Origin of the sequence: Pandoraea anapnoica, assembly GCF_902459765.1 — a bacterium.
GTDB lineage: Bacteria > Pseudomonadota > Gammaproteobacteria > Burkholderiales > Burkholderiaceae > Pandoraea > Pandoraea anapnoica.
This window is the reverse complement of record NZ_CABPSP010000011.1, coordinates 1-115343: the sequence shown is the minus strand read 5'-3', so window position 1 is coordinate 115343 and position 115343 is coordinate 1. Positions and strand designations below refer to the sequence as shown.

The following is a 115343-nucleotide window of genomic DNA, read 5'->3' as shown; positions in this document are numbered from 1 at the left end:
GCCCCCGGCCACCGGTCTTACTGCCGGATGCGTTGCCAGATCCGGTGCCGGTGCTGGTGCCATTTGCGTCGGGCACCGGTTTGACGTTGGCGGGGTTGCGGCTTGGTGGGTGTTGCAGCTTGGCCAGCAGTTCGCCGCAGGGGCTGTCCTTGCCGGGGCCGAGTTCGAGCAACGGCACGAGCGCGGTGTACGGGGCGAGCACGCCCAGCGCAATTGCACCGCCCGCGCGGGCCACCAGCGTTGGCACGTTCACGCCCACGTCCGGATGCTTGAAGGTACCGCGCACATACAGCGGTGAGCGCAACGAAAGCAGGCCGAAGTGCTTCGGCTCGGGCCGGATCGTCAGGTTGAAATGTTCGCGTTTGAGGTCGATCTGCCCCGTCACCCCAATGCTTGTATCGTCGGTGTCGATCACGAAGGTGCGGGCGTCCATCAGGCCGTCGCGTACGGCAAAGTCGGCGGCGGCGCAGCGCATTTCGATCTGCTTGTCGCCGAAGAGCTTCGTCAGCACGATGTTGCCCACATTCAGCCCCATGTATTGCAGCAGCAGTTTGCTGACCGAGCCACGGTCGATGAGTGTCTTGATCTCGCCGTTCGACGAGCCGGCCAGCGCCGCAATCGAGTTGCCGGTAGCGGTCAGGGCTGCGTCGCCATTCACTTCGCCGACACTCGTCTTCATCAGATCGACGTCGGGCAGCAACTGCTTCATCTTCAGATGTCGCAGCGAGACCTGAGAATCCACCTTCATCGGTTCGGCCTGTCCGTTGAGGACGAGCGTCGATGTAATGCGCCCACCTGCCACGCCGAATTCCAGCGGACGCAGCGAGAGCACGCCATCGTCCAGCACGAGGTGCGTGACGAGGTTGTCGATCGGCAGGCTCTTGTCCTTGATGATCTTGCGGCCGGTGAATTGCACGTCCGCATCGATGGCGCGCCAGCGGTCCGTCTTGAACGGATCGACCGGCAGCACCTTGTCGGACGGTGGCGCTTTCGGCTTGCCCGACAGGTCGCTACCGCCCGACGGATTCTGTCCGCCGATGGCTGGCCCCAGATCGACCAGACGCAATTGATTCGACACGACCGCACCTTGCAGAATGTTGCGCGGCTGGCGTTGACGGAACACGAGCGTGCCCGAGAGATCGCTCTGGCCGACCTTGCCCTGGAAGCGCTCGTAGCGCCAGACACCGGCGGTATGCAACAGGTGCCCGTTGGTCTCGTAAGACGGCGTCTCCGGCAGCAGCACGCCAGTAATCGGATAAAGGTCGGCCATGGTCGGCCCGGCCAGACGCAGGTGCATGTCGAGTGCGGAGAGCGTGGCTGGGTTCGTGAACGTACCCTTGGCAGCGATCTGCGTGCGGCCGATGCGCACGCTCGCGTCGAGCGGATAGGGCTCGCCCGAATCTTCGAGCGAGAGGACGTCGCCACCCCGGCCCTTACCGGTGATGGCGACCTTGCGGAACGTGCCTTTCAGCGCGACGCCGATGCCGTACGGTGCCTGACCGTCGATGGTGGCGATGTTGGCCGTCAGATCGAGTTGCTGCGGCACGAGGTTTGCGCGCACCACGCCGTCTTCGAGGATCAGACGTCCGATGCGGAATTTCCACGGCGACGGCTGGCCGGCGCCTTTAGTGAAGGTCCAGTTGTTGCGACCGTCCGCCTGTTGCTCGATGACGACCTTCGGCGCGGATAGCGCAACTTCGGGGAGGACGACGCGCTTGTCGAGCAGCGGTAGCCATTCGAGGGAGAACGTGAGTCGGCCGACGGAGACCATGTTCGGCTCCTGACTCCACGCAACGTTGCCTAACACGATATCATTCGCGATCAGGCGAGGCCGCGGTAGCCAGCGCCCCAGACCCGGGGCCTGCGCATTCGGGGCCAGCCAGTGCAGCGAGAGGTCGCCCCGGATGGCAAACGGGCGGCCCGTCGCGGTGCTCACCTCCCGGTTGATAAAGGGCCGGGCGTAGTTCCAGTCAAACCACGTGATGAACGCCGCGAATGCCAGCACGATGGCGACTATCGTGATCGCCAGCCATTTCAAGGACGTTACCCATCGCATCATGAACAGTACCCCGTCGATCGTTGTAGCTCCGGTGCCTGCCACGCCATCGGAGAAGGATTATGACGCGAACCGCCGTTTCGGTGGCCTCGCGCGCTTGTACGGTGACGACGGTCTCGCGCGTCTGCGTGAAGCCCACGTGGCCGTCATCGGCATCGGCGGCGTTGGCTCGTGGGTGGCCGAAGCGCTGGCGCGCAGCGCCGTGGGCCGACTCACGCTTATCGATCTCGATAACGTCGCCGAAAGCAATACCAATCGTCAGGTGCACGCACTCGATGGCAACTACGGCAAGCCGAAAGTTGCCGCGATGGCCGAACGGATCATGGCCATCAATCCTGGTTGCCAGCTTACGCTCGTCGAGGACTTCGTCGAACTGGAAAATCTCGACGCCATGTTGGGCGGCGGCTTCGACTGGGTGGTCGACGCCATCGACAGCGTTCGGGTGAAGACGGCGCTCATCGCATGGTGTGTGGCGCATAAGCAGCGTCTGATCACCGTGGGCGGTGCGGGCGGTCAGATCGATCCGACACGGATTCGTATCGACGATCTTGCCCGCACGATCCAGGATCCGCTGCTTGCGAAAGTGCGTGCGCAATTACGCAAGCAACATGGATTTGTCCGTGGTCCGAAGGCCAAGTTCAACGTCCCCGCCGTGTACTCGGACGAGCCGCTGCAATATCCGGAAGCGGTGTGCGCGCCTGGTGAAACGCCCGATGCTGCTGCGGGACCGCAGGGCCTGAATTGCGCCGGTTTTGGCTCAAGCATGTGTGTCACAGCGACATTTGGCATGGCCGCCGCAGCTCACGTTCTGAAGCACGTGACGAAGGTCGGGCGTTGAAAAGGGGCGTTGTGCGGCATTGACATGCCTGAGATTTTCCCAAGCCTCGCACGCGGCGTCTGTAACCAAAAGTTACGAAGCGGGGCGAGATAGGCAATATCTCTCGATCCGTCTCTCGATATCCAAAACAAAAACGGCCGGAGAATCTCCGGCCGTTTTTGTTTGCAATGCGTTGTTTCGGTATGCGTAACGTAACGATGTCGTTGCAGTGCACACGCCTTAACGCAACTCGCGACGCAGCACCTTGCCGACGGGCGTCTTCGGCAGTTCGGTGCGGAACTCAATGACGTGCGGCACCTTGTAGTTCGTCAGATGCTGACGGCAGAAGTCGATGATGGCTTTCTCCGACAGGTCCTGCGACTTCTTGACGATCACCGCCTTGACGGCCTCACCGGTCCGCTCGCTCGGCACACCTACGACCGCCGATTCCAGCACGCCCGGGCACATCGCGAGCACGCTTTCGACTTCGTTCGGATAGACGTTGAAGCCCGACACGATGATCATGTCCTTCTTGCGATCGGTAATGCGCACATAGCCTTGTTCGTCGATCGTGCCGATGTCGCCGGTGCGCAGCCAGCCGTCCGGCGTAATGGTCTTGGCCGTCTCGTCGGGGCGATGCCAGTAGCCCTTCATGACTTGCGGACCACGCACGCAGATCTCGCCTTCCTGGCCGAAGCCCAGCGCTTCGTTGGCATCGTTGCGAATGCTGACTTCGGTCGACGAAATCGGCAGGCCGATGGAGCCGTTGAACTCGCTGCCGAGCGGGTTGATACACACGGCGGGCGACGTCTCCGTCAACCCATACGCCTCGATCAGCGGGTGCCCTGTGACCTTCTGCCAGCGTTCGGCCACCGCGCGCTGCACGGCCGCGCCACCGCCCAGTGCGCACTTGAGCGCGGTGAAGTCGAGCTGATCGAACCCCGGCGTGTTGAGCAAACCGTTGAAGAGCGTATTCACGCCCGTCATGAATGTGAACTTCCACTTGGCCAATTCCTTCACGAAGCCGGGCATGTCGCGCGGGTTGGTGATGAGCAGGTTGAGTGCGCCGAGCTGGAGGAACACCAGACAGTTCGCCGTCAGACAGAAGATGTGATACAGCGGCAGTGCTGTGACGATGATCTCCTTGCCTTCTTCGAGACCCGAGCCGATCCACGCCCGTGCCTGCAACATGTTGGCGATCATGTTGCAGTGCGTGAGCATCGCGCCCTTGGCCACGCCGGTCGTGCCGCCGGTGTACTGGAGGAAGGCGATGTCGTCGTGACCGAGTTGCGCTTCCTGCAACTTGGCGCGTGCGCCTTGCGCCATGGCAGTGCGGAAGGGCACGGCGTGCGGAATGTTCCACTCTGGCACCATCTTCTTCACGTGACGCACGACGTAGTTCACGATCCAGCGCTTCGGCGCGGGCACCATGTCGCCGATGGCCGTGGTAATGACGTGCTTGACCGGCGTATTCGGCAACGCCTTTTGCAGCGTGGCGGCGAAGTTCTCGATGACGAGGATCGCGCCGCAATCCGCGTCCTTCAATTGATGTTCGAGTTCACCCGCCGTGTAGAGCGGGTTGACGTTCACGACGACCATGCCCGCGCGCAGGATGCCGAAGACGGCCACCGGATACTGGAGCAGGTTCGGCGACATGATGGCTACGCGCGACCCGCGTTGCAATCCGGGCAGGCTTTGCAGATATGCGGCGAAATCGCGTGACTTGCGCTCGAGGTCGGCAAACGTCAGCGTGACACCGAGATTGGTGAACGACGGACGATTCGCGAACTTCTGGCAGCTTTGCAGGAACACATCGTTCAGCGAACGATACGTGTTGACGTCGATCTCGGCCGGTACGCCGGGCGGATAGCTTTTGAGCCAGACTTTATCCATGAGCGCCTCCTTGGACTGGTTTTTATCGCATCTGGCGCGCCGGGGGAAGTACCAGTGAAAAAGTACAGGGCGACCGATGCATCGTTTCATCGCATGTCGTGTGGGGGTGCGAGCGGGGCGTCTCCTTGCCCGATTCTGCCTCGCGTGCGCAGCGGGTGCGCCATTCGATGCGTTGCAAAAAGCCGTAGCATACCGTGCCGTCTCCGGCGCGAGCACATGGAAAGCCCTGATTTGATGCGGGTTTGCGTGGAGTAATTGTTCTAGCGGCAAAGGCTTGCCAGTGAGGGGGATTCCGCGCTAATCCCGCATGAATTGCCCGATGCGGCGAGAAAACTGGGGATATGACAAAAGAATTGCAAAAAACACTTGCGTGGCAGGTTGGTTTCTTACATAATTCTGTTCTCACAGCGCGGCTGTAGCTCAGTTGGATAGAGTACTTGGCTACGAACCAAGGGGTCGTGGGTTCGAATCCTGCCAGCCGCGCCATCTATTTCGAGGGTCTCCTCACGGGGAGACCCTTAGTTTTTCGGGAGAGTCCTTCCGTTGATGCACCGAGTGTCATGCACCGGTCAGTATCGACGAAAGGCAAGCCGACAGCAGCAGGATCGTCTGATCGGTGTCTCGTGCAGTAAGTGCGGCTGTAGCTCAGTTGGATAGAGTACTTGGCTACGAACCAAGGGGTCGTGGGTTCGAATCCTGCCAGCCGCGCCAACTCAGTTGGCAAAAACGCTCCAGAGGCGAAAGCTTCTGGAGCGTTTTTCGTTTACCGCCATCCATTGATGCAGTCCATTAATCGGGCGCGAGCGTGACGGCATCCCTCTCGCGAATGCCGTCACTGCAACGACCATCAGCTCGTCGTCTGTCCCACCTGCCAACCCAATCCCAGCGCTTTTTGCAACGTCACGAACGACTTGAGCAGTTGTGCGTCGCCCGCAATCCGGTCCTGCTCGGCGGAAAAGCGCGTGCGTTCGGCGTCGAGCCAGTCGAGCGTGCTTGCCGTGCCCGCGCGGTAACGCTGGCGCGTGAGCGTTGCCGCACGCGTGGCCGATGCTTCCACACTGCGCAAACGGTAGACGTTCTCACGCTGATGACCGTAGCGCGCGAGCGCGACGTCGGCGTCGCGCAACGCCGTGAGCACCGCGCTTTCATACTTGGCTTGTGCCTGATCGCGCCCCGCCTTTGCGCCGTCGACGCCTGCCTGCACGCGTCCGAAGTCGAGCACGTTCCATTGCAGGCGCGGCAGCGTCATCCAACTGAAGTTGTCCTTGCGCACGAGATGTCCCGGATCGAACGCGGAATACCCGAGTTCGCCCATGATCGAGAGCTTCGGAAACCAGTTGGCGGTTTGCACGCCGATCTGCGCGTTCTGTGAGGCAAGACGCCGTTCGGCCGCACGGATGTCCGGACGCGCCTGCAACAACGCCGACGGATCGCCGATGGCCACCTTCGCGGGAACACTGGGCAATGCCTTAGGTGACTTGAGCGTGTCGTCCAGCGAGCCCGGTGCGCGTCCCGTCAGGAGCGCCAGTTGATCGAGCGATTCGATGACGTCGGCCTCCAGCGGCAACACGCGTGATTGCGTCTGCTCGACCTGCGTGAAGAGTCGTTCGACGTCCAGCTCCGAGGCGACGCCGCCTGCACGCCGCTGACGCGTGAGTTCGAGCATCTCGCCTTCGAGCCGGGCCGAATCGCGAACCAGCGCAAGCCGGGCCTGCTGATCGCGCAGCGCGACGTAGTTCTGCGCGACTTCCGCCGCCAGTTGCACGTGTGCGTCGGCGAGGTCTTCCGACGCGGCGTCGGCATCGGCGCTTGCGGCTTCCACCGCGCGACGCGTGCCGCCGAACAGATCGATCTCCCAGCTGGCGTCGAAGCCGGCGACGTAAAGGTCGAGGGGGCCGCGTCCGCTACCACCGCCGTTGCCGGTCAGCATGCCGAGATCCGGCGAGCGCGTGCGCAGCATGGCGGCGTCGACGGTGGCCTTCGGCAGCAAGTCCGCCTGATGGCTGCGCAGACTGGCGCGCGACTGACGCACCTTTGCCTGCGCTGCGCGAATGTCGGGGCTATGCGAGATGGCGTCGTCGATCAGTGCGGTGAGTTGCGGATCGTCCAGCGCCGTCCACCAGCGCGCTACGCCGGGCGCATGCGCTTCGACACCTTCGCCCGCGTGAGCGAATGTCGCGCCGGTGCGCAGCGCGTCGCCAGCCACTTCGGGTGCACCGCGATAGTCGGGGCCGACGGTGCAGCCTGCGATGAGAAAGGCGGCCGCCACGGCCAGCGTTCTGAGATGAAAAGTCATGATCGTTCAATGCCCGCCGGAGCTGAAACCGGCCGGTTGCTTGAGCATCAGGGCGAGCGGCACGCAGAGCAGCAGCGCGATCCCCAACGCATAAAAAGTCTCGGAAAACGTGATGACGCTGGCTTGTCTGGCGATCTCGGCAGCGAGTTGTGCGCTCGCCTGCAACTGCGCGTGAACCATGTCGCCCGTCTGCGCAAAAAAGCCCGCTGCATTGGCCGAGAGATGTTCCTGTCCCATCGGATTATTGGCTGTGAGCGACTCGCGCAGTATGGCGTCGTGATAGTCCGTGCGACGATCGATCAGCGTGCCCAGCAGCGCGAGGCCGACCGAGCCGCCGAGGTTGCGGGCCATGTTGTAGAGCCCCGCGGCGTCACCGGCATCCTGCGCATCCACGGCGGCCATCGAGGCCTGATTGAGCGGCATCATCGCGAGCATCTGCCCGACGCCGCGCAGCAATTGCGACAACGTGAAATCGTGCCCCACGCTTTGTGCCGTCAGATCGATGTCGAGCATGCAGCTCGCGAAGAAGCAGAGCAGCCCGAGAATCACCAGCAGACGGATGTCCACACGACTGATCAGGCGCGGCAAGAACGGCATCATCAAGAACGCGGGCAGCCCGGAGAGCAGCATGATGTTCCCGGACTGCTGCGCGTTGTAGCCCGCAATCGTGGCGAGGAACTGCGGCAACAGATACGACACGCCATAAAGCCCCGCGCCGACGGTGAACACGATGTAGATCACGCTCGCGTAGTTCTTGTTGCCCAGTAGCGCGAGTTTGACGATGGGCTTCTCGGCGGTGAATTGCGCCACGAGCATCATGCCGATGCCGATGACTGAAAAGACCGACAGCCAGATGATCATGTGCGAATCGAACCAGCGCTCGCGTTGGCCTTCTTCGAGCACAACGGTGAGCGTGCTCAGTCCGATCGTCAGACCCACGATGCCCAGCCAGTCCGCCTTGAGGAAAGCCTGCAAGTTGGTCGGTTCGCGCTTGAGGCCCAGGCCGAGCAACGTCACGATGGCAGCGGAGAGTGGCAGGTTCAGAAAGAAGCACCAACGCCAGTTTGCGTTCTCGGTGAGCCAGCCGCCCACTACCGGACCGAGCAGCGGGCCGAGCAGCACAATCAGGCCGAACATCGCCATGCCCACGCCCATCTGATGTCGGGGCAGACGCGTGCGAATGATCATTTGCGCCGTCGGAATCATTGCGCCGCCTGCGAAGCCCTGGCCGATACGGCCGACCACCATCTCGGTCAGGCTGCTCGACGCACCGCACATCATCGAGAACAGCGTGAAGAAGACGGCGTTGAGCATCAGAAAGCGTCGCAGCCCGAGCACACGTGTCAGCCACGCGGCGAGCGGAATCATGACGATCTCGGACATCAGATAGCCGGTGGAAATCCACGTGCCCTCGGTGCCCGACGCCCCGATCTGCCCCTGAATCTGCGGCAGTGCCGAGTTGGTAATCGAGATGTCGAGCGTGGCGAGCAGCGCGCCGAGCGCCCCGGCCGCGACGGCGATCCAGTCCGACGCGCTCGCATTGGTCGGTTTGGCTGCTGCACTGGCGATGCCAGCGGCAGCGGTGTTAGCCACGCTGGACTCCGTTGGCTGGTGCCGTACTGGCGTTCGACGGCATGTTCATCGCCGGGCCGACGCCCGAGCCGAGCGGCGCGCTGAGCGACACCTTGGTCGGTGTCGCCGCGGTCTTTTGGGTCACTGCGTGCGTGTCGACATCTGCTGTCACCGACAGTCCCGGCAGCAGCACGGCACGCAGCGATTCCGGCGCATCAAGTCGGATACGCACCGGAACGCGCTGCACGATCTTCGTGAAGTTACCCGTCGCGTTCTGGGCGGGCAGCAGCGCGAACTGCGAGCCGGTGCCCGGAGAGACGGAGTCGACCACGCCGTGGATCGGCTCGCCAGGCAGTGCGTCGACGTGAATTGTCACGGGCTGACCGGGGCGCATATGACCGACCTGCGTTTCCTTGAAGTTCGCCGTCAGATAGACGTTCTGCACCGGCACGACCGTCAGCAGACGGGTGCCGGGCTGCGCGAACTGTCCCACGCGAACCGCACGGTCGCCGACGCGTCCGGCCAGCGTGCTCTTGACCACGGTATCGGCGAGATCGAGTTCGGCCTTGCGCGCGCTGGCTTGTGCCACGGCCAGTTGGGCCTTGGCCTGAGCGAGCGCCGCGCTCAGCGTATCGGTCTGACGCTCGGTCGACTGAAGGCTGGCTTCGTTGCTCTTGAGCGAGGCGTCGGCGCGAGTGCTGGTGTTGCGCAGCTCGGCCAGACGTTCGTCTGTCTCCGCGCCGGTCGCCACGAGCGGGGCGTAGCGCTTGACCTGACCCGCGGAGTAAGCGGCGTTTGCCTTTGCGCTATCGAGTTCTGCGCGGGCCTGCGCGATAGTCGCAGCGTGTTGCGAAAGCTCGGCCTGCGCGCGGGCGACGTCCGCCTCACGCGCCACGACGGTCGCCGTCGCTTCGTCGTAAGCGGCCTGATACTGACGCCCGTCCAGCCGCACCAGCGGTTGTCCGAGCGTCACCGTTTCGTTGTCGCGCACCAGCACTTCGGTGACGTAGCCGCCCACCTTCGGCGCGACGGTCATACTGTCGGCTTGCAGATAGGCGTCATCGGTCGATTCAATGAAGCGACCCACCAGCCACCAGTGTGAGCCCCATCTAAGCCCCGCAACGACGCCCAGCGCAAGCGCGCCCAGTAGCAGCTTCTTACGACGCGGATTGGCCGGGGTCTTCGTCTGGTCGGGCTTTCCGGCGCTTTCCACCGCTTTGGCGGCGGGGGCGTCTGCCGGACGCTCCATCGTGTGCACCGGTTCCGACGGTTTGACCTGTGTTGCCGTATTCATGGGAATTTCCCCAAATTATTCCAATTGGCAGAATTATTCCAGTTGATCGATTTATGTCAAGTGTTATATTTTTGACGAAAGTTTTGGGAAGCAAGGAGAGTCATGACAGGGACATCACGTGCCGGGCGCGTTCGCATGCAGAGCACAGCCACGCGCCCGCGGCATGCGGTCGATACCGGCTATCAGCGTGGCGAGGAAACGCGTGCGCGCATCATCCTCGCTGCGATCAAGTGTTTCGGCGAGTTCGGCTTTGCCGGAGCGTCCACGCGCGACATCGCGAACGAGGCGGGTGTGAACGCGCCAGCGCTTCAGTACTACTTCGACAACAAGGAAGGGGTGTACAAGGCGTGCGTCGAGTACATCCTGGGGCTGGTGCTCAGGCAGATGGGCGGGGCGATCGAGTCGGCCGAACAGGTGATGGCCGATCCCGACGCCACCGACAAGCAGCTCATCGACGCCTTCTGCGAGCTGCAGAATCGCAAGGCGGGCTTCATGGAAGAAGTGCCGGAGATCGAGGGGTGGCACATGTTCATGGCGCGGGAGCAGGCAGGGCTCGGGCCGGAAGCGGGATTCAAGGTGTTTCACGACCGCTTTTCAAGCCGTTTGGCGTCCGTAGGCGCGAACATCGTGACGCGGCTCGCGGGCGTTGCGCCCGACGACGAGGCCATGCGCGTGCGCGCCGTGTGCATCAGCACGCTCGGGATGGCGTTTCGCGTAATGCGCCGTTCCGTCGACAGCTCGATGGGATGGAGTTCGGAGCCGAATCCGGAGCGCAATCGGATGGTGCGCGAAGCCGTGCTGGAGCAGACGCGTTACTTGCTGGAGCGCACGGTACGCCAGCGCAAGGCGGCCGCGAAGTCGTGACGGGCTGAACGACGCCAACGCGCACCGATGCTTGAAGCGGTGCGTGGATCGAAAATGAGACGGGGCGCCCATGGGTGCCCCGTCTCTTTTCATCTCTGCGTGTGGCGAGCGCTCACGATTGCGTCGCCGTGCGCGCCTGCGGCTCCCCGTCGCGCTTGCGATACCAAAGGAAGTAAACCAGCAGCACGGCGGCCACGAACGGCACACCGAAGATCATCGTCATGCGGAACACACTGGTAAGGAGCGTCGTGAGCATGATGGCGGCCATGAGTGCGGCCCCCAGCAGCGTGAGCCACGGAAAGCCCCACATGCGAAACGCCAGTGGCGGGTGGTTCTCGCGTCGCCATGCGCGACGGAAAAAGAAGTGCGTGACGAAGATCATCATCCACGTGAGCATCGCGCCGAACATCGAGATCGCCATCATGAACGTGAACGACGACTCGGGGTACAGGAAGTTCACGAGCGTGGCCAGCGCAATGCCGACCGTCGAGAGCAGCAGCGCGGCCAGCGGCACGCCGCGCTTGTTCACTTCGCCGAAGCGGGCGGGCGCATAACCGGCGCGCGAGAGCGAGAACATCATGCGGGTCGTGATGTAGAGCTGGCTGTTCATCGACGAGAGCGCTGCGATCAGCACCACGAAATTGATCACGCCTGCCGCCCCCGGAATGTTGATGGCCTGCATCACTTTCACGAACGGGCTTTCGTCTTGCCCGGCGGCGGTCCACGGCACGATGGCGAGCATCAGCGCGAGCGTGAGCAGATAGAACAGCACGAGGCGCACGACCGTCGAGCGGAAGGCGCGCGTCACGGCGCGCTCCGGGTTCTCGGCTTCACCTGCGGCCACGGCGATCATCTCGATCGACAGGTAGCTGAAGATCGAAATGATGACGGCCACCCACATGCCCCAGAGCCCCTTCGGGAAGAACCCGCCGTGCGCGGTGTAATTCGCGAACCCGGCTGGCGAATGCGCGCCGTCGGCGACGGAACCTGGTGCAATGAACACCACGTAAGCGCCGATCAGAATGAACACGACGATGGCCGTGATCTTGATGAGCGAGAAGCCGTATTCGATCGCGCCGAACAGGTTCACCGACATGGCGTTCACGAGTACGAGTGCGGCCGAAAAACCGGCGACCCAATACCAGCCCGGCACCTGCGGGAACCAGTACTTCATGTAGACGGCGATGGCGCTGACCTCGGTGCCTACGGCCAGCACGATGCACGACCAGTAGGCATAACGCACGAGAAAACCCGCCCACGGCCCGATGTAATGCTCCGCGTACGCGCCGAACGACCCCGACGTCGGATGCGCGACGGTCATCTCGGCAAGACATCCCATGAGCATGAGCGCGATGAGCGCCCCGATAGCATAGGAGATCAGCACGCTCGGCCCGGCGAAGCCGATGGCGAAACCGCTGCCGAGAAAGAGTCCGGTGCCGATGGCGCCGCCAATGGCGATCATGGCCATCTGGCTGGCGGTGAGGGAGCGTCGCAAGCCTTGTTCGCGGCGCGTGATGTGCGAGAAATCGCGCTTGCCGGACGAAGACGACGATGAAGACGAAGGGGGCTGGGGAGTACGCGTCATGACACACCTTTCACTACAAAAGTTGGAGCGTGCTACGGGGAGGGGGGGCGCGAGCCCGTCCAAAACGGAACGACGCTCGCGCCTGCCGCTTAGAAGATGTGGCGGATCCCCGTGCCCACACCGACTTGCGTCGAGTTACCCGGCAGTTCGACGCGTGCTGCGCCGCTGACCTTGTTGTAATCGACGGTGCCGTAGAGTTGCGTGCGCTTGGACAGTGCGTACTCGGCGAGCAGCACGTACGTATAGCGACGACCCGAGCCGGCGTCGCCCGCCTGCGCGTTGATGTTCTTGATGTCGTCGAAGTACGCCGCGCCGGTGATGGCGAGATTCGGCATGGCCTGAATAGTCGTGCCGAGGTAGAACGTCGTGTCCTTGCGCGGGTTGTCGTTCAGGTTGCCCGTCGTGACCGTGTGCGCAGGATCGTTGAGCGTGCCGTCGAGCCAGCCGCTGCGATCGCGTCCGCCCATGTAGCCCACAAACACCTTGGCAATGGAGACGCTGTAAATACCGCCGAGGCCCCACATCTGTTGCACACGCTTGGCGGCGTCGCGCGCTTGCTGATACACACCCGCGACCTGGAACGGGCCCATCGCGTAAGCGGCACGTGCGCCCCAGTAGTTGCTGGCGGCCATCGTGCCCGCAGTGTTGCCGAAACCGTAGGTTGCGCCGACCGACAGGCCGCCGAACGTACCGGCGTAGCTCACGGCGTTATCCACACGACCGCGCGTGATGTTGTACATCCACGAATTGTTCGCGTAGTTGCCGATGGTGAGCGGGTCGAAGTCGCCGTAGACGTTGAACGCCTCGGTGGCCTGACGGCCGATCTTGATCGTGCCGTACTGGTTTTGCAGGCCGACGAACGCATAGCGGTCGAACAGACGCGGACCGTTGGCGAGCGTACCGTTTTGCGGGTCGATGCCCGACTCCAACTGGAAGATCGCCTTCATGCCGCCGCCGAGGTCTTCCGTGCCCTTGAAGCCGAAGCGGCTGTTGGTCACGGCGCCGTTGGCGACTTGCCACAGAGCGTCGTTATTGGCGTTAGCGTTGGTCTGATAGCGCACGCTCTGGTCGACGATCCCGTACAGGGTGACGTTGCCCGTGCTTTGTGCAGCGGCGGTGGTGCTGAAGGCCAGGCCGCAAGCGGCCGAGAGGATGGCCAGACTGGCCGGAATTGCAGACTTCATGAGTCTCCTGATGACGCCTTGTAGACGTTTTATGAATGCTCTTTAAAAACGATCCGCCGTTCCTTCCGATATAGGAGACAGCGAATTCTTCTCGGCACGACGACTGCAATATCTGAAAGCACCCGACAGGAAATGCCTCACCCTTCCGGCGCGGGGGCGAGGGCTATCATATCAACGCAAAAATTGAATTTGCTTGCTATTTCTATCAAGCAACTGGCGGTAAATCGAAGGATCTGCCAGAATCCTGGGAAACTTGATGGATTCTGCCGATGAACCTCGACCTTGCCGATCTGCGCATCCTCCGCCATCTCGAACTCAATGGCCGTATTTCCAACCAGGAACTGGCGGATGCCGTCGGCCTGTCGCCGTCGGCATGCCTGCGCCGGGTGAAATTGCTGGAGGATCGGGGAGTGATTTCCGGATACCGCTGCATCGTGGACGCACAGCATATCGGCCTGGAGTTCGAAGCGCTAGTGCAAATCACGCTGCGTCCGGACGTCGATCAGTGGCATGAAAAGTTTCTGGCGTGCGTGCAGAACTGGCCCGAAGTGGTCACCGCGCGCATCGTCACCGGATCGGCTAATTACATCTTGACGGTAAGAGCGCGCAACCTCGCGCATTACTCCGACTTTATCGTCAATGAGCTGTATCGCGCGCCGGCCGTTATGTCGATTCAATCGAACATTGTCCTAAAGACAATCAAGAATACGCAGTCGCTTGTCGACCTCGTGAAGCAGAAATAAAAAATCTAGAACATATTAACTATTCTCAAAGTTCGAGAGAGAATTCTTAAAAGAAGAGACGCAGCATGGCAGTGATCACCACCATCGAGGACTTGCGGGTTCTCGCGCAACGGCGCGTACCGCGCATGTTTTACGAGTATGTCGATTCCGGCTCGTGGACCGAGTCCACGTATCGGGCCAACGCCGACGATTTCGGTGGCATCGGTTTCCGTCAGCGGGTGGCGGTCAACATCGAGCATCGCAGCACGCGCACGACGATGCTCGGCCAGCCGGTCGCCATGCCGGTCGCGCTGGCGCCTACAGGCATGACCGGCATGCAGCATGCGGACGGAGAGATCCTGGCGGCACGCGCGGCGGAAGCCTTCGGTGTGCCGTTTACGCTTTCGACCGTGTCGATCTGTTCCATCGAGGACGTGGCGGCGCACACGAAAGCGCCGTTCTGGTTTCAACTGTATGTCATGCGCGATCGCGACTTCATCGAGCGTCTGATCGACCGGGCGAAAGCGGCCGGGTGTTCGGCGCTGATGGTGACGATGGATCTGCAAATCAGCGGCCAGCGTCACAAGGACATCAAGAACGGACTGTCGGCACCGCCGAAACTCACGCTGCCGAACATCGCCAACATGATGACCAAGCCGCGCTGGTGCATGGGCATGTTGGGCACACGTCGTCGCACGTTCGGCAATATCGTCGGGCACGCCAAGGGAGTGGACGACATCGGCTCGCTGGCGGCGTGGTCAGCGGCGCAATTCGATCCGTGTCTGTCGTGGGACGACGTCGAGTGGATCAAGAAGCGCTGGGGCGGCAAGCTGGTACTCAAGGGCGTGCTCGATCCGGAGGATGCGCGTGCCGCACGCGACACCGGGGCGGACGCCATTGTGGTGAGCAATCACGGCGGGCGACAACTGGACGGTGCGATCTCGTCGATTCGCGCGTTGCCGGACATCGTAGCGGCGGTGGGGCGCGACACGGAAGTCTGGCTCGACGGTGGTATTCGTTCGGGACAGGACGTGATCAAGGCGATGGCGCTGGGCGCGAAGGGCACGCTGATCGGGCGTCCGTTCCTGTATGGTCTGGGCGCGATGGGTGAGGCCGGTGTGCGTCGCGCGCTGGAGGTGATTGCGAAGGAGATGGACGTGACGATGGCGCTTACAGGCCGCACGACCGTCGACCGTCTGGACCCGTCGATGCTTATCCCGGGCAGCTACCCCACGGGCATCGGCCCGTACTTGCCCGATCCGGGCGACCGCTAACACCGCAAACACCCGCGTCAATCGGAAAAGCCGCAGCCACCCGCTGCGGCTTTTTTCGTTTCGATAGGTCCATTCCGATAAATCGACGACCCCGCACCCTAGCAGCCAGCGCTCGGGGATGATGTCAGCGGCCTGTCTCGGCAAGCAGGAGCGAAGCACTGCGGATTTACAACAAATGTGTTGCTTTTTTTACGATAAAAATTGCAACAAATCTGTTGTATTGTTCAAATCTATCGCGGGTGACTTATGAAGTAGAACGAGTTCAGAAGATGGCTCCGTCGGCAGGGAGCCACTTTCGAACAGCATCGAGCTGGTTCCAGCCATTTTCGCGTGACGCTCAATGGACGTTCCACGGTCTTTCCCGATCATGGAGCAAAGGAAATGGGCCAGGTCTGGTGGAAGCCATCAAGAAGCAGTTGGGGCCGAAGTGAGTCCGGCAAACACCTGAGGGCACAACAAACATTCGAGGTGCACCATGTTGACCTATCCCATCACGCTTAAGCGTGATACCAATGGCACGTTGTTGGTGACGTTCCCGGACGTGCCTGAAGCGATTACGGTCGGCGAGAACGAAGCGGACGCGCGTGAACAGGCGCTCGAAGCGCTTGAGGCGGCGTTGGAGTTCTACTTCGCGCAGAAGACTGCGATTCCGTGGCCGTCGCGCCCGAAGCGGGGGCAGGCAACGATCACGCTGCCGATCATGGCGTCGATCAAAGTCCTGCTTGCCAACGAGATGATTGCCCAGAATGTGCGCAAGGCCGAGCTGGCCAGACGCATGCACGTGAATCAGGTGCAGGTGGATCGTCTGTTGAAGCTCGGATATGCATCGCGCCTCGATGCCGTGGAGTCCGCGTTCGCGATACTAGGAAAACGGCTTGAGGTTCGGGCGGTCTGAGCTCAGACACGCCCGACAGCCTGCATCAATGATGGTGTTTGTGATGACCGCGACGCTTGCCGCGATAGTGGTCATCGTCGTACGAGCTGGAGCGGGACATGTTGCCGCCGAGGGCCGCACCGGCACCGCCGCCGACGGCCGCGCCAATCAGGCCGCCCGAGCGTCCGCCCATGGCATTGCCTGCGGCCGTGCCCGCACCGCCACCCAGCGCACCGCCGAGGATTGCGCCCGTGCGCTCGCGGCGGTTCGACGTGATCGCGCCGCCAGCGCCACCGCCGACCGCACCGCCCAGCACCGCACCGGTGCTACCACCCAGCGCGCCGCCCACGGCCGCGCCTGCCACGCCGCCCAGCGCACCGCCGAGGGCATTGTTCATATCGCTGGCGGCTGCCGTCAGCGATGTCGTTGCAGCCAGCGTGGCCATCGCCACGATCGGAAAAATTCGCTTGAACATGAGTCTTGATGAGAGTTCGGATTAACGCGACGCAAGTATAAAGAGACCCCGCCGCGCCGCCGTCTCCCCAATGTTTCACTTCTCGTAAGACGGGTAACAAAGTGTTTCGGTGCGTGCAATCAAGTCACATCGACGCTATCGCCGTTCTCGGTGCCATCGACGTCGGGTGTTTCCGTCCCGCCCGTGCGGCGTCGAGACGCCACCTTCATCTCCGCCACGAAGCGGTACAACTGCGCCGCCGCAGGCGAGAGTGGACGCGCCTTGCTGCGAATCATTCCCATGCGGCGCGTGACCACCGGATCGACCAGCGGCACACTCGTGAGCAGCGGATGACCGCCGCCCGGCATCGCCATCGTCGGCACCGCCGCGACCCCGAGGCCCGCTTCCACGAGCCCGATCATCGTCGTGACGTGTTGTGTCTCGCAGATGCTCGGCGGACGTTGCGGCAAGCCGGTCAGCGCCTGATCGAGCAAGAGCCTGTTGCCCGAGGCTTTGCCGACGGTGATGTAGTCGTATTCGTATAGCTCGCGCCACGTCACCCGCTTCTTGCCCGCCAGCGGATGATCGCGACGGCACGCCGCCACGTACCGCTCCTGCAACAGCAGCTTGAACTCGATGTTCGGCTCCTGGCTGCCGATGAAATTCAGACCGAAATCGGCATCGCCGTTCACCACGGCCGCCAGCACCTCATTGGCGCTCGCGTCGAGCACTGAAACGCGAATGCGCGGGAAGGCCCGGTGATAGCGCGAGATCACTTGCGGCATGAAGTAGTAGGCGGCCGACGGCACGCAGGCTATCGTCACGTGCCCGAGACTCGACGACGCGACGTCGCGAATCCCCAGTAGCGCATTGTCGAGATCGTCGAGGATCCGCTCCGCATCGCGGGCGAAAGCGCGACCCACATTGGTCAGCGCCACACGACGCGTACTACGCTCGAAAAGTTTGACGCCCAACGCGTCTTCCAACTTGTCGATGCGACGCGACAACGCAGGCTGGGAGAGATGGATCGACTCGGCCGCGCGACGAAAGCTCGCGAGTTGCGCGACCGCGCGGAAGGCCTGCAGATCGTTCAGATCGAAGTTGATCGCCATGACATGGGGGGATGAATGCCGTACAAGCGCACGGCGGACCTGAAACCCCTAATGGCAAGGGGGAGCGGGCAGCGACCGGTGCGGCGCAGAGTGTAACGTGTTACCGCTCGGTAGGTGCATAAGCATCCTGCCATTGATAGCGTATGCGCATCAATCTTTCCAAAAATTGCAATTCACAAGCGCGGAACTTCCGGCGCAACATTAGCGGCTTCATCAAGCGTCCGTGACGGCTCGACACGTCCCTGGCAGAGACGCAGTGCGACGATTAATCTCGGCCCGACCCCCCGGGCCGCAGGCAACACGGAGACAGCGCATGTCACAGCGCCCCCAAGATGCGGTTTCGCGTCAATCCTCGAAAGTCGGCGCGGTCATTCGCGTCACCGCTGGTAACTTCCTCGAACAATTCGATTTCTTCCTGTTCGGTTTCTACGCCACCCAGATTTCCCGCGTCTTCTTCCCGACGGACAGCGAGTTTGCGTCGCTCATGCTGACCTTCGCCGTATTCGGGGCAGGCTTCCTGATGCGTCCGCTAGGCGCCATCGTGCTGGGGGCTTACATCGATAACGTTGGCCGTCGCAAAGGGCTGGTCACGACGCTGGCCATTATGGCGAGCGGCACGATCCTCATTGCCTTCGTGCCCGGCTACGAAACCATTGGTCTCGCAGCCCCTGTGCTGGTGCTGATCGGCCGGTTGCTGCAAGGCTTCTCGGCCGGTGCCGAACTCGGTGGCGTGTCCGTGTATCTCGCGGAAATTGCGACGCCGGGCCGCAAGGGCTTCTACACGAGCTGGCAGTCGGCCAGCCAACAGGTCGCCATCGTCGTCTCGGCGGCGCTCGGCTTCACGCTGTCGCTCACGCTCACCGCGCAGCAGATCGCGGCATGGGGCTGGCGTCTGCCGTTCCTCGTGGGCTGCATGATCGTGCCGGTAATCTTTGCACTGCGCCGCTCGCTTCAGGAAAGCGACGAGTTCAAGGCGCGCAAGCGTCACCCGTCGGTCGGTGAAGTGTTCCGCTCGATGGCGGCGAACCTTGGCGTCGTGATCGGCGGCACCATGCTCGTGGCGCTGACCACGACGGCGTTCTACCTCATCACCGTCTATGCCCCGACGTTCGGCAAGAGCGTGCTGCACCTGTCGAGCGCCGACGCGCTGCTCGTCACGCTGTGCGTGGGTGTGTCGAATTTCATCTGGCTGCCGATCGGCGGCACGCTGTCGGACCGTATCGGCCGTCGTCCGGTGTTGCTGCTCTTCGCAGGTCTCACGCTGCTGACGGCTTACCCGGTGTTGTCATTCCTCGTGCAGGCCCCGAGCTTCACGCGCATGCTGGTCGCGCTGCTGTGGCTCTCGTTCCTGTACGGCATGTACAACGGGGCGATGATCCCGGCGCTGACCGAAGTCATGCCGCCGGACGTGCGCGTCGCTGGCTTCTCGCTCGCGTATAGCTTGGCAACGGCGCTTTTCGGCGGCTTTACGCCGGCCCTCTCGACGTATCTGATTCACGCGACGGGCGACAAGGCCGCACCGGGCTATTGGATGAGCTTCGCTGCGCTGTGCGCCATCTGCGCGACGCTGGCGCTCTATCGCGGCCGCCGCGGCGGTCAGAACCCGGCCGGACTCGCGGCGGGCTGATATCACCGGATACCGGACGCCACCGCAGCGGCACGGCGTCCGCATCATCCCCATTCACAATAACGAGAGACAGGTCACACCATGAAAGGCATTTCGACGCGACGTCTGCTGAGCTCACTGGGCGCGGGCATCGTCCTGACAGCGACGCTCGCCGCTGCACCGGCGAGCGCAGAAAATCTCAACGTCATGAATTCCGGCGGGTTCACGGCGGCGTACAAGCTGCTGCTGCCCAAGTTTGAAGCCGCGAGTGGCGATCACGTCGACACGGCGTGGGGGCCGTCGATGGGCAAGGCGCCCGAAGCGATTCCGAACCGGCTGGCGCGCGGCGAATCGGCCGACGTCGTCATCATGGTCGGTTACGCGCTCGACGACCTGATCAAGGCAGGTAAAGTGCGTGCGGACTCGCGCGTCGATCTGGCCGACTCGCGCATCGGCGTCGTGGTCAAGGCCGGTGAAGTCGTGCCCGACGTCAGCACGCCGGAGAAGCTGAAGGCGGCGCTGCTGGCGGCCAAATCGGTCGCGTACTCGGACAGCGCGAGCGGCGTGTATGTCGAGCGCGAACTGTTCAAGAAACTGGGCATTGCCGAGCAGATGCAAGGCAAGGCGGTGATGGTGCAGAAGACGCCAGTGGCCGAAAAGGTGGCGGCGGGCGATTACGCACTCGGTTTGCAACAGGTCAGCGAATTGCTGCCGGTCAAAGGCATCGCCTTTGCGGGCAAGATTCCCGAGTCGCTGCAATCGGTCACGCGCTTCGCCGGTGGCGTGCCCGTGAATGCACCCCATCCGGAAGAAGGCAAGAAGCTGCTGACGTATATGGCGGCGCCGTCCGTGGCCAAAGATGTTGAATCGACCGGTCTTGATCCGCTGATGCACTGATTCGGTGGTAGTTTCGCAGGAAAGCCAACGCGGCCCGATGAACGTCGGGCCGCGTTTTTTTCTGCCTCGCAACGTCGCTGCGGATGAGCGAATCCAGATAGCGAATATGTGAAATAATTTTTTCGCTTCGGTATCGGGCCGGGATTGGCCGACAATGACGCATCAGACAGAGGCGTCGCACCGGACGACGTCGATACCATCCGCAGCGAGGAGAGAGACATGGCCGCCGTGCCGAACCTGAACGACATCGTCGCGCTCGACGCGCTGGCGCTGTCCGACGCTATTCATCGTCGTCGCGTGTCCTGCCGCGAGGTCATGCAGGCGTATCTCGCGCACATCGCGCAGTACAACCCCGAGGTCAACGCCATCGTGTCGCTGCGCGACGCGCAGACGTTGCTGGCCGAAGCCGACGCGCGCGACCATCAACTGGCCAGCGGTGAGTCGCTCGGCTGGATGCACGGCATGCCGCATGCGGTGAAGGACATCGCGTCGTGCGCCGGATTGCCCACGCGCAAGGGGTCGCCGTTGACATCCGACGCTCCGGACACGCAGGACAGCATCAGTGTGTCGCGCATTCGCGCGGCCGGGGCCATCTTCATCGGCAAGACGAACGTCTCCGAGTTCGGACTCGGTTCGCACAGCTACAACCCTGTCTTTGGCACCACGGGCAACGCCTATGCTCCCACGCGCATTGCCGGTGGCAGCAGCGGCGGCGCGGGCAGCGCACTGGCGCTGCGCCTGTTGCCGGTGGCCGACGGAAGCGACTTTATGGGCTCGCTACGCAACCCGGCGGCATTCGGCAACGTCTACGGATTCCGGCCGTCGCAAGGCCGTGTGCCGTACGGTCCGGCACCGGAAGTCTTCGTGCAGCAAATGAGCACCGAAGGACCGATGGGACGCACGGTCGCCGACGTCGCTCAACTGCTCGACACGCAGTCCGGCTACGACAAACGCAGCCCGCTGTCGATTGCGAACGGCGCGTCCCGATTCGCCAGTGCCTTGCAGCGTGATGTCAAGGGACTGAAGCTCGGCTGGCTCGGTGACTACGGTGGCTATCTGCCGATGGAAGACGGTGTGATGGCGCTGTGCGAGGCATCGCTGAAGGATTTCAGCGCGATGGGATGCGAGGTCGAGGCGTGCGCGCCCGACTTCGCGCCTGACCGGCTGTGGCAGACGTGGCTCACGCTGCGTCACTGGATGGTGAACGGCTCGCTCGGTGAGATGTACGCCGATCCGGCGCGTCGCGAGAAACTCAAGCCGGAAGCGCGATGGGAGGTGGAAGGCGGCGAAACGCTGCGCGCGACCGACGTGTTTCGTGCGTCCATCGACCGCAGCGAATGGTACCGGTCGCTGGCGCGTCTGTTCGAGCGTTACGACTTCCTGCTGCTGCCGTCGGCGCAGGTGTTCCCGTTCGAAGCGCAGACGCACTGGCCTTCCGAGATCGCGGGCAAATCGATGGACACCTATCACCGCTGGATGGAGGTCGTGATCGGGCCGACACTCGCAGGCTTGCCCGCGATCAGTGTGCCGATCGGGTTCGACGCACGCGGGCTGCCCATGGGCCTGCAGATCATCGGACCGGCGCAGGCCGATCTTGCGGTGCTGCAACTTGCGCATGCGCATGAGCAGCAGACGCAGTGGGTGCGGCGTCGTTTGCCGCCGATGCTGGCGGGGCGGTGACACGTCGCGCAGTCATCAAACCGCGCAGGCAAACGTCTTACTTAGGACGCGACGCCTGCGCGCGTGCCCGCAGCGGCTTGAGGAGTTCGCCGAGCGCGTTATGGTCGATTTCGTGCATCAGCGCGAGCAGACGGCCGATCTCGTTGGGGGGAAAGCCTTCGCGGGCGAACCAACTGAGGTAGTTGCCCGGCAGGTCGGCGATCATCGTGCCCTTGTGCTTGCCGTAGGGCATGGGCGTGGTTACGAGGCGCATCAGCGCGTCGGCGTCGAAATTAAGCATGAGCGCAGGTATAGCTCAAACCCGCGACGTCAGCAACTGCCACCCTGCCGCACCGAAGACGACGGCAAGGCAGCCATCGAGCCAACGGCGGATTCTGATGTACACGCGCCGTGCGGTTTGCGTCGAGAACAACATCGCGTAGCCGCAAAAGATCGTCAGCCCGAGCACCGCGCAGCCGGGCACGACGGCCACCGGCATGCTCCCGTCCGGCCCCGACGACAACGCGACCACGGACATCCACCCCAGCACCGCCTTCGGATTGGTGAGATGGAATAGCGTGCCGCGCACGTAAAGGCGCTTGAGAGACAACACCCCGTTGGCGTCCGTCGGCACGAACGTCGCTGCCTTTGACGGACGCAGCGCTGCACGCCCCGACTTGAACGCCAGCCACAGCAGATACGCACCACCGAAAAGCTTGAGCGCAACGAGGAACTGCGCGTAGGCAAGCAGCGTGGCCGAGATACCGAGCATGGCGACCGTCGCCCAGAACAACGAGCCGGACATGACGCCCAGTGCGAACGTGAGCGCCGGACGGCGGCCATGGTTGGCGGCAATGGACATGATCGCGAGATTGCTCGGGCCGGGACTCGCGGCGTTGACGAAGTACGCCGTGAAGGCGACCAGAAGATGGGCGGAGAGCGCGGTGCTGACGATCATGGCGGACCTTGGGCCCGATGACCGGTGCCCGGTGAAGGGGGCCAGCGGACGGGCAATCTGACGGGGAATCGTCAAAGTGTCCGGGCGCGACTCGCCTCGCGCCATAGACAGTTCGCGTGATTTCTACCGTGCCAGTTGGCTATGGGTCTGCCCTGCGCCCATCCGCTTAAGCGTTCCGCCTCGTCACTCCTCATACCTTGACGGGGAAGCGCCGGTCGAAGGTCGGCCGGACGTCGAGCGGCTGACGTAACAACCCGACCTGCGCGTAGAAGTCCGCCGTGCGTTGTTGCTCGGCGACGAGTGCGTCGTCGATGTTGCGCCATTTCGTCGCGCGCCGCGAGAACTGGAGCTTCGCCGCTTCGACGGGAATGCCGATGATGCGCGCCATCGCGACCGAGAACGCGTCCACGTGCTGGTACGACCAGACTTGCGCGCGCACCACCCGAGCCAGAAAGTCGCGCAGCACTTCCTGTTTGGCGGCGATGGCCGCGTCCGTCGCGGCGAGATAGCTCAGCCCCGACCATAGCCCCCGACCGTTCACCAGCACCCGCGCCCGCCCGGTCGTCTCTGCCACTGCCGTGTATGGCTCCCACGTAGCCCAGGCGTCGACCGAGCCACTCGCCAGTGCGGTGATCGTATCGGCCGGGGGGAGGAAGCGGAAATTGACGTCGCCCGGCGCAAGTCCTGCCGCCGTGATCGCCTTGAGCGTGACGAAGTGCCCGATGGAGCCGCGCGTCGTGCCGATGTTCTTGCCCTTGAGGTCGACGGCGGTGCGCAGCGTCGCGTCGGGGCGCACGAGCACGGCGGTGCCGAAAGCGTCCGAGCGATTGGCGCCGATGATTTTGATGGCCGCACCGGCGGACAGCGCGAAGATCACCGGCGCGTCGCCAATCGGTCCGCAGTCGACTGCACCGGCGTTGAGCGCTTCGGCCAGCGGTGCGGCGGCGGGAAATTCCGTCCACTGGATGTCGTACGGCAACTGCTTCAGTTCGTCGGCCGCTTCGAGCAGCGCCCGCAGTCCGCCTTTCTGGTCGCCGGCTTTGAGGACAGGGCGTCCCGATTGAGCGAACGAGGTGCCCGGCAGCGCGAGCGTGGTCAGCGCACCGGCGGCGCTGGAAGTCGTGACGTACTGCAGGAAACGGCGTCGGGAAATCGTCATGATGAAAGCCTGAGGTGGATCGGAAGATTCTTGAGGTTGAGGTGTTGGCTGTGCGCGCAAACGGGCGTTAATGCACGAAGCCGCCTTTGACGAAGCGCACCGGGTCGCCATCCATCTCGAGAAGCGTGGCGGTGAGTGGGTCGCGCGCAGGCGATTTGTCGCCGACTTGCAGCGAGGTCGATGTCGTGCACATCAGGCCGCCGTCGGCCCAGCCGCGACGTCCTGCCGGGGCGAGCGCGCGCAGCCAGCCGTCGCGATCCGCCAGCCACTCGGTGCCCGCCAGATCGGATGCCGACGCGCCCGCGATCTGCGCGAAGACTTGCCACGCTTCGCTCGCATCGGCGACACAGTCCGCACGGGTACCGAACAGCGGCGTGACGTTGCCGGGCGTGCCTCGCGTGGCCACAGTAGCCACCTTGCGCACGGAAGCCGCCGCGAGCCGTGTCGCCTGAACGTCGTCGCGCCGGATCAGCAGCGTGAGGAATCGCGGGTCTTCGAACGGCGGCGGATGGGCGGCGTCGACCGCCACTACACGAACGCGCTGATTGCCGCGCCATGCGTCCAGCGTACGGTCGGGACGGCCCGCGCATTTCACGGCGACCGACGGCAGCGCAATCGGCACGGGCCAGCTACCCCCGGCGGACATGCCTGCGGACGCGGACAACACGCGCATGTAATCGAGGGCGTCCCACACTTCGCGGTCGCTCAGACGGCCGAGGAAACCGGGCATGGTGACGCCCTGATCGTCGCGCATGCCGTACAGCACGTGCCAGAACAGTTCCCCGTCGGCGCGACGGCTCAGCAACGCACTCGCCATCGTGGGCGGCCAGCGCCTGAGCGTGGCGGCGAGTGGCCCCTCGCCGCGTCCATCCGCGCCGTGGCAGGTGGCGCATTGCGCCGAGTAGATACGTGCGCCGCGCGCGATGCTATCGACTGTGAAGCCCGTCGGACTCGTATGAAAGCTGGTCGGCACGGCTGCCGTCAGCCACAACTGAGGCGATGGCCACGGTGCGAGGACGAGCGCACCGATGGCCGCCACCGTCAGCCAACGCCACGCACGTCGCCAGCACACGGCGAGCAGCAGGCAAACGACGGCGAACGCGATAGCCGCGAGCATCCACGCGAACTGTCGGGCGAGCGCCACGTCGATGACGAGGTTCTCACCCGCGATGCGTTGCGCCCACGGCCACGCGGGCGCGCCGTGCGAATCGTCGGTAATGCCGAGCGCATAGAGCGCGCCGAGCCACGTCGACTGCACGAACTGCAAGGCCTGCAGTAACGCATTGAGCCAGAGATGGGAAGGCGGCGAGGTCATCGGTGCAGAGGCGACTTCAACGACATCGCAGTACGGCGAACCAATCGGCTAACGACAGCACGCAATTCAGAATTACCAGCTTGCATCGAGCCCCAGATGTCGAAGCGCTTCGTGGCGCAGTTCGGTGATACGGGCGTCGCCGCGATGACGCGGGTAGGGCAGATCCACATGCAGCTCCGCCACGATCTTTGCCGGGCGCGGGCTGAACACGATCACGCGTTGCGCGAGGAAAAGTGCCTCCTCAACGTCGTGCGTGACGAGCAGCGCAGAGAACCCTGCGCGCTGCCACAACTCGACGAGTTCGCTTTGCATCGCCAGTCGCGTGAGCGAGTCGAGCTTGCCAAGCGGTTCGTCGAGCACTAGCAGACGCGGATCGTTCACGAGCGCACGCGCGAGTGCGACCCGTTGCGCCATGCCACCCGAGAGTTGATGCGGGAAGGCGTCGGCAAACTCGGAGAGGCCCACGCGCGCGAGCGCCGCATCGACACGATGACGTTCTTTCCCGAGCACGCCGCGCGCTTGCAGACCGAGCGCGACGTTGTCGCGCACAGTTCGCCAGGGGTAGAGCGTCGGGTCCTGAAACACCACGATGCGCGAGGGATCGGGGCGTGTGATGGCCGTACCGTCCTGCGTGATGGTGCCGCGTGTGGCCGTTTCCAGACCGGCGACAAGGCGCAGCAACGTGGACTTGCCGCACCCGCTGGGGCCGAGCAGCGCGACGAATTCCCCGGGCGCGACTCTCAGATCGACAGCGTCGAGCACCTGCAAGGGTGACTGACGCGAGCCGAACCAATGGCTCACTGCCTGGATATCGATCTGCGCGCCGGTGTCGTTGGCCGGGTGTGCGCCATCGTGAGTCGACGGCGATGTCACACCGGCATCCGCACCTGCGAACGTGGGGGACAAAGTGGCGGCGCTTACCATTTGACGGTTCCTTTCTGCCAGGCGAGCGCACGGTCGCGCACGGTGAAGAGCAGCGTGATGACGCCGGAGAAGAGCAGGGCCATGACGATCAGCGCGGCGTACATATTCACGTACGACGCCCAGCCTTGCGCCCACGTGAGATACCAGCCGAGACCGGACTTCACGCCCATCATTTCGGCCGTCACGAGCACCGAGAACGACGCGCCGAGTCCCATGAACAGGCCGACGAAGACATTCGGCAGCGCGGCGGGAATCGCCACGCGCAGCACCAGAAACGCTTCCGATGCGCCCAGCGTGCGTGCCACGTCGTAATAGCTCTTGTTGACGCCTGCGACGCCCGACCACGTGAGCACGGCGACGGGAAAGGCTGTCGACAATGCGATGAGGAAGGCCGCCGCCGAGTAGCTCGACGGGAAGAAGTAGAACGTGAGCGGCAACAACGCCGTGGCGGGCACGGGCCCGAGCACGCGAAGTACCGGATGCACCCAATACCCGATAGCGCGTGACCAGCCGATCGAGACACCGATCAGAAAGCCCGCAATCGCACCGAAGCCGAAGCCCAGACCGAGCAGCTTGAGCGTGTTCGCGGCGCTGTCGCCAAGACGTCGCCAGTCTTCCGTGTAGACCTCGATGAGCGCCTGCGGCGGTGCGAAGAACGGCGTGGGCAGCGAGCCGGTCTTCGCGGTGAGGATTTCCCAGGCGGAGAGCGCCACCGCAATGGCCACGAGCCACGGCCCCGCACCCGTCAGGGCTTCACGCAACCGCAGCAGCGGCGGTGTCGCGCGCCCGGCGACGGATAGCAACGCTAGCAAGGCGGCCACAGCCAGCGCAAACACGCCCAACTCGTCGGTGAAGGCCCAGTCGGAGAAGCCGACGACCTTGTTCGGCCAGCGCAGCGTGAGCGCACCGAAGGCGGCCCACGCCAGCGCGGCGGCGAAGCCCACGCCCCACAGCGCAGACGTACGCGGGGCGGCGAACAACTGGTCGATCTGCGTTTCGTCGAAGGCCGGGATGCGCGGCACGGAAGCTGCGTTCGCCGCACTTGTCCGCAGCGCGGACCCTTCGGTCTGTTCCGTCAGTTCAAGCGCACTGGCGGGCGATGCACCGCGCAGTGCGGCGTTGTCGAGAATGGCACTCATGATCACTTGTCCGGGAGGTACGCTCAGCCCAGCACGTTGGCGTAGACGTGTTGCGCGAGTTTCTGCGGATCGGTCGTCTTCTTGAGCACACCGATGCGGCGGAAGTCGTCGGCGAAGTACGCGATTTCGTCGCGCAGGTCCACGCCGGTCGGGTGATGGGAATAGGTGAGCGTGGCGTACAGGCGGCGCAGATCCTCGGGGCTGATCTTCGGCGAGTACTTCGCAAAGATCTTCGCGGCCTCGTTCGGGTTCTCGTTGACGAACTCGGTGGCCTGCACGATGGAGCGCGCCAGCGCACTCGCGGCCGCACGGTCGTTGCGCACCAGATCGCCGCGCGCGCCGATCACGCAGCACACCTTGCGGGCGTACTCGCCGGTGAGGTTCGTCGCCAGTTCGACGTAAGCGCCGTTAGTGCGCTTCTCCAGCAGATAGAGGTTCGGATCGCCGTCGGCAATCGCCTGAATTTCCCCCTTGTCCACGGCCACGCCGAGCAGGTCGGCCGGGTACTGACGCCATGTGATGTCGCGCTCGGCGTCGATGCCGTTCTTCGCCAGCAGAATCTGGAAGAAGTGCTTGCCCGGTGCGGCCAGATCCGACACACCCACCGTCTTGCCCTTGAGGGCGGCGAGCGACGTAATGCCCGCCGCCTTCGAGCCGAGCAGGCGCACGCAGCCGCCGTGCGAGCTGCCGATGATCTTCACGTCGAAGCCCGATTCGAGCGGTTTGAGCCAGCGGTGAATCATGCCCACGGCCGCGTCGGCCTTGCCGGTGGCGATCGATTCGAGCAACTGGTCCGTCGAGCCGCTGTAATTGATCAGGTCGACTTGCAGGCCGTTCTTCTCGAAGAAGCCACGCTCCTGTGCAGCAACGATGGGCGTCAGGCAGAACGAGTTCTGGTTCCACGCGAAGGTGAGCTTCTTCGGCTGCGACCATGCCTGACGGCCGAGCAGCAAGGCGGGCGCCGCGAGCGCGACAGCGGTGCCCGCACGCAGCACCTTGCGGCGACCGGCGTGCACGTCGGTATTGGTGACGGTGCTGCTGATAGCGGTAATGCCGGTGGTCTTGTCGGTGTGGCGGAACTTCATGGGTACGACTCCCCTGTTGATTTCTGATGTTTGTGTGTCTGGCGCTTTAGGCGATCACCTCAGTCGATCACCTCAGTCGGTCACCTCAGTCGAGCAGATCGGGCTCCGCCTCGACGAGACCTTCGTAAAGGCTCTCGAACGAGTACAGCGCGCCTTCCGGGCCACCGACCTGACTGTGCGTGTGACGCGCCGTCGCTTCGTAGATAGGTTGCGGCGTGCCTGCCGCTTCGGCGAGCAATTGCGTGTGCGCCACGTTCTCCAGCGCGATGTACCACCACGCGGCGGCTTCGACGCTCGGACCGGCGGTGAGAATGCCGTGGTTCTTCAGAATCACGCCTTTGACGGTGCCGCTGCCATCAGGCTTGTTCAGTGCATGCGCAATGCGGTCGCCTTCGCTGCCGTCGACCACCATGCCGGTGAAGTCGTCGAACAGCGCGTGGTCTTCGAAGAAGCCGCACGAGTCCTGCGTGAGTGGATCGAGCGGACGGCCCAGCGTCGACCACGCTTTGCCGTAGGTCGAGTGCGTGTGCGCGGCGGCGACCAGATGCGGATGCGCTTCATGGATCGCCGCGTGAATCGCAAACGCCGCCTTGTTCAGGGGACGGTCGCCGACCACGGTCTCGCCTTTGGCGTTCACGAGCAGCAGATCGGAGACCTTGATGCGCGAGAAGTGCACGCCCAGCGGATTGACCCAGAAGTGATCGGGCAACTCCGGATCGCGTGCGGTGATGTGACCGGCCAGCCCGAGATCGAAGCCGTGGCGCGCGAAGATGCGGAACGCGGCGGCGAGTCTCGTCTGACGATGGCGACGCTCGGCGAGGATGTCGTGGCGCACGGGCGGCGCGTCGAACCAGAAGCGCTGCTGCGGTGCGGCGTTGAGTACGAGACCGGTCGGTGTGGTGCGAGTCGGGGCCTGTGGGTGGGGCGTCGTGGACGTGGTACGTCCGAAACTGTGCGTATCGACGGGCAGGACGGCAGCCATTGCGTTTTCTCCTTGGCGTCGTATGAGGTTGTGTGGGGACGCCGCTCAGGCGGCGCGGCGCGTGGCGTCGTTCTGGCGGTCGCGCTCGGCGACCAGCGTGCGCAAACGCGGAATCAGTTCGCGGCCGTAGTCGATGGCGTCGCCCAGCGGATCGAAGCCGCGAATCAGGAACGTGGTCACGCCGAGGTCGTAGTAGTCGAGCAGAGCGTCGGCCACCTGCTCCGGCGTGCCGACCAGGGCCGTCGAGTTCGAGCGTCCGCCGATAAGCTTGGCGATCTCCGTCCACAGCACTTTGTCCAGACGCGCGCCCTTGTCGGCGGCGGCGAGCAGGCGTCGTGCGCCTTCGCTTTGTAGCGCCGAGCCTTGCGGTACACCGGCGGCTTCGCGGATCGCCTTGGCTTGCGCCAGAATCTTGTCGGCACGCGCCCACGCCTTCGCTTCGGTCTCGGCCAGCACCGGGCGGAACGACACGGAGAAGCGCGGCGTACGGCCATGCACGGCTGCAGCGGCGCGTACGCGCGTAGTGATGTCGCGCACTTGATCGAGAGATTCGCCCCACAGTGCGTAGATATCGGCGTGTTTGGCCGCGACTTCCAGCGCGGCGTCGGACGCGCCGCCGAAGAAGATCGGCACATGCGGCTGTTGTACTGGCTTGACCTCGGAGAAGCCCTGTTTGAAGCGGTAGTACTTGCCGTCGTGATCGAACGGCGTGTCTTCTGTCCAGATGCGGCGCAGGATGCTCAGATATTCGTCGGTGCGCGCATAGCGCTCGTCATGGAGCAGGAAGTCACCGTCGCGTTGCTGTTCTTCGTCCGATCCGCCCGAAATGAAGTGAACACCGAGGCGGCCGCCGCTGAACTGATCGAGCGTGGCGATCTGACGTGCGGCCAGCGTCGGCGCAACGAAGCCCGGACGATGCGCGAGCATGAAGTGGATGTTCTCGGTCACCGTTGCCGCATAGGCAATCGTGAGCGTGGCCGACGGACTGGTGGAGTGATGGGGCACGAGAATGCGGTCGAAGCCGGATTGCTCGTGAGCGCGCGCAAAGTTGCGCACGTAGTCGCGGTCGACGGAAGCACCCTGTTTAGGATGAATTTCGGACTGCTTATTGCTCTGAATCATGCCGATGATTTCTACGCTCATGACGACGTTCTCCTTGTGGGGTGGGGGACGCGTGCACGGCGACGTGGGTCGGTTTGCGCTACACGCCCATCGATCGGAACAGACGGTGAATGGGAGTGAGCCTACGCAAACAATCATCGAGCGTTAAATAATCATTTACGCAAAGATTATTCGATATGGATGGTTGGACGCGGCACCGCCGAGCCTTACGCTACGGGCACTGCGTAACGCGGCGCACCGTGCGCCGAACGCGTATTTGCTTATTCCAAAATCATGGCTTCTTCAGGTCTCGCATCTTCCGGGGCGGTGCTGCCGCTGCCGCCTCAGCCACGTGGAGACGGCCCCGCACGTCACGCACAACTCGATGCGCTTCTGCCCTCCATCACCCGCGCGCTGGCCGAGAGCGCGACGGCGCTCGATCGCGATGCACGTTTCCCGTTCGACAACTTTGCACTGCTGCATCGGCACGGGCTGATTGCGGAAGTGGTGCCGCGTGCGGCGGGTGGGGGCGGCGGCGGGCTCGCGACGGCCCGGCGCGTCGTCGGCGCCGTTGCCAAGGGGGAATCGGCCACCGCGCTGGTGCTGACGATGACGTATCTCCAACACCGCTCGCTCGTGCGAGAAAGCACGCGTTGGCCGGAGGCGCAGCGTCGCGCGGTGTTCGAGAGTGCGGTGCGCGACGGTGCGCTGATCAACGCGCTGCGCGTGGAGCCGGATCTGGGCACGCCTGCCCGGGGCGGGCTGCCATCGACGATTGCGCGGCGCACGGAAACGGGCTGGCGTTTGTCTGGCCGCAAGCTCTATTGCACGGGCATTCCCGCGTTGCGCTGGCTCAGCGTGTGGGCACGCACGGACGAAGCGGAGCCGCGCGTCGGGGTGTTTCTGGTGCCGCGTCCGGCAGGTCCGACGGATTCGCCAGACCGCCCGGGCATTCGCGTCGTACAGAACTGGGACCACCTCGGGCTGCGCGCGTCTGCCAGTCATGAGGTCGTTCTGGAGGACATCGATCTGCCGTTCGGCAACGCCGTCGATATTCGTCCACCGAACGAATGGGCACCGGCAGGCATCGGTCAGCGCGACAACGATGCACACATCGAACAACAGGCATGGATGAGCGTGCTGCTGGGCACGCTTTACGATGCGCTCGCGCGTGCTGGCGTCGACTGGCTCGTGACGTTCCTGAACACCCGTGTGCCGGGCAATCTCGGCGCGCCGCTGGCCACAGTGCCGCGCATTCAGGAGACGGTCGGCGAGATAACCGCATTGCTGCACGTCAACCAGCGTCTGCTGGACGCGGCAGCGCAGGCGGCCGATGCGGGAGAACCCGATGACGATATCGCCAGCGGTGCGCTAAAGTTCACGGTGACGGGCAATGCGATCCGAGTCCTCGAACTGGCCTTGCAGCTTTCGGGCAATCATGGACTTTCGCGCAATAACCCGCTTGAGCGCTATCATCGCGACGTGCTGTGCAGCCGCATCCACACACCGCAAAACGACACCATTCTGGGCGCTGCCGGCCGGCAGACGCTCGCTGCTTTCCGGGAATTCGCATGACTGGTACGACAGAAGTGCTGGATGGCATCGCCTTGTCGCGCGACCTGCCAGCTCACGATTACGACGCGCTCGATCCGTTGCGCACCTTCGTCGCCGGGTTCTCGCGACTGTTGGATCGACGTCCCCATGAAACGACGCTGCTCGAAGAGGGCGCGGGCCTGCTCGCTCAACTGGTGGCGCGCGACGACTGGCTGCCCGACGCGTTCGCCACGCCGCATCCCGACCATTACCAGCAGTTCCTGCTTCACTGCGATTCGGCGCAGCGTTTCTCCATCGTGAGCTTCGTCTGGGGCCCGGGGCAGCGCACGCCGATTCACGATCACACCGTATGGGGGCTGATCGGCATGCTGCGTGGCTCGGAAGACTCGCAGCCGTATGTGCTCGACGCGAAGGGCATTCCCATCGTGGCGGGCGAGGCGGTGCGGCTCCTGCCGGGCGACGTGGAAGTGTTGTCGCCGCGTCTGGGCGACATTCACCGCGTGAGTAACGCGTATGTGGATCGCGTGTCGGTGAGCATCCACGTGTACGGCGCGAACATCGGCGCAGTGCATCGCAGTGTCTTCACTGAGACGGGCGAGCGCAAGGGCTTCGTGTCCGGCTACGCCAACGCGCAGTTGCCCAATCCGTGGGGCAAGGCTGCGCCGCCCGCAGACAAGCAATAGACAAGCTTCAACGTTTCGACATCTGACGAATTCAAGGAATGACCGTGTCCGAGCAACCGAACCACACGCCCCCAGATGCGCCGTTGCAGGCTGCAGACTTCCCCGAACTGACCTACGCCGACGTGCGTGCCGCGCTACTCGCGCGTGAGGAAATTGCACTGCTCGACGTGCGTGAAGAAGACCCGTTCGCGCAGACGCACCCGCTGTGGGCCGCGAACCTGCCGCTTTCGCGCATAGAGATCGACGCATGGGCGCGAATTCCGCGTCGCGACACGCGCATCGTCGTCTATGGCGTACATGACGGCGAAGACCTCGCCCTGCGTGCCGCCGCCGTGCTGCGCAAGCTCGGTTACACCGACGTCAATCTGCTGGCGGGCGGTCTGGACGGCTGGATCGCCGCTGGTGGCGAAGTCTTCCGCGACGTGAACGTGCCTAGTAAGGCGTTTGGCGAGTGGGTCGAGGGGCTACGGCACACACCGTCGCTCTCGGCGCAGGAAGTGCAGGCGCTGCTCGATGCGGATGCCGACGTCGTGGTCGTCGACGCCCGTCGCTTCGACGAATATCAGACGATGAACATTCCAGGTTCGACGAGCGTGCCCGGTGCCGAACTGGTGCTGCGCGTTCGCGAGCTTGCGCCGGACCCGGCCACGCGCGTGATCGTCAACTGCGCCGGGCGCACGCGCAGCATCATCGGCACGCAATCGCTCGTGAACGCGGGGCTGCCGAATCCCGTCGCAGCGCTGCGTAACGGCACCATCGGATGGACGCTGGCCGGGCAAACGCTGGAGCGCGGCGCGGACCGTCGTCACCCGGCAACCGTGCGCGAGGCCACGCTGGCCGTCGCCCGCGAAGGGGCGCGCGCGGTGGCGGATCGTGCCGGTGTGCGTCGGGTGGCGCTTGAGGACGTGCCGTCGCTGAATGCGCCGGGACGCACCGTCTACCGTTTCGACGTGCGTACGCCAGAGGAGTATGCGGCAGGGCATCTGCCGGATTTCGCCAACGCGCAGGGCGGTCAGCTGGTGCAGGAGACGGATCATCAGGCGCCGGTGCGCGGCGCATGGATCGTGCTGGCGGACGACGACGGCGTGCGCGCCGATATGACCGGCTCATGGCTCGCACAAATGGGCTGGACGGTATACGTCGTGGAGCCGCACAGCGCCCATGCACGCAGTGCGCAGGGCGGCTGGCCGCTGCACACGCCGAGCGCACCGGAGGTCGCCACCGTCACGCCCGCATTGCTCGCGCGCTGGCTCGACGAAGCGGCGCCGGGGCAGATCGCGGTGCTGGACTTCACGTCAGGCGTCAATTACGTCAAACGGCATATCCCCGGCGCGTGGTTCGTGATTCGTGCGCGTCTGGCCGAAGCGCTGCGCACCATCGGGCCGGTGCAGCGTTATGTCCTGACGTGCGGATCCAGTCTGCTGGCGCGCTTCGCAGCGGCGGACCTGCGGCGTCTTACCGACGCGGAGATTGTGGTGCTCGACGGCGGCACGCAGGCGTGGATCAACGCCGGGTTGCCGCTGGAGTCGGGCGAAACGCACCTGGCCAGCGCGCGCGACGACCGTTATCGCCGTCCGTACGAAGGCACCGATAACGCAGCCGAGGCCATGCAGGCATATCTCGACTGGGAGTTCGGCCTTGTCGACCAGTTGCATCGCGACGGCACGCATCACTTTCAGGTGGTGTAAGCCTTCCGTCAGAAAGGGATGCGCCGAATCTGCCGGGACGCATGCCGTCCCGGCGGTGCGCCCGTGGCATACTCCGGAACTTCCGGCGCTGCCCTGCTTTCGACCCGACCATGCCACTTCCGCGTTTCATCACCCGCCGACTGGAGGCGCTCACCGAACCGAGCACTCGCATTCCGTACGCGTGGGTGTATCACGAGCCCGACGTCTTCATGCAACGCACGTCGGCGTTCACCGTCGCCAAAAAATATCTCCACCGCCGTTTGCGTCTCGCGATGAGCGGACAGCTGCGCCACGAGGTGCGTCACGTCGCGCCGCAAGCGCGCGTGTTGTGGATTTACGGTGGAAAGCATTCGGTGGGCGACGCAGTGATGGATATGTCGGGCCGTGCGCTGCTGCGCGGACGCGAAGGCCCCGTCGATTTGCTCATCAGCCCGGGACTCAAAGCGGTCTTCGAGGGTGACGACATTTTCCGAAATGTCTTCGACGATCCGGTCGCGGTGAATCCGGCCGAGTACGACGTCGTCGTGATGCAGGAATTCAACTACCCGACATTGCGCATCAAGCGCCGCTTTTTCGCGACGCTGCCTTTCGCGAGTCTGTTCCGCTTCTTCCATGGCCCGGACCGCAATCAGACGCAATTCAGTCTGGCGGCCGTCAACGATGTCTTCGGCCTGGAACTGGGGGCGGACGAACTCTTCACCCGGGCAAAGCCGTATCTGCGCGAAGAGACGGATTTGCCGCCGGTCATTGCGAATCAACTCCCGTCGGGACCGTTCGTTGTGCTGGCGATGGGGGGCGTGGAGCCGCGCCGAACCTATGCGCATTGGCGCGCGTGCCTCGATGCCTACGACGCGGCGTATGCGCCCGGTCTACCCACGGGCATCGTGCTGTTGGGTTCGGGCAACGGGGCCGACGCCGCTACGGCACTCATGGAGGCGAAATTCCGGCACCTCGAAATGGTGTCGTTCGTCGGCCAGTTGACGCTGCGCGACGCGAAGCGAGTGATCGCGAATGCGTCGCTGTTCGTCGGCGCCGATGGCGGGCTGATGCACGTGGCCCACACCACGCGAGCGCCGAGCGTGACGCTGTTCGCCGCTGCGGAGCCGCCGTATCTGCGTCTCACACCGCGCTGTCAGTCGACGCCTTTGCAAACGCAAAGCGATGTGAGCGCCGTCGATCCGGTGGCGCTTGCCGAGACCATGATCGCAACGCTGAGCGCCACGCCAACGTTCATCCCAAAACTGCCTGATCGAGCGGCGCAGCCGTCCGAACCGCCGTCTTCCTCCACGCACAGCGTTGCCCGCTGAGTCGCATTTCCCCACCTTTTGCCGTCCCTGAGCGCGCTGCGCGCCGGGACGGCCGCGTCCCAAGCATTGCACGAAAGCGCCATGAAGGCACCTGTCAACGTTGACAGGTGCGGTTTCGGTCGTCTGAATCTAACTTTCAATCAATAAATACGTCGCAACTCCATGATTGCATAGGGTTTTCCCTTGCGGATCCGGGGGCGGCGAGACAGTCCGCGAGGTCGGGAAGCAGGGCTGGGGAGAGAAGGGGCTTTAATCCGGCGGATCGCCTGGTGGGGGCGACCGCCGGTCTTGTCGTATCGATCGGTTTGTCGTGCCATCGTGTAGGAGAACCGTATGAAAACGCTAAAGCCCACGGCGCTCAAGCGCCATCCGATTGCCCATGCCGTTGCGGCTTGCGTGGCGTGTCTGGCGGCTCAGGCGCATGCGACCATCGTTGACGGTGTTGCCCAAACGGTGAGCGCACCGGGCGATCCGGCAGAAACGTGGCAGGTCATCAACGGCGGATCCCTGAGCGTCGAACCGGGGGCGGCGACAAACGCTATCAACGTCGAAACCGGAAGCACGCTGAGCGTGAATGGCGCAACCGTCGGCGCAACCGTGGGGGTCAATTCGGGGATCCAGTTTCTCAATACGTCGGGCACCATCGCGAACTCCACGATTAGCAGTACCAGCGGGAGTGGCGTTGCACTGGGCTCCGCCGGCGGATCGACGATCGCTCCCGTGGTGACGATCACCAACAGTACGGTCTCGGGGGCGCAGTTCGGTGCGACGGTGGGCACGAAAGGCACCTTGACGATCACTGACAGCACCTTGACCAGCAGCGGCACCGGGCAGTTCTACGCTGGGCTTGCCAACTACGACTCCACGCTCGTGGTCACGGGCGGCAGTGTCAGCGGACTCAACGGGATCTGGGTGTCGACCGGGATAAATGGCGCGGCTTCGACGACCACGCTGAGCGGCACGCAAGTGACCGGAAATGGCGGCCCTGGCATTCTGATCCAGCCGCAACCCACCGTTCCCGGCCCCCGGAACGTGACGATCGACATCGAGAACGGCACCACGATCACTGGTAGCGACGGCAACGTCATCAAGGCCGTTGGCGACATGACCTCCAACGTGACGGTCGACAATTCGCAATTGACGGGCAACGTGACCGGCGACGGCACGGCCGTCGTCGATTTGACCCTACAGAACAATGCGTCTCTGACCGGTTCCCTCGTCAATCTCAACTCGCTTGCCGTCAATTCGGGCGGCAAATGGATCTTGACGGCGAATAACACGGTGCCGACCGTGACAATGAACGCTGGCACGATCGATATTTCGGGCACCGCTGCCGGTACGGGCACCTACCACACGCTCACGCTCGGCACACTCTCAGGCAACGGCAATTTCCTGATGGGCACGAACATCGCGACCCATACCGGCGATTTGCTGGCCGTGACCGGCGCTGCGACTGGCAGCTACCAGTTGCACATCACGAACACGGGGGCGGAGCCGTCCCAAATCAGACCCTTGACGGTGGTCACGACGGGCGGCGGCGGGGCGGCATTCTCACTGGTCGGCGGCAAGGTCGACGCCGGGGTGTACAGCTACGACCTGCGTCAGGATGGCAATAACTGGGTGCTCATGACGGATCCGCACGATCCGGGAGATCCCGGCGGGCCCGATCTGACTCCGGGCGCGCAGACGGTCATCGGGATTTCCGGCGTAGCACCGAGCGTCTGGGCGGGCGAGCAATCGATTTTGCGAAGCCGCCTCGGCGATGTCCGTCTTGCCGACCAGAGCAATAGCGGCGTATGGGTTCGCACCTTCGGCAAGCAATTTCACGCCACGCCCGTGTCCGGTGTCGATTACCGGCAAACGCAATACGGCGTCATGGGCGGTGCCGAAGCGGTCGTCGGTAAGGCATGGGGCGGCACGTGGCTGGTCGGCGGACTGCTCGGCACCAGCCACAGCAAACTCTCGTTCGACGGCGGTTCGACCGGGGGCGTGAACAGTTACACGGCGGGGCTTTACGGGACCTGGCTCGGAAGTACCGGCTACTACTTCGAGACGGTGGTTCGCTACAACCACTTCCAGAATGACGCCAACGTTATCATGAGCGACGGCGCAGGCGCACATGGAAGCTTCGGGGAAAACAGCGTCGGCGCAACGTTCGAATTCGGCCGACATATGAAATTCAACGATGACTGGTTCGTCGAGCCCTATGCGCACCTTTCGTTGCTGCGCGTCGGGGGCGACGACTTCACGTTGACCAACGGCATGCAATCCAATACGTCGCACACCGGTTCCGTACAACTGCGTGTGGGTGCCGCGTTCGGCAAGACATTGTCGTTATCAGGCGGCGGGCAGATTCAGCCATACCTGAAACTCGCTCTGGTTCAGGAGTTCATCAAGAGCAATCAGGTCGTCGTCAACGGCATCGGATTCAACAACGATCTCTCCGGAACACGGTTCGAGTTCGGCGCCGGTGTCGTCGGGCAAGTGCGCCGCAACCTCCAGATTTATTCGGAGGTGGAGTCGAGCGTGGGCCGAAACATCAATCAACCCTGGGGGTTTCAAGTGGGGGTGCGTTATACGTTCTAAGTTGTTGAATTTGTCGAAATATCGATGAATTGTTGTGAATATTGGTGTTTTTCATCGCAATTATCGGATTTTGAAGGGGAGGGTCCGTACGCTGCGCGTCGTTTTGATCATTTTCTGAAACGACTACTATGCGTACGATTCGACAGCGGCGCGATGCCGCAACCCCCACGTTTGCCGTATCTGCTGTATCTCCCAGAGCTCATTTCCCGAGCCGTATCGCCCAAGGCGTTGCGATCCTGCTCGCCTGTCTGAGCGTTTCCGCACAGGCCGTGAACCTCGACGACGGTCAAGAACACGTACTGGACGCACCGGGCAATCCCGACCTTACGTGGAACGTGTCCAACGGCACCACGTTGATCGTCAACCCGGGCACCGCGACGAATTGGATCCGGGGTGCCGAGGGCAGCCATTTGAGTCTGGATGGCGTACGCGTGCACGGCACCATTGGTACGAATGCCGGTGTGTCGCTTGAAAATTCGTCGGCGATGATTCGAAACTCCGAAATTTCGAGCGAAAGAGGGGCGGGGCTGTTCGTCGGCGTAGCGGGAGCGGACGTAACTCCTTCCGGCGTGTCGGTGCACAACTCCACGATTACTGGCGCGGGATTTGGCGTACATGTGGGCAGAGCAGGATCGGTTCTCCTTAAAGATACGCACATTCGCGCCACGGACAGCATCACCGGCTGGGCGAGTGCCGGCGTGTATTCTCGCGATTCCGAAGTTCTCATCCATGGCGGATCTGCGACGGGCGATCATGGCGTCTGGCTGGCGAGCGGCATCGTTCGCGACGAATCCCGGGCCGTCCTTAACGGAACACACATCGAAGGCACCAACGGTGCCGCGCTTTTGATCCAGGCCGATCCTGAAATCATCGACGGGCACATGGTGGCACTCACCATCGAGAATGGCACCACCATGACGGGCTCGAACGGCATGCTGATCGAACTCCGGGACGGTGTCGACTCGACGATCGTCATCGACAACTCGCAGTTGACCGGGGACATCGTGAGCGATGGCAGCGCGACGATGGATTTGACGCTGCAAAACCACGCCTCGGTCACCGGCAAGCTGATCAACGTCGACTCGCTGGCCGTGAATTCGAACGGCAAATGGGCGCTGACGGCGGACCAGGAGATGGCGAAGATCACGATGGATGGCGGATTCATCGATATTCACGGCACGGCAGATGCAGGCACGTTCCATACGCTCGACGTTACCGATCTGTCCGGCAACGGCACATTCCAGATGCAAGCCGACTTGAAGCTTGGTGGCGCAGACCTGCTCGATGTGGAGAGCGCAACGGGTGAGCATCAGCTGCACGTCAGGAACACGGGTACGGAAGGTGGCGTCAACACTCAGCTTCTGGTCGAGCAGGCGAGCGGCGACGGCACGTTCTCGCTCGTTGGCGATAAGGTCGACGCCGGTGTGTACGCCTACGTGCTGAAGTCCACTGGCGAGGCTGGCGGCGAGCAGTCGTGGTATCTGGAGAGAACCGAAACGTTGACGCCGGGCACCGATGCGGCAATCAACATCCATAGCGCCTTGCCGACCGCGTGGCTGGGAGAGCACACCGTGCTGCGTCAGCGACTGGGCGAAGTGCGACTGGGTGAGGGCGACGGGGGCGGTGCCTGGGCACGTGTGTTCGGCAGCAAGCACAACGCGCGTCCTGCCGCCGGGCTGGGCTACAGCCAGAATCAATGGGGTGTCATCGGCGGTGGCGATGCTGTCGTGGCACGAACCGATGCCGGGCGCTGGCTGGTCGGGGGCATGTTCGGCACGAGCACGAGCCAATTGAAGTTCAACAACGGTTCGCGCGGTACCATCGAAAGTCACACGTTGGGCGCTTACGCCACCTGGCTTGGCAATAACGGCTATTACTTCGACGGTGTGCTCAAGTACAACCGCTTCGGCTCGGAGCTCGATGTCCGTATGAGCGATGGCGTGCGCAGCAAGGGCGACTTCGCCAATCACGGCATGGGTCTGTCGGCGGAAGTCGGCCGAAAGATCGAATTCGGTAATCGCTGGTTCATCGAGCCGTTCGGTCAGGTTGCCGGCATGTGGGCCAACGGCACCGATTTCACGCTGGACAACGGCATGCATGCCACGACCAGCAGCACGAAGTCGGTCCTCGGCACAGTCGGTATGAACTTCGGCAAGACGTTCGAGACGGCGAAAGGCACGTTCCAGCCCTATGGCAAGGTAGCGGTCACCCATGAGTTTGTGCGCAGCAACTCGGTGCGTGTGAACGGCATCGATTTGCAGCAGGACATCTCGGGTACGCGTCTCGAAGTCGGCGCGGGGCTGGCGGCACAAATGGCGAAGAATCTGCAAGCCTACGCGGAGGGCAGCTACTCGATCGGCAAGCGTCTCGACAAGCCCTGGGGCGCGAACGTCGGCGTGCGTTATCGCTTCTGAGGCGTGTGATGTATGAAAGGGCGGCGCTGAGGCACGGCCCTTTCCATGGTTTCTGAGTGCTCCATCTTGGCCTGACAACCCGCAAGGGCGTCAGGCTTTTTTATGCGTGCACGTCAGTCGTTTCAGGCAGGATTCGCCTTCTCGGGGGCACAGTACACGCGCGGCTGATCGTTGTAGCCGACGCTGGCGCCATCGCCCACACGCATCGCCTGAAAGTAGTCGGTGTAGCCCGCTTGAAAGCCGTGGTACACGAAGCGGTAAACGAGGTCGTCCGGCGTATCGTCGTTGTTCAGTCGGCTCGCGCGCAGCGTGTGGACACGTAGCCAACTGCGTAGTGCGACGTACTCGAATTCGCTGGCACGGTGCACGACGCTCGATGTCTCGCCCTGACGCAAACGCCCGGTAAAGCGGGCGGTGCCGGTGCCGTCTTTGTGATAGCTCGATTCCATGGTGCCGAACACCTGTACGCGTTTGCTGTCGGACGTGCGCGTATCGAATTCGAAATTGGCGAGGCATTGCCATTCGACACGATCGTCGGGCACGAGCCACGCTGCCGCAACCCACGGAATCACCGCCGCGACGACGGCCCCGATCCACAGGGTGCGTTTCGATAGTCGCCGGGATTCGCGCGGCGTGGCGGGGACAGATGGGCTCATGAGCTGGCGTGGTCGATCAGCAGATAGGACAGACATTCGGAGTCGGCACGGCCAATCGGCGCGCGACAGAGAAAGTAACTGAACACGTCGAGACTGCCTGAACCGTTGATGTAGACATAGCGTTCGTGCGCGTCGTCGATGGCAAGCGGCGGTGTGCTCGCCAGCCGTGCGAGACGTTGCTTGACGAAGTCGGTGTCCTGCTTGAAGTCCGGCGCGATAAAGACGCGATTGCCGGGGGTGTCGTCAAGCGGTGCCCATTGCGCCACGTTGGCATTCGTTCGCAGATCGCCGCGCAGTGAGGGCACGACCCAGGCGGCCAATGCTGCGCTGATCGCCGCTACGCCGAACCAGAGACCGGCAGCTGGCCACCATGACCGGCGGGCACGTGTCGCGGTAGGCGTCGATGTTGCCGTCACGTGCTCGGCTGTGTCCGATGCGCCCTCGCTTACCGGCATTTCCAATGTGCCGCTTTCGGCAACAGACAAATTTCTACTGACTTCAGAATTTTGGGTGTTATCCCAATGAAGTGCGACGTTTGACGGACTGCTTTCCGGGACTGAGGCGGGATTCAGTGGCGCGCTATCGAGCGCATCGACGAAGGGCGTGACACGTTTTGCGCTGGTCAGGCGATAGCCGATGCGTGGCAATGTCGCAAGCAAGGCAGGGTCGACGCCGAGTTGTTGCAACGCTTTTCTGATGCGGACGATGGACTGACTGAGGTTGTTATCGGAGACGACGGCGCCGTACTGCTCCCAGCCCTGCGCAAGTAGCGCGCGCTTGGTCACAATCTCGCCGTTGGCCTCCAGCAGGACCTGGAGGCAGCGCCCGGCTGTCGCACCGAGCGGCACGCTGAGCGTCGCGTCTCGTTGCGAGACCAGCGCAAAAGTGTCGGTATCGAAGCCCGCAATGTCACCGATAAGGAACTTGACCATAGCAAATCGCCAAGGCGAGGAACACCTTGGCGTAAGGAATGTTTGGAATGCTTCGCATGCGACATAGGCGTAGCGGGGCCCTTATGAGGCACGCTACGCGCATCGCGTTGTTAAATGTTACTCCTTCTTGAAAGGATCGGGCGTGGGCCGGGCGGCGATCTCGGCCAGCTTGCGTCGGTACGGATCGTCGATTCGGTGCTCGAGTTTGATGGCCTTGAGCAGTCGTGCTTCCCGTTCTTTCTTGAACTCAAGGTAAGCGCGTCGCTGAGCAGACGTGGTTCGCCATGCGCGGACGTAGGTTCTGAGCGCCGCTCGACGTGCCGCGGCCGAATGCTCGACCCCCGCGAGGGCTTCCGCCAGTGTCGGACGGTGACGCGAGGCTGGCGCGTTCATGCCTGCGCGGGCAGGCGGCTGCGGCATGTTGCCCAGTTCGATGATGCTTCTGGCGCCTGCGTCGGCGTCTTTGAAGGCGGTGTCGTCGCCCCCGCGTGTTACCCGATAGGCAACACGCGCCCGCGCCAGATGGTACGCGTTGACCAGCACTTCCTGCGGCCAGGCGAAGGTTAACGGTTTGCCGATGTTGGTGGCGGTGATGACTTGCTCGAAGGGGAATGCTGCGACTTCGTTGGCGCCTTCCGGGCCACCATACTCGGCAAGCGGCAACTCTTCGAGGTCGGGACCGCCGGCGACCCAGCGGTTGCACAACACGTGAATTCGAACGACGTCGTTAAGCTTCTGGTTTTCGTAGACAGGAATCGTGAGTGGGGCGAAGCCGCCGTAGTCCTGGTCGACCATTTTCCAGGTAATGACCGGATCGTTGAACGCCGCCTCAGGCAGCGGATCGGAGCCGCCGGGCAGGTCGCCGGCGTCCATGACCGTGACGACGGTGACGGGGGAGAGGCTGGTGTTGACCTCGGTGCCTGGGGGCAGCGTGCGTTCCACGATGTACTGAACGTCCCTCTGCCCGCTTCCGCCGGCTTTTACGGGCTCCCACTCCAACGGCTTGACGAGGTCGATTTGTGCCGTCACATCAGCCGCCACGACCTCGTATGACCCCGCCGGATCGCCGTTGTAGACGAAATTGATTTCGTCACCGGCACGGAAGGCGTCCTCGTCGGTCACGTTGCCCAACTCGTCTCTGACGAACCAGGGGATCACGATGGCGTGGTTAGTCTCGATGGAGGCGTCGGGAATGAAATCCTCCTGATCGCCAGCTTCCCACGCAGAATGCCTGACCACGGGTTTGCCGAGCGCTTCGTTTTCCGGCGTGTCCGGGTCGGGGTCGACGCCGCCTGCCTGGTTCAGATTCACGCGCACGCTGGTCGGGGTATCCGGACGGCCGACTTCCCGGCTGCCAGCGCCGTAGACGACATAATTCACGTCGATGTCGGCATATCCGCCCGCATCCTTGTTCGCGTCCCATTCCGAGGAAACGATCTCATACGGCACGTCGACCTCGAGCATGATCTCGTCGTCGTTATCTCCATCGAAGACCACGCCCTCCAGCGCTTGCGAACCCCACAGAACGACGATTACGAAGCCGGGCTCGACGCTCGTATGACCGGGAATCTGGACGACGACCGGGGCGCGGGCATCTTCCTCGGTGATCAGTCCGTCCTCCTCTTGTGCCGGCACGATCGGGGGTTCCAGATCGTCGATCCCCCCCGAGACGAACACGTCGACCAGTTTGATGAACGCCTCTTCCGACTCGTTGCCTGCAAGATCGGTGATCGTGTAAGTGAATTCGAGGATGCCGTCGCCTGCTGCTTCGATGATCGCTCGCGGAAATTCCAGCGTGACCGTCTCCTTCCAGTCATGGCCGAATGGGATCCTTAACGGGGCGGTCATGTGATTCGGTCCGCCAACTTGCCGCACGATACCGACGATAACGTCCCCGAAGGCCTGATCACCCCAACCGGGCAGGGTGAGCGGTAGCACGTCACCCAGCGCGGTCAGGATTTCGTCGGTCAACCCGTCGTCTACCTCGGTGGGCACCTCGCCTTCGCCGAGGTTGTACGGGGGCTCGAAGTCGAGCGTGAAGTACGTCGGTTCCGAGGGGTCGGAGAATCCCGGGTCGAACTGCGGTCTCGTCGCGTAGGTGAGGGTGTGTATGCCGTGAGTTAACAGCTCGGGCTCGACGGCGATCGTGAAAATTCCGTCCTCGATATCCTGGTCGGTGATGGATCCCTCAACGGTGTCCGTGGTGCCATCGACGAAGTACCGATAAACGTAACCGGTTGTGTAATTGGGTAGGATTGGGGCCGTGAAATCGATGGGCTGACCCTCCAGGTTTGCCAGGACAGGGTTGAAGGGGAAGTTCTCTTCCGGGATGTCCCCGCGATCGGCCAGCACGTCTGGATCGATTTCCGGTGCGGGAGGCCCGACCTTTGGCGATGGGCTTTCCTCTGTTGACGCTCGTTTCGCTCGGACGTTCAGGCTTGCCGCCTTGTTGTCCGTGCGTAAGAGGGCTTTGCGCTTGACTGTCATGACACACCTCCATGTGAAGTGGGGTTGGGTTTGCCAAGTGTCGCGCTGGAAATCTCGCGGGGTAACTGTCAACGTTGACAGTTGTTGGGCATGAACTTCGGTAGTGAGATAGGCGCGTCGGCACACGTTGCGAGCAGGTGAGGCGCACCGCGTGCTTTCTTCCCGTCCCGATACGCGTGCCGGCTTACGCACGCGTTCCCCCGGAGGTCGATCATGAACGTAAGAGATGCTTCACCCGCTTCCGTATCGCGAAAGGCAAGCCCCCCGCAAGACGCCATCGGCCCAGCAGTCCTCCAGTTGCCGCGCGTGCCGGACGCGGAGACCTGGGGCGGTATCGGCGACCGGAGTCTGCAAAACATCGACCAGCCGATTGTGGTGCTGGTGCCGTGGAGCTATCTGTTTGTTCGAAACGACATCCTGAGGCTGTATTGGGGCGATCCCGATACGCCTGTCGCCGCCATCTTCATCACGAATCCCAACGACGCTTCTTACGTGTTGAACGTACCTGTGCAGCACGTTCTCGAGCGCCCGGACGGACTCGTGGATGTCTGGTTCGACCATGTTTCGAACATCAGCGGCGATGTGGGAACGTCTCCGGTCGCCAAGATTCTCGTCAAGCGGGCAAAGCCCGGGGGGAACGATCCGGATCAATCGACGCCGTCGATCAACGAAAATCTCGAACTGGCGCAGCCGCCAGCCGGTCCGATTGAGCCGCCGATTTCCCCTGAGGGAGTGCCCGTCACGATTCCCGCCTGGCTGAACATGGCCGAGGGAGATCGTCTGACGTTGTACTGGGGATCGCAGACGCTACCGGTCTACACAGTCGCGCCGGAGGAAGTCGGGACGGACATTGTCGTGAGGGTGGACGAGCGGACCATCATAGACGCCGGAGACAGCGAAAAACTGGCGATCACTTACAGCATCTACGACGTCGTAAAGAACTATTCGCTGCGCGCGCCACCGGCGTTCATCGCGGTGGAAGTCGGTGATTCGATCTATGCCGCACCGACGTTGATGGATGCACCGGGCGACGTGCTCGACTTCGATGCGCTGAAGGGCGAAGACGCCACGGCAATCGTCTACTTCAATGGAGACTTGACGGCCGGCGACATCATCGACCTGACGTTCGACGGCCTTTCCTATGAAGGCGTGCCCGTCAGCTTCACGGACAACAAACCGTGGGTCCCCGCCTTGCTGGCGTTCGCGCTGCCTAACGCGCGCCTCGCACCCGTGGTGCCCGGCGAAGGTTCGATCTTCTATCGTGTGACCGACAGCGGCGGCGCTAGTAAAGGGCGTTCGCGTCGGGCGTACTACACCATCACCGGCACCGCACTGCAATTGGCCGCGCCAGTGGTGCGCGAGGCGACGGGCGACGGGCTGGATCCGTCGCTGGTAGAGAACGGCGCGCATGTGGATATCGCGCCGTGGAGAAACATGGCCCAGGGCGACATCGTCATGATGTACTGGCGAGGCACCGCCGTGGACGGCACCCCCGTCAACGATCAGGACTTCAAGATCGTCGAGGATGCGGATGTCGGTAACCCTGTGTCGTTCAACATCATGTTCAGCGCGATTGCGCCGATCGCCGGGGGAAGCGTGGAGGTGTATTACGTCATCACGTCCGGGGGCGGCACGCGCGAATCGGCGCATCTGACGTTGTCGGTGCTCGATACGCTGGAACTTCCCGAGCCTGTTGTCGAGGGGGAGGTCAACGGCGAACTCGACCCTGCACTGGTCCCGAACGGGCCGAAGATCACGATCCCGCAATGGCCGGGCATGGCGGTGGGCGACTCGGTTCAGTGGTATTGGATCGGGACGTCGCAAAACGGGCAGGCCACCGGTGTCATCGATATCACCTTGCCCGCACATATCGGTGATGTGACCGATACCGTGCCGCGTGGTGTTGTCGAGATCAACGCTATTGGGGGCGACAGTGTCAATGTGCTCTATGTCGTCAGGCGCAACGGCGGCGAGACGACATCGATGGTCAATGTGATCCGTGTGCTCCCGCTGGACGACGTGCTGCTCCCGGCCCCCGTCGTTGAGGAGGCGGTCGGCGATACGCTCAATCCTGACGACATCGATGCGACCGCCACGGTGACCGTCGCACCGTACGAGGGGATGGCGGCTAACGACGTGGTCTGGGTCTATTTCGGCGAGGGAACCGGTGGCGGCGAGATGATCGATAACTTTCTCGTCAGCGACAACAATGTGGGCGACCCCATTCAGATGTTCGTGCCGAAAGCGAAAGTGGAGTTCTTCGACACGGCGACGGTGACCATCTACTACAAGGTCCTCAGGAACGGTACGGAGAGAAGCTCTTATCAGTTGATTCTGAATGTCGCCTCGTCAGCGCGCTGGCCTGCCCCTACCGTTCCTGAGTCGACGGGGGGCAACCTGCCGGAAGACGCATACGCCAAGGGTGTTCGTACAGTGGTGCCGCAACACCCCGAAATGCGGGCGGGCGACGAAATTCATATCTATTGGGAGGGCAACGGCAAGGAATACTGGGACCGGGTCGAGGTCAGCATCCCGATGGATTTTCCGTTTCGTGTGGACGCGGCCACCGTGGATCGGTGGGCGGGAGAAACCGTGCAGATTCGCTACACGGTGACCCGGCCGGCAGGCGTCATTCATTCCGAAGTGCTTACGCTGAACGTGGCCTATGAGCCGACGCAACTGGCATTGCCGGAAATGGACCAGGTCATCGGCGATAAGCTCAACCTCGCCGATCTCACCTACGGGGCCGATGTCCGGGTACTGCCCTATGAGGGCATGCGGGTGGGCGATACGGTCCACATCGACTGGGCAGGCGGAAAGCAAAACGGCGGACTGACCATCGACGTCCCGATCACACAGAACGCCGTCGGGCAGCCCATCGAAGAGTTCTTCGAGCTCGACGAAATCGAGCCCTACGAAGGGCAGACCATTGAAGTCGCCTATCGCATTGTGGGGGTGCTGGGCCCTCGGCAATCCGATCCCATCGAGTTCACGATTGTCAGTGAAGCGGCGACGATGGAACCGCCGCAAATTCCGGACGTCGTCAACGGTGAACTGGATCCGCGCCAGGTGATGGATGGGGCGAAGGTCATCGTGCCGCGGGCCGGCATGCAGCAGGGCGACATGATCTTCTTGACATGGGATTGTACGAACGACGAAGGCGATCACACCGATTCAACGCCTGTTGGCGGCGGCGCTATCGAGTTCACGGTGCCGTATGAGGCGATCGAGAAGGGCATCAACGGTACGGTCACTGTCTCCTATGAAGTGCGGCGCGGTGGCGCTACCATCGGCACGGGCAGTGCCACGCCGTTCGTGATCGTCATGACGGAATTGCCCGCCGTGGTCATCGTCGAGGCGAACGGCAGCAATCTGGACCCGGACCAAGTGCCCGGCGCGGGGGCGACGGCGGAGATCGCTGCGACGGCCGTGTTTGCGCTCGACGACGTTGTGACGCTGTACTGGGAGGGTGTCACCGACTATCAGACCTCACACCGCATTGGGGCTGCCGATGTCGGCAAGAGTCTGCGGATGATGATTCCGAAGGTCGAGATCGAGCGCAGCGACGGCACGGTGGCGTCGGTGTATTACAAGATCGTGCGCAAGGTCGGTGGGGCCACGGAAACATCCCCCCGGGCTACGTACAGCGTTGGGCGGGAACTGGCAAAGGGCGATTTGCTGGTGCTCGGCGCTCGCAACGGTAGCGCGGCCTACCGCGCGTCGAGTTCGCCGCGATACTTGCGCGCCGTGGATGCAGTGTCGCGTCTGGACATTGTCGTGGCATGGCGCTACGAGGGCGACCTGACCGCTTTCACGGGAGCGTCGTTCCTGGACACCGACCCGTGGCGCTTGCTGCACGTGCGCACGGAAGACGCGTCCACTTCGATTCTTCCGGTGCATTTCGCGGGGACGGGCACAGAAAGCGCTTCGACCACGGGGGCGGCGGCGTTCGGTGCGTTGCTCAAAGACTCGAACCCTTACGCATGGGGCCACAAAAGCTGGGGCGCCAACATCGAAAACAACTACATCGGCATGAATGGGTTCGTCGAGATCAGCACGACACCGTCTTCGATGGCCGCTCGCCAGAGCGGGGGCACCGTCTTCGTGTGGGGGCAAGCAGGGACCGGCGGTGAGGTGACGCCACTGCCGACTAACGTGCGGCGTGTCATTGGTAACGCCGGTGCGTTCGCCGGGATTCTGAACACCGGGTCGCTCACGGCATGGGGGAGCGCCAATCACGGCGGCACACTGAGCAATGCGGCACGTCTGGTGCGCGACGCACACACGCTTTCCTCCACCGGCAACGCCTTTTGTGTGAGACGCGTGGGTGGCGAGCTGGTGACATGGGGGCCGTCCAGCCATGGGGGAGAACTGCCACCGGGGCTCGAGAACGAGAAGTTCAAGAGCGTGATGGGCAACTTCATGGCGTTCTGCGCGTTGCGGGAGAACGGCAGACTCGCGGCATGGCATAACAAGGACTACGGAGGCGAGTTGTCCGAGGAGGCGGCAGCGGCAAACAACGTCGCTTCGCTCGCCAGTGCGACGGCGCGCGCGTTCGCGGTGCTGACAACGGATCGGAAGGTCATCGCGTGGGGCCCCCAATCCCATGGCGGTGTGGTCACTGACGCCGTCAGGCTCACCACCGACTTCGTTGAAATCGTGGCGACGTGGGGCGCTTTCTGCGGTCGCCGCGCAAACGGCCGGCTACTTCATTGGGGCGACCCGTTGCGTGGCAACGACTTCCCGCCCGCATACGCGAACCTGGATTTCATTCAGGTCGTGGGTACGGCGCGAGCGTTTGCCGGACTGCTGCGCGATGGCAGTGTTCTCTCGTGGGGCGACGCGAACTTCGGCGGCAATTCGTCGGTGGTGGCACCGCGGCTCGTCAACGTGCGCGCCGTGTATGCCAACAGCGAAGCCTTCGCAGCGATTCGCGACGACGGCGAAGTCGTGACCTGGGGGATTCCGAACGGCGGCGGCACGCCGACCAACGAGCAACAGATCCTGCTCAATCAGTACATGAGCTACGAAGCGCAAGGCAGCGCGGTGTCCGAGGGGTCCGCGCAGGGCAAGGCGCTTGCGATCTACCGTCGCAATCACGAAACGCTGATCGTGAGTTAGGGGAGACGCCATCATGGACACGAAAAGCAAATCCGTCGGCGTGAGCGCCCCCGCATCCGACGAGGACGACGGCACGCTAGATCCACCGCAAATTGAGGGCGTGACGGATGGGAAGCTCGATCCGGCCCTGGTGCCCAACGGCCCGAAGATCACGATGCCTGAGTGGCCGGGCATGGCGGAGGGAGATCGCCTCGAATGGTTCTGGTTAGGGACGTCCGCGGGCGGACAGGATTCGGGCGACAGCCTGGTCGAGAGCGTGGGAGATGTGGTCGTGACCGTCTCGCGCACCGTACTTGAGATCAATGCAAATGGAGGTGACACCGTGACCGCAGTCTATGCAGTGACGCCGCAAGGCGGTGAGCGCGAAACATCCGGTTCGACGCTCGTCGAGGTGCTGCCGTTGAACGACGACGGCAATTTGCCGGCCCCGGTTGTCCTGGAAGCGAAGGAAGGTGTGCTCAATCCGGACGATCTCACGGGTGAAGCAACGGTGGAGGTGGCCCCCTATGAGGGCATGGCGTCCGGTGACCATATCTGGGCGTACTTCGGTGAGGGCACGGCGGGGGAGTACGTCGACGATTACTTTGTCACCGACAACAACGTCGGCAGGTCAGCCGAGTTCTATGTCCCCAAGGCAAATGTGGTCGCGTTGGACGGGGGGAATGTAACGGTGTACTACAAGGTCATCAGAAAATCCGGCGAGACGGTTCTTTCAAACAACCTGGTGCTGAGCGTCGGTGAGCCGGTCGGGGAGCCGCTTTGGCCTGCACCGTATGTGCAGGAGGCCGACGGCGATTATCTGCCTGAGGAGGCGTACCAGCAAAGGGTGCGTACCGTGGTGCCGCAGCACGCGGACATGCAGGCGGGCGACGAAATCTACATGTACTGGGGGCCGAAGGAGGACCCCCGACATTACTGGGACCGCGTCGTGGTGGGCGTACCGATGGACTTCGCGTTCCGGATGACAAAGGACGACGTCGAGCCCTGGAAGGGCGAGATCGTGCCCGTGTATTACACGATTACGCGTGGCGCCACCGTGATCCACTCGGAAGTGTTGAAGCTCGGCGTCGCCGTCGAGCCCCAAAAACTTGCGCTACCGGAGATGCCACAACGCGACGGGAACGGTGAACTGAACCTGAACGATATTGGCAACCGCGCGGACGTGATCGTGCCCGCCTACGAAGGCATGCGTAGCGGCGACGTCGTGTTTATCGACTGGGGGGCGGGGGCCGGTCATGGCGGATTGACGCTCACGAATCATGTCAGCGACCACACCGTCGGTGACCCGATCGAGGACTATTTTATTGCCGAAGATCTCGTGCCTTTCATCGGCATGGAGATGCCGCTGACCTATCGGGTCAGGGGCGCACTGATCGAGGATCGTTCGGACGCGCTGATGGTCAAGGTCGTGCGCGAAGCGGTAGCGCTGGAGCCGCCTCGGGTGCCTGCCGTTGTCGACGGTAAGCTCGATCCGCGACTAGTCACCGGCGGTCTCGCCGTCATCGTGCCCCGCTCGCCAGAAATGGCGCAGGGCAACATGATTCGCCTGAAATGGCAGTCGACGCATGGCGGTACGGATTACACGCCTGAGATGCCCGTCGGTGGTAACGGCGACATCAACTTCAACGTGCCCTACGAAATCATCGAAGAGGGCGTCGACAGCACGGTCACGGTGTCTTACGACCTGCTTGTCGGCGGTCAGGTGGTTGCATCTGGCGGCACCACCTCTTTCGTGATCGAGCAGTCGGCGTTGCCCGCCGTGGTCGTGCTGGAGGCCGACGATGGCAACCTCGATCCGGACGATGTGACGGCGGCCGGTGCGACCGTGTATATCGACGACACCGCCGCGTTCGCGTTGGACGACACAGTGACGGTGACATGGAAAGGCCCCCCCAACTACACCTCGGATCCCTACACGGTCAAGGTGAGCGATGTCGGGAGGGCGCTCGAACTACGCATTCCGAAGGCCACGGTCGAGCAAAGCAACGGCGCCGTTGTTGAGATTACGTACGCGGTCGTTCGTAAGGCTTCGGGGCTAACGGAGGAATCGCCGCCAGCCACTTACACCGTTGGCCGGGAACTGGCGAGCGGTGACCTGATCGTGCTCGGGGCGCGCAATGGCGACTTCGACAAGCGTGTTTCGGGGGCGTCGAAGTACCTGCGCGCGGTGAGTGCGGCCACGCGAGAGGATATCGTCGCCGAGTGGCGATATAGCGGCGATACGTCGTCGGTATCGGGTTCCACTTTCCTCGACAGCGAGCCTTGGCGGCTGCTGCATGTCCGAACGGAAACCGCCTCCACCTCGATCCTTCCGCTTCATCTGGTGGGCACGGGCGTGGACACCGTCACCGGCAACGGTTTGGCGGCGTATGGCGCACTGTTCGATACCGCAGGTCCATATGCGTGGGGGATGGAAACTCATGGGGGGAAAATCGACACATCGCTCATGGGGCTGGACGGGGTTCAATTGAGTGCGACGTATTTTGCCGTCGCCCTGCGTTTGGTCGACGGGCGCGCCGTGATGTGGGGCGACCCTGCAAATGGTGGGCCGATCACACCGTATCCGAGCAATGTGGCGCGGATTTGCGGCAACGCTGGAGCGTTCGCCTATGTGCGCAACGACGGCACGCTTGGCGCTTGGGGGAACACCATCTATGCAGGCGTGGTGGATGGCGACGCGCTTACCGTGACCGATGCAGACAAGGTCATTCCGAACACAAGCGCATTCTGCTGCCTGCGCAAGAACGGAAAGATTGTCGCCTGGGGGACTGAGGCCAATGGCGGGGTGTTACCCGATCTCAACAAGGACGAAACCGTCTTGAGCGTGCGCGGCAGCACGGCGGCGTTTTGTGCGCTACGCCCGAATAACACGCTGTTTGCGTGGGGGAACGAAGCCAATGGCGGCGAACTCAGCGACGACGTTGCCGCTGCGCGCGACATCGTCGAACTTGCGGCTGCGACGAATGGCGCGTTTGCCGTTATCACTTCCGAGCGAAAGGTCATGGCATGGGGTTCGGAGACGTTCGGTGGCGTCGTTCCCCAGGCGGTCGAGCTGCTTGACGATATCGTCGAGGTGGTCGCGAACGCTAAGGTCTTTTGCGCGCGCCGGGAGGACGGCCGGGTGGTCACGTGGGGCGGGACGGGGCCAACCGATGACCATGGCTATCCGCTACCCGAGGATCTGGCGTTGGAGAGGTTCGTGCAGATTACGGCCTCTGGCGGTGCTTTCGCGGGGCTCAAACGAGACGGCACCGTGCTCACGTGGGGGGACCCTGCGCGTGGCGGAGACTCCGCGGCGGTGCAGCCGAAGCTGGTCAACATCCGCGCCGTCTATTCCAACAGTCAGGGGTTTGCTGCGATTCCGGCAACCGGTGGCGTCGTGAGTTGGGGTGTTGCCGATGGCGGCGGCACACCGACATCGGCCCAACAACAACTCCTGGATCGGTACATTCGCTACGAAGTCGACGGCAAGGCGGTCTCCATTACCTCGCCGCAAGGGCGCGCGCTCGCCGCCTATCGTAAGCGTCAGGCTGCATTGGAGAAGGCGTAGCCGGTGCTGCGGATCATGCCAGTGACTATCGATGGTGCAGCGTGCGCGATGCGCACGCTGCATACGGTCGGGTGCATTCAAGGGGAAAGATGATGGCAACGACGAAAACTTCGGCGCGGCGCGCCACGATAGCGGCACCGGTCGCCGGACGTCGCGGTGGGACGAAGGGCAAGGCAGGCCCAGTCGGGACAGCGGCGCCGGTCGCCACGCGTCGCTTCGGGCGGGGAGGTAGGGCCGATCATCCCGCGCCGGAAATTCCGGATATGCAAAATGGCATGCTCGATCCGGAGCTGCCGAGGACCATTGTCAGAGTGCCGAATTACGCGGGCAAGGCGTTGGGGGACTCTGTCGGCATAGTCTGGGATGCCCCGCAGAGCGGGCAGTACACGGATTCGTTCCCCGTTTCCGGCCCCAGCCTAAACGAGCCGATCGAATTCCGTGTGAAGGGCGAGCAGATCAAACCGAACGAAGGTCGGACGGTCCTTGTGCATTTCACGGTCTCGCGGGGGGGCGTGGTCGTGGAGACGTCGGACGTCGTCAGTGTTCCTATCGGCGAGCAGATTGCAGAGCCTGGCGATGTCGAGCCGCCAGCCATCGAAGGTGTCGCAGGCGGTGTGCTCAATCTCGCAGACGTACCGGACAGCGGTGCAATCGCCACCGTCGCGCCGTATGCCGGTATGGCGGTGGGACAAATTGTGTTCATCGACATCAACGATTCCGACTGGGAATCTCACGTCATCATCTCCGACCCGGGGCAGGTCGGTAAGCCGGTTCCGTTCACCATTCCGAAAAGCGCGTTGCAGAAGTACTCGGGCACAACGATCACACTCGGCACGGTGGTGACGGGACACGAGAACGGCACAATCGAGTCGAATCCGCTGCAAGTGCGGGTGCTGGAGCCCGTCGGTGAATTGCCGCTGGTGAGCGTACCCGAAGCGATCGGCAATTCGCTCGTGCCGGAGGATATCGTCGGGGACTTCGTCGAGGTCGTCGTCGCACCATACCCCGGCATTGCCGAAGGCGACAAGATCATGTTCCGTTGGGTCAATGCCAGTGGCACACCTGCGCCGTTTTCGCAAGAGATGACCGTGTCCGGCTCGCCGCAGCGGGATTACGTCTTCGAAGTGCCGCGCAATCATGCCGATTTGAACAAGGAGAAATCGGCGTCGTTGTCATACACCGTAATGCGCGGCACAACGCAGAGCCAGTCGGAAGCGTTCGTGCTGTGGATCGGTGAGGCGTTCGAAGCACCGCTTACCGTGGATCTGTCCAAGTTCCGGTACATCATCGGCGAGAAGGCGCCGGTGATCGTTCCCGACTATGCGAAATTCAATCGCGAGGCGAAGTTCGGCACACCGCCGTACAACTACACCACCGCCGATGAGACCGTCGCCACCATCGACGGCGTGGGCATCGTGACGCCGATGGGCAACGGCACGGCGCAGATCTCCGCGACCGACAGTCGCAACGAGACACGCTCGTTCACCATCACGGTTTCCGGGTTGAAAACGATGTACTTCGTGAGCCCGTCGGCCAACTTCTCGGGCGCCGCGGCGGCCTGCGCGGCGGCAGGGCTCGACGTGCCGACCGTCGACGACCTGAAGGCGTTCTGGGTGACCTATTTCCCAAGTTCCGGCCCGGTCGCGCAATACATGGACTGGCTTTCCTACCCTTTCTGGACCGGCACGGCAATTGGCGCGGGAACGGCCTACGCCTATGACCTCAACGGCCCGGACGAACAGCAAAACGTGAAGGGCCGCAACGAGACGGACTACCTTCAGGTGGTCGGCGTGACGCCGGGTCTTGCGAACGCTTAAAGCGCCGCGCTCCTTCCTCACGATCGATGTGACGTTCAGGGAGCGTGGCTCCCATGCGAGGTGTTTCATGCTGAGCACGATTTGGCAGGCAGCACTGCGCCGCGCGACGCCAGTGCTGCTGACGGCGCTTGCCTGTGCATGTACGGTAATCGACAAAGCACCGGTGCCTGCGGTGCCGGTCGGCCCATCGGCGGCCGTCACTTCGACGTCGCAATTGCCCGGGGCCGATCTGGCCTATTCCATCAATCGTCGCTATGCACAGACGCCCGGAAAGTGCTTCGTCGCCAGTCCGGCGTTCGATTGCTCGGGCGTCATGTTGCGTCCGGCGCCGGCAGGTGGCGCAGACACCCCGTTCTGGCAGATCGGCGCGGACGAGACGAACGCCGGTTACGCGCGTCTGAGTTACGCGCGACAGGATCTGCCTGCCGTCACTCTGTCCGCTTCCGTGGGCTTCGTACTGGCAGATCGTCCGACGGCTGCAGGTAACGGGCAGCCTTACGACTACGTCTGCGGAAAGGCGCCGCTCGCGCAATCGCTGCCGCCATGCCCTGGCAATGCGGACGCCGTCGGTGTGAGCCTCTGGAACGTGGGCAATCCGGCGGCGCTGGCGGTGCAAGCCATCTATTACGACGTGGCAAACGGCGGGCAGCTCTCGCAGGCGCTGCGATACCAGAAGCAGTATTACGACGCCACAGGGCAGTGGATGCCCGTTCTCAAGGCGACGATAGGTGCGGGCGCCGCCACCGCCTTCGGCTTCGATGAGCGCGATCAGCTCGATTGGGGATTCACCGTGGCAAAGCAACTCGAAGCGCGCCATGCCGATACGCGCATGACGTGTCCGGGCAACACGGCCGGATACAACTGCTCTGGCGTGCTGATTCGAATTACGGGTTGTGGCGATTTCCATTCGTGGAACCCGTCCCAGAATTCTGTTGATCGCAACGGGGTGTCGTTCTCTTTTGCCCGCGTGGACATGCTCATGAACGCGACGCATAGCGGCGGACCGGGCATCATCATGCGCGAATTGCAGGCGCCGACCCAATATCCGTTGACGTGGCGATGCGAGTTCCCGGTGAACGCTGGGACAAGCAGCCGACCGAGCAGTTGCGGAACGGGAACGGCGACGACCCCAGACCTGCGTCTGTGCGACGCGAGAGGTATCAACACGGCCGCACAATGGCTGACCACCCATGGGGGAGCACCGGCGGGCGGATGCGCGCTTTCGCCGAGCGTCGCGCAGTTTGCCGTATTCAAGGAGTTGCGTCAGACATACAGCAATGCGCACAACGAAGTCGTCATTGCCGCGTGGCCACAGAACATTCCCGACCAGCTTCCCATCGACGCATGGTTCTATCCGACGCTCGATGCCAAACCCGGTGCGCAATACATTCAGCAGGATTACATGGAAGTGACGGGACATTTCATGCCCGTGTTACAGGTGGTGCTAACGAACCCGGCCGGTTCGATCTACAGGTACCACGTTGCAGATCAGACCGGCGCGATAAATACCGGTGCATTGCTTGCTGCGCCGGATAACTGGGCGGCGTGTCAGAGCAGGTAAAACGAGGCGATTTTTCCGCCTGGCACCGCGCACATCGATGTTTGCCACGACATTCTTGTCGTGGCTTTTTTTTGGGAAGCATCGAGGACCGCGCTGTTCGTTCACTCGATTTTCTCTCGATGAATGAGCGATTTTTGAAGGACATGTTACTTGGTTGTGATGATGATTTTTTCCACCTGTCAACGTTGACAGTTTTCGCTTCATTTCTGCGTCGCTAATCTGCCTTCATCTACTAACGATGGAGGTTTGGAATGCGAGTCGATGTGATGCGCGGTGCTCAGTTGATCCCTTCTGCAAGAGGCGAAATCGCGCGCTTTCGCCACCGGGTTTTCGTGCAGAAGCTGGGGTGGGAGATGAGGTCTGCGTCACAGTGCGGAATGTCGGAGGTGGGCGAAGAGTCCGACGAATATGACCGTGACGACACCATTTACGTCACGCTTCGCCACGAGGACGCCATTGTCGGGTGCGCACGCCTCCTGCCTGCGACACACCGCTATTTGTTAGGCGATCACTTCCCTCATCTCGTAGACGATCTTCCTGCGGCCATTCACATGGGAGACGGTTTCGACATGGGGGAAGGGGCTTACGCAACGCCCGTGTGGGAGCTTTCACGCTTTGCCTGGGAGTCGCCACAGGCGGAAGGCGTCTACGCGAGTCATACGCGCACGCAGCAGACGCAGCAGACGCAGCAGGCGACGCAAGGGGCGAGGGAGTTGTTGCGTGCTGCAGTTTTCACTGCCAGCTCGCTGGGCGCGCATCGATTGATCGGCGTGACGTTCGTCAGTCTGGCGCGTTTGTTCGGGCGCATCGGTGTACCGACCCACAAGCTTGGCGCGGCGTACCGAATAGACGGTCGGCTGGTGGCGGCGTACCGTATCGACATCGATGCTACGACGCGCGCGGCGCTGGGGTTGTCGTGCGATATGTCGGGCAATTGATGGCGAACGACCGGCGAGCGACCACGATGGTGTCGCCGGTCTCGGTTCCCCCGCGACTGCGTGGCATGACTGCGGCAGCGGGGGAACGAAGGGCTAGCGCCACATCACCAGACGAATTGCGCTCTGCACCTTGTTGCGACAGCCGGTTTTATCGAGACAGTTGCGAATATGGAAATTGACCGTACGTGTCGAGATGCCGAGGATGTCGCCGATCTCGTCGGCGGTTTTTCCCTCTGCGGTCCACAACAGGACTTCGCGCTCGCGTATCGACAACGATTCGATGTCGAAAGGCGGACGTTGAGGGCGCAGCAGGCGGCTCATCGACTCGTGCGTATAGTTCGCCAGCACACCCATGCCGATTTGCAATGAGTTCAACTCGATCGGTGTGAGGTATTGCGTCGATCTGCCGAAGCTCAACAGACCGAATTCGCCATGTGGCCCCCAGCTAGAGCGCGCCACACCGTGATTCAGGCCAAAGTCGTTTGCATCGCGCCAAAGCTCGGGCGCGGCGGGCAGGGTGGGATCGCGCCAGGACAGCAGCCTTTCCGTATGTGCGCCGACGGCGACGGTCGGATCGACGTTGAGAAAACCCTTTTCGCTGTAGTGCGCCATCCATCCGGTCGGATAGCTGTCGAAGACACGCACTTCCGATTGTGTTGCACTCCTATGATGACGGAAACCGTAACAGCAATACTCGAAGCCGATGCGTTTAGAGAACGAGTCGATGCGCTGAAAAAGCTTCTTGGAGTCGGTTATTCCACTGCAATCGTCGTGGATAGTTTCGAGCAGTTGCATCAAGGCAGACATGATGTCTCCAGGGGGAATCAGATGCTTATGCGTTTAACTGCTTATTTTCGAGACACCGACTCCAAAAGTGCGCACGACGCTACCGTGGCGAATTACGCCACGTCGGCCCCTGGGTCATGCTGCTGCGTCGGAGTTTTTAATTGAATACTGCAAAAAGATGGTGTCGCTAACGTTGGCAATCGTTTCGCACGCCGTGGCAAATGCAATAAATCGAAAGCACTACGTACCGGTGTCGGGCGGCTCTGGCCACATGTATGAACTTGGTTACGTACACCGATGCGCTGAAGAATATCAGCGGGTTAACGGTATTTCAATGAGTGCATCGAAAATATAGGAAAACGAGACATCTCGATTTTCTAGATATTTTTTTGTTGTTTTCTATCATCTAAAATCGAAGATTATGTCTGAAACGGATTCTGTTTTTTGCGCTTTTTTTATTGAGATTTTTGGATTTGTGTTTTTTTGAGAATCGTTGTTATTGATTTTAATAAAATACTGATGAGGTGTGCAATCCGAAATTAAAAGATTGCTGATTTCGTAAGCCGCGCACTAGCTGCGATTTACCTTGATGGCTTCGCGAATGAGATTGATTAACGCTTTCTCGTCGATGGCGACGCCTTCACGGAAATCGATGGCGCGGCGGGTATTACCTTCGAGACTGGCGTTGAAGAGACCCGTGGGGTCGGGAAGCGAAGCGCCCTTCGGGAAGGTCAGTTTGACGGTGGCCCTATAGGTTTCGCCGGTGCATAGAATCCCGTCACAAGACCAGACGGGTACGCGCCACTTCCATTCCTCGACGATATCGGGGGCTGCGCGGGTCACGATGGTACGAAGGCGGGCGAGCATATCGCCGCGCCAGTCTGCGAGTTCGGTGATACGGGCGTCGATAAGTGCTGAGGCTTCGTCGGGTGAGGGAAAGGCCTTCTTCATGTCGAGCGTCTCCAATGGGGAAAGCAACAGCGCGTAGAAGAAGGCCTCATTCTAACGAGATCAGAACGCTGCCGAGTAGATCGCGAAAGCGTCGGCTTCGGAGACCTCGCGGGGATTGTTGACGAGAAGGCGGGTCTGAAGCATAGCGTCGCTGGCCATACGCGCGATGTCGTCCTGCTTGACGCCCACCTCGCGCAGCGTGCGGGGAATGGCGGTGTCGACGATCATCGACTCGATGTGCCGGATCAGCGCATCGGTTTTCGCTTCATCGCTGCCGCTCGCCTTGACGGGAAGAATCACGTCGGCGAGTTCTGCGTAAAGCTTGCTGGCAGCGGGCGCATTGAAGCGCATGACATGCGATAGCACCAGCGCGTTCGACAGGCCATGGGCGACGTGGAAGATGCCTCCGATCGGGTAAGCGAGGGCGTGGACGGCGGCCACTGGCGAGTTGGCGAACGACTGTCCGGCGAACATCGCGCCAACGAGCATGGCTTCGCGCGCTTCACGGTTAGCGCCATCGTTGCAGGCGGGCAGGAGATTGCGCGAGAGCAATTCCAGGGCCTTCACGGCGAGCATGTCCGAGATCGGATTTTTCAGGTGTGCCGACGTATAGGCTTCGATGGCATGCACCATCGCGTCGATGCCGGTGGCGGCGGTCGCCGCGCGCGGCAGGCCGAGCGTGAGTTCCGCGTCGAGGATCGCGAGATCGGCAAAGAGTTGTGGTGCAACGACACCCATCTTCGTCGTCTCGCCGGTCGTCACAATCGACACGGCCGTGACTTCCGAACCGGTGCCCGCGGTCGTCGGCATTTGTACCAGCGGCAGGCGCGTGCCCGTCACCTTCTTCACGCCGTACATGTCCTTGATCGACTGCGTGCCCGGCAGCAGCACTGCGAGCAGCTTGGCCACGTCCATCGACGAACCGCCGCCCAGACCCAGCACGATTTCGGCGTCTGCCGTGCGAGCGCGTTCGGCGGCTTCGAGCACCACGTGCTCGGGCGGATCGGCGATCACGTCGTCGATGACCGACACCTGCCAGTCGTGCTTCGTCAGATCGGCCAGTGCCGGGGCGAGGAGACCGCTCTTATGCAAAAAGCCGTCCGTGACCACGCACAGGCGTTTGGCCGACGGAAACTGCTCGCGCAGCAGCGCACCCAGACGGCGCGCTGCGCCGAATTCCACGACGACGGTGGGGACCGTCTGGAAACGAAATGCGTTCATGATCGTTTTCCTATGAAGACTTGATGAAACTCACGCGACCATCTGGCCGCGATCGATCCGGTAGACGTTATCGAGCACTGCACCGGCGTGCTGCAAATCCGCACCCGAGAGAATGACGGCGAGGCCTTCGCTGCGCATCTGGCCAATCACTTCGGCGATGCGCTTCGAGAGTGCCGGAGCCACGCCTTCGAACGGTTCGTCGAGCATCAGCAGGCGCGAACTCGTCATCAGCGCGCGACCGACGGCCACCAGTTTCTGCTGGCCCCCCGACAATTGCAAGGCACGGCGCGGCGCCCACTCGCGGGCTTCCGGAATGATGCGGTAGACCTTGTCCAGACGCGCCTGCACGTCCTTCGCCTTGAGTGCCCACGCGGGCACGCAAAGATTTTCTTCCACCGTCATGTCCGGGATCAGACGACGATCTTCCGGCGCGTAGCCGATGCCCAGCGACGTGCGTTCGTGCGAGGGGGCTTTGACCAGATCCACGCCATCGAACGTCAACGTGCCGCCGTTCGCCTTCACGAGGCCCATGATGGCACGCAGCGTCGTTGTCTTGCCCGCGCCGTTGCGTCCGATCAGCCCGACGATGGCGCCCTTGGGCACCGAGAATTGCACGCCCCGAAGAATGTCCGTCGCGCCGAAGCGCACATTCAGATTTCCGACTTCAAGCATGGGCTACCTCGCCAGCCATATTTCCCGACGCCGGCGCTGCGGCCACCGTCTCGCCAATGATCAACTCGCGCACCTGCGGGTCGGCCAGTACCACGTCCGGTGTGCCGTCCGCCAGAATGCGACCGTCGCAGAACGCCAGCACGCGGTCGCTGTAGCGGCGCACGATTTCCATGTCGTGCTCCACGAACAGCACCGTAATGCCCAGCGCACGCGCGGCATCCAGCACGCGATTCATCACGTCGAATTTCTCTTCCGCTGCAACGCCCGAGGTCGGCTCGTCGAGCAGCAGGACCTCCGGTTTGCAGACCATCGCGAGCGCGATATCGAGCAGCTTGCGCACGCCTTCCGGCAGAGTCCCGGAGATCATGTCGGCAAACTCCAGCACGCCCAGACGCGCCAGACTCTCGTTTGCCAGATCCGCCGACAAACCCGAAATCGCCAGCGCAATCTCGATGTTCTCGCGCGCAGTCTGTGAGCCGAACAACTGCGGAATCTGGAACGAACGCGCAATGCCCAGACGTGTGATCTTGCGCGGTGCCAGGCCCGTGATGCGCTTGCCACGGAACATGATCTCGCCGCGATCCGGCTTGATGTAGCCCGTGAGCATGTTCACGAATGTCGTCTTGCCCGCGCCGTTCGTGCCGATCAGACCGACCACGCTCTGTGCGTCGATGTTGACGGTGATGTCCTTCGCGGGCGTAACGCTCCCGAAGGTTTTGTGCAGGCCGGAGGCCTCAATGATGTGTGTCGATGCCATCTCGTGCCTCTTATGCTGCGTCGGCCGAAGCGTTGACTTTCGCGGTCGCCGACTGCGTGACGGGATGTGCAACTGTCGCCTTGCGACGTCCCAGACCCAGACTCGTGAGACCGCCCGGCAGGAAGGCGATGATTGCGAGCATGATCGCGCCCATCACGATTTGCCACGTGTTCGGTGCGTAGCGATACGCCATCGCGCGCGCCACTTCGAGCAGCAGCGCACCGATGAACGGCGAGAAGGCGAAGCGGGTGCCCGAGAGCACGGCGATGAAGACGAACTCGCCCGAGGTCGTCCAGAACGCCATGTCCGGATCGATGTGACCGATGTTGAACGCTTGCAACGCGCCGCCCAGACCCGCGAGCGCACCTGCGATCACGTACGTCAGATGAATGTTGCGGCGGGCGGAAGTGCCCAGATACTCCACGCGGATCTCGTTGTCTTTGATCGCGGGGCCGAGATGTCCCGGCGTGGAGCGCATGTACACGGCCACGCCCATCACGCACACGATGGCGGCGATGAAGCCCACCGCAAACAGGTTCGTGCCCGTGAGTTGCCACGGCTCAGCACTGCTGCCGAGGGTGGGAGCGTTCACGTTAAAGCCGTCGCTGCCGCCGAGTTCGACGTTATTGAGCAGCAGGCCGTAGCAGATCATCGACAACGCCAGCGTGAGCATCGCGAAGAAGATGTCGCGATAGCGCGCCAGCAAAAAGCCGAGCACGAAGGCCAGCACGGCCGACACGATCATCGACACGGCGAGCAGCGCGAACAGCTCCGTCAGGCCGTAGTAGTTCATGCCGAGACCCACGCAATACGCGCCGACCGCGAAGAACAACGCCTGACCGAACGACGCGAGCCCCGTGCGCAGCAACAGCGCCAGACCCAGCGCGACGATGCCCTTCGACAACGCCACCGACACCAGAAATTGCCATTGGGGCAGGGCGAGACCTGCTGCGCCGATGACGACGAAACCGACCACCGCGAGCCACGTGCCGGGCGCGCGCAGTTGGGAACAGATTGCGGAACTCATATCTTGCGAGCCTCCAGCGGAGCGAAGATGCCTTTCGGACGCACAGCCAGCACCAGCGCCATGACGATGTAGATGGAGAACAGCTCGCCTTGCGGCCAGTAATGCACGGCACTCGCGCGCACCAGACCCACGAGCAACGCACCGAACGCTGCGCCGGGCAGCGACCCCAGTCCGCCGATCACGACCACGGCGAACGTGAGCACCACGATTTCCACGCCCATGCCGGGCGCGACCGACACGGTCGGTGCGGTGAGTGCGCCACCGATGGCTGCGAGCACTGCGCCTGCCATGAACGTCACCACGAAATAACGGCTCACGCGAATGCCCATCGCCTGACTGACTTCGCGGTCGTGAATCACCGCGCGCAGCAAACGGCCGCTGCGGGTGAACTTCAGGAACGCCGTGAGGCCGATGCCCGCGATGAGCGCCACGCCCACGATCAGGAAGTTGTAGTTCGGGTACGAGAGATCACCGAGGTCGAAGTTACCGAGGAAGCTGTACGGTTCCGAGACCGAGTACGGATCGACACCCCAGACGAGCTTGATGGCGTCTTCCATGATGAGGAAGAGCGCATAGGTGACGAGCAGCAGCACCACGGGGTCTTGCCCGTAGAAGCGCTTCAGAATGCCGCGCTCCATGATGAAGCCGATGGCTCCGCCCGCGACGATGGCCGCCAGCACGAGCAATAGATAGCTCACGTAAAGATTGCCACCCTGGGCAACCCACGGGCCGATCAGCGTCACGCCAGCATACGCGCCCAGCGCGTACAGGCTGCCGTGCGCCATGTTCAAGATTTTGAGCACGCCGTAGACGAGGGTCAGTCCCAGAGCAACCAGGAACAGCCACGCGGCGTACATCACCCCGTCCACCAGGACGGCGTAGATCTGCGACATCTCGCATTCTCCTTGGAGCGCAAGGCCGGGCGCAGTCAGTCGCCACGACACCGGCCTTGCGGGTACCGCTTTATTGCAAGGGGGACGAGAGGGCGAGACTTGCCCGTCCTCCCGAACTTGATGCTTAAGTGTTACGTGAAAGGATCTGCCGGGGGATGGCTTAGTGCTTCAGGCCGCCCTTGATCCAGTCGGCCGACTTCACGCCTTCCGGCGGCGTGACTTCGGCGATCGAGTACTGCTTCACGTCCGTCACCGTGACCTTGCCGTTCACGTTCTTCACGATGCCGAATGCCGTGCCTTGCGCGGCCTGGTGGCCCTTGCCCAGCGTCAGACCGATCTTCCCTGCGGGTGCTTCGAAGGCGAGGTGCTCGAACGAAGCGATGACCTGTTCGGGCGTGGGCTGCTTGCCGCCGTTCGCGGCTTGTGCCTTCTCGTAAGCGGCCTTGAGCGCAAGGATGCTCTGGTTCATCTTGTACGACGGGTAGCTCGGCGTGTCGTTGAACTTGGCGCTGTAGGCGGTGCGCAGCCAGCGGTTCAGCGCGTTATCTGGCGCGAACATGCCGTACATGCCACGTGCGCCGATGATCACCCCGTCCGGCAGACGCGTCTTGCCGTGCGTGGCCGTCTCACCGGCGGTCAGCACCGTGAGCGACTTCTTGAACAGGTCGCGCGGACCCGCCTGCACGACGAGACCTTCGAGGTCACCGCCCCAGAAGCTCGAATGCAGCACGTCGGGGTGCGCCGCGAGCAGGCTCGAAATGCCAGCGTTGTACTGACCTGCGCCCAGTTGCGGCATTTGCGAGCTGACCGACTTGGCATTCGGCTTGAGCGACTTGAGCGTGCCTTCGAAGTCGGCCCAGGCGTCCTGACCCCAGGCGTAGTTCTGGTTGATGCCAGCGTACGTTTGCAGATCCGGCTTGCGCTCTGCGACATAGCGGGCGGCGCCCACGTTGTCCATCGTGGCGGTGGCCACCGGGCGGAAGACGTACTTGAAGCTCGCGTCTTCGAACACGCGCGGTGTGCCGCAATCGAAGAACAGCGTGACCTTCTTCATTTCTTCGGCCACCGGTGCGATGGCCAGGCAGTTGCCCGACGAGGTGTAGCCGACGACATAGTCGACGCCTTGGTTCAACAGGTTGCGGTACTCACTGACCTGCTTGCTCGTGCTGCCCGCTTCGTCGATGTAGACGAGTTCGATCGGCGCACCGCCGAAGCCCTTCGTGGCATATGGGGCAGGCACCTTGCCAGCGTTAAGCTCGGCAGCGGTGACTTCGGCGGCGTTCTTGGCCGGCACGCCGAAGGGACCGGCGGCAGCCCCCGACATGAACGTCACGATGCCGATCTTGATCGGCTTGGCATCGGCGTGTGCCGTGGTGGCAACCGAGGCGATCGCGGCGCCGGCCGCAAGTGCGAGAGCGAGCGGCTTCATGCCGCGCTGGATAACGCGCTTCATACTGGTTTCCTTTGGTGGTGTTGCGACGCGTACGTCGATGGAGGTCGATGTATGTCGATTTATGAACGTGCGGAGTCTGATGCCCCGGTGCGGTGCCCGGGCCTGCCTGGGGTTTGCCGGGCAGGCCGCCTACCTCACACTTGCAGGCACAGGTACTTCATTTCGAGGTATTCCTCGATGCCGTAGCGCGAGCCTTCGCGGCCCACGCCCGATTGCTTGATGCCGCCGAACGGCGCGACCTCGTTGGAGATCAGGCCGGTGTTCAGGCCGACCATGCCGTATTCGAGCGCTTCGGACGTGCGCCAGGCACGTGCGATGTCGCGCGTATACAGATAGGCGGCGAGGCCGAACTCGGTGTCGTTCGCGAGTGCGATGGCGTCGGCGTCGCGCGTGAAGCGGAAGAGCGGGGCGACCGGGCCGAAGATTTCTTCGCGGGCCATGCGCATTTGCGACGTGGCGTCGGCGATCACGGTCGGTGCGTAGTAGGTGCCGCCCAGTGCATGGGCTTCGCCGCCCACGAGCACGCGTGCGCCTCGCGACTTCGCGTCTTCGACCAGTGTCACGACTTTGTCCACTGCCTTACCTTCGATCAGTGGGCCAATGACAACGCCGTCTTCCAGACCGTTGCCGACCTTCATTTCCGCGACGCGCTTGGCGAACTTCTCGGCGAACGTGTCGTAGACGCCATCCTGAATGTAGAAGCGATTCGCGCAGACGCACGTCTGACCGCCATTGCGGTACTTCGCGGCGAGTGCGCCTTCGACGGCAGCGTCGATGTCGGCATCGTCGAACACGATGAACGGCGCGTTGCCGCCCAGCTCCAGCGACAGGCGCTTGACCGTGGGGGCGCACTGCGCCATCAGCAGGCGGCCCACGCCGGTCGAGCCGGTGAACGACAGCTTGCGCACGCTCGGGTGCGACGTCAGCACGCCGCCCACAGCGCGGGCGTCGCCCGTGACGACCTGGAACACGCCGCCGGGAATGCCCGCGCGATGTGCCAGCTCGGCCAGTGCGAAGGCAGACAGCGGGGTAAGTTCGGACGGCTTGACCACGATGGCGCAGCCGGCCGCCAGTGCTGGCGCGACCTTGCGTGTGATCATCGCGGCCGGGAAGTTCCACGGCGTGATGGCGGCACAAACACCGACCGGTTGCTTGATGGTGACCAGACGCTTGTCGGCGGCGGGCGTGGCGAGCACGTCGCCGTCCACACGCTTGGCCTCTTCCGCGAACCATTCGATGAAGCTTGCTGCGTAGGCGATCTCGCCGCGGGCTTCGGCCAGCGGCTTGCCTTGTTCGCGCGTCATCAGGTACGCGAGGTCGTCGGTGTTTGCGATCATCAGATCGAACCAGCGGCGCAGCACGTTGGCGCGCTCCTTGCCGGTGCGGGCGGCCCACGCCTTCTGGGCGGCCTCGGCGGCGCTCACGGCGCGCGTGGTTTCCTCTGCGCCGAGTTCCGGCACTTTGGCCAGCACTTCGCCGGTCGCGGGGTCGAGCACGTCGAACGTCTTGCCGCTGTCGGCCGCGATCCATTGACCGTCGACCCACGCAAGGGTCTTGAAAAGATGGGTGTCTTTGAGTTGCATGGCAGTAGGCCGGGCGGGCCGGCGTTTCCTATGGGCAGTGTCTCGGGTTGTTGCTTGCCGTTCTATCTATTGAACGGTATTCTATGTATTGAATGTGATTCTACGTATTGAACGTTTTGGGTGCAACTAAGGGGTTTTCCCTAGGCCAGAATGAGAATGACTTGCCCGTACCATGCTGGCGGCGTGTCGCTCGTCACCCGGCCCGTCCCCCGATCCATTCCGACTAAATCGACGCCGTTTCCTGAGATTCCCGAGATCCCCGATTCATGCCAAAGCGCAAACTCGATCTGCCTGCCAACGCTTCTGCGACGAACGCCGCCGCCCATCCCGACGAACCGCTCAAGACCACAGCGCCTGCCGTGGTGCGGGCTGTGCATGTCCTCGATGTGATTGCTGCGGCGTCCGAACCGGTGACGCTGGCCGATCTTGCGCGCGAGACGGGCGTGCCGAAGAGCACGCTGCACGGGCTTTGCGACACGCTGGTCAAGCTGCGTCTTGTGAAGCGTCATGCCAACGGCGGCATGACGATGGGGTCGTATGTGATGGGATGGGCGAATGCGTTTCTTTCGCAGACCAACATTACCGAGGAGTTCCGGGCGGTCTGGGAGGCGTCGCGTGCGTTCTCGGAAGAAACCGTGACGCTCTCCGTGCTCGATGGCGCGGAAGTGATCTATCTCGCGTGCCACAACGGCAACCGTCCGCTGGGCGTGACGTTCCGCATCGGCATGCGCTTGCCTGCGCCCTATACGGCGACTGGCAAAGCCATGCTCTCGACATTGCCGCCGGGCGAGGCGGCCGATCTGCTGGCGGGTGCATGGCCCGCACCGCTCACGCGTGCGAGCGTCGGGACCTATCCCGCATTGGCCGAAGAGATGGCGCAGGTGCGTCGTGACGGCTATTCGATCGACAACGGGCAGATGCGCGAAGGCATGATCTGCTTCGGCGCGCCGGTGTTCGACGCGAGCGGTGAGCGCGCGGTCGCCGGGTTGGCGGTGAGTTTCCTGACGAATGAGATCGATGCGCAGACCGGACAACGCATCGGTCGCCAGATGCGCGAACTGGCCGATCAGTTGTCGGTGCGACTTGGGGCACCCGCCGGGGCACTGTCGCGACGCTGAACCCGCATCGTCGACAAAGAAAAAACGCGCACGGAATATTCGTGCGTCGTTGAGTCGAACTCACGCGGTTTGCGGGAACTGTTTGCCGTCTGCCGGCGTACCCTGCACCGTCGGCCGCCTCGAATCTTCCTATAATTACCCCTGCCATCGGTGGGGCCATGAGCATTCGGCTCAGCCTGACGGGGCGACGCCGCCCACCGCCCTGTCGCGCCTTGCTGCGAGGGGCTTTCCGGCCGGTGGCGCGCATGGTGGCGCACTGTCAGCGCCACGTCATTTTCCTGTCAGTTTCGCGCTCGCGAAGTGACAGCGTCCTGCATTCGTTCGATTGTTATCTTTAGCGGAACAGTCATGTCCACGAATGCGGGCTATTCCCTAGGGGTTATCACTGGCATTATCTGGCCTTGACTGATGTCCAGACAGCCAGAGGAAGCGTAGGGAAGCGCGATCCCGGCGGTGCCATGGGGCGGACATCCAATAGGGAAGCACTAGGCCATGTCCAATATCGCAATCGTCTATTATTCGCAGGGCGGCGCAACCGCCATGATTGCTCATTCGGTCGCCCAGGGTGTGAATGACGCGGGCGCACACGCACAACTGTTCAGCATCGAGCCGCATCAGCTTATCGGCAATCAATGGCACGACGAAGTCATGATGTCGCGTCTGGCTGCGGCCGACGCCATCATCTTCGGTGCACCGGCATTTCAGGGTGGCGTTGCCGCCGCATTCAAGGCTTTCGCCGACGCGACCACGGGCATGTGGCGCGCGCGCAGCTGGCGCAACAAGGTCGCGGGCGGATTCTCGTTCAGTTGCCGCTCCGGCGAGGACAAGCGCAACACGCTCGATTACTTTGCCGCGCTGGCCGCACAGCACGGCATGGTGTGGGCCGATGCGCAAGCCGACGACGCCGACTTCGAGATGCGCGGCTCGGCAGGATCGATGATCACGCGCTTCGCTGGTGATTTCCCTGCGGTCACGACCCCAGGCGTCGAAGTCGACGCGGCCTATGCGCTCGATCCGGCCGATGTCATCGCTGGCAAGCAGTACGGTCGTAATGTGGCCTCGCTCGTCGCGCGTCTTGCGGGAGAAGTGCTGGAGTCACCGGCAGTTCTGGCGCGTCGTGCGCTGGAAGCAGCAGAGCGTCGGCTGTAAAGTCGTACAGCGGTGATGTGCCGGTGAGTCCGGCGCGAAGCGAAGCATTGCGCGGCAAAGGTCGTCGTAGAAAGCCGCAGCAGAGAAGGTCGCGACAAAGTCAGTCGCAAAGCAAACGGCACGTTGAGTGAATGCACTCACGTGCCGTTTGTCGTTTGGCGTGGTGTTGGTGAGATGCAGCGCCTCAGTTGCTCGGGGCGTCGCTTGCCGGTTCGGCGTGAATTTGCAGGACGGCGTCGCGCTTGGCCAGCAAGTGCTTGCGCAGAATCTCACCGAGCCGTTTGCCATCGCGTTGCTCCAGCGCGTCGATCATCTGCTCATGCTCGTGGATGGCGCGATCCCACTTGTCCGAATGGAAGTTCGAGCGAAAGCGCAGCGCCATCAGTCGACGGTTGATGGCCACATAAGTCTGACGCAACGCGCCGTTGCGCGCCGCTTCGTTGATGCGATCGTGAATTGCCTGATTACGCGCGTAGTAGCCCGGCAGGTCTTGCTGCGCGCGGCATGCGAGCATGGCGTAATGCAATGCCTTGATCTCGGCCAGTTCGACGGCTGTCATACGCTCGGCCGCCAACTCCCCCGAGAATGCTTCAAGCGCACTCATGAGCTCGAACATCTCGCGGATTTCCTTCTCTGTCATGCGCGCGACGCTCGCGCCGCGATTCGGTGCGATCTCGATAAGCCCTTCGGCCGCCAGCACCTTGAACGCTTCGCGCAGCGGCGTGCGCGAGATGCCCAGCGTCTCGCACAACTCGCGTTCGTTGAGCTTGACCCCTGGGGAGAGCACCCCCTCGATGATGAGGCGGCGCAGATGCTCGACGACGGTGTCGTGCAATCGAAGGCGCTCGACACGCGGGATTTCGGGGGCGGCAATCGTCGACGTATTATCCATTTTTTGCATTCAAAATCATCAAATCGGCATCAGGCGTCATGGTCGCGATTGTAACGCACGGTATCAGGCGTCCGTATCTCTAGGGTAAACGACTGTATTAAAAGCGCTTCTCACCCCTTGCGAAAGTCATCCGCTCTGCTAAAGTATTTTGAATGCAAAATTCAAAAACGAATTTTTCAAGAGGAGATAGACGTTCATGTTGAAGCTCGATTTCCATCCCTCGGGTCGCCATTTCCTGCAGATCCCTGGCCCGAGCCCGGTGCCCGATCGCATTCTGCGCGCCATGAGCTATCCGACGATCGACCATCGCGGCCCCGAATTCGGTGCGCTCGGTCGCAAGGTGCTCGCCGACATCAAGAAGATTTTCAAGACCGAACAGCCGGTGGTGATCTATCCGGCTTCGGGCACCGGTGCGTGGGAAGCCGCGCTGACGAACACGCTCTCGCCGGGCGAACATGTGCTCATGTTCGAGACCGGACACTTCTCCACGCTGTGGAAGAAGATGGCCGAAAACCTCGGCCTCAAGCCGGAGTTCATTGGCCTGCCGGGCACTGAAGGCTGGCGTCGTGGCGTGCAGCCGGACATGATCGAAGCGCGTCTGCGCGAAGACACCGGCCACGCCATCAAGGCCGTGTGCGTGGTGCACAACGAAACGTCCACCGGTGTGACCTCCGATATTGCGGCCGTGCGTCGCGCCATCGATGCGGCCAAGCACCCGGCGCTGCTGCTCGTCGACACGATCTCGGGCCTCGGTTCGGCCGACTATCGCCATGACGAATGGGGTGTCGACGTCACCGTCTCGGGCTCGCAAAAGGGTCTGATGCTGCCGCCGGGCATCAGCTTCAATGCCGTCTCGCCCAAGGCGCTGGAAGCCGGTAAGCAGGCGAAACTGCCGCGCGCCTTCTGGGGCTGGCAGGAAATCATCGAAGCGAACAAGAACGGCTACTGGCCGTACACGCCGAACACGAACCTGCTGTACGGCTTGTCCGAAGCGCTCGACATGATTCTGGAGGAAGGGCTGGACAACGTGTTTGCCCGTCACCAGCGACTGGCCGAGGCGACGCGTCGCGCCGTCAACGCCTGGGGGCTGGAGATCCAGTGTCAGGACCCGGCGGTGTACAGCCCGGTGCTCACTGGTGTGGTCATGCCGCAAGGCGTGGACGCCGACGAAGTTCGCAAGCGCATTTACGAACGCTTCGACATGTCGCTCGGTCAGGCGCTCGGCAAGATCCGCGGCACGATGTTCCGCATCGGCCATCTGGGCGACTGCAACGATCTGACGCTCATGGCCACGCTCTCGGGCTGCGAAATGGGCCTGCAAATCTCCGGCGTGAAGCTGGCTGGCTCGGGTGTTGTCGCTGCAATGGACTATCTGGCGAAGGCCAAGGACACGCCGTCGCTCAAGGTCGCCGCGTAACCTGCCGTTGTAGGGTCTGTTTCCCCTAAATCCGGGCTCGCGTTGCCCGGCCAAAGGGGCGAGCGCAAGGATTGAGCCGAAGCGAATATCGGGAATATTCGGGAGGATCATGACGCCGCGATCGCCCCTTTGGGTGGGCAACCCGGAGGGAACGTGCCCTTCCGGCCGTCTGGCGGCGTTGCCCGCAGCTTGCTTGGAGTGACCAAGCGGCGCTGCGGGCGCCTTGCCAGCCAGCCGGTAGAACACGTTCGCGAGCCCGGATTTAGGGGAAACAGACCCTAAGTCCTAACTAGGAGACGAGGAGCGTCGGCGATATGTTTGGAGGATCGCAGGCGCTCCTGAAGTAAAACGCTTTAATTGTCATTCACGCGTCACAGAGCCTCACAACAGAAGCGCTCGTGACGCAGCAACACCTTTGCGCTGCCAGCATGCTGCGGGCGCGCTTCACAGGATGTTTCAGGAGACATGCAATGAAGCTTTTCAAGGCGACAAGGGTCGTGCTGGTGATGCTATGCGTCATGTATTTCATCACCTACCTCGATCGCGTCAACGTCAGCACGGCGGCAGCCGGTTTCGGCAAGGAATTCAATCTCAGCAAGACGGAAATCGGTCTTGTCTTCTCGGCATTTGCCTATCCCTATCTGGTTTTCCAAATCATCGGCGGTTGGGTGAGCGATCGCTTCGGTGCGAAGCGCACGTTGCTGGTGTGCGGCGCATTGTGGGCGGTAGCGACGATCCTGACCGGTATGGCCGGTGGCCTCGTCACGCTGCTGCTGGCCCGCTTGCTGCTGGGTCTGGGCGAAGGGGCGACGTTCCCGGCGGCCACCTCAGCCATGTCGCGCTGGATTCCCAAGGAAAAGCGCGGTTTCGCGCAGGGGATCACGCACGCAGCCTCGCGTATCGGTAACGCCGTGGCCCCGGCCGTGGTGGTGTTCATCATGGCCACGCACGGCTGGCGCGAATCGTTCTATCTGTGCGGGATCGTGAGCCTGATCTGGGTGGGGCTCTGGGCGTTCACGTTCACGGAACGTCCGCAGGACCATCCGCGCATCACGACCGAAGAGCTGGCCGTGTTGCCCGCGCTCAAGGCCAAGAGCGGTTCCGTGCCGTGGGGGCCGCTGTTCAAGCGCATGATGCCGGTCACGGTCGTGTACTTCTGCTACGGCTGGACGCTCTGGCTTTTCCTGTCATGGATTCCGCAGTACTTCCTGCACAGCTACGACCTCGATCTGAAGAAGTCGGCGCTGTTCGCTTCGAGCGTGTTCTTTGCCGGTGTGATCGGCGATACGCTCGGCGGGATCGTCACCGACAAGCTCTACGAGCGCACCGGCAACCTGAAGCGCGCCCGCAGCTGGATGGTTTCGGTGTGCATGCTGCTTACGCTGATCTCGCTTGTGCCGATGATGTTCACGCACCATCTGTACGTGTCGATGGCGTGTCTGGCGGCGGGCTTCTTCTTCGCCGAAATGACGATTGGCCCGATGTGGGCGATCCCGATGGACGTCGCGCCGGAATACTCGGGCACGGCCAGCGGCATGATGAATACCGGTTCGGCACTCGCGGCGATTATCTCGCCGGTGCTCTCGGGTTATCTCATCGACCGCACGGGGAATTGGGAACTGCCGTTCGTGGGCAGCATGATTCTGATGGCCGTCGGTGTAGTGCTGGCCTTCCGCATGCAACCCGAGAGCAAGTTCTCGCTTGCCGGTGATGCCGCTAACGCAAGCAACGCTCGTCAGCCTGCCTGACGTGCATTTGACGTCTGCCTGATCGATGCGGGCGCGGTGAGCGTCCGCACGATCCGGAAGACAAGCGACATCTCCCGCAGAACACCTGCCGGACGGGTCTCGTGTCCGCTCGCGGCAGGCCCGTCCCCGATGCCTTGTGCATCTTCTTCGGTACGGCCAGCTCAACGCCAGCAACGTCATGAATTCCCAATCTAACGCCCGCGCGACGCCTCACGACACCCCTCCGACTTCTCCGACGCCACTGACTCCGCTAACGCCCATCAGCCAGCCCGTGCATCTGATGCCGATGCAGCGCGGCGGGGTGGCGCTCACGCCGTTGCAAGACCGCCTGCGCCGCGAACTGCGCGGCGACGTGCTGTTCGATCGCGCCAGTCGTGGGCGCTATGCGACGGATGCGTCGATCTATCAGATTTTCCCCATCGGTGTGGTGGTGCCGCGCGATCAGGAAGACCTGATTCGCGCGCTCGATATCGCACGCGACCAGAAGGTACCGGTGCTCGCGCGCGGTGCGGGCACGAGCCAGTGCGGACAGACCATTGGCGAAGCGCTCGTCATCGACAACAGCAAGTGGTTGAACCGTGTGATCGACTTCGACGCCGAGGCGCGCACCGTGACCGTCGAGCCGGGCATCGTGCTCGATCATCTGAACGCGTGGCTCAAGCCGCACGGGCTGTGGTTTCCGGTGGACGTCTCCACCGCCGCGCAATGCACCATCGGCGGCATGGCGGGCAACAACTCGTGCGGTTCGCGCTCCATCGAATACGGCAACATGGTGCACAACGTGCTGTCCATCGACGCCGTGCTGGCCGACGGCGCGCAACTGCACTTCGGCTCGCTGCACACACCGCCCACGGACGCGCGTACGAAGGCGATCCTCGCGAGCGTTCACGACATCGCGATGCGCGAACAGGCGGAGATGCGCGAGCGCGTGCCGCGCGTGCTGCGCCGTGTGGCGGGCTACAACCTCGACTTATTCGATTGCCTGAACCCACGCGCGTACACCGACGACGGCGTGGCCAACCTCGCGCATCTGCTGGTGGGCTCTGAGGGCACGCTTGCGTACAGTCGCCAGATCACGCTCAGGCTCGCGCCGCTGCCTGCCCACAAGACGCTCGGCGTGGTGAACTTCCCCACGTTCTATCAGGCGATGGACCTCACGCAGCACATCGTGAAGCTGGGGCCGGTGGCGGTGGAGCTGGTCGATCGCACGATGATCGATCTGGCGATGGACAACGCCGCGTTTCGTCCCGTCATCGAGAAGGCGCTCACGGGCGATCCGCAGGCGATTCTGCTGGTCGAATTCGCGGGCGATGATCCCGCCGCACTGCGCGCAAAGCTCGACGATCTCGCCACGCTGATGGGCGATCTCGGCTTGCCCGACAGCGTTGTGAAGATGCCGGACGCCGGACCGCAAAAGGCGCTCTGGGAAGTGCGCAAGGCAGGCCTGAACATCATGATGAGCATGAAGGGCGACGGTAAGCCCGTGTCGTTCATCGAAGACTGCGCGGTGCCGCTGGAGCATCTGGCCGAGTACACGCGGCGTCTGACCGAGGTGTTCCATCGCAACGGGACTGAAGGCACGTGGTACGCCCATGCGAGTGTGGGCACGCTGCACGTGCGGCCGATTCTGGACATGCGCCGCGACGGCGCGACGAAGATGCGCGAGATCGCCGAGGAAGCGGCGGCGCTCGTGCGCGAATACAAGGGCGCTTATTCGGGCGAGCACGGCGACGGGCTGTGTCGCGGCGAATGGGTGGCCTGGCAGTACGGGCCGCGCATCAATGCGGCGTTTGGCGAGATCAAGGATCTGTTCGATCCGGAGAATCGTTTCAATCCGGACAAGATGGTGCGCCCGCCGAAGATGGACACGCGCGAGCTGTTCCGTTTCGCACCGGGCTATGCGGCAAAGCCGATTACGCCTGCACTCGACTGGACGGCCTGGAACGTGAAGCGCGATGCGCTGACCGGCGAGCAGACCGCGCCGGACACGGGGACGGACGCCACGCACGGCCTCGCGTCCGCCGTCGAGATGTGCAACAACAACGGCCACTGTCGCAAGTTCGACGCGGGCACGATGTGCCCGAGCTATCGCGTGACGCGCGACGAGCAGCATGTCACGCGCGGACGGGCAAATACGTTGCGTCTGGCCGTCTCCGGGCAACTGGGCGACGAAGGGCTGGCGAGCGACGAGGTGAAGGCGGCGCTCGATCTGTGCGTGTCGTGCAAGGGCTGCAAGCGCGATTGTCCGACGGGTATCGATATGGCGCGCTTCAAGATTGAGGCGCGGCATGCGCGCGCGAAGCGCCACGGCGTGTCGTTGCGCGACAAGCTGATCGCGTATCTGCCGCGCTACGCGCCGTGGGCCAGCCGGCTGGGCGGGCTGCTGGATGCGGCGCAGCGAATGCCCGGCAGCAACGTGGCGAAGCGCTGGCTCGGGCTCGCGCTGGAACGCTCGGTGCCGGCGCTCACTGGCTCGTTCCTGGCGCGTCAGACGCCGCTGGGCCGTCCCGTCGATGCGCAGAATTCGCGTCAGGTGCTGCTCTTCGTCGACACGTTCAACAACTACATGGAGCCGGAAAATGCCCGCGCGGCGAAGCTGGTGCTCGAAGCGGCCGGTTACACCGTCCATGTGAATCAGCGCGCTGGCGAGCGGCCGCTGTGCTGCGGCCGGACGTTCCTCGCGGCCGGTCTGGTGGACGAAGCGAAGGCGGAAGCCCGACGTCTGCTCGACGCGGTGATGCCGTTCGTCGAGCGTGGGGTGCCGATTGTGGGGCTGGAGCCGTCGTGCCTGCTCTCGCTACGCGACGAAGTACTCGGCTACGGCTTTGGCGATGCTGCCCGCAAGTTGGCGGACAGCGCGTTTTTGTTTGAGGAATTTCTGGTTCGCGAGAAGGCAGCAGGGCGACTGGATGTGGCCTGGCAAGCGCTGCCGGAGGGCGTGGGCGAGGCGCTCGTGCACGGGCACTGCCATCAGAAGGCGTTCGACGCTTACTCCCCCGTCACAGCGGTCCTTGGTTGGGTGCCGGGGCTGAAGGTATCATCGATCGAATCGTCGTGCTGCGGCATGGCGGGCAGTTTCGGTTACGAGGCGGAGCATTACGACACGTCGCGCGCTATGTCGGAATTGACGTTGTTGCCTGCAATTCGTCAGCGCAGCGAAAACGCCATCGTAGTGGCCGACGGCACCAGTTGCCGCCATCAGATTCACGATGGGGCGCAGACGGATGCGTTGCACGTCGCGCGCGTATTGGCGCGGGCGTTGCCGGGTGGCGTGGCGTAAGCGACTGCCAGTGCGACAGCGTACGTGTCGGCGTGGCCTTGAGTGAGTGCCACCATTTTCTGCGAACGCCTATCAATGGGTTGAGGATTGTGATGCCAGATTCAGTCAATACGGTTTCGACGCAGGCGAGTGCTGCAAACGTGGCCACCGGCAGCATTGCCGTGCCACCGGTGGCACGCGTGGGCGACACGCTCGCGCAGGTGGCCACGCCGTCGCTCCTGCTCGATCTCGACGCGTTCGATGCGAACGTCGAACGCATGGCGAGTGCGGCGGCAGCGCGCGGTGTTGCGGTCCGTCCGCATGCCAAAGCGCACAAGTCCGTCGCGATCGCGCGTGCACAAATGGCGGCGGGCGCGGTCGGCATCTGCTGTCAGAAAGTCACGGAGGCTATCCCGTTCGTCAACGCGGGCATCGGCAACATCCATATCAGTAACGAGTTCGTCGGCGAGGCGCGTGTGGCGCTGGCGGTAGCGATGGCGGGGCATGTCACGCTGTCGGTGTGTGTCGACGATGTGCGGCAGGTCGCGCCACTCGGTAAGGCCGCGCAGCGCGCTGGCGTGCGCATCGCCGTGCTGCCCGAAGTGGACGTGGGGCAAGGTCGTTGCGGCGTGGATTCGACGGATGCCGTGGCGCAACTGGTCGATGCCATCGATCACTACGAGGGGCTGCGTTTCGGCGGATTGCAGGCGTATCACGGTAGCGCGCAGCATGTGGACAGTTGGGAAAAGCGGCGCGATACAGCACGTCTTGCCGCCGACCGCGCATCGGCCTACGTGCGCTTTCTCGAAGCACGCGGCATTGCTTGTCCGGTCGTGACGGGCGGTGGCACCGGCACGGCCGAGTTCGATATCGAGAGCGGTGTGTACACCGAAATTCAGCCGGGGTCGTATGTGTTCCTCGACGGCCATTACGGTTCGCTTGAATGGCGCGACGACTGGCGCTTTCGCCACGGCCTGTTTCTCGCGTCGACGGTCATGAGCACGGCGCGCAACGGGATCATCGTATGCGATGCGGGGCTCAAGAGCGTGGCGACGGATTCGGGCCTGCCACGCTTCTGGTCGTCGCAACAGGCGAGCAAGCCGCATTACCGGACAGCCTCGGACGAGCATGGCGTGCTGGAACTCGCCTCGGCGGACGAAGACGGTGCCCCGTGGTTGGGCGAGCCGATTCTGCTGGTGCCGGGACACTGCGATCCGACGGTCAATCTCTACGACCGGTACGTGGCGGTGAGGCACGGGCGGGTCGAAGGTCTCTGGCCCATCGAGGCGCGTGGACTGAGCCAGTAGGGCGAGGGGGGGCGGCGTCGGCGTCATCTCGGTGACATCTGGCCCCGTCAAAATATTTTGATGTGGGGGCTTCCCAAGGTCGGAAAAGCACGCTATAGTCTCACTTCTTCGCCGTACGGGGGTATAGCTCAGCTGGGAGAGCGCTTGCATGGCATGCAAGAGGTCAGCGGTTCGATCCCGCTTACCTCCACCAAAACGGAAGACTTTAGGTCCCCTTCGTCTAGAGGCCTAGGACATCACCCTTTCACGGTGAGTACAGGGGTTCGAATCCCCTAGGGGACGCCAGATTTAGTGGCGTGATTCTCGGAAAGCTCCAGAAACACGACGCACGATCGGTTGTCGACAAACGCGCTTGGCTTAACGGCCAAGCGCGTTTTGTTTTTTGTGCCGCCAGTTCATGCGCCTGGCCATCTTTCAGCGCACCGGCGTGCTTGCCGTCTTGCCGACGACCGTCTTCCACGGCCGTACGCGCCACGACTTCACCAGACCATTCATCACATACGGATCGGCCTTCGCGAAGGCTTCTGCCGCTGCAGGCGAGTCGCCTTCGAAGAGCAGGGCTGCCGTGTCGACGGGCAACTCCAGCGCGCCCGCAAGCAGCAGTTCGCCGCGGTCTGATGCGGCCCAGGCGAGCGCCAAATGCGCGTCGCGATACTGGCCGCGACGGTCGACGTAATCGTCGACGAGTTCGTAAGTGAGCAGGTAATGCATGGTGTGATCTCCGTAATTTTTTGCGCGCGCTGTGACGTTGTGAAGTTGTGATGTCGCTTTGAGGCGCGCGGCACTCGTTATTATCGATAGAACGCCGACGGCGGTACGCCGAAGTGCCGTTTGAACATCGCGGCAAATGCGCTTTGGCTAGCGTAGCCGTGATCGAGCGCCACATTCACGATTTTTTCGCCGCGTGCGAGCGCTTCCAGCGCTTGTAGCAGGCGCGCTTGCTGACGCCAGCGGCCGAACGTCAGGCCTGTCTCCGTGGAAAAACGCCGCTGAAACGTCTTCGGTGAAAGGCCCGCTTCGCTGGCCCAACGGTCGATGATGGCGTCGTCGCAAGGGCTTTGCATCAGACGATCGCAAACGCGCGCCAGACGCGCGTCTCGTGGCCACGGCAGATAGAGCGGCAGGACGGGCAGGGCGATCAGTTCGTCGAGCAGTAGACGCATGAGGCGTGCGTCCCGCGAGTCGGGCGCGTAGTCCGGCGGCACATGAATGGCGGCCAGAATCAGCTCGCGCATCAGCGGCGTGATCTCCACGACACAACTGGTGTCGGGTAACGGCTCGCTGCCCGGTTCGACGAACACTGTGCGCATCTTGACGTTACCGCTCATGCGCACCGTATGTTCCAGTCCGGCGGCGAGCCAGACGCCGCGCGTCGGCGGCACCACCCAGCGACCCGACGACGACGCGATGATCATCACGCCCTCAATCGAAAAGAGCAGTTGCGCGCGCCGATGCGAATGCGAGGCGATGAACTCGTTGTGCGCGTAATCGACCGCCATCGCCGCCATCGGCATGGGGGTGCTCTCGAATCGCAGGTGATCGGTCAGGCGCGGATCGATGACGCGACGCACAGCCTTTTCGGTAGCCACGGGTGTCCTTTTTAAGGCAGGTTTTGGAATTTTAGCGTGAGACGGTCCTGTGCGACATCCCTGACGATGGCGCTTCCTTTGTCAAACCTGTGGGAAATCGTCATGGGGTACTTTCTGTATCCGCTCGGCGCCATGTTGTTGTGGGCCGGCAATGTCATCGTTTCGAAGCTCTCGGCCACGACCATCGCGCCGTCGGCCATCACGTTCTATCGTCTGGTGCTGGCGCTAGCCGTCATGACGCCCTTCGTCATTCGTCCGCTACTGCGCAACTGGCACCATGTGCGCCCGCAACTCGCCAAGCTCGGCTTCCTCGGTTTTCTGAGCATGTCGTTCTATCAGAGCCTGTCGTATCTCGCGGCGCACAGCACCACGGCGACCAATATGGCAATCGTGACGGCGCTGGCCCCGCTGCTGACCCTGCTGTGGAGCGTAATGCTGCTGCGCGAGCCGCCGACCCTCGGCATGCTCGTGGGCGGCCTGCTGTCGCTCGCAGGGCTGGTGTATCTGATCGGGCAGGGGCATCCGTCGCAGTTGCTCGACGGCGGCATGCATCTGGGGGACATCCTGATGCTGATTGCTTCGGCATCTTACGGGTTGTACAGCGTGCTGCTGCGACGCTGGCACGTGGCGGTGCCGCCCGCGCAGTCGACCTATGTGCAGGCATGGGCGGCGCTGATCACGATGATTCCGATGCTTGCGATGGTGCCTGCCGGTCAGGCACAACTGAATGCGGCGACAGTGCCGTTGGTGCTGTACGCCGGATTGGGAGCGTCGATCGTGTTGCCGATTCTGTGGATTCAGGGCATCCGGCATCTCGGGCCGAACCGTTGCAGCATGTTCATCAACGTGCTGCCGGTCATGACGGCAGCGATTGCTGTCGTGCTGCTGGGTGAGCAACTGCACACGTTCCACGTAATCGGTGGCGGTGTGGCGCTCGTCGGCGTGTTCATCGCGCAGCGCTGGCAGCGCCCGTTGCCCGGCTTCGGTGGTGTGGAAGATTCGGACGAAGTGCCTGCGTGATTTTTTTGCGGGTCGTCCGTTGGGCGCAAGGTCCAGTCAGGTTGTCACTGACTGGACCTTCGACGTTCAGTCGCTGGGAACGAGCGGAACCACGAAGTCCTTCACAACCGCTAGGTTTGCCGTCGCGAGATCCTTGTACTCATTCGGGATCGGCAAAGAACAAGCCCCTTGCTGCACGCTTTCCCAGAATGCTTTGGCAGCGCAATAGGCCTTGCTCCAAACGTTTGGTCTCGCACCAATGGCCCCAATTTTGGGGGTGATCGGCAAAAGATCGGGATCGACGCCTGCGCCCAACGGCGCGTAATTCATGGGAAGAATGTCATATGCGGGGGCCACTCGATCAATCCAGCCACGCTCATTAAGGAGAAGCGAGATGTTCTCGAAATGTCGGTCTCCGTTACCGATAAGCTCGCTAAATGCGGCCATCACGTGAATCTTCGTGGCTTCGCTTGACGGAATGAGTCGGGCTTGCTCGCATCGCGTCGCGAATGCGGACCAATTGTCTCGCTTCCCAAAGTACTCGTCGTCTATCGCCCCCGCAGAGAGCATTCCGACGCGACCAAAGCGTCCGATCCGGTCGAACCGTTGCACCTCAAGAAAGGTATAGCTATCGGTCGCGATGAGGTGCGTCGATGCCGACGGGATGTCCGCGATATTCAGCGCCCGAAGGGCCAGATGCTCAAGCGATAGCAGTTCCGCCATGCGACTACCACGCTTTGCGAACTTCACGATCACATGGCCGACATCTTCGGTCAGAGAGAGAAACTTGGGTTGCTCGCCGCCCGCGCTGGAGCCATAGGAGGCGTCCTTGAGCTGATTGGCCATCGCCTCGTACGAGTCCAGCTTCTGCGCAGACGATACTGGCGGTAACTGGCGGAATTCCATTTCCCTTTGCAGGGAGGTGTCGCCGTAAATCAAGTTGCCGGGAAGATTCAGTCCTCTGGTGAAAAGATAAGCGACCCGATGTTCGTCGCTCCAGTCCCGAAGGCTCTCCGGAAGCTTCATTTCCAACGCGACCGCTCGGGCGACCTGTCTCCCCAAGAATCCCGATGGCGTAGCGAACGCCATATACGGGGGCAGGCCTTCGTATAGCGCATTCCGGGAATTGCCGAGTTCGAGCGTCGCCCCGCCGGTCAGAAATTCGACGCGGGCGAACGGTTCAATCGTGCCTTCGGCTGAAACCCGATAGACGGTTTGACGGGGAGACAACCCGCCGGGCAACGGACGCAAAGTCCCGTACTTTGGGGTGCGATCCCCAGAAACTCGAAAGTTTGTGAATAGTTCGGGGGCGTCTCGAATGACCCGTGAGAGCGTTGGCTGGCTGATCGACAAATCAGCCATGATCTCTTGCGCACTACGCGGTCCGAGCTTTAGCAGACGGCGTATTTCCTCAATTCGAAGCGATTGATCGGCCATCTGAGCCCCCGGTTTGAACGTATCCATGAATATTTTATGAATAGTTCAAGAATAGCACATGTGCAAGTTCGAGGTGCTTTTCGCCTGTGCCTTCATCTCAGGTCGCCCCCACTGGCACTTGATTCCAAACTGAGGGGGCGAGTGGCAGTTCGCTCAGGTATTCCGTACCGCGACCCCGTAAGTACTCACTATGCGACGGTCTTGTTCTGCGGCTGAGAAGGCTTCCCACAGCAGGCCGTTGCAGTCCGTGCTGCTGGCGTACTCGGGGGCATCGTCGTCTTCGAAGCCCACGTGGCGAAGCTCTCCCGCGCGCGACGGCGACTGATTGATCGAGAAGTTCAGCAGGTCGGTGCGCCACATGGCGTAGGCGCCCGGCACTACGGCTGCGGGCGGCTGCCCGAGACGCGCGGAATAATCGGTGATGGATTCGTCGAGATCGCGTACGGCGAGCGCGATATGAAAGCGTTTCATGGGGTCTCCTGACGCCGGATTCGATGGGAACGCCGCCGCTGCACTGTGTGAGCGCGCGCTCGCATGTTGCGGCGGATAGCGCGGTGCAGGCGGTATGTCGGCGAAATCCATCTTAGGCGTCGTCAGGCACGCTAACCAGACGGGCAGTTATCCCGGTATCCGCAGTGATGGGATGGGGGGCGAGTGTTAGCGGGTGCTTACTGGGGACGTTGAAAGTCGTTTTCGACCCAGGCGCGCGCACTATTACGTGAGAGCTTGAACGACGGCGGCACTTTGACCGTCACAATCGTTTCGCCGAAGCGGTCGATGGCGCTCAGCATGGCGTAAGGATCGTAGTCGTCGGGCACGATATCGAGTGTGACGTCGATTTCGCCGTCCGGCCCGTCCACACTGATGCGCTTGTGCAACTGCGCGTGCAGTTGCTGTTCGTGACGCCGCAACACCTCGGCCGCCGTTTTCACCAGCGTATTGAATGCCCCAACGTCCAGCGGCTTCGGATTCTTCTTGTCGCGCCCCATCGTCCACGGCCCCACGAGGGCGGGTTCAGACTCGCCGTCCTTGAACATCGCCACCGCCCAGCCATCGTCCTCTTCGTTCTTGACGACCTTCGCCGTCCACCCGTCGTCGCGCCACAGGCGGTCTTCGTGGATGGCATCGGTGCTGCTGGCGTCGTCAGTCGGGATGTCTGCGGGTGTGGCGGAAGTTGCGGTCACTGTCTGAATTCGGGGTTTGGAAGTGAGATGGGGGTGAGTGCGCGCTCACAAAGACGGCAATTTTACCGCGTCCGGCGACAGCACGGACGCGTTCCCCGCCTTGCGTACTCTCCAGGTTGGACGTAGTGGGCTCAGCTCTTCACCAGCCCGCCGTCGACGATGAGGTTCTGCCCCGTCACGGCACGCGCCCATGGCGAGAGGAAGTACAGCACGGCGTCGGCGAACTCCTCAGGCGTCGTGACCCGGCGCAACGGCGTGAGGCTTGCGATCAGATCGAACACGGCTTCAGGCGTGGCGGCGCTGGCATCGGTCACACGCAGAAGACCGCCCGAGACCATGTTGACGGTGATGCCGTCGGGGCCGAGGTCGTTGGACGCGGTGCGCGTGAGCGCGAGCAGGGCGGCCTTGGCGGTCGTGTAATCGTGATACGGCACGACCGGATTCTGGAACAAGTTAGTGCCCACGTTCACGATGCGCCCGAACCCGGCTTCGCGCATGCCCGGCAGTGCGGCCTGCATCGTGTTGAGCGCGCCTTTGACGGCCCCTTCGAGCTGCTGCGAGAAGCGCGACCAGGAGATGTCGGCCAGCTTGGGACGTGCATCGCCGTCGAAGCGGAAGTCGGCCAGCGCGTTGTTGACGACGCAGACGATGGGGCTGCCAATGCGCTCGCGGGCTTCGGCGAAGAGGCGGGCGACGGCCTTTTCGTCGGTGACATCGGCCTGCAACGCGATGGCGCGATCGCCGAGCGATTCGGCCAGTTCGCGAGCGGCCACGTCGCTGCGCAGATAGTTGACGATGACGCCCGCGCCTTCACGCGCCACTGCGCGCGTGATGGCCGCGCCCAGTCCGCGCGCTCCGCCCGTGACGAGTACCCACTGCGAATCCAGCTTCATTCCGATATCCCCTAATCCCGCAAAAGGCCGTCATTATCGCGCGTTGCGCAGGATTGTTCTTCGGGGACGCAGGCGGCTCACTCGTTGGCGGTGGCGAGTGCGGCGAGCAGCACGACCGGCAACAGCACGCTCCAGAAGCCCGCGCCGTGATACGCGAAGCCACCGAGGATGGCACCGACGGCGAAGGCGGCCAGCGCAGGCAGCATCTTGCGCAGCCGCGTTCTGGCAGCTTTGTCGTCGCCGCAGTTGCCGCTGGCAAGTTCCACCATGTCGATCACGATCTGCGTGGTGTTGCCAGTCATGATGGTGGTCGGGGCGAGGTCGGCGAGCACCAGCCGTCCGATGGCGTTCTGGATGGCCAGCGCGGCGACGCCGAACATGCCGGAGAGAATGGCGAGTGGTGCGTCGGCCGAGAGAATCGGCTGCGCGGCCATGCCGATGATCATGAACCCGAGCAGCAACAACGTCTGCAAGATCAGCAACAACCGGAGCGGACGACGGTTGGTATTCGCAAAGCCCTGCACGATGAGCTTGACCATCGCGACGAAAATGACGAACACGGGCAACGCGAGCAACTTGGCGAGCACGCCGACGTGGGTGTTGGCGACAAGTTGCACACCGATCATCACGAAGTTGCCCGTCACGTGCGCAGTGAAGAGGCCGAACAGCGCGATGAAGCCGACCACGTCGATATAACCGGCGACAAACGCGAGCGTCATGCCGATGGCAGTGGGTTTGGAGAAGTGGCTGACCCAACTGCGGGCGAGCGTGGCGGCCTCGGTCGGGGTGGGGATGTGGCGGGGAGTACCCATGACGGCTCCTGTGTCGGCATGCGTGGCAGATGGCGTCCCGTGCAGCGTGCTGGTGAGGCCTCGATACTCGATACTGCGCGCCCGAAGCGGGTGTCTGTCCGGCCCCGGACGCTGATGAAGCATATCACCGGCCTGCTACGCCGGACGCCGCGTCGACCCGCTATACTGCATCACCGCGGCGATCCGGCGCGACCGTCCGAACGTCTTATTGCATCGTGTGGCTTCGGTTGCATTGTCCACATCGCCGACATGAACGTCACCGACCTCGCGGCTCACATCGACAGGAGATTTCCATGAAGACCAGTGCCCGTAACCAGTTCAACGGCAAAGTCATTTCGCTGCAACGCGGCGCGGTGAACGACGAAGTGACGCTGCGCACGGATGCCGGGCAGGAGATCGTCGCCGTCATCACGCATGAGAGCACGGTGAATCTGGACTTGAAGGAAGGCAGCGACGCCGTGGCACTGATCAAGGCCTCGTCGGTGATCGTGATGATCGATGCGGACGCGAGCAAGGTCTCCACGCGCAACGTGATCACCGGCAAGGTCTCGCGCGTCGAGACGGGCGCAGTGAACAGCGAAGTCGAAATTACGGCCGACAGCGGCGCGATCATTGCCGCCATCGTGACGAACGAAAGTGCGAAGCGTCTGGGCCTCACGGCCGGTCGCGCTGCCGCCGCGCTAGTCAAGGCATCGAGCGTGATTCTGGCCGTGGCCTGAGTCTCATCATTCTGCGAAACTGCCTGAACGCAAGGCAATCCCTATCATGCACGGCCTCACACTGACGCCTTCGCATGCGCGCCCCGAGGCGACGCTGTTTGCCTCGCTCCTCGCGGCCAATGCCACGCTCGAGCGCCTTACGCGTCTCGGGCTGTCGGGCGCAGCGCTGGCGACGTTGCTGCGCCGTCACTTTCTTCCTGTGTCCGACGGTTGGCAGACGCTTGCCTCGACATTGCCGACGCCTGCGTGGGCGTCGCATGCCGTCTTCGTCGTCGAGATGAAGGAGATGTTACGCCGTCGCGCCGATCCGATGCTGCATCCGGTCGACGCGGCCGACATGGCGACGATCCTCGCTACGGCGTGTCTGCGGCCTGATCATCTCTGGCGCGATCTGGGCCTGACGGGGCGCGACGACGTCACAGCGTTACTCACGCACTTCTTCCCGACGCTGGTCGCCGAGAATACGGCGAATCTGCGATGGAAGCGATTCCTCGCCGAAGCTTGCGCACACGCCTACGGACGCGCCCCCGCGCCTGCACCGGGTTGCCCCGGCTGTGAGGCTTATGGCGAGTGCTACGCGCACTTGCGCCAGACCATCACCCCGATCGGCATGGACTCGACGCGTCCTTGACGCAGGTACCCTATTGGCCGATCTCTCGTCTCAGCATCGGAGTGCGGTGCGCCGCGAGACGTTCATGAAACATGTCGGTCACAAGTACCATGACGTCCTGTGCCATGCCGCCCATGAGCACGCTCGACGCTTCGATGGCTTCCTCATCGGTCTTTCCGCTTCCGACTAGTGCTTCGCGCCACGCTTTCTCGACCTGAATGCCGAGTGCGTGGGATTCGTCGTAGCTCACGTCATTGCGGTTCATGCCGACGAACTCCAGCGCTTCGACGAGTTTAGGCGAGCTTTCCAAGTACGTTTTTTTGGTGCTGAGATCGTGGAAGACAACGTTGTCTTCTTCCAAGCTTGCCCGCGGCGGACGCAGCAGGTGGCCGGTTTCCCTTTCAAGGCGCATGAACGCCGACAGTAGTGACTCGTCGCCGTGGTGCATCCTCAGCAACATCAGCGTCAAGTCGTCGACGCTCAGGTGCTTCTCACCGCGTGCGGACCAGTCCGGTGCGGCGGGAACGATGCAGTCGCCGATCATGAAATACGGATCTCCGCTATCGCCCGCACACCACTTCAACTGATCCCTGTGTTCCGGTTCGATGCAACGCAAAAGATCGAGAAATGCGTCGATTTGCGCGCTGGACGACTGGGTGGTGGCCAGCGTGTGAATCGCAGTCATCGCCGTGACCTTGTTCGTGCCCAAGAACCAATCCTTGATGCGCTCCCAAAGGCTGGTCAACGCGTAATCGACGCCGGTTTTCGTGCAAATGGTGACGGTCTCGGCATCGAGACTGCGCGGGATATTGCCAATCAGATTTATCGACGAATTTGTTGCTGAAACGGTCATTGCAAACATTCCTTTCGTTGTTACGCGCCTCTTGCGTCCGACGGCGATGCCGATCAGGTAGTGCGACTGAGCGGATTGGTGGGCAGGTTGACCGACAGGGCGGTCCGCTTCAGATGCTCGCGATCGTGGAACATGTCGGTCACCAGACACATCAGGTTCTCTGCATTGCGCGACATCACGGCGGCCTTGTCGTCGTCCACACCGATAAGCGCCTTTTCGACCGCAAGCCGGAGTTGGTAAGCGAGCTCCCCATCGTCGTCATTTCGATGCAGGCCGATGAGTTCCAGTGCGTCGACAAGCGACGGCGAGCGTCCCAGAAACCACTGTTGTGCGTCGAGCATCCGATCTGCGTTCACTTCGGCCTTTGCCTCAGAAGGCGCTCCCTCGCGCGCCGCTTCGACAATGCGACAGAGGCCGACCTCGCGAAGCGTCTCCAGTACCGGCAGTCCCTTGTATCGAAGAGACAGCAACAGTTTTGCCATATCGGCAACGCTCGGCGGCGGTTCCGAGGGCACCTGAGATGCCCAGTCGACCTTCGATGAGATGACATACCCGCCAATCTGAAAGGCGGGGCGTTCGTGTTCGTTGATGAGCCACGCCAACTGCTGGCGATGTTCGGGCTCGACGTAGCGAAGCAGATCGAGATACGACGTCTGCATCACATCGGTCGTTTCGGCGTTCAGCATCCGGTACAGCGCCAGTTTTGCGTCCACGCGATGCGTGCCGAAAAACCAGTCCTTGATGCGTCCCCAGAGGCTTTCCAGGTCTTTCTCGGTGCGTGCGTTCGCGCACTCATCGAGGTGCTTCGCGCTGAGGCTGGAGGCGGTGTCGCCGGAGAGTGGGAGGACCGGCGAAGACAGGTTCGTGATCATAGCGATGATTCCTTTGCGATGCGTTTCCAATCTTGAGGGCGCTGGGTTGGGCTACTTACACGGTGACTTCTTAGTAGCGATCCTTGAGCGTCGTCGCGAGCTTGCATAGCTGCTCGGCATTGCGGCCGATCTCGCCGCTCACTGGTGCGCCGGTGCCGTTGATCTCGATCATCAGCGCGTTGATCGCGGCCCTTGCGCGCGCACTGAGGCCAGGAATTTCGTCGTCGCGATGCAGGCGCATGATCTGCAGGGCGTCGAGCAGCGTTGGCATGGCGCTGAGCTGCCGCTGGCATCTCCCAACCGTCACGGCACATTGCGGGGCATCCGTCAGATCGTGTAATGGCAGCCCGAAGTCGTTGCCTCCCGTGAGGACGTGATGGCCGTCGAACCGAAGGCTCAGCAGCAAATGGCAACTGTCTTCGAAGTCCATCCATGTGGTGTGCTTCATGTAGTCGACGACGTCGTGCGCGGGCGCGAAGACAGGATCGCCGACCTGGAAACCGAGGACTTCATGACTGGAGATATGCCAATGCAGACGGTGCATATCCTCAGGCTCGACGTAGCGCAGCAGTTCGGCGAACGCGGCGACCTGTTCGTCCATGGCTTTCGGCTGTGCCAGCCGAAACAGCGCGCGTTGTGCCGCTTCCTTGTGCGTGCCCCGAAAGAAGTCCTTGACCTGCCCCCAGACGCTTATGAGTGCCTTCTCGCTTTCGGCGTCCCTGCACTTCTGCGTCGTCTCGTCGCCCAACGTGCACGCCAAGTGGCCGGTGAGCGTGAGCGGGGAAGAAAGAGGGACGGAAAGCGTCGAACTCGCCATGCGATGAGATCCTTGTGTCGTGATTGGGGGGCGAGTCGTCGTTGTGCCGCCGCCCCGGGCCATTAATTCTGCGCAAATGGCCGAGCGGCGAATACCAGAAATCGCCCGGTGCGCGGCAGGAAAATTCCGGCGCTGATAGCATGTGCTTTTGCCCGTATTTCCCCGTTACCCGCGCATTGCGCAATGGGTCATCTCCCGAGGAGTTCCCCGATGTCCATCACCCTCTATCGCGCCACGATTCCCGTCTATCTCCGTGGCCTGACCGTCATGGCCGACTACATCAAGAAGGCGCGCGCGCATTGCGAAGCGACGTCGACCGACCCGGATTCGATTCTCAAGGCCAAGCTCGCGCCGGACATGCTCGACTTCGTTGCGCAGGTGCAGCGTGTGAGCGATACGGCAAAGTTTGCTGTGTCACGCATCGCCGACGTCGAGTCGCCGAAGTTCGAGGATACGGAGATGACATTCGATCAACTGCGGGACCGCATCGCCAATACCGAGGCATTCATTGCGGGCATTCTCGAAGACCGTTTCGACGGGGCGGAGTCGCGCCAGATCACGCTGAAGTTCAAGACACAGCAGACCACGATGGACGCCGTCGACTATCTCTTCAAGTTCGCGCTGCCGAACTTCTATTTCCACGTGACGACGACGCACGACCTGCTGCGCGCGCAAGGCGTGGAAGTGGGCAAGATGGACTATCTGGGACCGTTCGAAATGCAGCCGGTCTGAGGTCTTGATAACGCGCGCCGGGTTGCTGGCGTGCGTGCGAAATAAGCGAGCGCGCCGACCCGGACAGGTGTCGGCGCGCTCGTTTTCATTGGGGGCGGCTGGCGGCTCAGTGCGTGGCGATCGGCAGATACATGCGAATATCGTCGCAGAAGCCGTTGCCTACACGCATGGCATCGGGCTCGCGGCCGATTTCCACGAAGCCGAACGACTGGTAGAGCGCAAGCGCCGCACGGTTATCGGCGTTCACCTGAAGTGTGAGATGGCGCAGCCCGGGCTGTGAGCGTGCAAGGGCAAGGGCGGCGTCGAGGAGCGCTCGGCCAACGCCGCGCCCGACGGCATCCGTATGGACGTACATGCCCCAAAGGAAACCGACGTGCGCGAAGTTCGCACGTGTCTGACGTCCCAGACCGACCACGCCCACAAGCCGTTCGTTTTCGAACGCACCGAAAACACCCGTATCCGGGCGCACTGTCAGCCACTCGCGCACCCGTTCGACCGGCCAGTCCTTTTCTTCGGCATAGCTCGATCCAAACGCCTCCGGATGCGCTTGCAAACCGGAAAGACGTAATGCCTGAAAGGCGAGAGCGTCGGCGGGAACGAGCCGACGCACCTGAACCGGCGACACCGTCTTCATGGCAGGCGCGGCTCCATCATCGCCAGCACCGTGCGTGCGGCTTCTTCCGACGAGGCGGGGTTCTGCCCGGTGACGAGGCGCCCGTCGCCCACGACATGCGATTCCCAGTTACCGCCTTTCTCATATAGCCCGCCCAGCCGCTTGAGTTCGTCTTCCACGAGGAACGGCACGACGTCGGTGAGGCCGACGGCGGCTTCTTCGTCGTTGGTGAAGCCGGTGACGTGGCGTCCGCGCACGAGCGGTTCGCCGTTCGCGGCGCGCACCTGACGCAGCACGCCAGGCGCATGACACACAAAGCCGATGGCCTTGCCTGCGCGCTCGAAGGCTTCGATCAGATGAATGGAGTGCGGGTCTTGCGCGAGGTCCCAGAGCGGGCCATGGCCGCCTGGGTAGAAGACAGCATCGTAGTCGTCGGCTTTGACGTCGGCGAGTCTGAGTGTGCTGGCGAGCGCGTTCTGTGCGTCGGGGTCTGCGCGAAAGCGCCGGGTGGCTTCCGTTTGCGCGTCGGGCTCGTCGCTCTTGGGGTCGAGCGGCGGTTGCCCACCGGCCGGTGAGGCGAGCGTAACGGCGAGTCCTTCGTCGACGAATACGTAGTAGGGCGAGGCGAATTCTTCGAGCCAGAAGCCCGTCTTCTTGCCCGTGTCGCCCAGGCGGTCGTGCGAGGTCAGAACCATCAGGATGTTCATAAGACGTCTCCCTGTCGAATCGGCCATGCGAATCATTCTACCCGTCATGTATGATCGACGAAACCGGCGGTGAGCGCCTCGAACCTTGGAGCGAGACATGCAGTTGATCGGAATGCTGGACTCGCCGTACGTGCGTCGTACGGCCATTTGCCTGAAGTTGCTCGGGCTGCCCTTCGAGCACCGTTCGCTGTCGGTGTTCAGCACCTTCGACGCGTTCGCCGCGATCAATCCGGTCGTCAAGGCACCGACGCTCGTGACCGACGACGGCACGGTGCTCATGGACTCGACGCTGATCCTCCAGTATCTGGAATCGCTGGTCGATCCGGCGCAGCGGCTGGTGCCTGTCGATCCCGCTGAGCGTGTGCGCGCGCTGCGTCTGACGGGACTGGCGCTGGCGGCCTGCGAGAAGTCGGTACAACTGGTGTACGAGCGCGAACTGCGTCCGAGCGAGAAGCGGCATACGCCGTGGACAGACCGCGTGCGCACGCAAGTGCATGCGGCGTTTCACGAACTGGAACTGGAGCTGGCGCAGGTGCCCATCCTGGCAACGCCGGAGCAGATTGGTGAGCATGGCGTGGCGGTAGCCGTGGCGTGGCGTTTTCACCAGTTGCTGCTGCCGGAAGTCGACTTCGGCGCGGAGTTTCCCGAGATTGCCAACTTCTCGGCACAGGCCGAGGCGCTGCCCGCGTTTCGCGAGACGCCGCCGATCTGACGTATTGGGGAGAGGGTGAATCGGGGAGGGAGGTAGAGACAGGAAAAGGGACGCCGGACGGCATCACCGTCCGGCATTGCTATCTACGTCAGCTCTTCAGACGATAGCCCGTCTTGAACATCCACGCGACGACGGCGAGGAAGAGCGCAAGGAACAACAGCGTCATGCCAAGACTCACGGAAACGCTCACATCCGCGAGTCCGTAAAAGCTCCAGCGGAAACCGCTGATGAGATACACGACCGGGTTGAACAGCGTGACCGCGCGCCAGAACGGCGGCAGGATGCTCGTCGAGTAAAAGCTGCCACCCAGGAACGTGAGCGGCGTGATGATGAGCAACGGTACGAGTTGCAGCTTCTCGAAGCCGTCGGCCCAGATGCCGATGATGAATCCGAGCAGGCTGAACGTTACTGCGGTGAGCACGAGGAAGAAGATCATCCAGATCGGGTGTTCGATGCGCAACGGCACGAACAACGCGGCCGTGCCCAGCATGATGACCCCGAGAATGATCGACTTGGTCGCCGCTGCGCCCACGTACGCGCACACGATCTCCATATAGGACACCGGTGCGGAGAGCACCTCGTAAATCGTGCCGGTAAAGCGTGGGAAATAGATGCCGAACGAGGCGTTCGTCACACTCTGCGTGAGCAGCGAGAGCATGATCAGGCCCGGCACGATGAACGCGCCGTACGGCACGCCTTCGATTTCCGGAATGCGCGAACCGATCGCCGCACCGAACACCACAAAGTACAGCGAGGTCGAGATGACCGGCGAGATGATGCTCTGCATCAGCGTGCGACGAGTGCGCGCCATCTCGAAGTTGTAGATCGCCTTCATGGCGTAGAAATTCATGGCGCGGCTCATCCTTCTTTCTTGTGCACGAGCGAGACGAAGATGTCTTCGAGCGAGCTTTGCGTCGTGTGCAGATCCTTCACCGATATGCCGGCACGCTCCATATCGCGCAGCAGCGAGGCGATGGACGTCTGCTCGATATTGGCGTCGTACGTGAACACGAGTTCGGTACCGTTGTTGCCGAGCGTGAGGCCGTACGCGGCGAGCGCGTCCGGAATGACGGAGACCGGCTCGGTCAGTTGCAACGCGAGCTGCTTGCTGCCCATATGCCGCATCAGTTCGGTCTTCTCCTGCACGAGCGTAATCTGCCCGCCGGTGATGATGCCCACGCGGTCGGCCATTTCCTCGGCCTCTTCGATGTAGTGCGTGGTCAGAATCACGGTCACGCCGGTTTCGCGCAGCGACTGCACCAGACGCCACATGTCGCGACGCAGTTCGACGTCCACACCGGCCGTCGGCTCGTCGAGGAACAGCACACGCGGCTCGTGCGAGAGCGCCTTGGCAATCAGCACGCGTCGCTTCATGCCACCCGAGAGCTGCATGATGCGGCTGTCCTTCTTTTCCCACAGCGAGAGCGAGCGCAACACCTTCTCGATATGCGCCGGATTCGCAGGCTTGCCGAACAGGCCACGCGAGAAAGAGACGGTGGCCCACACCGATTCGAATGAGTCGGTGGTCAGCTCCTGCGGGACGAGGCCGATGGCTTCACGCGCGGCACGGTAGTCCGTGACGATGTCGTGACCGTCGACCGTCACCGTGCCCGAGGTCGGTCGCACGATGCCGCAGATGGTGCTGATAAGGGTTGTTTTGCCGGCGCCGTTCGGGCCGAGCAGGGCGAAGATTTCGCCGCGCTGGATTTCCAGGTTGATGTTCTTCAGCGCCTGGAAACCGGTCGCGTACGTCTTCGACAGATTCTGGATAGAGATCACGGATGGCATGGCGGCGACGATAGCACAGGCGTGAGGAACTTGTCGGACACGAACCGGAGAACAAAAAATGCTCGCCGCCCAGAGGCGGGCGGCGAGCGTCGATGCGTGTGTGTCTGTGTGCCGGGAGATTCGGCGAGGACGAAGGATCAGCCCTTCGGCATTTCCTTGGGCACGATCACCATCCAGTTCATGCCGAAACGGTCCTTGACCATGCCGAACGTTTTCGCGAAGAACGTCTCGCCGAGCGGCATATTGACCGAACCGCCCTCGGCCAGCGCGTGAAACGCCTTTTCGGCAGCGCCGACCTCCGTGAAATCGACCGACAGCGAGAAGCCGTCGAACTTCGGCTTGCCGCTCACCATGCCGTCCGAGGCCATCACCATCGATTCGCCGATGTGGAACTCGCCGTGCATGATCTTGTTGTCGCTGCCCGGCGGCAGCATGCCTTCGGGGCATTTTTCCGGGCTGTCGCCGTAGCGCATCAGTGCACCGCGCCGTGCGCCCAGCGTCTTCACGTAGAAATCAATGGCTTCTTCACAACGACCTTCGAAAAACAGATAGGAATGAACTTGCATGGAACGCTCCTCGATGTGTCGGTAAAAAAGGGCGTAGGGGACGCCCCGTTGGGGAAGTGTCATTGGGCGAACGTCTTCGGTACCTCATCAACCATAGTGCCTGTGCATTCGATGCGCGAATGTGACGAAGCCGGCGCCGTCTGACGCACTGCAACTTGTCTTTGTGGACAGTGTACACAAACAATAGCAGACATAATGGACACTGTCCACAAGGGGTAGCAATGACAGAACAAGAAACAACGACCGGGCCGGCGCGCGCGACTTACCGCCACGGCGACCTGCGGCGGGCGTTGCTGGAAGCGGGGATCGCGCTGGCGCGCGATGGGGGGCCGGACGCAGTGATCCTACGCGAGGCGACGCGTCGCGCCGGGGTCGTTCCCAACGCCGCTTACCGGCATTTCGCCAATCGTCAGGATTTGCTCGATGCGGTGCGCGCGGCGGCACTGGCCGAGCTGGCAACAGGAATCGAGCACGAGCAGGCGATGATCGACGCGACATCGTTGCCCGACGGCGTGTCGCGCTCGCGCGCCGTGCTTCGCGCGGTGGGCATTGGTTATCTGCATTTCGCCCGGCGGCAACCGGGATTGTTTCGCACTGCGTTTGCGCCGTCCGAGAACGTGCGCTCGGCGGGGGGGCCGGAGAAGGCAGGGGCGAGTGGTCTGAATCCGTTCGAGCTGCTGGGGGCGGCGCTCGACGGCATGGTGGCGGCGGGCATCATCGATGCAGCGCAGCGGCCCGGCGCGGAGTATCTGGCCTGGGCGGCGGTGCATGGCCTCGCCGTGCTCGTTATCGACGGTCCGTTGCGAGACTTGCCCGACGAGCAGGTCGACGCGCTCGGGCAGCGGCTCGTCGCGATGGTGGAGAAGGGGCTGTAAGCGCCCCTGAATGCAGTCGCGCTACAGACGTGGCGTCAGCAGCTCGGCAAGCCAGTTCATGAAGGCCTGCGCGCGCCGTGGCAGGTGACGCCGGTTCGCATACAGCAGCGAGACGGCCAGAGGCTCCGCCTGAAATTCCGGCATCACCTCCTGCAACTTGCCCTCGGCGATGAGGCCGCGCACGCCGCCTTCGGGCGCTTGTATGAAGCCGAGTCCGGCTACGCACGCGGCCTGATAGGCGTCGGCGTTGTTCACCGTCAGCACGCCTTCCATGGGCCATTGCGCATAGCGCTCGCCGTCAAAATACTCCCAACCTGCCGGACGCGTCCCGAGTGTGGTCGTGTAATGGATCAGACGGTGCTGGCTCAGGTCGTCCAGCCTCGTCGGCACGCCGTGGCGTTCGAGATATGCGGGACTTGCCACATTGATCTGACGCATGTGACCCAGCGGCCGGGCGATGAGTGTGGAGTCGGCGACGGCCCCTACGCGCAGCACGCAATCGAACCCTTCGCGCACCAGATCGACGCGGCGGTCGGTGCTCGACAACTCCACGCGCAGCGCCGGATGTTGCGCGAGAAATGTGGGCAGCGCCGGGATAACGGTCGTGCGGGCGAGCGTTGCGGGCAGATCGACCCGTAGACGGCCAGTGAGCGCTTCGTCGCGCGCCACGAACATCGTCTCCCACTCCTCCACGTCTGCCAGCAGGTCCTTGCATCGTTCGAGGCACGCCTGACCGTCCTGCGTCAGTTGTACCCGTCGCGTGGTTCGATGCAACAGGCGCGTGCCCAGCTTCGTTTCGAGTTGCTTGATGGCGTTGGAGACGCTCGCGCGCGGCAGGCCGAGACTGTCGGCGGCCTGCGTGAAACTGCCGGTTTCGGTAACGCGCACGAAGATGCGCATGGCGTCGAGCTGATGCATGGGGGCGAGGGGCCAATCGTCTCGATGGACGATCGATTGTTATTTGAATTTGATCAGTGTAATCAAATGCGGCTGGTTTATTGGTGAAATTCGTTGCAATAGGATGTTGAGCAATTCAACGCGGTGTGGCCAGGCGGCCCCGCCGGATCCCATTCAACATTCAGGAGAATCACCATGACGCGCAAGATTGCTCTCATTACCGGTGGCAGCCGTGGTCTGGGCCGCGCATCGGCCATTGCCGCGGCACAACACGGCATCGACGTCATCCTCACCTATCGCAGTCAGCGCGCCGAGGCCGACGCTGTCGTCGCCGAGATCGTCAAACTGGGCGCGAAGGCCGTGGCCTTGCCGCTCGACGTTTCGGAATCGTCGCAATTCGCGCCGTTCGCCGCAGAGGTCAAGCGTGTGCTGCACGAGGTCTGGAAGCGCGATACGTTCGACTTCCTCGTGAACAACGCCGGCACGGGCCTGCACAAGCCGGTGACTGAGACGACGGAAGACGAGTTCGACTTCCTCGTGCGGCTGCACCTCAAGGGACCGTTCTTCCTCACGCAGACGCTGCTGCCGATGATTGCCGATGGCGGTCGCATCCTCAACGTGTCGAGCGGGCTCGCCCGCTTCACGTTCCCGGGTGCTTCGGCATACGCCATGATGAAGGGCGGCATCGAAGTGTTCTCGCGCTATCTGGCGAAGGAGCTGGGCGCGCGCGGCATTCGTGCCAACACGCTTGCGCCGGGGGCCATCGCCACCGACTTCAACGGCGGCACCGTACGCGACAACCAGGCAGTGCATCAGATGGTCGCGGGCACCACCGCGCTGGGACGTGTGGGCGAAGTCGACGACATCGGTGGCGTCGTGGCGGCGCTGCTCGGCGACGACATGGGCTGGATCAACGGTCAGCGCGTCGAAGCGTCGGGCGGCATGATGCTGTAAGGGGCGCGACGACGTCGCTTACACGGAAGACTGACGGCTCAGTGAGCCGGGCGGCGCGAGCGCATCGAACCGGACCACGCGACGGCACCGACGATGCACACGCCGCCAATCGCCATCTTGAGCGTGGGTGACGTGCCGAACAGCACCCACGCGAACGCAATCGCATAGACGGGTTCGAGCGCGATCACGACCGCCGCCTGACTCGCCTTGACGGTGCGCAATGCGTGAATGAAGAGGGTGTATGCCAGCGCGGTGCAAACGACGCCCAGACACGCGAGCCATCCCCATTGGGCGGCGGGAAGCGTCAGGGACTCGTGCCACGCGAACGGCCCGAGCACGATCAGAATACCCAGACATTGCCACCAGCTCGCCTGCAACGGCGAGGCCTGCGCGCCCAGTACCCGGTTCGACAGGGCGATGACGGCGTAGATCGCTCCCGACAGCACGCCCCAGGCAAGGCCCACCGTCGCACCGGCCTGCCAGTCGAACGCGGGTGTCACCAGCGCGAGTCCGATACAAACAAGCCCTATCACCCCGGCGTCCCCCAACGTGGGACGTTCACGGCGCAGTGGCCATTCCAGCAGAATCACGAACGCCGGGAAGCAGGCGAAACCGAGTGTGCCAACGGCAACGCCGCCCGCTTTGATGGCGAGGAAGAAGGCCAGCCAGTGCACGGCCAGCAGCACACCGGCGACGATGAGGCGCGCGGCGGACGCCGTCGACAGGCCACGCCACGGCGCACCACCGGACAGACGCGCGGCGCCGCGCATACCGGCCAGTCCGGCGAGCGCAATGACGGTGAGGGCGAGCCACGAGAACAGCCCGCGTCCGAAGACGATCATCGTGCTGCTCGCGGCGATGTGTTCGCCGAACAGGGCGGACGCACCGAAGAGCATGGCCGCCACGTGCAGTGCAATCTGCTGGCTGGCGCCACCCTGCGGCGCGGCGCTCAGCGCGCCGGTCGGTGTGGACGAAGTCTCGGAAGTGGCCTCAGGCATCGCCCGAGGCGTCTGGCGGTTGGGGCACCGGCACGGCAGTGGTGTACATCACTTGCTTGAGCGCGAAGCTCGAACGAATGTTGCGGATGCCCGGAATGCGGGAGATGCGGTCGGTGATCAGCGACTCGTAAGCGGCCATGTCGCTGACCATCACGCGCAGGAGATAGTCGGCGTCGCCGGACATCAGGTAACACTCCATGACGTTCGGCAGCGCGGTCACGGCGGCTTCGAAGGCATCCAGTCCGTCGCGATTCTGGTTTTCCAGCGTGACGTGGATGAAGACGTTGATGTGCAGCCCGAGGCGCGACGGGTCGAGCAGCGTCACGCGCTGCCGGATGTACCCCGCCGCTTCGAGCGCCTTGACGCGCGCGAGACACGGCGACGGCGACAGGTTCACGCGCGAGGCGAGTTCAACGTTGGTGAGGCGGGCGTCGGCTTGCAGCTCCCGCAGAATCTTCAAATCAATGGCGTCGAGTTCCATACCACTCTACGCACGTGCCCCGGATGGGGGCCGGCGTTCCGTTCAATTAGCCGCTCGGTAGGCGACAGTGCCGCGATATTAGCCTATTTGTCGACGTTGCCGGGGCTCACGTCACTCGCGGCGCGTGCGTTGCCCATATTGGGCGCGACCAGCTCGGTAAGGAATCGAAATGTTGTATTTCGGCGTTGTCGTTGCCGTCTGACGACAACATTTGTTGACGCTGGGCGGTGGTTTGTTAATATCCCGAACCTGTGAATGAGAACGTTAACGATTCTCATTAAAAATATATTGTTTAGTCACACGGGATTTCAAGCATGTCTTCCGCTCCGGCACACCGGGCCAGCCGCGTTTTGCGCGCGAATGGCCGCCTCGCTGCACGTCACCTTTCTCTGGCTCCCCGTAACACCGTCGCACCGCTCGCGCTCGCCGCATTGCTGATGTTTGCCGCATCGTCGGCGTTCGCGCAATCGGCCACCGATGCAACCGACACCACAACTACTGGGGCCGCGCCCGCCACGCTCAAGGCGACGACGGTGACCGACTCGACGTTGCGCGAAACGCCACAGAACCTGAAGCAGTCGGTGCAGGCCGGTGCGCTCGGTGCGCGCAGCCAGCTCGACACGCCGTTCTCCACGACGGTCGTGAGTCAGGAACAACTTGAGAAGCGGCAGGCGACCAAGCTCGGCGACGTGTTCGTCACGGACGCCTCGGTGACCGACGGCAGTAACGCCTTCGACGCATGGGCCGGTTACATCTACGTGCGCGGCATGCCCATCGACTGGCAATCGGGCTTCAAGCTCGACGGCATGCCGGTCATGACCTATGGCGTGACCATGCCGTACGAACAGTTCGACCGTGTGGAGTTGCTCAAGGGCCTGTCTGGCTTCATGTACGGTTTCGTCGCGCCCGGCGGTGTGGTGAACTACGTCACGAAGAAGCCGACGGACGAGCGTATCGCCAGCATCGACGTTGGTTTTCAGTCGGAAGGCATCTGGCGGGAGCACGTTGACCTTGGTGGCCGTGCCGGTCCGAACGACATGTTCGGCGCGCGTTTGAATTACACGCACGAAGAAGGCCGCACGTATACCGACGGCAATCTGAACCGCGACACGGTGTCGGTCGCCCTCGACGCGCGCATCACGCCCGATCTCACGTGGAACTTCGGCGCGATGTATCAGGACCGTCGCGCGACGGGCACGTCGCCATCGCTCTCGACGTATAACTTCACGGGCAACCAATTGCCTGCGCCGATCAATGTGTCCAATGCGAACCTGCAAACGCAGGCGACGCACCTGAACACGATCACGCAGTTCTACACGACGGGCCTGCAATACCAGCTCAATCCGGACTGGAAGGTCTCGGCCAACTTCGCGTACAACAAGTCCACGCGCGACCGTAACGAAGCCACCCTGTACCTCCTGAACGGTGCCGGTAACTTCAGCGGCATGAACGACCTCGGCGACGAAGTGAACACGTTCCACGCGTGGCAGGTGACGGCCGAAGGCAAGGTCCGCACCGGTCCGCTGACGCATCAACTGACGTTCGGCTACGCCTCGCAATATCAGACGAACGATTACGCCTACACGTACAGCCCGAGCTACACGGGCAACCTGTACCAGGGCACGTCGTATCAGTTCTACGGCAACGGCACGCCGCTTCAGGCGCAACGCTCCAGCGCCATCGAGCAGAAGTCGGTCTTCGCGTCGGATACCGTGCAGATCACGGACCGCTTCTCGGTGCTGGCCGGTGGCCGCTTCACGAACTACGACCAGACGAATGCACAGGGCGCGTCGACGTACTCGACCAACGGCGTCTTCACGCCGACGCTCGCCGCGATGTACAAGCTCACGCACAACACCACGGCGTATGCCAGCTATGTGGAAGCGCTCGAAGCGGGTGAAGTGGTCGGTTCGACCTACGCCAACGCGGGCGCGGTGCTGAACCCGTTCAAGAGCCGTCAGTATGAAGTCGGCGTGAAGACGGAGCAGGCGACGTGGAGCACCACGGCGGCGCTGTTCCGCATCGAACGCGGCGCGGTGTACACGAACAGCGCGAACGCTCGCGTGGCCGACGGTCAGTCGATCTATCAGGGGATCGAACTTGCTGGCTCGGTGAAGCTCGGCCCGCAGTGGACGCTGGGTGCCAGCGCCATGGCCCTCGACGCCTGGTACGCACGCACGGCCGGTGGCTTCGATGGCAACCGTGTCGGCGGTGCGCCGCGATTCGTACTCTCGGGCAACGTCGAATACAAGGTGCCGTACGTGCCGGGGCTGTCGGTCGGCGGCGATATCCGCTACAACGGCCGCACGACGCTCAACCCGCAGAACTCGCTGACCGTCTCCGGCTACACGCTGATCAATATCGGCGCGACGTACCGCACGCGTGTTGCCGGTAAGGACGTGACGCTGCGCGCCGCCGTGAGCAACCTCACCAACCGCAAGTACTGGGAGTACCAATACGACAACTACATCAAGCCCGCCGACCCGCGCATGGTCAGTCTGAACGCCAAGATCGATTTCTGATCGACGCGCAGTGTCTTGATGTGACGAACGACAGCGGCCTGCGGGCCGCTGTTTTTCATTGGGCGGCAGATGCTCGTCGGCGTGGGGCTATCGCCGTCATCGAAACAATCAATCGATATCTCGGAAAAAAGGGCTTGACTGTCTATCTACCGATAGATAAAGTTCGTCACATGAACCGCACAATGACATCGCCCGCTGCACCGACCGTCCGGGAACAACTGCTCGATCATGCGCAGACGTTTCTGATGACGCGAGGCTACAACGGCTTTAGCTACCGCGATCTGGCGGAGCGCGTCGGTGTGAAGACGTCGAGCATTCACTACTACTTCCCGGCCAAGGAAGATCTGGTGCTCGAAGCGATCAAGGCGTACGAGGGTTTCATCAGCGAAGGACTGGCGGCGATCGACGAGACGCTGCCCGCACCGGAAAAGCTGGCGTTGTATGCGAAGGGTTTTGGACGAATCGTCGAAGACGGCCACCGGATTTGCCTGTGCGGCATGCTGGCGGCAGACATCGAAACGCTGCCGGAGACGGTGCGCGAAGCGGTGCAGCGGTTCTTCGCGTTTCACGAAGCGTGGCTGGCGCGGGTGCTGACACAAGGCACGCAAGCGGGCTCGCTGACGTTGACGTCCTCGCCGGAAGCGACGGCCCGCGCGCTGTTCGCCGGATTTCAGGGCAGTGTGATGGCGTCGCGGTTGTTCCGGGCGCCGTCGAGGCTGGAGGATGTGGTCGCGTCGGTGTGTGGCGTGGCTTGAAGGGTTGAAAACGCGCCGCAAACTACCGTGGCGCAGCAGGATCAACACGGGAGATATCTCCCGTTTATTTGAGTTTGATTATCTATCTAGTGATAGATAGATGTCGTGAGATGCGAGAAACGGGACGGGCGAAGCGGTGAGGTTGCCGCGATGTTCACAGAAGCTGTCCCGTCAGTGCATTAAGATGACCGCTTGGCTGCAAGGCACCGCGTTGTGCTGTGTCGGGTCAGGAAGGTCGAAGTTTGGAAGTGAAATTTTTCTACTTACCAGGAGTTCGTCATGTCGATCGAAAAAGTACTGTACACCGCCCACGCCACCGCCACCGGAGGCCGTGATGGCCGCGCCACGTCGTCGGACGGTGTGCTCGACGTCAAGCTGGTCGTGCCCAAGGAAATGGGTGGCCCCGGCGTTGGCGGCACGAACCCGGAGCAACTGTTCGCCGCTGGTTACTCGGCCTGCTTCCTGGGCGCGCTGAAGTTCGTCGCAGGCAAGGAAAAGGTGACGCTGCCCGCTGACACGAAGATCGACGGTAGCGTCGGCATCGGTCAGATCCCGACCGGCTTCGGCATTCAGGCCGAACTGAAGATCAGCGTGCCAGGTGTCGAGCGCGCCGTGGTCGAAGGCCTCGTGCAAAAGGCGCACATTGTGTGCCCGTACTCGAACGCCACGCGCGGCAACATCGACGTGACGCTGACGATCGTCTAATCGTCTCCGTTCTCGTACGTCGCATGTGAAAAGAGCAGCCCTCGGGCTGCTCTTTCGCTTTTTGCGTTCTGCGTCGCGTTACTTCGTCTTCACTTCGACCTTGATGCCGTCCGGCAGCACGGTGATCGCACCCGGCTCGACGTCGCGTCCGCCGTACTTCAACTGCTCCGGCTTGAACGTGTAAATCGGGTATTGATTTAGGACTTGCTGCGCGACATTGCCGCCGATGGCCGTGAGTTGCTGACCGTAGGCGGGTGGCATGCCATTCACGTCGACGCGCTCGACGCTCGGGTTGTCGAGCAGCACCGCGCGTCTGACCGGGTCGTACTTCAGCGCACTTGAGATCGCGAGTACGCCTTTGAGCGGCTGACCTTGCAGCAGCACGTTCTGCACCTGTGCATCGACCTGCGTGTTGATACGATTGGCCTGCGGATTGAAGCCGATCTGCGGATGCGTCAGTTCAACGGCGAGCAACTGACCGTAGTTCAGCGTCGTCGGAAACCGCTTATCGACGGCGGCCTCGATGTCCTTGCGCGTCATCGTGTATTCGCCAGTCCAGATGTTGTAGGCGGCGTTCGCCGGACGCATGAGCGGCGCGAGCGCCAGCCCGAGCAACCCGCCGATGGCGAGGTGCAGGGTGTCGCGGCGCGAAAGGCGGGATGTGTCGTCGAGACGCTGTGTATGCGTGATCGTTTGGGTGCTGCGTGAGCGTTGCGAAGTCATGTCACGGGGCCCGGCAAGCGGGCGTGCTTGAATCGTCGATGGTCGTGTGACCCGCATGGCGTGGAATCGTTCTGAATGCCGCGTTGATCTGCATAATCGACGTCGGAAACACAATTCCACTATTTCCGTTGCGAGGCAGCCACAAACGCTGCCGCAACGCAGGCGCGTCTCAATAGTGCGGCGGGATCTCGTGACGCGGATTGCCGTCGCCGCCGCCACTCTGACCTTGCGATTGCATCTGCTGATACAGCGCCTTGAGCTGCTTCTGTAGCAGGTCGATTTGCTGCTCCTGACGCGTGACGATCTCGTTGAGCGTCTCCAGCAGATCTTCCTGAAATGCCGCTTTGACTTCGAGTTCGACGACGCGGGCTTCCAACGATTCCATGAGCTTCTCCGGTGAACGCGGCATTGTAGGCCATTGAACGATCCACACGTCCGTGCTGCAAAGCGTGACGTGTGTGGCGAGACGTTTCACGAACGTGCCGGGCATAATCGCAACATGAAAACCTTTCTGCTTTATGTCGTCACGGCGGTGGCGGAAATCGTCGGCTGCTACTTGCCCTGGCTGTGGCTTAAACAGGATCGCAGCGCGTGGCTGCTGGTGCCAGGCGCTGCGGCGCTTGCGCTGTTCGCGTGGTTGCTCACGCTGCATCCGTCGTCTGCCGGACGTGTCTACGCCGCGTATGGCGGCGTGTACATCAGTGTCGCGATCGTGTGGTTGTGGCTTGTCGACGGCGTACGTCCTACATCATGGGACGTCGCGGGTGTCGTCGTGGCGCTGGCGGGGATGAGCCTGATTGCGTTTCAGCCGCGCTGAAGTCGCACAGGCAGCCATAGCAAAGACGGCCGGTTCAGGCCGTCTTCACCCGATAGGTGCAACGTTGCCCGCCCGCGAGGATGTGCGTCTCGCGCGATACGGTGCCGCGCTCACCGATCAACTCCTGGAACAGTTCCAGTTCCGTACGGCAAAAGCCCTGGCACGTCTTGGCGGCCGCGCAGATCGGGCAGTGATCCTCGATCAGCAACCAGTCGTCGCCATCGCGCTCCACGCGTGCCATGTAGCCTTCCGCCGAACGAATTTCCGCAAGCTTCTCCATACGCGCCGGTAGTCCGGGCAGTGGGTCGATGACCTTCTTGTAGCTCGTGCGCGTCTCGGCAGCGCGTTGTGTGATCAGCCGGTCGAGCCCGTCCTCGCCGAACAACTGACGAATCGAGCCGATCAATTGAATCGTGAGTGTGGAGTGGGCGTCGGGAAAGCGGTCGTGACCGGCTTCGGTGAGCGTCCACGCCTGACGAGGACGTCCCGCGCCGCGCGAGGGCATCGTTTCGCCGACGAGCAGACCGTCCGCCACCAGCTTCTGCACCTGCTGACGCGCCGCTTCCGCCGTGATCCCCAATCCCGAGGCGACTTCCGCCGTCGACGCCGGACCTTGCGTCTTCAACCAATGCAAAACGCGCTCGTGCCCGGCAACCGGGGCCACGAGCGGTGCTGCCCTATTATCCAAGTGGTTATTTGGGTAATTCATCGTGAGGCATGTAATATCCAAGAACTTCCTTGCATATTAGTCGCCCCAGAGGTGACTGTCCATCCATGACAACGAGCATGACGAATTCCACGGTGCCGGGCTGGCGCGATTTGTTGAGTGGCAACAACGGCTGGCGGTCGCTGGCGCTCGCGGGCGGGGTCGCGTTGCATGCGACCAACGTGTATGTGGCGACGACGGTGTTGCCGTCCATCGTGAAAGAAATCGGCGGACTGGATCTGTACTCGTGGAACACGACGCTGTTCGTCGTGGCGTCGATCCTTGGCTCGGTCTTCGCGGCCCAGATGCTTTCGACGCTCGGGCCGCGCGTCGCTTACATCGCGGCGCTCGTCGGCTTCAGTGCAGGCACGATCGTGTGTGCGGCCGCGCCGAGCATGCCGTGGATGCTCGCCGGGCGCACGCTGCAAGGTTTCGGCGGCGGCATTCTGCTAGCGCTGAGCTACGCATTGATCCGCATCGTCTTCGCGCCGCCGTTGTGGTCGCGGGCGATGGGGCTGGTCTCGGGGATGTGGGGCGTCGCAACGCTCTGCGGCCCGGCCGTCGGCGGCGTCTTCGCGCAGTTCGGTCACTGGCGCTGGGCGTTCTGGTCTTTGCTGCCCATTGTGGTGGGATTGGGCCTCATCATTCGCGCGCAGGTACCGGCCGGACGTGCGGTAAAGGCCGCAGACGGGACCTCGCAAAGCCACGACGACGCGTACGCCGTGCCGTGGTTCAAGGTTGTGCTGCTATGCGCGTCGGCGGTGGCGATTTCGCTCGGCGCGGTCGTAAATTCGCACGTCGTGGCCGCAGGGTGGATGGTGTTCGGCCTCGCTCTCGCATGGTGGCTGGCACAGCGAGAGCGTAGTGTGCGCCATGCGTTGCCGCGACTGATGCCTACGGGCGCGTACTCGTTGCGCACGCGTCTGGGCGGACTCTATGCCACCATGAGCCTGCTCGGTCTGGCCATGACGAGCGAGATCTACATCCCCTATTTCCTTCAGACGATTCACGGACAGACGCCGTTTGCTGCGGGCTACCTTGCTGCGCTCATGGCGGCGGGCTGGTCGGTCGGCTCGATGACGAGCGCTAGCCGCCAGGGCGACGCCGCTCGGCGGCGCGTTCGCCTCGGCCCGGTCATCGTCGCCGTGGGGATGTTTGCGCTCGCGTGGTTGCTGCCGCAGGCATCGCTCTTCGACAGCACCGCAGGGATTACGACGCTTTGCATCGCGTTGTTCGGGGTGGGGATCGGTGTCGGCATCGGCTGGCCGCATTTGCTCACGCGGGTGATGACGGCGGCGCGTCCGGGTGAAGCGGGGCTGGCGTCTGCCTCGATCACCACGGTGCAGTTGTATTCGATGGCGCTCGGCTCGGCGCTCGCGGGACTCGTCGCGAACTCGGCAGGTCTCGCCGACGGCGGGCTGCCCGAAATCCAGCGTGCCTCGATCTGGTTGTTCGCGGTATTCGCCCTCGCACCGGCGGGCGCGGCCGTCATCATCCGGCGCGGCAGGACAGCCGCATCCGTCAACGCACAGAGCGAACAAAACCAACGAGAAGGGCAGGAGGCATCATGATCGATCGCATCACTGCCATGCGTACCTTCGTGCGCGTGGCCGAAGTCGGTAGCTTCACGAAGGCGGCGGCGTCGCTCGATATTCCGCGTGCGACGGCGACGACACAGGTGCAGCATCTCGAACGCTGGTTCGGCGTGGCGCTCTTTACGCGCTCGACCCGGCGCGTGGCGCTCACGATGGAGGGGGCGGCGTATTACGAGCGATGCTCGTCGATTCTCGCGGATGTCGAAGAAGTCGAGTCGGGGCTGTTCGGCGCGCAGGCGCAGTTGCGTGGACGCCTCGCCGTCGTGCTGCCGCCGGTCATCGCCCGCGAGGTGGTCATGCCGTCGCTCGCTGAGTTTCAGGCCCGTTATCCCGGGCTTGAGCTTGCACTCGACGCGACGCCTGCGCACGGCGACTGGCGGGGCGACGGGGTGGATTGCGGTGTCGTGCTGGGGGAGTTGCCTGACTCGCGGCTGGTGGCGCGACATCTGGGCGACCTGCCGCGCGTGACGTGCGCAAGCCGTCGCTATCTGGACCTGCATGGCACGCCGGAGGATCTCGACGGATTGGCCACGCATACGTCGGTCAAATGGTTGTCTGCACCGGCGGAGCCGTTGGCCTCGCTTGCCGCGCCGTCGCCGGGTTCGTCGGGATCACCGGGTGAGGGAGGTCAGGGCTTCATGTTGCCGACGCGCTGTGGCGATCTCACGTTGACGGTGGGTGGCAAGGCGACGTGCGTGCGCACACGCGGTCAACTGCACGTTGGCGATGAAGCGGCGTATCTCGCGGCAGGGCTGGAGGGACTGGGGCTGATTCAGCCGACGCTGCTGGCGGCCGCACCGTATCTGGCGTCGGGGCGTCTCGTGCCGGTGCTGCCGAAGTGTCCGCCGCCGCCGTTGCGGCTGTCGGCGGCATATCCGGCGCAAAAACGCGTGTCGCCGCGTGTGCGAGCGTTCGTCGACTGGCTGGCGTTGATCTGTGAGCCGTTAGGTCATGCGCAGGCCGCTGGCGGCAACGTGACAGGAAATGCCGGGACGGCGGCCGCGAAAGTCAGCACGAAGGCCGACGCGAAAAGTTATGCACCCCTTCCGGACTTGCCGGAGGGCGCGCCGTCCAGCACGCGACGCTCGTTGACGCTGCCTGCGTAATGGTTGCGCTTCTCTTCGTACATCAGTAAATCGGCGCGCTGGATCGTGGCTTCGAGCCGTTCGCCAGCTTCGCACGTCGCCATCCCCATCGAGAACGACAGTGGCGTGCCGGGGTAGAACGAGTTATTCAGTTCCACGAGCTGACGAATGCTCTCGATCATCGCGGCACCGCCTGTCTCGTCGGTCGACGGCAGGAGCAGCGCGAATTCGTCGCCACCGATGCGGGCCGCGATCTGAGGCGCTGCGACCGCCTTACCCAGCACTTCGCCCGCGCGACGCAGCAGCGCGTCGCCAGCGGCGTGGCCCAACTGATCGTTCACCGCCTTCAGGCCGTTCAGATCGGCGACCACCACCGTCACCGGATACGGGCCCTTGCGTTCGAGCCGGTTGAGTTCGTCCACATAGAACGACCGGTTGCGCAGCTTGGTGAGCACGTCGTGCTTGCCTAGGAACTCCAGATACGATTCGGCCTTCTTGCGCGCGGTGATGTCGGTGAGCGCAACGAGCACGAGATCCCAGCGCGATTCGTGACCGGGCAGCACGGCGAATTGCAGATGGACGTTGATCTCGTTGCCGTCGAGCGCGTAGTTCACGACTTCGCGCTGCTGAAAGAGCTTGTTCTCCCACAGGTCGATCAGCTGCTCGCGGAAGTTGTGACGCATGTCGTCGCGGAACACGTCGGGCAGACGGCTGAGCAGGGTGGCCTTGTCGGGCGCGACGAACATCGCCAGCGTATGACGGTTCACGTCGAGTACATCGATTTCCTGCATGCAGCGTTCGACGAACTCCGGGTGCACATCGGTGAACGTGCGGAAGTCGGTGATGCCGCGTGCGCGTGCGTCCTCAAGGAGTAACTTGATCGCACTGAAATCTTCGACCCACAGGGAGACCGGCGAATACTCGAACAGTCCTCGGGCGTATTGCTCGCCCATAGTGACGCGCTCGCGGGCGTGCTCCAGTTCGGTCACGTTCTCCAGCGAGATCAGCACGCGGTCGAGCGTGGCTTCATGACCGGGCAGGACGGAGCCGTTCAGCAATACGTCCAGACGGCGGCCGTCGAGCGTGTAATTGACGGTCTTGCTCGTGAAGTGGGTATTGCCGTCCCACAGTTGGCAGAGCTCTTCGATGTGCGTCTTGAGCATGTCGTCGCGGAACACGCGCGACAAGTTGGCGACGAGTTCGTCGAGCGAGGGCGCGTTGAACATCGTGAGGGTCCGGCGATTGACCTTGATGACGCGAATGCGTTGGGAACACTGCGAGACGTGCGCCGGATCGGCTTTGAAGTGTGCACGCAGATCGACCACGCCTTGCGCACGCCATTCGTCGAACAATCGCTTCACGCCGCTGAAGTCTTCGAGCCAGAGAGAGACGGGTGCGAGGTCGAACATCAGTGCGTCGTCGGTGACGCTGCCCGCCGATGTCCCGGCAATGGCGGATGTCGCGTTAGGCGAGGGTACGGCGGGCATGGCGTCCGGCATGTGGCACCTGGTCTGTTATGTCTGGTTTAGCCCGCCATTTTACGTTCAAACGATTTGCAAGCTGTCCTGACTTCGCGTTGCGTCGAATTACAGCAGCGGCGCACCGGTGTCGCGTTTGACTTCGCGTAGGGAAAGCATCGACTCGATGGACGACACGCCGGGCAGGGCGCGCAACACGTCGCGCGTGAAACTACCGTAATCATCGAGGTCGGTGGCGACCACGCCGAGCAGATAGTCGGCGCTGCCGGAGATGTTGTGGCACGACACGATACGGTCGATGGCCTGCACTTCCCGCTCGAACTGTTCGGACAGGGCACGATCGTGCACCGCGAAGCGCACGTGGACAAACGCCGTCACGCCGAGGCCCAGCGCGCGGTGCGAGAGTTCGGCGCGGTAGCCGGTGATGTAGCCCTCGGCTTCAAGGCGCTTGAGGCGTCGTGCACACGGCGTTTCGGAAAGCGATACACGCTCGGCAAGGCGGGCGTTGGAAATGCGGCCATCGCGTTGGACGATGGCGAGAATTGCCCGATCGATCGCGTCGAGTTCGTTCATTGTGGGTATCCCGCTACAAAATCTGCTGCAAAGATGGCATTCCACCACGATACGGGAGGAGGGGAAAGTGTTTCCCTCATCCGTTTGGCCTAAGCCGATCAGCAGTGAGGTAGAGGCCGGGTTAGTGCTTTTTCTCGATGTGGAGTAATTGGTGGAGTAATACTCCAAATAATTAATTATTTTTGGGTGGAAAACGCCATGTTTCGCTCGTTAAATGGAGAGATCATGGAGGCAATTTTCGTCCGCTTTCATTCATTGGGGAAAAGCATGGTTTCGCCGCAGTTGCTCACCGTATTCATTGGCGCGCTGGTTGTCGTCTATGCGCTGCCCGGGCCCGATATGGCGGTGGTGATGCAAACGAGCATGACGCGCGGCACGCGACACGGACTTGCCACAGCGGCCGGTCTGGCGCTAGCGCGTGCCGCCCATGTGACGCTGTCGGCCTGCGGCGTGGCGGCGCTGCTGCGCGCCGCGCCGTGGCTGTTCGAGACGGTGCGTATCGTGGGCGCGCTCTATCTGGCGTGGGTCGCCATCCAGATCTGGCGCTCACCGGCCTTTGGCGTGCAGGCGGTGGCCGCCGCAGACGATGCCCCGCCGCCGCTCTCGCATGCGTTCCGCCGTGGCGTGCTGTCGAGCGTGCTCAATCCGAAGGCGCTGCTGTTCTGTTCGGTACTCCTGCCGCAGTTCGTCCGCCCTGAAGCGGGCCCGGTGTGGACGCAAGTGCTCGAACTCGGCGTGCTGCTGCTGATCGTCGGGGCGATGTTCGATGTCGCGCTCTCATTCGGTGCGGCGCGCATCGCAAACTGGCTGCGGACCCGGCCGTTTGCACAAAAAGTACAACGCTGGTCGTTCGGGGCGGCGCTCATGGCATTTGCCGTGCGGCTGTCGCTCGACTGAAAAGCCGGGCACAATACATCTCACCTACATCACCTTCCAGTGATTGCACCAAACGAGTGCATTTCGCTGCGACACGGCAAATTGGGGTGCGACACAACGTCGCACCCGTTGAATTCCCAGAACCTTCCCGCATTGCTGCATTGCACAGCGTTTACCGTCAAAAAGGTGCCGATCTGCTCGGAAATCGTCGCGCGCGTACGCGTGAAGGCCGCGCGACACATTGTCGCGCAGGCGGGTGTGCGATGTCCGGGCTAATTAAACTTCGGCATAATGCCGCACCGTGATGGAAGTAAAAGACAAGAAGTCGGACAGTGACTTGAGGTCTGCGGGCGGCAATCCGCCCCGGTTCCCGTCTTTTCGATGACACAGTCGTCGTAGTTCGACCGGTGCAATACCGGCGAGACGACTGCTCCCGTCCCACCTAACCCTTGCCAACCTCCTGCGACCCTGCATCAGGCCGGTAAGCCCGTGTTGCGCCGTTCGCTGGCCAACTCAACCCTGTCGTGTGACATGAAGAAACACAGAAACCCGCGATTGTTTAGGCTGCTCGCCTTGTGCTCGCCGCTGCTTTTGGCAGGCTGCGACATGACGCTGCTCGACCCTAAGGGGCAGATCGGAATTGAGAACAAGAACCTGATCCTCACGGCCACATGGCTGATGTTGATCGTGGTGATTCCGGTCATTCTGATGACGCTTTGGTTCGCGTGGAAATATCGCGCATCCAACAAGACGGCGCGCTATGAGCCGAATTGGTCGCACTCGACGGCCATTGAGGTCGTGGTCTGGCTCGTGCCGATCATCATCATTGCGATCCTCGCGCGCATCACCTGGGTCTCCACCCACGAACTCGATCCGTACAAGCCGCTGGAAAGCGACGTGAAGCCGATTACGGTCGAAGTGGTGGCGTTGAACTACAAGTGGTTGTTCATCTACCCGGAACAGGGCATTGCGTCGATCAACGAACTGGCCGTTCCTGTCGATGTCCCGGTGAATTTCAAGATCACCTCGGAATCGATCATGAACTCGTTCTTCATTCCGCAATTGGGTAGCCAGGTCTACTCGATGGCCGGGATGGAAACGAAGCTGCACCTGATCGCCAACCACGTCGGCTCGTACGACGGGATTTCGGCGAACTACAGCGGCGGCGGCTTCTCGGGCATGCGTTTCAAGACGTTGGCGATGACGGACGGCGACTTCCAGCAATGGGTCACGAAGGTGCGCGAGTCGAAGAAGGTGCTCGACCACGATGCCTACGCGTCGCTGGTGCCGATGAGCGAGAACACGCCGGTCACGTACTACAGCTCGGTCGACGCGAACATGTTCCAGTCGATCGTGCACGCCCCGATGGCATCGGGCATGGCTCAGCAGCATGAAGGCCATGAAAACCACGGTGCCATGGAAATGAAGGGCATGGACATGAAGATGGAAATGAAGGGCGCGGGCACCGACGCCGCAACGGCTCCGGCCGCTGCAGCCAACGTGCAAGGCCAGTCGATGACCATGGCCATGGACGCCGGCGCGCACGCGATGCACGCCGCCGGTCCGGCTGCGCACGCGCATAAGGAGTAATCAACAATGTCAGCACTGTTTGGCAAACTGACTCTCGAAGCCATCCCGTACCACGAGCCGATCATCGTCGGCGCGGTCGGCATGATGGTGCTGGGCGGGTTGGGCATTTTTGCCCTGCTCACCTATTTCGGTAAGTGGAAGTATCTGTGGAACGAGTGGGTCACGTCCGTCGATCACAAGAAGATCGGCGTGATGTACGTGCTCGTCGCGCTGGTCATGCTGCTGCGCGGCTTTGCCGACGCCATGATGATGCGTACCCAGTTGGCGCTTGCGCACAACTCGCCCGGCATTCTCCCGCCGGATCACTACGACCAGATCTTCACCGCCCACGGCGTGATCATGATCTTCTTCGTGGCGATGCCTTTCATGACGGGTCTCGTGAACCTCGTGGTGCCGCTGCAAATCGGCGCGCGCGACGTGGCGTTCCCGTTCCTGAACACGCTGTCGTTCTGGCTGTTTGCCGCAGGCGCCGTGCTCGTGAACCTGTCGCTGGGCGTGGGTGAATTCGCACGTACTGGCTGGCTGGCTTACCCGCCGCTCTCGGGCATTCAATACAGCCCGGGCGTGGGGGTGGATTACTACATCTGGGCCTTGCAGATTTCAGGTCTGGGGACGTTGCTCACGGGTGTGAACTTCGTCGTCACGATTCTGAAGATGCGCGCACCGGGCATGAACCTGATGAAGATGCCGATCTTCACGTGGACGTCCCTGTGCACGATGGTGCTGGTGTGCGCCGCGTTCCCGGTCCTGACCGTGACGCTGGGCCTGCTCTCGCTGGATCGCTATCTCGACTTCCATTTCTTCACGAATGAGTTGGGCGGCAATCCGATGATGTACATCAACCTGATCTGGATCTGGGGTCACCCTGAGGTGTACATCCTGATCTTGCCGGCGTTCGGTATCTTCTCGGAAATCATTTCGACGTTCTCGGGCAAGAAGCTGTTCGGCTACAAGTCGATGGTGTACGCCACGGCTGCGATCATGGTGCTGTCGTTCCTCGTGTGGGCGCACCACTTCTTCACGATGGGTTCGGGCGCAAGCGTGAACGCGTTCTTCGGTATCGCGACGATGATCATCTCGATCCCGACCGGCGTGAAGATCTTCAACTGGCTGTTCACGATGTACCGTGGTCGCGTGCAAATGACGACGCCGGTGCTGTGGACGCTGGGCTTCATCGTCACGTTCGTGATCGGTGGTATGACGGGCGTGCTGCTGGCTGTGCCGGGCGCCGACTTCGTGCTGCACAACTCGCTGTTCCTGATTGCTCACTTCCACAACGTGATCATCGGTGGTGTGCTGTTCGGTTACATCGCCGGTATGAACTACTGGTTCCCGAAGGCTTTCGGCTTCAAGCTCGACGAGCGTCTGGGCAAGGCAAGCTTCTGGTGCTGGCTGATCGGCTTCTACCTCGCATTCATGCCGCTGTACGTGCTCGGCCTGATGGGCATGACCCGTCGTCTGAACCACTACGACAACCCGGCATGGCAGCCGTGGCTGATCGCTGCGCTGATCGGTGCACTGTTCATCGCCGCAGGTATTGGCTTCCAGGTGCTGCAACTGGTTGTGTCGATCAAGAACCGCAAGGCGCTGGCCGACACTACGGGTGACCCCTGGAACGGCCGTACGCTGGAGTGGATGACGTCGTCGCCGCCGCAGTTCTACAACTTTGCCGAAGAGCCGCGCGTGCATGACATCGACGAGCTGGCTTATCGCAAGGAACACGGCATCAAGAGCGATCTGAAGACGAGCTACGCCCCGATTCACATGCCGAAGAACACCGGCGCCGGTTTCATCATCAGTGCGTTCTCGCTGGTGTTCGGTTTCGCCGCCATCTGGCATATCTGGTGGCTCGCCATCGTTGGCTTCGTGGGCATGATCGTGACGTTCATCTGCCGCAGCAACAACGATTCGATCGACTACTACGTGCAGTCGCCGGAAGTGGTGGCCATTGAATCGGCTCACCATCAGGCACTGGCCGCAGCAGCAAAGGCTTAATCATGACGAGCGAAGTTCTCAAACACACGGGCGCGCATGCCGATGCGCATGCGCACGACCACGCGCACCACGACACCGGCGGCAATACGATCTTCGGTTTCTGGGTGTACCTGATGACCGACTTGGTGCTGTTCGCCAGCTTGTTCGCCACCTTCGCGGTGCTGCGTGACTCGACGGCGGGTGGCCCCACGGGCAAGGAACTGTTCGACCTGAAGTTCGTGCTGGTCGAAACGTTCATCCTGCTGTTCTCGTCGATCACGTATGGCTTCGCCATGATCGGCCTGCACAACGGCAAGAAGGGCGCCGTGATGGGCTGGCTGGCCATCACGTGGCTGCTGGGCGCGGGCTTCATCGCGATGGAACTCTATGAATTCCATCACCTGATCCTCGAAGGCGCAGGTCCGAACCGTAGCGGCTTCCTGTCGTCGTTCTTCGCACTGGTGGCGACGCACGGTCTGCACGTGGCCTCGGGCCTGCTGTGGATGGCCGTGCTGATGTTCCAGATCGCCAAGAAGGGCCTGACGTCGACCAACACGACGCGTCTGCAGTGCCTCTCGCTGTTCTGGCACTTCTTGGACGTGGTCTGGATCGGCGTGTTCACGGTCGTGTACCTGATGGGAGCGATGTAATGAGCAATACCAAATCGGTGCAATCGCACGGCCACGACGCTGGCCACAACGCAGCCGGTGGCAGCCACGGTAGCGTGAAGTCGTACCTGATCGGCTTCGTGCTCGCCGTGATCCTGACGGTCATCCCGTTCAAGCTGGTGATGGACGGCACGATGCCTCCCTCGACGGTGCTCCCGCTGATTCTCGGCGCCGCACTGATCCAGATCATCGTCCACCTGATCTACTTCCTGCACATGGACCGCTCGTCGGAACAACGCTGGAATGTGATGGCGTTCCTGTTCACCGTGCTGATCGTCGCCATCGTGCTCGTCGGCTCGCTGTGGATCATGCACAACGCCAACTCGCTGATGATGCCGGGGATGTAAGTCCCGGAACTTGCCGGTAGTCTTCGGCAAGTGCGAAAGGCGGCTTCGGGTTATACCGGGCCGCCTTTTTCTATTTTTTGGCTTCTGTAGTATGCAAAAAGGGCAATTCGACTAATCGAATTGCCCTTTTTGCTCACGCGCTATCTGTTCGTCGACGCCGCCCGCCGTTCCATCCCCTCGACCCTTGACTCACCCCCAAACCCGCGGCGCTTGCCGGTACCCTGACTCCGCTCCACCTGAAAGTCGCTCCGTCAGGGCACCGACAATCACCGCTCATATTTCCTGTGCCGTCACCGTTGTCGATTAACCACGCGGCGGCTTGTCGTCCGGCGGCGTATCAGAGGTCGGTGCTGCCAGAATGACCCCCGGACGTACCGGCAGGTCCGGGCGAATGCCCAGCAACGGCAACGCCTGTGACGCAATCAGGGCACCGACAATCACCGCTCATATTTCCTGTGCCGTCACCGTTGTC

The 115343-nt window shown here is 62.6% G+C and carries 98 protein-coding genes and 4 tRNA genes (1 of these 102 running past the window's edge); 47 read left to right on the top strand and 55 right to left on the bottom strand.

Features of this window, described 5'->3' with window-relative positions:
- Positions 1-2059, bottom strand: the 5' portion of a protein-coding gene (locus PAN31117_RS18005) for an AsmA family protein (protein WP_246189154.1). 59 nt of this gene lie to the left of the window's left edge; only the first 2059 of its 2118 coding nucleotides appear in the window; the start codon lies at positions 2057-2059; its stop codon lies beyond the left edge, outside the window.
- Here PAN31117_RS18005 and tcdA point away from each other — a divergent pair.
- Positions 2058-2894, top strand: coding sequence for a tRNA cyclic N6-threonylcarbamoyladenosine(37) synthase TcdA (gene tcdA, locus PAN31117_RS18000; RefSeq protein ID WP_150739411.1), 837 nt, complete (start codon positions 2058-2060; stop codon positions 2892-2894). The two genes, PAN31117_RS18005 and tcdA, sit on opposite strands and share 2 nt — an antisense overlap.
- A gap of 219 nt (positions 2895-3113) precedes the next feature.
- Here the strand turns inward: tcdA and PAN31117_RS17995 are convergent, their stop codons facing one another.
- Entirely contained in the window at positions 3114-4766 is a 1653-nt protein-coding gene (locus PAN31117_RS17995) for an AMP-binding protein (protein WP_150739410.1), read from the bottom strand.
- A gap of 409 nt (positions 4767-5175) precedes the next feature.
- On the opposite strand from PAN31117_RS17995, the gene PAN31117_RS17990 reads away from it, so the two are divergent.
- Together PAN31117_RS17990 and PAN31117_RS17985 are read left to right on the top strand one after the other, a co-directional pair.
- Positions 5176-5252: transfer RNA gene (locus PAN31117_RS17990), tRNA-Arg, on the top strand.
- 148 nt (positions 5253-5400) lie between these two features.
- Positions 5401-5477: transfer RNA gene (locus PAN31117_RS17985), tRNA-Arg, on the top strand.
- A gap of 136 nt (positions 5478-5613) precedes the next feature.
- On the opposite strand, the gene PAN31117_RS17980 is transcribed toward PAN31117_RS17985, so the two are convergent.
- Genes PAN31117_RS17980 through PAN31117_RS17970 form a run of 3 tightly spaced genes read right to left on the bottom strand, consistent with a single transcriptional unit; the run spans position 5614 to position 9883 of the window.
- Positions 5614-7062: an efflux transporter outer membrane subunit gene (locus tag PAN31117_RS17980; protein ID WP_150739409.1), complete on the bottom strand. Its 1449-nt coding sequence runs from the start codon at positions 7060-7062 to the stop codon at positions 5614-5616.
- A 6-nt stretch (positions 7063-7068) separates the two neighbouring features.
- Positions 7069-8655 (bottom strand): MDR family MFS transporter, encoded by a 1587-nt coding sequence (locus PAN31117_RS17975; RefSeq protein ID WP_370855769.1) that lies wholly within the window; start codon positions 8653-8655, stop codon positions 7069-7071.
- Positions 8648-9883, bottom strand: a complete 1236-nt coding sequence (locus PAN31117_RS17970) for an HlyD family secretion protein (RefSeq protein ID WP_370855771.1) — start codon at positions 9881-9883, stop codon at positions 8648-8650. Before PAN31117_RS17970 ends, PAN31117_RS17975 begins: the two co-directional genes overlap by 8 nt.
- Before the next feature lie 147 nt (positions 9884-10030).
- Between PAN31117_RS17970 and PAN31117_RS17965 the strand changes: the two genes are divergently transcribed.
- Positions 10031-10792 carry a CerR family C-terminal domain-containing protein gene (locus tag PAN31117_RS17965; protein ID WP_246189153.1) on the top strand — a complete coding sequence of 254 codons (762 nt, stop codon included), beginning with the start codon at positions 10031-10033 and terminating at the stop codon, positions 10790-10792.
- A 112-nt stretch (positions 10793-10904) separates the two neighbouring features.
- On the opposite strand, the gene PAN31117_RS17960 is transcribed toward PAN31117_RS17965, so the two are convergent.
- Entirely contained in the window at positions 10905-12377 is a 1473-nt protein-coding gene (locus tag PAN31117_RS17960) for an amino acid permease (protein WP_150739407.1), read from the bottom strand.
- Positions 12378-12466: 89 nt separating this feature from the next.
- Positions 12467-13561, bottom strand: coding sequence for a porin (locus tag PAN31117_RS17955; RefSeq protein ID WP_150739406.1), 1095 nt, complete (start codon positions 13559-13561; stop codon positions 12467-12469).
- A gap of 269 nt (positions 13562-13830) precedes the next feature.
- Between PAN31117_RS17955 and PAN31117_RS17950 the strand changes: the two genes are divergently transcribed.
- From PAN31117_RS17950 to PAN31117_RS17935, 3 genes are all read left to right on the top strand, one after another.
- Complete coding sequence (locus tag PAN31117_RS17950; protein ID WP_058377695.1) at positions 13831-14304, top strand: Lrp/AsnC family transcriptional regulator; 474 nt, start codon at positions 13831-13833, stop codon at positions 14302-14304.
- Between the two features lie 65 nt (positions 14305-14369).
- On the top strand, positions 14370-15557 hold the full coding sequence (locus PAN31117_RS17945) for an alpha-hydroxy acid oxidase (protein WP_150739405.1): 1188 nt from the start codon (positions 14370-14372) through the stop codon (positions 15555-15557).
- 475 nt (positions 15558-16032) lie between these two features.
- A complete protein-coding gene (locus PAN31117_RS17935; RefSeq protein WP_150739404.1) occupies positions 16033-16452 on the top strand; it encodes a type II toxin-antitoxin system HicB family antitoxin in 420 nt (139 codons plus the stop codon).
- Between the two features lie 25 nt (positions 16453-16477).
- Here the strand turns inward: PAN31117_RS17935 and PAN31117_RS17930 are convergent, their stop codons facing one another.
- Positions 16478-16906: a hypothetical protein gene (locus PAN31117_RS17930; protein WP_150739403.1), complete on the bottom strand. Its 429-nt coding sequence runs from the start codon at positions 16904-16906 to the stop codon at positions 16478-16480.
- Positions 16907-17025: 119 nt separating this feature from the next.
- Positions 17026-17997 (bottom strand): LysR family transcriptional regulator, encoded by a 972-nt coding sequence (locus PAN31117_RS17925; protein ID WP_150739402.1) that lies wholly within the window; start codon positions 17995-17997, stop codon positions 17026-17028.
- 313 nt (positions 17998-18310) lie between these two features.
- On the opposite strand from PAN31117_RS17925, the gene PAN31117_RS17920 reads away from it, so the two are divergent.
- The 3 genes from PAN31117_RS17920 to PAN31117_RS17910 all read left to right on the top strand — a co-directional run bounded on the left by PAN31117_RS17920 (position 18311) and on the right by PAN31117_RS17910 (position 22180).
- The gene (locus PAN31117_RS17920) at positions 18311-19624 is read left to right on the top strand and encodes an MFS transporter (protein WP_150739401.1); all 1314 of its coding nucleotides are present in this window, start codon (positions 18311-18313) and stop codon (positions 19622-19624) included.
- Between the two features lie 81 nt (positions 19625-19705).
- Positions 19706-20500, top strand: coding sequence for a substrate-binding domain-containing protein (locus PAN31117_RS17915; protein WP_150739400.1), 795 nt, complete (start codon positions 19706-19708; stop codon positions 20498-20500).
- 219 nt (positions 20501-20719) lie between these two features.
- Positions 20720-22180, top strand: a complete 1461-nt coding sequence (locus PAN31117_RS17910) for an amidase (protein ID WP_150739399.1) — start codon at positions 20720-20722, stop codon at positions 22178-22180.
- 37 nt (positions 22181-22217) lie between these two features.
- On the opposite strand, the gene PAN31117_RS17905 is transcribed toward PAN31117_RS17910, so the two are convergent.
- From PAN31117_RS17905 to PAN31117_RS17865, 9 genes are all read right to left on the bottom strand, one after another.
- Positions 22218-22460: a DUF3820 family protein gene (locus PAN31117_RS17905; RefSeq protein ID WP_150739398.1), complete on the bottom strand. Its 243-nt coding sequence runs from the start codon at positions 22458-22460 to the stop codon at positions 22218-22220.
- A 15-nt stretch (positions 22461-22475) separates the two neighbouring features.
- Entirely contained in the window at positions 22476-23117 is a 642-nt protein-coding gene (locus PAN31117_RS17900) for a LysE family translocator (protein ID WP_150739397.1), read from the bottom strand.
- Positions 23118-23307: 190 nt separating this feature from the next.
- Positions 23308-24276: an ABC transporter substrate-binding protein gene (locus tag PAN31117_RS17895; protein ID WP_150739396.1), complete on the bottom strand. Its 969-nt coding sequence runs from the start codon at positions 24274-24276 to the stop codon at positions 23308-23310.
- A 67-nt stretch (positions 24277-24343) separates the two neighbouring features.
- Positions 24344-25591 carry a c-type cytochrome gene (locus PAN31117_RS17890; RefSeq protein ID WP_150739395.1) on the bottom strand — a complete coding sequence of 416 codons (1248 nt, stop codon included), beginning with the start codon at positions 25589-25591 and terminating at the stop codon, positions 24344-24346.
- A gap of 72 nt (positions 25592-25663) precedes the next feature.
- Positions 25664-26515 (bottom strand): ABC transporter ATP-binding protein, encoded by an 852-nt coding sequence (locus PAN31117_RS17885; protein ID WP_150739394.1) that lies wholly within the window; start codon positions 26513-26515, stop codon positions 25664-25666.
- On the bottom strand, positions 26509-27654 hold the full coding sequence (locus PAN31117_RS17880; RefSeq protein WP_246189152.1) for an ABC transporter permease: 1146 nt from the start codon (positions 27652-27654) through the stop codon (positions 26509-26511). The genes PAN31117_RS17885 and PAN31117_RS17880 overlap by 7 nt, the downstream gene beginning before the upstream one ends.
- A gap of 23 nt (positions 27655-27677) precedes the next feature.
- Complete coding sequence (locus tag PAN31117_RS17875) at positions 27678-28739, bottom strand: ABC transporter substrate-binding protein (RefSeq protein WP_150739393.1); 1062 nt, start codon at positions 28737-28739, stop codon at positions 27678-27680.
- An 85-nt stretch (positions 28740-28824) separates the two neighbouring features.
- Positions 28825-29721 (bottom strand): class II aldolase/adducin family protein, encoded by an 897-nt coding sequence (locus PAN31117_RS17870; RefSeq protein ID WP_150739392.1) that lies wholly within the window; start codon positions 29719-29721, stop codon positions 28825-28827.
- Between the two features lie 45 nt (positions 29722-29766).
- Positions 29767-30864, bottom strand: coding sequence for an LLM class flavin-dependent oxidoreductase (locus PAN31117_RS17865; protein ID WP_150739391.1), 1098 nt, complete (start codon positions 30862-30864; stop codon positions 29767-29769).
- 252 nt (positions 30865-31116) lie between these two features.
- Between PAN31117_RS17865 and PAN31117_RS17860 the strand changes: the two genes are divergently transcribed.
- The 6 genes from PAN31117_RS17860 (at position 31117) to PAN31117_RS17835 (ending at position 41054) form a co-directional block, all read left to right on the top strand.
- Positions 31117-32397, top strand: coding sequence for an acyl-CoA dehydrogenase family protein (locus PAN31117_RS17860; protein ID WP_150739390.1), 1281 nt, complete (start codon positions 31117-31119; stop codon positions 32395-32397).
- The gene (locus tag PAN31117_RS17855) at positions 32394-33059 is read left to right on the top strand and encodes a cysteine dioxygenase family protein (protein WP_150739389.1); all 666 of its coding nucleotides are present in this window, start codon (positions 32394-32396) and stop codon (positions 33057-33059) included. Before PAN31117_RS17860 ends, PAN31117_RS17855 begins: the two co-directional genes overlap by 4 nt.
- Positions 33060-33097: 38 nt before the next feature.
- A complete protein-coding gene (locus PAN31117_RS17850; RefSeq protein ID WP_150739388.1) occupies positions 33098-34747 on the top strand; it encodes a rhodanese-related sulfurtransferase in 1650 nt (549 codons plus the stop codon).
- A 110-nt stretch (positions 34748-34857) separates the two neighbouring features.
- On the top strand, positions 34858-36054 hold the full coding sequence (locus PAN31117_RS17845; protein ID WP_174991015.1) for a glycosyltransferase family 9 protein: 1197 nt from the start codon (positions 34858-34860) through the stop codon (positions 36052-36054).
- A gap of 333 nt (positions 36055-36387) precedes the next feature.
- Entirely contained in the window at positions 36388-38640 is a 2253-nt protein-coding gene (locus tag PAN31117_RS17840; protein ID WP_150739386.1) for an autotransporter outer membrane beta-barrel domain-containing protein, read from the top strand.
- Between the two features lie 128 nt (positions 38641-38768).
- On the top strand, positions 38769-41054 hold the full coding sequence (locus tag PAN31117_RS17835) for an autotransporter outer membrane beta-barrel domain-containing protein (RefSeq protein WP_150739385.1): 2286 nt from the start codon (positions 38769-38771) through the stop codon (positions 41052-41054).
- Between the two features lie 122 nt (positions 41055-41176).
- On the opposite strand, the gene PAN31117_RS17830 is transcribed toward PAN31117_RS17835, so the two are convergent.
- The 3 genes from PAN31117_RS17830 to PAN31117_RS17820 all read right to left on the bottom strand — a co-directional run bounded on the left by PAN31117_RS17830 (position 41177) and on the right by PAN31117_RS17820 (position 45129).
- Positions 41177-41710 (bottom strand): hypothetical protein, encoded by a 534-nt coding sequence (locus PAN31117_RS17830; protein ID WP_150739384.1) that lies wholly within the window; start codon positions 41708-41710, stop codon positions 41177-41179.
- Positions 41707-42642, bottom strand: coding sequence for a transcriptional regulator (locus tag PAN31117_RS17825; protein WP_150739383.1), 936 nt, complete (start codon positions 42640-42642; stop codon positions 41707-41709). Before PAN31117_RS17825 ends, PAN31117_RS17830 begins: the two co-directional genes overlap by 4 nt.
- Before the next feature lie 117 nt (positions 42643-42759).
- Positions 42760-45129, bottom strand: coding sequence for a hypothetical protein (locus PAN31117_RS17820; protein ID WP_150739382.1), 2370 nt, complete (start codon positions 45127-45129; stop codon positions 42760-42762).
- Positions 45130-45342: 213 nt separating this feature from the next.
- On the opposite strand from PAN31117_RS17820, the gene PAN31117_RS17815 reads away from it, so the two are divergent.
- The 5 genes from PAN31117_RS17815 (at position 45343) to PAN31117_RS17795 (ending at position 58116) form a co-directional block, all read left to right on the top strand.
- Positions 45343-50250: an RCC1 domain-containing protein gene (locus PAN31117_RS17815; RefSeq protein WP_150739381.1), complete on the top strand. Its 4908-nt coding sequence runs from the start codon at positions 45343-45345 to the stop codon at positions 50248-50250.
- Positions 50251-50263: 13 nt separating this feature from the next.
- Positions 50264-53800: an RCC1 domain-containing protein gene (locus tag PAN31117_RS17810; RefSeq protein ID WP_150739380.1), complete on the top strand. Its 3537-nt coding sequence runs from the start codon at positions 50264-50266 to the stop codon at positions 53798-53800.
- Between the two features lie 263 nt (positions 53801-54063).
- Complete coding sequence (locus PAN31117_RS17805; protein ID WP_150739379.1) at positions 54064-55617, top strand: immunoglobulin-like domain-containing protein; 1554 nt, start codon at positions 54064-54066, stop codon at positions 55615-55617.
- 67 nt (positions 55618-55684) lie between these two features.
- Complete coding sequence (locus PAN31117_RS17800) at positions 55685-57178, top strand: hypothetical protein (RefSeq protein ID WP_150739378.1); 1494 nt, start codon at positions 55685-55687, stop codon at positions 57176-57178.
- 251 nt (positions 57179-57429) lie between these two features.
- On the top strand, positions 57430-58116 hold the full coding sequence (locus PAN31117_RS17795) for an acyl-homoserine-lactone synthase (protein ID WP_150739377.1): 687 nt from the start codon (positions 57430-57432) through the stop codon (positions 58114-58116).
- A gap of 93 nt (positions 58117-58209) precedes the next feature.
- Here the strand turns inward: PAN31117_RS17795 and PAN31117_RS17790 are convergent, their stop codons facing one another.
- The 9 genes from PAN31117_RS17790 to PAN31117_RS17750 all read right to left on the bottom strand — a co-directional run bounded on the left by PAN31117_RS17790 (position 58210) and on the right by PAN31117_RS17750 (position 67459).
- The gene (locus PAN31117_RS17790) at positions 58210-58911 is read right to left on the bottom strand and encodes an autoinducer binding domain-containing protein (protein WP_150739515.1); all 702 of its coding nucleotides are present in this window, start codon (positions 58909-58911) and stop codon (positions 58210-58212) included.
- A gap of 561 nt (positions 58912-59472) precedes the next feature.
- On the bottom strand, positions 59473-59853 hold the full coding sequence (locus PAN31117_RS17785) for a DUF1801 domain-containing protein (protein ID WP_150739376.1): 381 nt from the start codon (positions 59851-59853) through the stop codon (positions 59473-59475).
- Positions 59854-59913: 60 nt separating this feature from the next.
- Entirely contained in the window at positions 59914-61074 is a 1161-nt protein-coding gene (locus PAN31117_RS17780; RefSeq protein ID WP_150739375.1) for an iron-containing alcohol dehydrogenase, read from the bottom strand.
- Between the two features lie 30 nt (positions 61075-61104).
- On the bottom strand, positions 61105-61746 hold the full coding sequence (locus tag PAN31117_RS17775) for a branched-chain amino acid ABC transporter ATP-binding protein (protein WP_150739374.1): 642 nt from the start codon (positions 61744-61746) through the stop codon (positions 61105-61107).
- Positions 61739-62503 (bottom strand): ABC transporter ATP-binding protein, encoded by a 765-nt coding sequence (locus PAN31117_RS17770; RefSeq protein WP_150739373.1) that lies wholly within the window; start codon positions 62501-62503, stop codon positions 61739-61741. Before PAN31117_RS17770 ends, PAN31117_RS17775 begins: the two co-directional genes overlap by 8 nt.
- A gap of 10 nt (positions 62504-62513) precedes the next feature.
- The gene (locus tag PAN31117_RS17765; protein WP_150739372.1) at positions 62514-63530 is read right to left on the bottom strand and encodes a branched-chain amino acid ABC transporter permease; all 1017 of its coding nucleotides are present in this window, start codon (positions 63528-63530) and stop codon (positions 62514-62516) included.
- On the bottom strand, positions 63527-64423 hold the full coding sequence (locus tag PAN31117_RS17760) for a branched-chain amino acid ABC transporter permease (protein ID WP_150739371.1): 897 nt from the start codon (positions 64421-64423) through the stop codon (positions 63527-63529). Before PAN31117_RS17760 ends, PAN31117_RS17765 begins: the two co-directional genes overlap by 4 nt.
- Before the next feature lie 160 nt (positions 64424-64583).
- Positions 64584-65876, bottom strand: a complete 1293-nt coding sequence (locus tag PAN31117_RS17755; protein ID WP_084103494.1) for an ABC transporter substrate-binding protein — start codon at positions 65874-65876, stop codon at positions 64584-64586.
- Between the two features lie 134 nt (positions 65877-66010).
- On the bottom strand, positions 66011-67459 hold the full coding sequence (locus PAN31117_RS17750) for an NAD-dependent succinate-semialdehyde dehydrogenase (protein ID WP_150739370.1): 1449 nt from the start codon (positions 67457-67459) through the stop codon (positions 66011-66013).
- 266 nt (positions 67460-67725) lie between these two features.
- Here PAN31117_RS17750 and PAN31117_RS17745 point away from each other — a divergent pair, with 266 nt between their 5' ends.
- Both PAN31117_RS17745 and PAN31117_RS17740 read left to right on the top strand, forming a co-directional pair.
- A complete protein-coding gene (locus tag PAN31117_RS17745) occupies positions 67726-68577 on the top strand; it encodes an IclR family transcriptional regulator (protein ID WP_150739369.1) in 852 nt (283 codons plus the stop codon).
- A gap of 492 nt (positions 68578-69069) precedes the next feature.
- Positions 69070-69726 (top strand): flavodoxin family protein, encoded by a 657-nt coding sequence (locus PAN31117_RS17740; RefSeq protein WP_150739368.1) that lies wholly within the window; start codon positions 69070-69072, stop codon positions 69724-69726.
- 184 nt (positions 69727-69910) lie between these two features.
- Here the strand turns inward: PAN31117_RS17740 and PAN31117_RS17735 are convergent, their stop codons facing one another.
- Entirely contained in the window at positions 69911-70627 is a 717-nt protein-coding gene (locus PAN31117_RS17735) for a GntR family transcriptional regulator (protein WP_039396830.1), read from the bottom strand.
- 187 nt (positions 70628-70814) lie between these two features.
- Here PAN31117_RS17735 and PAN31117_RS17730 point away from each other — a divergent pair, with 187 nt between their 5' ends.
- The 6 genes from PAN31117_RS17730 (at position 70815) to PAN31117_RS17705 (ending at position 78634) form a co-directional block, all read left to right on the top strand.
- On the top strand, positions 70815-72035 hold the full coding sequence (locus PAN31117_RS17730; RefSeq protein WP_150739367.1) for a pyridoxal-phosphate-dependent aminotransferase family protein: 1221 nt from the start codon (positions 70815-70817) through the stop codon (positions 72033-72035).
- 470 nt (positions 72036-72505) lie between these two features.
- Positions 72506-73783, top strand: coding sequence for an MFS transporter (locus tag PAN31117_RS17725; protein WP_150739366.1), 1278 nt, complete (start codon positions 72506-72508; stop codon positions 73781-73783).
- A 178-nt stretch (positions 73784-73961) separates the two neighbouring features.
- Positions 73962-77063 carry an FAD-binding and (Fe-S)-binding domain-containing protein gene (locus tag PAN31117_RS17720; protein ID WP_370855768.1) on the top strand — a complete coding sequence of 1034 codons (3102 nt, stop codon included), beginning with the start codon at positions 73962-73964 and terminating at the stop codon, positions 77061-77063.
- Positions 77064-77155: 92 nt separating this feature from the next.
- Positions 77156-78349 (top strand): DSD1 family PLP-dependent enzyme, encoded by a 1194-nt coding sequence (locus PAN31117_RS17715; protein WP_150739365.1) that lies wholly within the window; start codon positions 77156-77158, stop codon positions 78347-78349.
- 117 nt (positions 78350-78466) lie between these two features.
- A tRNA-Ala gene (locus tag PAN31117_RS17710) sits at positions 78467-78542 on the top strand.
- Positions 78543-78558: 16 nt separating this feature from the next.
- Positions 78559-78634, top strand: a tRNA-Glu gene (locus PAN31117_RS17705).
- Positions 78635-78763: 129 nt separating this feature from the next.
- Here the strand turns inward: PAN31117_RS17705 and PAN31117_RS17700 are convergent.
- Positions 78764-79060 carry a YciI-like protein gene (locus PAN31117_RS17700; RefSeq protein ID WP_150739364.1) on the bottom strand — a complete coding sequence of 99 codons (297 nt, stop codon included), beginning with the start codon at positions 79058-79060 and terminating at the stop codon, positions 78764-78766.
- An 80-nt stretch (positions 79061-79140) separates the two neighbouring features.
- Positions 79141-79863 carry an AraC family transcriptional regulator gene (locus PAN31117_RS17695; RefSeq protein ID WP_150739513.1) on the bottom strand — a complete coding sequence of 241 codons (723 nt, stop codon included), beginning with the start codon at positions 79861-79863 and terminating at the stop codon, positions 79141-79143.
- A 177-nt stretch (positions 79864-80040) separates the two neighbouring features.
- On the opposite strand from PAN31117_RS17695, the gene PAN31117_RS17690 reads away from it, so the two are divergent.
- A complete protein-coding gene (locus PAN31117_RS17690) occupies positions 80041-80958 on the top strand; it encodes a DMT family transporter (RefSeq protein WP_150739363.1) in 918 nt (305 codons plus the stop codon).
- Positions 80959-81024: 66 nt separating this feature from the next.
- Here the strand turns inward: PAN31117_RS17690 and PAN31117_RS17685 are convergent, their stop codons facing one another.
- The 5 genes from PAN31117_RS17685 to PAN31117_RS17665 form a co-directional block, all read right to left on the bottom strand.
- On the bottom strand, positions 81025-82401 hold the full coding sequence (locus PAN31117_RS17685; RefSeq protein WP_150739362.1) for a HipA domain-containing protein: 1377 nt from the start codon (positions 82399-82401) through the stop codon (positions 81025-81027).
- A gap of 126 nt (positions 82402-82527) precedes the next feature.
- Complete coding sequence (locus PAN31117_RS17680; RefSeq protein ID WP_150666037.1) at positions 82528-82845, bottom strand: VOC family protein; 318 nt, start codon at positions 82843-82845, stop codon at positions 82528-82530.
- A gap of 197 nt (positions 82846-83042) precedes the next feature.
- Positions 83043-83558 (bottom strand): hypothetical protein, encoded by a 516-nt coding sequence (locus tag PAN31117_RS17675; protein ID WP_174991014.1) that lies wholly within the window; start codon positions 83556-83558, stop codon positions 83043-83045.
- Positions 83559-83689: 131 nt separating this feature from the next.
- The gene (locus tag PAN31117_RS17670; RefSeq protein WP_150739361.1) at positions 83690-84451 is read right to left on the bottom strand and encodes a 3-oxoacyl-ACP reductase; all 762 of its coding nucleotides are present in this window, start codon (positions 84449-84451) and stop codon (positions 83690-83692) included.
- 77 nt (positions 84452-84528) lie between these two features.
- A complete protein-coding gene (locus PAN31117_RS17665) occupies positions 84529-85263 on the bottom strand; it encodes a YoaK family protein (protein WP_150739360.1) in 735 nt (244 codons plus the stop codon).
- Between the two features lie 293 nt (positions 85264-85556).
- Between PAN31117_RS17665 and PAN31117_RS17660 the strand changes: the two genes are divergently transcribed.
- Entirely contained in the window at positions 85557-85982 is a 426-nt protein-coding gene (locus tag PAN31117_RS17660) for a TOBE domain-containing protein (RefSeq protein ID WP_150739359.1), read from the top strand.
- A 46-nt stretch (positions 85983-86028) separates the two neighbouring features.
- Positions 86029-86613 carry a nitrogen fixation protein NifQ gene (locus tag PAN31117_RS17655; RefSeq protein WP_150739358.1) on the top strand — a complete coding sequence of 195 codons (585 nt, stop codon included), beginning with the start codon at positions 86029-86031 and terminating at the stop codon, positions 86611-86613.
- Between the two features lie 10 nt (positions 86614-86623).
- Here PAN31117_RS17655 and PAN31117_RS17650 read toward each other — a convergent pair whose 3' ends face one another.
- The 3 genes from PAN31117_RS17650 to PAN31117_RS17640 all read right to left on the bottom strand — a co-directional run bounded on the left by PAN31117_RS17650 (position 86624) and on the right by PAN31117_RS17640 (position 89134).
- On the bottom strand, positions 86624-87445 hold the full coding sequence (locus PAN31117_RS17650) for a hypothetical protein (protein ID WP_150739357.1): 822 nt from the start codon (positions 87443-87445) through the stop codon (positions 86624-86626).
- A 53-nt stretch (positions 87446-87498) separates the two neighbouring features.
- Positions 87499-88317 carry a hypothetical protein gene (locus tag PAN31117_RS17645; RefSeq protein WP_150739356.1) on the bottom strand — a complete coding sequence of 273 codons (819 nt, stop codon included), beginning with the start codon at positions 88315-88317 and terminating at the stop codon, positions 87499-87501.
- A 70-nt stretch (positions 88318-88387) separates the two neighbouring features.
- Positions 88388-89134: a hypothetical protein gene (locus PAN31117_RS17640; RefSeq protein ID WP_150739355.1), complete on the bottom strand. Its 747-nt coding sequence runs from the start codon at positions 89132-89134 to the stop codon at positions 88388-88390.
- A 210-nt stretch (positions 89135-89344) separates the two neighbouring features.
- On the opposite strand from PAN31117_RS17640, the gene PAN31117_RS17635 reads away from it, so the two are divergent.
- Positions 89345-89866, top strand: a complete 522-nt coding sequence (locus tag PAN31117_RS17635) for a DUF1993 domain-containing protein (protein WP_150739354.1) — start codon at positions 89345-89347, stop codon at positions 89864-89866.
- Positions 89867-89972: 106 nt separating this feature from the next.
- Here PAN31117_RS17635 and PAN31117_RS17630 read toward each other — a convergent pair whose 3' ends face one another.
- Both PAN31117_RS17630 and PAN31117_RS17625 read right to left on the bottom strand, forming a co-directional pair.
- Positions 89973-90500, bottom strand: coding sequence for a GNAT family N-acetyltransferase (locus PAN31117_RS17630; protein WP_150739353.1), 528 nt, complete (start codon positions 90498-90500; stop codon positions 89973-89975).
- The gene (locus tag PAN31117_RS17625) at positions 90497-91186 is read right to left on the bottom strand and encodes a type 1 glutamine amidotransferase domain-containing protein (RefSeq protein WP_150739352.1); all 690 of its coding nucleotides are present in this window, start codon (positions 91184-91186) and stop codon (positions 90497-90499) included. Before PAN31117_RS17625 ends, PAN31117_RS17630 begins: the two co-directional genes overlap by 4 nt.
- Before the next feature lie 97 nt (positions 91187-91283).
- On the opposite strand from PAN31117_RS17625, the gene PAN31117_RS17620 reads away from it, so the two are divergent.
- Positions 91284-91898: a glutathione S-transferase family protein gene (locus tag PAN31117_RS17620; RefSeq protein ID WP_150666048.1), complete on the top strand. Its 615-nt coding sequence runs from the start codon at positions 91284-91286 to the stop codon at positions 91896-91898.
- A gap of 88 nt (positions 91899-91986) precedes the next feature.
- On the opposite strand, the gene PAN31117_RS17615 is transcribed toward PAN31117_RS17620, so the two are convergent.
- From PAN31117_RS17615 to PAN31117_RS17605, 3 genes are all read right to left on the bottom strand, one after another.
- Positions 91987-92748, bottom strand: a complete 762-nt coding sequence (locus PAN31117_RS17615; RefSeq protein WP_150739351.1) for an ABC transporter permease — start codon at positions 92746-92748, stop codon at positions 91987-91989.
- Between the two features lie 8 nt (positions 92749-92756).
- On the bottom strand, positions 92757-93686 hold the full coding sequence (locus PAN31117_RS17610; RefSeq protein WP_150739350.1) for an ABC transporter ATP-binding protein: 930 nt from the start codon (positions 93684-93686) through the stop codon (positions 92757-92759).
- A gap of 137 nt (positions 93687-93823) precedes the next feature.
- On the bottom strand, positions 93824-94252 hold the full coding sequence (locus PAN31117_RS17605) for a VOC family protein (protein ID WP_150739349.1): 429 nt from the start codon (positions 94250-94252) through the stop codon (positions 93824-93826).
- A 221-nt stretch (positions 94253-94473) separates the two neighbouring features.
- Here PAN31117_RS17605 and PAN31117_RS17600 point away from each other — a divergent pair, with 221 nt between their 5' ends.
- A complete protein-coding gene (locus tag PAN31117_RS17600) occupies positions 94474-95127 on the top strand; it encodes a TetR/AcrR family transcriptional regulator (protein ID WP_150739348.1) in 654 nt (217 codons plus the stop codon).
- A gap of 21 nt (positions 95128-95148) precedes the next feature.
- Here the strand turns inward: PAN31117_RS17600 and PAN31117_RS17595 are convergent, their stop codons facing one another.
- Positions 95149-96045, bottom strand: coding sequence for a LysR family transcriptional regulator (locus PAN31117_RS17595; RefSeq protein WP_150739347.1), 897 nt, complete (start codon positions 96043-96045; stop codon positions 95149-95151).
- A 174-nt stretch (positions 96046-96219) separates the two neighbouring features.
- Between PAN31117_RS17595 and PAN31117_RS17590 the strand changes: the two genes are divergently transcribed.
- A complete protein-coding gene (locus tag PAN31117_RS17590; protein WP_150739346.1) occupies positions 96220-96978 on the top strand; it encodes an SDR family NAD(P)-dependent oxidoreductase in 759 nt (252 codons plus the stop codon).
- A 38-nt stretch (positions 96979-97016) separates the two neighbouring features.
- On the opposite strand, the gene PAN31117_RS17585 is transcribed toward PAN31117_RS17590, so the two are convergent.
- Both PAN31117_RS17585 and PAN31117_RS17580 read right to left on the bottom strand, forming a co-directional pair.
- Positions 97017-97976: a DMT family transporter gene (locus PAN31117_RS17585; protein ID WP_150739345.1), complete on the bottom strand. Its 960-nt coding sequence runs from the start codon at positions 97974-97976 to the stop codon at positions 97017-97019.
- Positions 97969-98457 (bottom strand): Lrp/AsnC family transcriptional regulator, encoded by a 489-nt coding sequence (locus PAN31117_RS17580; protein WP_039396891.1) that lies wholly within the window; start codon positions 98455-98457, stop codon positions 97969-97971. Before PAN31117_RS17580 ends, PAN31117_RS17585 begins: the two co-directional genes overlap by 8 nt.
- Positions 98458-98771: 314 nt before the next feature.
- Here PAN31117_RS17580 and PAN31117_RS17575 point away from each other — a divergent pair, with 314 nt between their 5' ends.
- The 3 genes from PAN31117_RS17575 (at position 98772) to PAN31117_RS17565 (ending at position 102439) form a co-directional block, all read left to right on the top strand.
- The gene (locus PAN31117_RS17575) at positions 98772-100979 is read left to right on the top strand and encodes a TonB-dependent siderophore receptor (protein ID WP_150739344.1); all 2208 of its coding nucleotides are present in this window, start codon (positions 98772-98774) and stop codon (positions 100977-100979) included.
- A gap of 182 nt (positions 100980-101161) precedes the next feature.
- The gene (locus PAN31117_RS17570; RefSeq protein ID WP_150739343.1) at positions 101162-101734 is read left to right on the top strand and encodes a TetR/AcrR family transcriptional regulator; all 573 of its coding nucleotides are present in this window, start codon (positions 101162-101164) and stop codon (positions 101732-101734) included.
- A 279-nt stretch (positions 101735-102013) separates the two neighbouring features.
- Positions 102014-102439: an organic hydroperoxide resistance protein gene (locus tag PAN31117_RS17565; RefSeq protein WP_150739342.1), complete on the top strand. Its 426-nt coding sequence runs from the start codon at positions 102014-102016 to the stop codon at positions 102437-102439.
- Positions 102440-102517: 78 nt separating this feature from the next.
- Here PAN31117_RS17565 and PAN31117_RS17560 read toward each other — a convergent pair whose 3' ends face one another.
- Both PAN31117_RS17560 and PAN31117_RS17555 read right to left on the bottom strand, forming a co-directional pair.
- Positions 102518-103162 carry a DUF1439 domain-containing protein gene (locus tag PAN31117_RS17560; RefSeq protein ID WP_150739341.1) on the bottom strand — a complete coding sequence of 215 codons (645 nt, stop codon included), beginning with the start codon at positions 103160-103162 and terminating at the stop codon, positions 102518-102520.
- Positions 103163-103331: 169 nt separating this feature from the next.
- Positions 103332-103547, bottom strand: coding sequence for a SlyX family protein (locus PAN31117_RS17555; RefSeq protein ID WP_370855767.1), 216 nt, complete (start codon positions 103545-103547; stop codon positions 103332-103334).
- Positions 103548-103661: 114 nt separating this feature from the next.
- Between PAN31117_RS17555 and PAN31117_RS17550 the strand changes: the two genes are divergently transcribed.
- Entirely contained in the window at positions 103662-103979 is a 318-nt protein-coding gene (locus PAN31117_RS17550) for a YnfA family protein (RefSeq protein WP_150739340.1), read from the top strand.
- A 34-nt stretch (positions 103980-104013) separates the two neighbouring features.
- Here the strand turns inward: PAN31117_RS17550 and PAN31117_RS17545 are convergent, their stop codons facing one another.
- Positions 104014-104613: a helix-turn-helix transcriptional regulator gene (locus PAN31117_RS17545; protein WP_306440194.1), complete on the bottom strand. Its 600-nt coding sequence runs from the start codon at positions 104611-104613 to the stop codon at positions 104014-104016.
- A 152-nt stretch (positions 104614-104765) separates the two neighbouring features.
- Here PAN31117_RS17545 and PAN31117_RS17540 point away from each other — a divergent pair, with 152 nt between their 5' ends.
- Positions 104766-106256 carry an MFS transporter gene (locus PAN31117_RS17540; RefSeq protein ID WP_150739338.1) on the top strand — a complete coding sequence of 497 codons (1491 nt, stop codon included), beginning with the start codon at positions 104766-104768 and terminating at the stop codon, positions 106254-106256.
- The gene (locus tag PAN31117_RS17535; RefSeq protein WP_150739337.1) at positions 106253-107386 is read left to right on the top strand and encodes a LysR family transcriptional regulator; all 1134 of its coding nucleotides are present in this window, start codon (positions 106253-106255) and stop codon (positions 107384-107386) included. Before PAN31117_RS17540 ends, PAN31117_RS17535 begins: the two co-directional genes overlap by 4 nt.
- Here PAN31117_RS17535 and PAN31117_RS17530 read toward each other — a convergent pair.
- Complete coding sequence (locus PAN31117_RS17530) at positions 107314-108864, bottom strand: sensor domain-containing diguanylate cyclase (RefSeq protein WP_246189151.1); 1551 nt, start codon at positions 108862-108864, stop codon at positions 107314-107316. The two genes, PAN31117_RS17535 and PAN31117_RS17530, sit on opposite strands and share 73 nt — an antisense overlap.
- Before the next feature lie 87 nt (positions 108865-108951).
- Positions 108952-109416, bottom strand: a complete 465-nt coding sequence (locus tag PAN31117_RS17525) for an Lrp/AsnC family transcriptional regulator (RefSeq protein WP_039396907.1) — start codon at positions 109414-109416, stop codon at positions 108952-108954.
- Between the two features lie 267 nt (positions 109417-109683).
- Between PAN31117_RS17525 and PAN31117_RS17520 the strand changes: the two genes are divergently transcribed.
- From PAN31117_RS17520 to PAN31117_RS17500, 5 genes are all read left to right on the top strand, one after another.
- The gene (locus PAN31117_RS17520; protein ID WP_150739336.1) at positions 109684-110313 is read left to right on the top strand and encodes a LysE family translocator; all 630 of its coding nucleotides are present in this window, start codon (positions 109684-109686) and stop codon (positions 110311-110313) included.
- A 510-nt stretch (positions 110314-110823) separates the two neighbouring features.
- Positions 110824-111882: a ubiquinol oxidase subunit II gene (cyoA, locus tag PAN31117_RS17515; protein WP_150739335.1), complete on the top strand. Its 1059-nt coding sequence runs from the start codon at positions 110824-110826 to the stop codon at positions 111880-111882.
- Between the two features lie 15 nt (positions 111883-111897).
- Positions 111898-113877, top strand: a complete 1980-nt coding sequence (gene cyoB, locus PAN31117_RS17510; RefSeq protein WP_150739510.1) for a cytochrome o ubiquinol oxidase subunit I — start codon at positions 111898-111900, stop codon at positions 113875-113877.
- Positions 113878-113879: 2 nt separating this feature from the next.
- Positions 113880-114506: a cytochrome o ubiquinol oxidase subunit III gene (locus PAN31117_RS17505; RefSeq protein WP_039396910.1), complete on the top strand. Its 627-nt coding sequence runs from the start codon at positions 113880-113882 to the stop codon at positions 114504-114506.
- Entirely contained in the window at positions 114506-114871 is a 366-nt protein-coding gene (locus PAN31117_RS17500) for a cytochrome o ubiquinol oxidase subunit IV (protein ID WP_039396912.1), read from the top strand. Before PAN31117_RS17505 ends, PAN31117_RS17500 begins: the two co-directional genes overlap by 1 nt.
- 303 nt (positions 114872-115174) lie before the next feature.
- Here the strand turns inward: PAN31117_RS17500 and PAN31117_RS27190 are convergent, their stop codons facing one another.
- Positions 115175-115312 (bottom strand): hypothetical protein, encoded by a 138-nt coding sequence (locus PAN31117_RS27190; RefSeq protein ID WP_174991012.1) that lies wholly within the window; start codon positions 115310-115312, stop codon positions 115175-115177.
- Between the last annotated feature and the right edge of the window lie 31 nt (positions 115313-115343).

What these genes read in the sequence shown, in the direction of transcription:
- tcdA (WP_150739411.1), top strand. Translation starts at nt 2,058, where the DNA reads ATGAACAGTACCCCGTCGATCGTTGTAGCTCCGGTGCCTGCCACGCCA.
- PAN31117_RS17995 (WP_150739410.1), bottom strand. Translation starts at nt 4,766, where the DNA reads ATGGATAAAGTCTGGCTCAAAAGCTATCCGCCCGGCGTACCGGCCGAG.
- PAN31117_RS17980 (WP_150739409.1), bottom strand. Translation starts at nt 7,062, where the DNA reads ATGACTTTTCATCTCAGAACGCTGGCCGTGGCGGCCGCCTTTCTCATC.
- PAN31117_RS17970 (WP_370855771.1), bottom strand. Translation starts at nt 9,883, where the DNA reads ATGGAGCGTCCGGCAGACGCCCCCGCCGCCAAAGCGGTGGAAAGCGCC.
- PAN31117_RS17965 (WP_246189153.1), top strand. Translation starts at nt 10,031, where the DNA reads ATGACAGGGACATCACGTGCCGGGCGCGTTCGCATGCAGAGCACAGCC.
- PAN31117_RS17960 (WP_150739407.1), bottom strand. Translation starts at nt 12,377, where the DNA reads ATGACGCGTACTCCCCAGCCCCCTTCGTCTTCATCGTCGTCTTCGTCC.
- PAN31117_RS17955 (WP_150739406.1), bottom strand. Translation starts at nt 13,561, where the DNA reads ATGAAGTCTGCAATTCCGGCCAGTCTGGCCATCCTCTCGGCCGCTTGC.
- PAN31117_RS17950 (WP_058377695.1), top strand. Translation starts at nt 13,831, where the DNA reads ATGAACCTCGACCTTGCCGATCTGCGCATCCTCCGCCATCTCGAACTC.
- PAN31117_RS17945 (WP_150739405.1), top strand. Translation starts at nt 14,370, where the DNA reads ATGGCAGTGATCACCACCATCGAGGACTTGCGGGTTCTCGCGCAACGG.
- PAN31117_RS17935 (WP_150739404.1), top strand. Translation starts at nt 16,033, where the DNA reads ATGTTGACCTATCCCATCACGCTTAAGCGTGATACCAATGGCACGTTG.
- PAN31117_RS17930 (WP_150739403.1), bottom strand. Translation starts at nt 16,906, where the DNA reads ATGTTCAAGCGAATTTTTCCGATCGTGGCGATGGCCACGCTGGCTGCA.
- PAN31117_RS17925 (WP_150739402.1), bottom strand. Translation starts at nt 17,997, where the DNA reads ATGGCGATCAACTTCGATCTGAACGATCTGCAGGCCTTCCGCGCGGTC.
- PAN31117_RS17920 (WP_150739401.1), top strand. Translation starts at nt 18,311, where the DNA reads ATGTCACAGCGCCCCCAAGATGCGGTTTCGCGTCAATCCTCGAAAGTC.
- PAN31117_RS17915 (WP_150739400.1), top strand. Translation starts at nt 19,706, where the DNA reads ATGAAAGGCATTTCGACGCGACGTCTGCTGAGCTCACTGGGCGCGGGC.
- PAN31117_RS17910 (WP_150739399.1), top strand. Translation starts at nt 20,720, where the DNA reads ATGGCCGCCGTGCCGAACCTGAACGACATCGTCGCGCTCGACGCGCTG.
- PAN31117_RS17905 (WP_150739398.1), bottom strand. Translation starts at nt 22,460, where the DNA reads ATGCTTAATTTCGACGCCGACGCGCTGATGCGCCTCGTAACCACGCCC.
- PAN31117_RS17900 (WP_150739397.1), bottom strand. Translation starts at nt 23,117, where the DNA reads ATGATCGTCAGCACCGCGCTCTCCGCCCATCTTCTGGTCGCCTTCACG.
- PAN31117_RS17895 (WP_150739396.1), bottom strand. Translation starts at nt 24,276, where the DNA reads ATGACGATTTCCCGACGCCGTTTCCTGCAGTACGTCACGACTTCCAGC.
- PAN31117_RS17890 (WP_150739395.1), bottom strand. Translation starts at nt 25,591, where the DNA reads ATGACCTCGCCGCCTTCCCATCTCTGGCTCAATGCGTTACTGCAGGCC.
- PAN31117_RS17885 (WP_150739394.1), bottom strand. Translation starts at nt 26,515, where the DNA reads ATGGTAAGCGCCGCCACTTTGTCCCCCACGTTCGCAGGTGCGGATGCC.
- PAN31117_RS17880 (WP_246189152.1), bottom strand. Translation starts at nt 27,654, where the DNA reads ATGAGTGCCATTCTCGACAACGCCGCACTGCGCGGTGCATCGCCCGCC.
- PAN31117_RS17875 (WP_150739393.1), bottom strand. Translation starts at nt 28,739, where the DNA reads ATGAAGTTCCGCCACACCGACAAGACCACCGGCATTACCGCTATCAGC.
- PAN31117_RS17870 (WP_150739392.1), bottom strand. Translation starts at nt 29,721, where the DNA reads ATGGCTGCCGTCCTGCCCGTCGATACGCACAGTTTCGGACGTACCACG.
- PAN31117_RS17865 (WP_150739391.1), bottom strand. Translation starts at nt 30,864, where the DNA reads ATGAGCGTAGAAATCATCGGCATGATTCAGAGCAATAAGCAGTCCGAA.
- PAN31117_RS17860 (WP_150739390.1), top strand. Translation starts at nt 31,117, where the DNA reads ATGGCTTCTTCAGGTCTCGCATCTTCCGGGGCGGTGCTGCCGCTGCCG.
- PAN31117_RS17855 (WP_150739389.1), top strand. Translation starts at nt 32,394, where the DNA reads ATGACTGGTACGACAGAAGTGCTGGATGGCATCGCCTTGTCGCGCGAC.
- PAN31117_RS17850 (WP_150739388.1), top strand. Translation starts at nt 33,098, where the DNA reads ATGACCGTGTCCGAGCAACCGAACCACACGCCCCCAGATGCGCCGTTG.
- PAN31117_RS17845 (WP_174991015.1), top strand. Translation starts at nt 34,858, where the DNA reads ATGCCACTTCCGCGTTTCATCACCCGCCGACTGGAGGCGCTCACCGAA.
- PAN31117_RS17840 (WP_150739386.1), top strand. Translation starts at nt 36,388, where the DNA reads ATGAAAACGCTAAAGCCCACGGCGCTCAAGCGCCATCCGATTGCCCAT.
- PAN31117_RS17835 (WP_150739385.1), top strand. Translation starts at nt 38,769, where the DNA reads ATGCGTACGATTCGACAGCGGCGCGATGCCGCAACCCCCACGTTTGCC.
- PAN31117_RS17830 (WP_150739384.1), bottom strand. Translation starts at nt 41,710, where the DNA reads ATGAGCCCATCTGTCCCCGCCACGCCGCGCGAATCCCGGCGACTATCG.
- PAN31117_RS17825 (WP_150739383.1), bottom strand. Translation starts at nt 42,642, where the DNA reads ATGGTCAAGTTCCTTATCGGTGACATTGCGGGCTTCGATACCGACACT.
- PAN31117_RS17820 (WP_150739382.1), bottom strand. Translation starts at nt 45,129, where the DNA reads ATGACAGTCAAGCGCAAAGCCCTCTTACGCACGGACAACAAGGCGGCA.
- PAN31117_RS17815 (WP_150739381.1), top strand. Translation starts at nt 45,343, where the DNA reads ATGAACGTAAGAGATGCTTCACCCGCTTCCGTATCGCGAAAGGCAAGC.
- PAN31117_RS17810 (WP_150739380.1), top strand. Translation starts at nt 50,264, where the DNA reads ATGGACACGAAAAGCAAATCCGTCGGCGTGAGCGCCCCCGCATCCGAC.
- PAN31117_RS17805 (WP_150739379.1), top strand. Translation starts at nt 54,064, where the DNA reads ATGCAAAATGGCATGCTCGATCCGGAGCTGCCGAGGACCATTGTCAGA.
- PAN31117_RS17800 (WP_150739378.1), top strand. Translation starts at nt 55,685, where the DNA reads ATGCTGAGCACGATTTGGCAGGCAGCACTGCGCCGCGCGACGCCAGTG.
- PAN31117_RS17795 (WP_150739377.1), top strand. Translation starts at nt 57,430, where the DNA reads ATGCGAGTCGATGTGATGCGCGGTGCTCAGTTGATCCCTTCTGCAAGA.
- PAN31117_RS17790 (WP_150739515.1), bottom strand. Translation starts at nt 58,911, where the DNA reads ATGCAACTGCTCGAAACTATCCACGACGATTGCAGTGGAATAACCGAC.
- PAN31117_RS17785 (WP_150739376.1), bottom strand. Translation starts at nt 59,853, where the DNA reads ATGAAGAAGGCCTTTCCCTCACCCGACGAAGCCTCAGCACTTATCGAC.
- PAN31117_RS17780 (WP_150739375.1), bottom strand. Translation starts at nt 61,074, where the DNA reads ATGAACGCATTTCGTTTCCAGACGGTCCCCACCGTCGTCGTGGAATTC.
- PAN31117_RS17775 (WP_150739374.1), bottom strand. Translation starts at nt 61,746, where the DNA reads ATGCTTGAAGTCGGAAATCTGAATGTGCGCTTCGGCGCGACGGACATT.
- PAN31117_RS17770 (WP_150739373.1), bottom strand. Translation starts at nt 62,503, where the DNA reads ATGGCATCGACACACATCATTGAGGCCTCCGGCCTGCACAAAACCTTC.
- PAN31117_RS17765 (WP_150739372.1), bottom strand. Translation starts at nt 63,530, where the DNA reads ATGAGTTCCGCAATCTGTTCCCAACTGCGCGCGCCCGGCACGTGGCTC.
- PAN31117_RS17760 (WP_150739371.1), bottom strand. Translation starts at nt 64,423, where the DNA reads ATGTCGCAGATCTACGCCGTCCTGGTGGACGGGGTGATGTACGCCGCG.
- PAN31117_RS17755 (WP_084103494.1), bottom strand. Translation starts at nt 65,876, where the DNA reads ATGAAGCGCGTTATCCAGCGCGGCATGAAGCCGCTCGCTCTCGCACTT.
- PAN31117_RS17750 (WP_150739370.1), bottom strand. Translation starts at nt 67,459, where the DNA reads ATGCAACTCAAAGACACCCATCTTTTCAAGACCCTTGCGTGGGTCGAC.
- PAN31117_RS17745 (WP_150739369.1), top strand. Translation starts at nt 67,726, where the DNA reads ATGCCAAAGCGCAAACTCGATCTGCCTGCCAACGCTTCTGCGACGAAC.
- PAN31117_RS17740 (WP_150739368.1), top strand. Translation starts at nt 69,070, where the DNA reads ATGTCCAATATCGCAATCGTCTATTATTCGCAGGGCGGCGCAACCGCC.
- PAN31117_RS17735 (WP_039396830.1), bottom strand. Translation starts at nt 70,627, where the DNA reads ATGCAAAAAATGGATAATACGTCGACGATTGCCGCCCCCGAAATCCCG.
- PAN31117_RS17730 (WP_150739367.1), top strand. Translation starts at nt 70,815, where the DNA reads ATGTTGAAGCTCGATTTCCATCCCTCGGGTCGCCATTTCCTGCAGATC.
- PAN31117_RS17725 (WP_150739366.1), top strand. Translation starts at nt 72,506, where the DNA reads ATGAAGCTTTTCAAGGCGACAAGGGTCGTGCTGGTGATGCTATGCGTC.
- PAN31117_RS17720 (WP_370855768.1), top strand. Translation starts at nt 73,962, where the DNA reads ATGAATTCCCAATCTAACGCCCGCGCGACGCCTCACGACACCCCTCCG.
- PAN31117_RS17715 (WP_150739365.1), top strand. Translation starts at nt 77,156, where the DNA reads ATGCCAGATTCAGTCAATACGGTTTCGACGCAGGCGAGTGCTGCAAAC.
- PAN31117_RS17700 (WP_150739364.1), bottom strand. Translation starts at nt 79,060, where the DNA reads ATGCATTACCTGCTCACTTACGAACTCGTCGACGATTACGTCGACCGT.
- PAN31117_RS17695 (WP_150739513.1), bottom strand. Translation starts at nt 79,863, where the DNA reads ATGCCGATGGCGGCGATGGCGGTCGATTACGCGCACAACGAGTTCATC.
- PAN31117_RS17690 (WP_150739363.1), top strand. Translation starts at nt 80,041, where the DNA reads ATGGGGTACTTTCTGTATCCGCTCGGCGCCATGTTGTTGTGGGCCGGC.
- PAN31117_RS17685 (WP_150739362.1), bottom strand. Translation starts at nt 82,401, where the DNA reads ATGGATACGTTCAAACCGGGGGCTCAGATGGCCGATCAATCGCTTCGA.
- PAN31117_RS17680 (WP_150666037.1), bottom strand. Translation starts at nt 82,845, where the DNA reads ATGAAACGCTTTCATATCGCGCTCGCCGTACGCGATCTCGACGAATCC.
- PAN31117_RS17670 (WP_150739361.1), bottom strand. Translation starts at nt 84,451, where the DNA reads ATGAAGCTGGATTCGCAGTGGGTACTCGTCACGGGCGGAGCGCGCGGA.
- PAN31117_RS17665 (WP_150739360.1), bottom strand. Translation starts at nt 85,263, where the DNA reads ATGGGTACTCCCCGCCACATCCCCACCCCGACCGAGGCCGCCACGCTC.
- PAN31117_RS17660 (WP_150739359.1), top strand. Translation starts at nt 85,557, where the DNA reads ATGAAGACCAGTGCCCGTAACCAGTTCAACGGCAAAGTCATTTCGCTG.
- PAN31117_RS17655 (WP_150739358.1), top strand. Translation starts at nt 86,029, where the DNA reads ATGCACGGCCTCACACTGACGCCTTCGCATGCGCGCCCCGAGGCGACG.
- PAN31117_RS17650 (WP_150739357.1), bottom strand. Translation starts at nt 87,445, where the DNA reads ATGACCGTTTCAGCAACAAATTCGTCGATAAATCTGATTGGCAATATC.
- PAN31117_RS17645 (WP_150739356.1), bottom strand. Translation starts at nt 88,317, where the DNA reads ATGATCACGAACCTGTCTTCGCCGGTCCTCCCACTCTCCGGCGACACC.
- PAN31117_RS17640 (WP_150739355.1), bottom strand. Translation starts at nt 89,134, where the DNA reads ATGGCGAGTTCGACGCTTTCCGTCCCTCTTTCTTCCCCGCTCACGCTC.
- PAN31117_RS17635 (WP_150739354.1), top strand. Translation starts at nt 89,345, where the DNA reads ATGTCCATCACCCTCTATCGCGCCACGATTCCCGTCTATCTCCGTGGC.
- PAN31117_RS17630 (WP_150739353.1), bottom strand. Translation starts at nt 90,500, where the DNA reads ATGAAGACGGTGTCGCCGGTTCAGGTGCGTCGGCTCGTTCCCGCCGAC.
- PAN31117_RS17625 (WP_150739352.1), bottom strand. Translation starts at nt 91,186, where the DNA reads ATGAACATCCTGATGGTTCTGACCTCGCACGACCGCCTGGGCGACACG.
- PAN31117_RS17620 (WP_150666048.1), top strand. Translation starts at nt 91,284, where the DNA reads ATGCAGTTGATCGGAATGCTGGACTCGCCGTACGTGCGTCGTACGGCC.
- PAN31117_RS17615 (WP_150739351.1), bottom strand. Translation starts at nt 92,748, where the DNA reads ATGAATTTCTACGCCATGAAGGCGATCTACAACTTCGAGATGGCGCGC.
- PAN31117_RS17610 (WP_150739350.1), bottom strand. Translation starts at nt 93,686, where the DNA reads ATGCCATCCGTGATCTCTATCCAGAATCTGTCGAAGACGTACGCGACC.
- PAN31117_RS17605 (WP_150739349.1), bottom strand. Translation starts at nt 94,252, where the DNA reads ATGCAAGTTCATTCCTATCTGTTTTTCGAAGGTCGTTGTGAAGAAGCC.
- PAN31117_RS17600 (WP_150739348.1), top strand. Translation starts at nt 94,474, where the DNA reads ATGACAGAACAAGAAACAACGACCGGGCCGGCGCGCGCGACTTACCGC.
- PAN31117_RS17595 (WP_150739347.1), bottom strand. Translation starts at nt 96,045, where the DNA reads ATGCATCAGCTCGACGCCATGCGCATCTTCGTGCGCGTTACCGAAACC.
- PAN31117_RS17590 (WP_150739346.1), top strand. Translation starts at nt 96,220, where the DNA reads ATGACGCGCAAGATTGCTCTCATTACCGGTGGCAGCCGTGGTCTGGGC.
- PAN31117_RS17585 (WP_150739345.1), bottom strand. Translation starts at nt 97,976, where the DNA reads ATGCCTGAGGCCACTTCCGAGACTTCGTCCACACCGACCGGCGCGCTG.
- PAN31117_RS17580 (WP_039396891.1), bottom strand. Translation starts at nt 98,457, where the DNA reads ATGGAACTCGACGCCATTGATTTGAAGATTCTGCGGGAGCTGCAAGCC.
- PAN31117_RS17575 (WP_150739344.1), top strand. Translation starts at nt 98,772, where the DNA reads ATGTCTTCCGCTCCGGCACACCGGGCCAGCCGCGTTTTGCGCGCGAAT.
- PAN31117_RS17570 (WP_150739343.1), top strand. Translation starts at nt 101,162, where the DNA reads ATGACATCGCCCGCTGCACCGACCGTCCGGGAACAACTGCTCGATCAT.
- PAN31117_RS17565 (WP_150739342.1), top strand. Translation starts at nt 102,014, where the DNA reads ATGTCGATCGAAAAAGTACTGTACACCGCCCACGCCACCGCCACCGGA.
- PAN31117_RS17560 (WP_150739341.1), bottom strand. Translation starts at nt 103,162, where the DNA reads ATGACTTCGCAACGCTCACGCAGCACCCAAACGATCACGCATACACAG.
- PAN31117_RS17555 (WP_370855767.1), bottom strand. Translation starts at nt 103,547, where the DNA reads ATGGAATCGTTGGAAGCCCGCGTCGTCGAACTCGAAGTCAAAGCGGCA.
- PAN31117_RS17550 (WP_150739340.1), top strand. Translation starts at nt 103,662, where the DNA reads ATGAAAACCTTTCTGCTTTATGTCGTCACGGCGGTGGCGGAAATCGTC.
- PAN31117_RS17540 (WP_150739338.1), top strand. Translation starts at nt 104,766, where the DNA reads ATGACGAATTCCACGGTGCCGGGCTGGCGCGATTTGTTGAGTGGCAAC.
- PAN31117_RS17535 (WP_150739337.1), top strand. Translation starts at nt 106,253, where the DNA reads ATGATCGATCGCATCACTGCCATGCGTACCTTCGTGCGCGTGGCCGAA.
- PAN31117_RS17530 (WP_246189151.1), bottom strand. Translation starts at nt 108,864, where the DNA reads ATGCCGGACGCCATGCCCGCCGTACCCTCGCCTAACGCGACATCCGCC.
- PAN31117_RS17525 (WP_039396907.1), bottom strand. Translation starts at nt 109,416, where the DNA reads ATGAACGAACTCGACGCGATCGATCGGGCAATTCTCGCCATCGTCCAA.
- PAN31117_RS17520 (WP_150739336.1), top strand. Translation starts at nt 109,684, where the DNA reads ATGGTTTCGCCGCAGTTGCTCACCGTATTCATTGGCGCGCTGGTTGTC.
- cyoA (WP_150739335.1), top strand. Translation starts at nt 110,824, where the DNA reads ATGAAGAAACACAGAAACCCGCGATTGTTTAGGCTGCTCGCCTTGTGC.
- PAN31117_RS17505 (WP_039396910.1), top strand. Translation starts at nt 113,880, where the DNA reads ATGACGAGCGAAGTTCTCAAACACACGGGCGCGCATGCCGATGCGCAT.
- PAN31117_RS17500 (WP_039396912.1), top strand. Translation starts at nt 114,506, where the DNA reads ATGAGCAATACCAAATCGGTGCAATCGCACGGCCACGACGCTGGCCAC.